93 protein-coding genes and 2 pseudogenes (1 of these 95 running past the window's edge) are annotated in these 114665 nt (G+C 71.2%); 48 read left to right on the plus strand and 47 right to left on the minus strand.

All coding sequences use genetic code 11. The features are described from left to right. The first annotated feature begins 136 nt into the window (after nt 1–136). From ACYUD3_RS13365 to ACYUD3_RS13390, 6 genes are all read left to right on the plus strand, one after another. A protein-coding gene (locus ACYUD3_RS13365; RefSeq protein WP_470968541.1) for an IS630 family transposase occupies nt 137–1206 on the plus strand; the annotation gives its coding sequence in 2 pieces (ribosomal slippage) (nt 137–584 and nt 584–1206; 1071 coding nt in all). Nucleotides 1207–1439: 233 nt separating this feature from the next. After that, complete coding sequence (locus tag ACYUD3_RS13370) at nt 1440–2741, plus strand: restriction endonuclease (protein ID WP_470968544.1); 1302 nt, start codon at nt 1440–1442, stop codon at nt 2739–2741. 257 nt (nt 2742–2998) lie between these two features. Continuing rightward, the gene (locus tag ACYUD3_RS13375; RefSeq protein WP_470968547.1) at nt 2999–3601 is read left to right on the plus strand and encodes a TetR-like C-terminal domain-containing protein; all 603 of its coding nucleotides are present in this window, start codon (nt 2999–3001) and stop codon (nt 3599–3601) included. A gap of 24 nt (nt 3602–3625) precedes the next feature. Next, nucleotides 3626–4762, plus strand: a complete 1137-nt coding sequence (locus ACYUD3_RS13380) for an MAB_1171c family putative transporter (protein WP_470968549.1) — start codon at nt 3626–3628, stop codon at nt 4760–4762. 389 nt (nt 4763–5151) lie between these two features. After that, a complete protein-coding gene (locus ACYUD3_RS13385; RefSeq protein ID WP_470968552.1) occupies nt 5152–5700 on the plus strand; it encodes a helix-turn-helix domain-containing protein in 549 nt (182 codons plus the stop codon). Beyond that, complete coding sequence (locus ACYUD3_RS13390; RefSeq protein WP_470968554.1) at nt 5697–6227, plus strand: toxin; 531 nt, start codon at nt 5697–5699, stop codon at nt 6225–6227. Before ACYUD3_RS13385 ends, ACYUD3_RS13390 begins: the two co-directional genes overlap by 4 nt. 52 nt (nt 6228–6279) lie before the next feature. Here the strand turns inward: ACYUD3_RS13390 and ACYUD3_RS13395 are convergent, their stop codons facing one another. The 8 genes from ACYUD3_RS13395 to ACYUD3_RS13430 form a co-directional block, all read right to left on the minus strand. Continuing rightward, nucleotides 6280–10206, minus strand: coding sequence for an aminotransferase class I/II-fold pyridoxal phosphate-dependent enzyme (locus tag ACYUD3_RS13395; RefSeq protein WP_470968557.1), 3927 nt, complete (start codon nt 10204–10206; stop codon nt 6280–6282). 26 nt (nt 10207–10232) lie between these two features. Beyond that, a complete protein-coding gene (locus tag ACYUD3_RS13400; protein WP_470968560.1) occupies nt 10233–11171 on the minus strand; it encodes an NAD-dependent epimerase/dehydratase family protein in 939 nt (312 codons plus the stop codon). A 219-nt stretch (nt 11172–11390) separates the two neighbouring features. Further along, entirely contained in the window at nt 11391–11777 is a 387-nt protein-coding gene (locus ACYUD3_RS13405; RefSeq protein WP_470968562.1) for a hypothetical protein, read from the minus strand. 160 nt (nt 11778–11937) lie between these two features. Beyond that, entirely contained in the window at nt 11938–13023 is a 1086-nt protein-coding gene (locus ACYUD3_RS13410) for a LacI family DNA-binding transcriptional regulator (protein ID WP_470968565.1), read from the minus strand. Nucleotides 13024–13314: 291 nt separating this feature from the next. Further along, complete coding sequence (locus ACYUD3_RS13415) at nt 13315–15621, minus strand: beta-galactosidase (protein WP_470969738.1); 2307 nt, start codon at nt 15619–15621, stop codon at nt 13315–13317. A 135-nt stretch (nt 15622–15756) separates the two neighbouring features. Further along, entirely contained in the window at nt 15757–17523 is a 1767-nt protein-coding gene (locus ACYUD3_RS13420) for a glycoside hydrolase family 35 protein (protein WP_470968568.1), read from the minus strand. 265 nt (nt 17524–17788) lie between these two features. Next, nucleotides 17789–18310 carry a hypothetical protein gene (locus ACYUD3_RS13425; protein WP_470968570.1) on the minus strand — a complete coding sequence of 174 codons (522 nt, stop codon included), beginning with the start codon at nt 18308–18310 and terminating at the stop codon, nt 17789–17791. 3 nt (nt 18311–18313) lie between these two features. Continuing rightward, nucleotides 18314–25678: a ricin-type beta-trefoil lectin domain protein gene (locus ACYUD3_RS13430; RefSeq protein ID WP_470968573.1), complete on the minus strand. Its 7365-nt coding sequence runs from the start codon at nt 25676–25678 to the stop codon at nt 18314–18316. Nucleotides 25679–26030: 352 nt separating this feature from the next. Between ACYUD3_RS13430 and ACYUD3_RS13435 the strand changes: the two genes are divergently transcribed. From ACYUD3_RS13435 to ACYUD3_RS13450, 4 genes are all read left to right on the plus strand, one after another. After that, nucleotides 26031–29174, plus strand: a complete 3144-nt coding sequence (locus ACYUD3_RS13435) for a DNRLRE domain-containing protein (protein ID WP_470968576.1) — start codon at nt 26031–26033, stop codon at nt 29172–29174. A gap of 194 nt (nt 29175–29368) precedes the next feature. Then, nucleotides 29369–29833, plus strand: coding sequence for a hypothetical protein (locus ACYUD3_RS13440; protein WP_470968578.1), 465 nt, complete (start codon nt 29369–29371; stop codon nt 29831–29833). A gap of 8 nt (nt 29834–29841) precedes the next feature. After that, nucleotides 29842–30042, plus strand: coding sequence for a hypothetical protein (locus tag ACYUD3_RS13445; protein WP_470968581.1), 201 nt, complete (start codon nt 29842–29844; stop codon nt 30040–30042). 113 nt (nt 30043–30155) lie between these two features. Next, a complete protein-coding gene (locus ACYUD3_RS13450; RefSeq protein ID WP_470968584.1) occupies nt 30156–30515 on the plus strand; it encodes a hypothetical protein in 360 nt (119 codons plus the stop codon). 164 nt (nt 30516–30679) lie between these two features. Here ACYUD3_RS13450 and ACYUD3_RS13455 read toward each other — a convergent pair whose 3' ends face one another. Beyond that, nucleotides 30680–31186 carry a protein-tyrosine phosphatase family protein gene (locus ACYUD3_RS13455; RefSeq protein WP_470968587.1) on the minus strand — a complete coding sequence of 169 codons (507 nt, stop codon included), beginning with the start codon at nt 31184–31186 and terminating at the stop codon, nt 30680–30682. Between the two features lie 203 nt (nt 31187–31389). Here ACYUD3_RS13455 and ACYUD3_RS13460 point away from each other — a divergent pair, with 203 nt between their 5' ends. Continuing rightward, nucleotides 31390–32193, plus strand: a complete 804-nt coding sequence (locus tag ACYUD3_RS13460) for a nuclease-related domain-containing protein (RefSeq protein ID WP_470968590.1) — start codon at nt 31390–31392, stop codon at nt 32191–32193. A gap of 533 nt (nt 32194–32726) precedes the next feature. Here ACYUD3_RS13460 and ligD read toward each other — a convergent pair. Then, nucleotides 32727–33590, minus strand: a complete 864-nt coding sequence (gene ligD, locus ACYUD3_RS13465) for a non-homologous end-joining DNA ligase (protein WP_470968593.1) — start codon at nt 33588–33590, stop codon at nt 32727–32729. Between the two features lie 81 nt (nt 33591–33671). On the opposite strand from ligD, the pseudogene ku reads away from it, so the two are divergent. From ku to ACYUD3_RS13495, 6 genes and pseudogenes are all read left to right on the plus strand, one after another. Further along, nucleotides 33672–34523, plus strand: a pseudogene (gene ku / locus ACYUD3_RS13470) (non-homologous end joining protein Ku); the annotation flags it as partial. A gap of 52 nt (nt 34524–34575) precedes the next feature. Next, nucleotides 34576–35304 (plus strand): hypothetical protein, encoded by a 729-nt coding sequence (locus ACYUD3_RS13475; protein ID WP_470968596.1) that lies wholly within the window; start codon nt 34576–34578, stop codon nt 35302–35304. Continuing rightward, entirely contained in the window at nt 35301–36536 is a 1236-nt protein-coding gene (locus ACYUD3_RS13480) for an ATP-binding protein (protein ID WP_470968598.1), read from the plus strand. The genes ACYUD3_RS13475 and ACYUD3_RS13480 overlap by 4 nt, the downstream gene beginning before the upstream one ends. 73 nt (nt 36537–36609) lie before the next feature. Beyond that, nucleotides 36610–37083 (plus strand): SH3 domain-containing protein, encoded by a 474-nt coding sequence (locus ACYUD3_RS13485; RefSeq protein ID WP_470968601.1) that lies wholly within the window; start codon nt 36610–36612, stop codon nt 37081–37083. Between the two features lie 37 nt (nt 37084–37120). Next, nucleotides 37121–38452, plus strand: a complete 1332-nt coding sequence (locus ACYUD3_RS13490) for an FtsW/RodA/SpoVE family cell cycle protein (RefSeq protein WP_470968604.1) — start codon at nt 37121–37123, stop codon at nt 38450–38452. Nucleotides 38453–38487: 35 nt separating this feature from the next. Further along, on the plus strand, nt 38488–39945 hold the full coding sequence (locus tag ACYUD3_RS13495) for a peptidoglycan D,D-transpeptidase FtsI family protein (protein ID WP_470968607.1): 1458 nt from the start codon (nt 38488–38490) through the stop codon (nt 39943–39945). Nucleotides 39946–40019: 74 nt separating this feature from the next. Here ACYUD3_RS13495 and ACYUD3_RS13500 read toward each other — a convergent pair whose 3' ends face one another. Next, nucleotides 40020–40661 (minus strand): hypothetical protein, encoded by a 642-nt coding sequence (locus ACYUD3_RS13500; RefSeq protein ID WP_470968610.1) that lies wholly within the window; start codon nt 40659–40661, stop codon nt 40020–40022. Nucleotides 40662–40746: 85 nt separating this feature from the next. Between ACYUD3_RS13500 and ACYUD3_RS13505 the strand changes: the two genes are divergently transcribed. The 4 genes from ACYUD3_RS13505 to ACYUD3_RS13520 all read left to right on the plus strand — a co-directional run bounded on the left by ACYUD3_RS13505 (nt 40747) and on the right by ACYUD3_RS13520 (nt 43476). Next, nucleotides 40747–41673 (plus strand): AurF N-oxygenase family protein, encoded by a 927-nt coding sequence (locus ACYUD3_RS13505; protein WP_470968613.1) that lies wholly within the window; start codon nt 40747–40749, stop codon nt 41671–41673. A 32-nt stretch (nt 41674–41705) separates the two neighbouring features. After that, nucleotides 41706–42359 carry a TetR/AcrR family transcriptional regulator gene (locus tag ACYUD3_RS13510; RefSeq protein WP_470968615.1) on the plus strand — a complete coding sequence of 218 codons (654 nt, stop codon included), beginning with the start codon at nt 41706–41708 and terminating at the stop codon, nt 42357–42359. A 5-nt stretch (nt 42360–42364) separates the two neighbouring features. Further along, a complete protein-coding gene (locus ACYUD3_RS13515) occupies nt 42365–42649 on the plus strand; it encodes a hypothetical protein (protein WP_470968618.1) in 285 nt (94 codons plus the stop codon). Between the two features lie 107 nt (nt 42650–42756). Then, on the plus strand, nt 42757–43476 hold the full coding sequence (locus ACYUD3_RS13520) for a coiled-coil domain-containing protein (protein WP_470968620.1): 720 nt from the start codon (nt 42757–42759) through the stop codon (nt 43474–43476). A 194-nt stretch (nt 43477–43670) separates the two neighbouring features. Here ACYUD3_RS13520 and ACYUD3_RS13525 read toward each other — a convergent pair whose 3' ends face one another. From ACYUD3_RS13525 to ACYUD3_RS13545, 5 genes are read right to left on the minus strand one after another with little or no spacing between them, the layout of a single operon-like run. Continuing rightward, nucleotides 43671–44903 (minus strand): styrene monooxygenase/indole monooxygenase family protein, encoded by a 1233-nt coding sequence (locus ACYUD3_RS13525; protein WP_470968623.1) that lies wholly within the window; start codon nt 44901–44903, stop codon nt 43671–43673. Between the two features lie 16 nt (nt 44904–44919). Continuing rightward, nucleotides 44920–45552, minus strand: coding sequence for a GTP-binding protein (locus tag ACYUD3_RS13530; protein WP_470968625.1), 633 nt, complete (start codon nt 45550–45552; stop codon nt 44920–44922). Then, nucleotides 45533–45967, minus strand: a complete 435-nt coding sequence (locus ACYUD3_RS13535; protein ID WP_470968628.1) for a DUF742 domain-containing protein — start codon at nt 45965–45967, stop codon at nt 45533–45535. The genes ACYUD3_RS13530 and ACYUD3_RS13535 overlap by 20 nt, the downstream gene beginning before the upstream one ends. Further along, complete coding sequence (locus ACYUD3_RS13540) at nt 45964–46461, minus strand: roadblock/LC7 domain-containing protein (protein WP_470968631.1); 498 nt, start codon at nt 46459–46461, stop codon at nt 45964–45966. The genes ACYUD3_RS13535 and ACYUD3_RS13540 overlap by 4 nt, the downstream gene beginning before the upstream one ends. Beyond that, the gene (locus ACYUD3_RS13545) at nt 46458–49220 is read right to left on the minus strand and encodes a sensor histidine kinase (RefSeq protein WP_470968633.1); all 2763 of its coding nucleotides are present in this window, start codon (nt 49218–49220) and stop codon (nt 46458–46460) included. The genes ACYUD3_RS13540 and ACYUD3_RS13545 overlap by 4 nt, the downstream gene beginning before the upstream one ends. A 380-nt stretch (nt 49221–49600) precedes the next feature. Here ACYUD3_RS13545 and ACYUD3_RS13550 point away from each other — a divergent pair, with 380 nt between their 5' ends. Then, nucleotides 49601–50389 carry a protein phosphatase 2C domain-containing protein gene (locus tag ACYUD3_RS13550; protein WP_470968635.1) on the plus strand — a complete coding sequence of 263 codons (789 nt, stop codon included), beginning with the start codon at nt 49601–49603 and terminating at the stop codon, nt 50387–50389. Nucleotides 50390–50471: 82 nt separating this feature from the next. Here the strand turns inward: ACYUD3_RS13550 and ACYUD3_RS13555 are convergent, their stop codons facing one another. The 3 genes from ACYUD3_RS13555 to lon form a co-directional block, all read right to left on the minus strand. Beyond that, entirely contained in the window at nt 50472–50864 is a 393-nt protein-coding gene (locus ACYUD3_RS13555; protein WP_470969741.1) for a MarR family winged helix-turn-helix transcriptional regulator, read from the minus strand. A gap of 252 nt (nt 50865–51116) precedes the next feature. Further along, complete coding sequence (locus ACYUD3_RS13560) at nt 51117–52256, minus strand: methyltransferase domain-containing protein (RefSeq protein ID WP_470969743.1); 1140 nt, start codon at nt 52254–52256, stop codon at nt 51117–51119. A gap of 197 nt (nt 52257–52453) precedes the next feature. Then, a complete protein-coding gene (gene lon, locus ACYUD3_RS13565; protein WP_470968638.1) occupies nt 52454–54865 on the minus strand; it encodes an endopeptidase La in 2412 nt (803 codons plus the stop codon). A 276-nt stretch (nt 54866–55141) separates the two neighbouring features. On the opposite strand from lon, the gene ACYUD3_RS13570 reads away from it, so the two are divergent. Continuing rightward, on the plus strand, nt 55142–56239 hold the full coding sequence (locus ACYUD3_RS13570; RefSeq protein ID WP_470968640.1) for a DUF5954 family protein: 1098 nt from the start codon (nt 55142–55144) through the stop codon (nt 56237–56239). A 4-nt stretch (nt 56240–56243) separates the two neighbouring features. Here ACYUD3_RS13570 and ACYUD3_RS13575 read toward each other — a convergent pair whose 3' ends face one another. Then, nucleotides 56244–57026, minus strand: a complete 783-nt coding sequence (locus tag ACYUD3_RS13575; protein ID WP_470968642.1) for a rhomboid-like protein — start codon at nt 57024–57026, stop codon at nt 56244–56246. 198 nt (nt 57027–57224) lie between these two features. Between ACYUD3_RS13575 and ACYUD3_RS13580 the strand changes: the two genes are divergently transcribed. The 4 genes from ACYUD3_RS13580 to ACYUD3_RS13595 all read left to right on the plus strand — a co-directional run bounded on the left by ACYUD3_RS13580 (nt 57225) and on the right by ACYUD3_RS13595 (nt 63906). Then, nucleotides 57225–57917, plus strand: coding sequence for a spermidine synthase family protein (locus ACYUD3_RS13580; protein ID WP_470968645.1), 693 nt, complete (start codon nt 57225–57227; stop codon nt 57915–57917). Nucleotides 57918–58038: 121 nt separating this feature from the next. Beyond that, nucleotides 58039–58779: a response regulator transcription factor gene (locus ACYUD3_RS13585; protein ID WP_470968647.1), complete on the plus strand. Its 741-nt coding sequence runs from the start codon at nt 58039–58041 to the stop codon at nt 58777–58779. Further along, entirely contained in the window at nt 58776–59882 is a 1107-nt protein-coding gene (locus ACYUD3_RS13590) for a HAMP domain-containing sensor histidine kinase (protein WP_470968649.1), read from the plus strand. The genes ACYUD3_RS13585 and ACYUD3_RS13590 overlap by 4 nt, the downstream gene beginning before the upstream one ends. A 238-nt stretch (nt 59883–60120) precedes the next feature. After that, nucleotides 60121–63906 (plus strand): multifunctional oxoglutarate decarboxylase/oxoglutarate dehydrogenase thiamine pyrophosphate-binding subunit/dihydrolipoyllysine-residue succinyltransferase subunit, encoded by a 3786-nt coding sequence (locus ACYUD3_RS13595; protein ID WP_470968652.1) that lies wholly within the window; start codon nt 60121–60123, stop codon nt 63904–63906. Between the two features lie 87 nt (nt 63907–63993). Here ACYUD3_RS13595 and fxsT read toward each other — a convergent pair whose 3' ends face one another. The 8 genes from fxsT to ACYUD3_RS13635 form a co-directional block, all read right to left on the minus strand. Beyond that, nucleotides 63994–67002: an FxSxx-COOH system tetratricopeptide repeat protein gene (gene fxsT / locus ACYUD3_RS13600; RefSeq protein ID WP_470968654.1), complete on the minus strand. Its 3009-nt coding sequence runs from the start codon at nt 67000–67002 to the stop codon at nt 63994–63996. Between the two features lie 233 nt (nt 67003–67235). After that, entirely contained in the window at nt 67236–68864 is a 1629-nt protein-coding gene (locus tag ACYUD3_RS13605) for an aKG-HExxH-type peptide beta-hydroxylase (RefSeq protein ID WP_470968656.1), read from the minus strand. Continuing rightward, nucleotides 68851–70056, minus strand: a complete 1206-nt coding sequence (locus tag ACYUD3_RS13610) for an FxsB family cyclophane-forming radical SAM/SPASM peptide maturase (RefSeq protein WP_470968659.1) — start codon at nt 70054–70056, stop codon at nt 68851–68853. The genes ACYUD3_RS13605 and ACYUD3_RS13610 overlap by 14 nt, the downstream gene beginning before the upstream one ends. Before the next feature lie 126 nt (nt 70057–70182). Next, nucleotides 70183–70341, minus strand: coding sequence for an FxSxx-COOH cyclophane-containing RiPP peptide (fxsA, locus tag ACYUD3_RS13615; protein WP_470968662.1), 159 nt, complete (start codon nt 70339–70341; stop codon nt 70183–70185). A gap of 14 nt (nt 70342–70355) precedes the next feature. Continuing rightward, nucleotides 70356–73658 (minus strand): SAV_2336 N-terminal domain-related protein, encoded by a 3303-nt coding sequence (locus tag ACYUD3_RS13620; RefSeq protein ID WP_470968664.1) that lies wholly within the window; start codon nt 73656–73658, stop codon nt 70356–70358. Nucleotides 73659–73663: 5 nt separating this feature from the next. Next, nucleotides 73664–74683 (minus strand): AAA family ATPase, encoded by a 1020-nt coding sequence (locus tag ACYUD3_RS13625; RefSeq protein ID WP_470968667.1) that lies wholly within the window; start codon nt 74681–74683, stop codon nt 73664–73666. Nucleotides 74684–74792: 109 nt separating this feature from the next. Beyond that, nucleotides 74793–77090, minus strand: a complete 2298-nt coding sequence (locus ACYUD3_RS13630) for a VMAP-C domain-containing protein (RefSeq protein ID WP_470968670.1) — start codon at nt 77088–77090, stop codon at nt 74793–74795. Then, nucleotides 77083–77625, minus strand: coding sequence for a CU044_2847 family protein (locus tag ACYUD3_RS13635; protein ID WP_470968672.1), 543 nt, complete (start codon nt 77623–77625; stop codon nt 77083–77085). Before ACYUD3_RS13635 ends, ACYUD3_RS13630 begins: the two co-directional genes overlap by 8 nt. 206 nt (nt 77626–77831) lie before the next feature. On the opposite strand from ACYUD3_RS13635, the gene ACYUD3_RS13640 reads away from it, so the two are divergent. After that, nucleotides 77832–78011, plus strand: a complete 180-nt coding sequence (locus ACYUD3_RS13640) for a DUF6104 family protein (protein ID WP_153482227.1) — start codon at nt 77832–77834, stop codon at nt 78009–78011. 188 nt (nt 78012–78199) lie between these two features. Here ACYUD3_RS13640 and ACYUD3_RS13645 read toward each other — a convergent pair whose 3' ends face one another. Next, entirely contained in the window at nt 78200–79051 is an 852-nt protein-coding gene (locus ACYUD3_RS13645; RefSeq protein WP_470968674.1) for a hypothetical protein, read from the minus strand. A 147-nt stretch (nt 79052–79198) separates the two neighbouring features. Here ACYUD3_RS13645 and ACYUD3_RS13650 point away from each other — a divergent pair. Together ACYUD3_RS13650 and ACYUD3_RS13655 are read left to right on the plus strand one after the other, a co-directional pair. Beyond that, nucleotides 79199–80206 (plus strand): annotated as a pseudogene (locus tag ACYUD3_RS13650) (DUF4097 family beta strand repeat-containing protein); the annotation flags it as partial. 358 nt (nt 80207–80564) lie between these two features. Further along, complete coding sequence (locus ACYUD3_RS13655; RefSeq protein ID WP_470968676.1) at nt 80565–81578, plus strand: PadR family transcriptional regulator; 1014 nt, start codon at nt 80565–80567, stop codon at nt 81576–81578. Between the two features lie 327 nt (nt 81579–81905). Here ACYUD3_RS13655 and ACYUD3_RS13660 read toward each other — a convergent pair whose 3' ends face one another. Together ACYUD3_RS13660 and ACYUD3_RS13665 are read right to left on the minus strand one after the other, a co-directional pair. Continuing rightward, nucleotides 81906–82877: a zinc-binding dehydrogenase gene (locus tag ACYUD3_RS13660; RefSeq protein WP_470968678.1), complete on the minus strand. Its 972-nt coding sequence runs from the start codon at nt 82875–82877 to the stop codon at nt 81906–81908. A gap of 172 nt (nt 82878–83049) precedes the next feature. Continuing rightward, nucleotides 83050–84240: an NAD(P)-dependent malic enzyme gene (locus tag ACYUD3_RS13665; RefSeq protein ID WP_470968681.1), complete on the minus strand. Its 1191-nt coding sequence runs from the start codon at nt 84238–84240 to the stop codon at nt 83050–83052. A gap of 727 nt (nt 84241–84967) precedes the next feature. Here ACYUD3_RS13665 and ACYUD3_RS13670 point away from each other — a divergent pair. From ACYUD3_RS13670 to ACYUD3_RS13680, 3 genes are read left to right on the plus strand one after another with little or no spacing between them, the layout of a single operon-like run. Then, the gene (locus tag ACYUD3_RS13670; protein WP_470968683.1) at nt 84968–85918 is read left to right on the plus strand and encodes an ABC transporter substrate-binding protein; all 951 of its coding nucleotides are present in this window, start codon (nt 84968–84970) and stop codon (nt 85916–85918) included. Nucleotides 85919–85952: 34 nt separating this feature from the next. Continuing rightward, on the plus strand, nt 85953–86894 hold the full coding sequence (locus ACYUD3_RS13675) for an amino acid ABC transporter permease (protein ID WP_470968686.1): 942 nt from the start codon (nt 85953–85955) through the stop codon (nt 86892–86894). Next, a complete protein-coding gene (locus ACYUD3_RS13680) occupies nt 86891–87652 on the plus strand; it encodes an amino acid ABC transporter ATP-binding protein (RefSeq protein WP_470968689.1) in 762 nt (253 codons plus the stop codon). The genes ACYUD3_RS13675 and ACYUD3_RS13680 overlap by 4 nt, the downstream gene beginning before the upstream one ends. Before the next feature lie 215 nt (nt 87653–87867). Here ACYUD3_RS13680 and ACYUD3_RS13685 read toward each other — a convergent pair whose 3' ends face one another. Beyond that, nucleotides 87868–88626 carry a class I SAM-dependent methyltransferase gene (locus ACYUD3_RS13685; RefSeq protein ID WP_470968691.1) on the minus strand — a complete coding sequence of 253 codons (759 nt, stop codon included), beginning with the start codon at nt 88624–88626 and terminating at the stop codon, nt 87868–87870. A 102-nt stretch (nt 88627–88728) separates the two neighbouring features. Between ACYUD3_RS13685 and ACYUD3_RS13690 the strand changes: the two genes are divergently transcribed. Further along, nucleotides 88729–89379 (plus strand): CGNR zinc finger domain-containing protein, encoded by a 651-nt coding sequence (locus tag ACYUD3_RS13690; RefSeq protein WP_470968694.1) that lies wholly within the window; start codon nt 88729–88731, stop codon nt 89377–89379. Here the strand turns inward: ACYUD3_RS13690 and sodX are convergent. After that, complete coding sequence (gene sodX, locus ACYUD3_RS13695; RefSeq protein ID WP_470968697.1) at nt 89262–89696, minus strand: nickel-type superoxide dismutase maturation protease; 435 nt, start codon at nt 89694–89696, stop codon at nt 89262–89264. The two genes, ACYUD3_RS13690 and sodX, sit on opposite strands and share 118 nt — an antisense overlap. A 146-nt stretch (nt 89697–89842) precedes the next feature. On the opposite strand from sodX, the gene sodN reads away from it, so the two are divergent. Together sodN and ACYUD3_RS13705 are read left to right on the plus strand one after the other, a co-directional pair. After that, nucleotides 89843–90238 (plus strand): superoxide dismutase, Ni, encoded by a 396-nt coding sequence (gene sodN / locus ACYUD3_RS13700; protein ID WP_470968700.1) that lies wholly within the window; start codon nt 89843–89845, stop codon nt 90236–90238. A 353-nt stretch (nt 90239–90591) separates the two neighbouring features. After that, on the plus strand, nt 90592–91473 hold the full coding sequence (locus tag ACYUD3_RS13705; RefSeq protein ID WP_470968703.1) for a hypothetical protein: 882 nt from the start codon (nt 90592–90594) through the stop codon (nt 91471–91473). Between the two features lie 5 nt (nt 91474–91478). Here the strand turns inward: ACYUD3_RS13705 and ACYUD3_RS13710 are convergent, their stop codons facing one another. From ACYUD3_RS13710 to ACYUD3_RS13730, 5 genes are all read right to left on the minus strand, one after another. Then, complete coding sequence (locus ACYUD3_RS13710; RefSeq protein WP_470969746.1) at nt 91479–92342, minus strand: toll/interleukin-1 receptor domain-containing protein; 864 nt, start codon at nt 92340–92342, stop codon at nt 91479–91481. Nucleotides 92343–92390: 48 nt separating this feature from the next. Then, nucleotides 92391–92960 (minus strand): hypothetical protein, encoded by a 570-nt coding sequence (locus ACYUD3_RS13715; protein ID WP_470968705.1) that lies wholly within the window; start codon nt 92958–92960, stop codon nt 92391–92393. Between the two features lie 653 nt (nt 92961–93613). Then, nucleotides 93614–94105 (minus strand): GNAT family N-acetyltransferase, encoded by a 492-nt coding sequence (locus tag ACYUD3_RS13720; protein WP_470968708.1) that lies wholly within the window; start codon nt 94103–94105, stop codon nt 93614–93616. A 92-nt stretch (nt 94106–94197) separates the two neighbouring features. Further along, nucleotides 94198–94419, minus strand: coding sequence for a hypothetical protein (locus tag ACYUD3_RS13725; protein ID WP_470968710.1), 222 nt, complete (start codon nt 94417–94419; stop codon nt 94198–94200). 17 nt (nt 94420–94436) lie between these two features. Further along, nucleotides 94437–95591, minus strand: coding sequence for an inorganic phosphate transporter (locus ACYUD3_RS13730; RefSeq protein WP_470968713.1), 1155 nt, complete (start codon nt 95589–95591; stop codon nt 94437–94439). A 94-nt stretch (nt 95592–95685) separates the two neighbouring features. Between ACYUD3_RS13730 and ACYUD3_RS13735 the strand changes: the two genes are divergently transcribed. Beyond that, nucleotides 95686–96087 carry a helix-turn-helix transcriptional regulator gene (locus tag ACYUD3_RS13735; protein ID WP_470968715.1) on the plus strand — a complete coding sequence of 134 codons (402 nt, stop codon included), beginning with the start codon at nt 95686–95688 and terminating at the stop codon, nt 96085–96087. Between the two features lie 5 nt (nt 96088–96092). After that, entirely contained in the window at nt 96093–96506 is a 414-nt protein-coding gene (locus ACYUD3_RS13740; RefSeq protein WP_470968718.1) for a VOC family protein, read from the plus strand. Between the two features lie 16 nt (nt 96507–96522). On the opposite strand, the gene ACYUD3_RS13745 is transcribed toward ACYUD3_RS13740, so the two are convergent. The 3 genes from ACYUD3_RS13745 to ACYUD3_RS13755 all read right to left on the minus strand — a co-directional run bounded on the left by ACYUD3_RS13745 (nt 96523) and on the right by ACYUD3_RS13755 (nt 99421). Then, nucleotides 96523–96849 carry a DUF952 domain-containing protein gene (locus ACYUD3_RS13745; RefSeq protein WP_470968720.1) on the minus strand — a complete coding sequence of 109 codons (327 nt, stop codon included), beginning with the start codon at nt 96847–96849 and terminating at the stop codon, nt 96523–96525. Nucleotides 96850–96942: 93 nt separating this feature from the next. Then, nucleotides 96943–97989: a family 2 encapsulin nanocompartment cargo protein polyprenyl transferase gene (locus tag ACYUD3_RS13750; protein WP_470968723.1), complete on the minus strand. Its 1047-nt coding sequence runs from the start codon at nt 97987–97989 to the stop codon at nt 96943–96945. Nucleotides 97990–98017: 28 nt separating this feature from the next. Next, nucleotides 98018–99421 (minus strand): family 2B encapsulin nanocompartment shell protein, encoded by a 1404-nt coding sequence (locus tag ACYUD3_RS13755; RefSeq protein WP_470968726.1) that lies wholly within the window; start codon nt 99419–99421, stop codon nt 98018–98020. Between the two features lie 169 nt (nt 99422–99590). On the opposite strand from ACYUD3_RS13755, the gene ACYUD3_RS13760 reads away from it, so the two are divergent. Then, complete coding sequence (locus tag ACYUD3_RS13760) at nt 99591–100475, plus strand: 1-aminocyclopropane-1-carboxylate deaminase/D-cysteine desulfhydrase (protein ID WP_470968729.1); 885 nt, start codon at nt 99591–99593, stop codon at nt 100473–100475. A 40-nt stretch (nt 100476–100515) separates the two neighbouring features. Here ACYUD3_RS13760 and ACYUD3_RS13765 read toward each other — a convergent pair whose 3' ends face one another. Beyond that, nucleotides 100516–102114, minus strand: a complete 1599-nt coding sequence (locus ACYUD3_RS13765) for a Na+/H+ antiporter (protein ID WP_470969748.1) — start codon at nt 102112–102114, stop codon at nt 100516–100518. Between the two features lie 73 nt (nt 102115–102187). On the opposite strand from ACYUD3_RS13765, the gene ACYUD3_RS13770 reads away from it, so the two are divergent. The 3 genes from ACYUD3_RS13770 to ACYUD3_RS13780 all read left to right on the plus strand — a co-directional run bounded on the left by ACYUD3_RS13770 (nt 102188) and on the right by ACYUD3_RS13780 (nt 104177). Further along, nucleotides 102188–102448, plus strand: a complete 261-nt coding sequence (locus ACYUD3_RS13770; RefSeq protein WP_470968731.1) for a UBP-type zinc finger domain-containing protein — start codon at nt 102188–102190, stop codon at nt 102446–102448. A gap of 266 nt (nt 102449–102714) precedes the next feature. Next, complete coding sequence (locus ACYUD3_RS13775) at nt 102715–103128, plus strand: ATP-binding protein (protein ID WP_470968734.1); 414 nt, start codon at nt 102715–102717, stop codon at nt 103126–103128. 17 nt (nt 103129–103145) lie between these two features. Beyond that, nucleotides 103146–104177: an RNA polymerase sigma factor SigF gene (locus ACYUD3_RS13780; protein ID WP_470968737.1), complete on the plus strand. Its 1032-nt coding sequence runs from the start codon at nt 103146–103148 to the stop codon at nt 104175–104177. A 62-nt stretch (nt 104178–104239) separates the two neighbouring features. Here ACYUD3_RS13780 and ACYUD3_RS13785 read toward each other — a convergent pair whose 3' ends face one another. Then, the gene (locus ACYUD3_RS13785; RefSeq protein WP_470968740.1) at nt 104240–104701 is read right to left on the minus strand and encodes a hypothetical protein; all 462 of its coding nucleotides are present in this window, start codon (nt 104699–104701) and stop codon (nt 104240–104242) included. 2 nt (nt 104702–104703) lie between these two features. After that, nucleotides 104704–105039: a hypothetical protein gene (locus ACYUD3_RS13790; RefSeq protein WP_470968743.1), complete on the minus strand. Its 336-nt coding sequence runs from the start codon at nt 105037–105039 to the stop codon at nt 104704–104706. 70 nt (nt 105040–105109) lie between these two features. Between ACYUD3_RS13790 and ACYUD3_RS13795 the strand changes: the two genes are divergently transcribed. Beyond that, entirely contained in the window at nt 105110–106078 is a 969-nt protein-coding gene (locus tag ACYUD3_RS13795) for a diacylglycerol/lipid kinase family protein (RefSeq protein ID WP_470968746.1), read from the plus strand. 320 nt (nt 106079–106398) lie between these two features. Further along, nucleotides 106399–106656: a WhiB family transcriptional regulator gene (locus ACYUD3_RS13800; protein WP_016639615.1), complete on the plus strand. Its 258-nt coding sequence runs from the start codon at nt 106399–106401 to the stop codon at nt 106654–106656. Between the two features lie 202 nt (nt 106657–106858). Here the strand turns inward: ACYUD3_RS13800 and ACYUD3_RS13805 are convergent, their stop codons facing one another. Together ACYUD3_RS13805 and ACYUD3_RS13810 are read right to left on the minus strand one after the other, a co-directional pair. Further along, complete coding sequence (locus tag ACYUD3_RS13805; protein ID WP_470969751.1) at nt 106859–108325, minus strand: sensor histidine kinase; 1467 nt, start codon at nt 108323–108325, stop codon at nt 106859–106861. A 353-nt stretch (nt 108326–108678) separates the two neighbouring features. Further along, entirely contained in the window at nt 108679–109314 is a 636-nt protein-coding gene (locus ACYUD3_RS13810) for a TetR/AcrR family transcriptional regulator (protein ID WP_470968749.1), read from the minus strand. Nucleotides 109315–109450: 136 nt separating this feature from the next. Between ACYUD3_RS13810 and nagB the strand changes: the two genes are divergently transcribed. Then, nucleotides 109451–110236 (plus strand): glucosamine-6-phosphate deaminase, encoded by a 786-nt coding sequence (nagB, locus tag ACYUD3_RS13815; protein WP_470969754.1) that lies wholly within the window; start codon nt 109451–109453, stop codon nt 110234–110236. 136 nt (nt 110237–110372) lie between these two features. Here nagB and ACYUD3_RS13820 read toward each other — a convergent pair whose 3' ends face one another. Next, nucleotides 110373–111827: a glycoside hydrolase family 3 protein gene (locus ACYUD3_RS13820; protein ID WP_470968752.1), complete on the minus strand. Its 1455-nt coding sequence runs from the start codon at nt 111825–111827 to the stop codon at nt 110373–110375. Nucleotides 111828–112033: 206 nt separating this feature from the next. Here ACYUD3_RS13820 and ACYUD3_RS13825 point away from each other — a divergent pair, with 206 nt between their 5' ends. From ACYUD3_RS13825 to mctP, 3 genes are all read left to right on the plus strand, one after another. Beyond that, entirely contained in the window at nt 112034–112804 is a 771-nt protein-coding gene (locus ACYUD3_RS13825; protein ID WP_470968754.1) for a GntR family transcriptional regulator, read from the plus strand. A gap of 134 nt (nt 112805–112938) precedes the next feature. Further along, complete coding sequence (locus ACYUD3_RS13830) at nt 112939–113205, plus strand: DUF3311 domain-containing protein (RefSeq protein WP_470968757.1); 267 nt, start codon at nt 112939–112941, stop codon at nt 113203–113205. After that, nucleotides 113202–114665, plus strand: partial view of a monocarboxylate uptake permease MctP gene (mctP, locus tag ACYUD3_RS13835; protein ID WP_470968760.1) — the 5' portion only. 132 nt of this gene lie beyond the right edge of the window; 1464 of the gene's 1596 nt are visible here — the first part of the coding sequence; its start codon is at nt 113202–113204; the stop codon falls past the right edge of the window. The genes ACYUD3_RS13830 and mctP overlap by 4 nt, the downstream gene beginning before the upstream one ends.

Raw genomic sequence — 114665 nt, forward strand, 5'->3', positions numbered from 1 at the left:
AGCCCGGGGGCCTCGCTCGTTGCGCTTCGCCGACCGTCACCCGATCGGTAGCCAACTCGAAGAAGCTCACTGATCTTTAACTCGTGGTGTTCCGCGGGGTGGTGGCGTTGGCTGTCGGGGCCGGTATGCCGGTCTCGTGCGGTATGCGCAAGGCGGCGGTCTGACGGCTGCGGACCGGGAGCGGCGTGAGCGGGTGCGCGTGGCAGCCGCGGAGTTGTTCGAGCAGGGCCGCACGGACGTGCAGGTGGCGCGGGAGCTGCGGGTGACGCGGATGTCGGTGAACCGGTGGCGGCGGGCCTACGACCGCCGGGGCGTGGCCGGACTGCGCTCGAAGGGGCCGGCCTCGCGGCCGCGGCTGGGTCCGGCGCGGTTCGCCCGGCTGGAGGCGGCCCTTCAGCGGGGGCCGTTGGCGTACGGCTTTGCCGGCCAGCGGTGGACGCTGGCGAGGATCAGGACGCTGATCGGGCGGATGTTCCACATCGGCTGCACCGTGCCGGGCGTGTGGAAACTGCTGCGACGCGACGGCCGGTCGTGCCAGATCCCCGCCCACCGGGTGATCGGGCGGGGCGACGGGGCCGTTGAAGTGTGGAAGAAGGAGGTGTGGCCGCACGTGGAAAGAGGGCGGCGGACCTGGACGCCTGGGTCTGCTTCGAGGACGAGTGCGGCCGGACGATGAGGCCGCCGAAGGCCCGCACCTGGTCCCGGCGTGGCCACACCCCCACGGTCCGGGTGCCCGGCGGGCGGGGCGCCGGACGCATCTCGGTGGCGGGTCTGGTCTGCTACCGGGCCGGCCACCGCTCGCGGTTGCTGTACCGCTTGCACATCTACCGCCGCCGCAAAGGCGAGCAGGCCAGCTTCACCTGGCAGGACTACCACGACTTCCTCGTCCTGGCACACGCCCGGCTCGGCGCCCCGCTCATCCTGATCCGGGACAACCTCAACCGGCACCTGTGTGCCGGGATACAGCAGTTCATCGACACTACCGACCGGCTGACCGTGTTCCAGCTGCCCTCCTACGCACCGGACCTGAACCCGGCCGAAGGCATCTGGTCCCTGCTCAACCGCGGCGTGCTCACCAACCTCGCCGCGGCCGACCTCGACCACCTCACCCGCGTCATCAAACACGGCCTCAAGAAGATCCAGTACCGCCCCCACCTGATCGACGGCTGCCTCACCGAGACCGGCCTGACCCTTTCCCCGCCGTAACTTCACGAGTTCAAACTCAGCAAGCCAAGGATCGTCTTAAAAGAATCGCCAGTCGCCATAGTGCACATCTCGACGGAAGACAGTCCAGATCACGTGACCTTCCTCAACTGTCGACACTCCCCCTGTGAAGACTCCACATCGAAGTGTCAGAGCCTGCGTAAGGCCCCTTCTGGCGCTCATCCCCTCCGCAACATGTGATGATCGCTTCTCCGCCAGTGCTGAGAGGGGCTGTTATGGGGGAGAGTCTGCGCGTCGGGCAGGTTCTGCGCTATGCGAGTGCCAAGGATCCGACCGAGCCTGTGCTCGACGAGTATGCGAACTTCCACTATGTGACGGATTCTCCCGGTCGCAAGATGGCGCTCCTCGAGTCCGGTATCAATGGCATGGCGAAGGTTTCGGCGAGCGGCCGGCAGCGCCGGCCCGCCATCCTGATCCGCTCAAGCCCGTGGAAGGCCGGCAGCGAACAGACTCCGTGGCACGACGTGTTCGACATGGACAACGGTCACGTGCGCTACTTCGGTGACCACAAGGCCAAGCTCACCAAGCTCCCAGGAACGACCGCCGGAAACGCGGCCCTCTTGGACGCTTTTTCAGGACATCAGGCACCGACACGAGAGGAACGAGCCAGCGCAGCCCCTCTGCTGCTGTTCCGCGCCGTGCGACGCAACGGCAAGGTCAAGGGCTTCGTCGAGTTCTGCGGCCTCGGGGTCATAGAACGGGCCGAACGGATCGTTCAATGGGCCGGACACGAGCACACCACGTTCACCAACTATGTGTACGACATTGCCCTGATCGATCTGTCCTTCGAGAACGATCAGGTCGACTGGGACTGGATCACTGCGCGACGCAACCCTGCGTTCTCTGACAAGGAAACCCTGGCCACAGCGCCCCGTGCTTGGCGCGAGTGGGTCGAGCGGGGACACTCCGCTCTGCCACGGGTCCGCCGACGTGTTGCTCGGGCACGTGTCGCAAAGGTGCGTGATCAGCGTCCTGCACCAGGCAGTCGGCAGGACATCGACCTGCGGTTCATCTATGAGCAGTTCGACGGACGCAAACACGATTTCGAGACCGTCGCTTCCGCCGTCGCCGCTCGGGTGCTCAGAGGCTCGGGACACAGCTACCGCGAGGGATGGATCACCCGGCGTTCTGGGGACGGCGGAGCGGATTTCGTCGGGCGTATCGACCTCGGATCAGGACTCGCCGGCACCAGCCTCGTCGTTCTGGGCCAAGCCAAGTGCATACGCACGGACAATCAGGTGTCCGCCGAACAGATCGCACGAGTCGTCGCTCGCCTGCGCCGCGGCTGGATCGGCGTATATGTCACCACTGGATCTTTCTCGGAGCCAGCTCAACTCGAAATGGCGGAAGACCAGTACCCCGTCGTCCTCGTCAACGGGCTTCGTCTGGCTCATGAGTTGCGTGACATGGCCCGGGACGATCACGGTAACGATCTTGACGCTTGCCTGAACCACATCCTCTACACCCGGGGTGTGCCGGTCACCAACCGGCGCCCGGAGGAGATCCTTCTCGAGTGAAGAGTGCTGGTAGGCGGGCATCTCTATGTGCTCGACCGAGAACCAGCCTCCGAACTTGCGGACCATCGTGGACAGGTCGCCGACAACTTTCCGTGTCTGTTTCTCTCCAGCCCGGCTTTCGGAGCCGATAGCGTGCTGGTATGGAATTTTCCGGAACGGGTGGCGTTGGCGGGGGCTCTGGGGAGTTGGCCGTCATCAAGGGTGTCGCGCTTCGGGTGCTCGGGGAAACGGGGGCCGGTGGGCTGACGTTGGGGGCCGTGAGTGAAGGGGGTGGGTGGGGGACGGGGGTGGTCGAGAAGGTGTTTCCTGGTCGGGATGCCTTGCTGACCGCGCTCGTCATCGACGCCTACGACTCCTCCGCCGAGGCCATGGAGCGCGCCGACCGGGACGCCGTGGCGGGCGGAGCCTCCGCTGGGGCGCGGCTGTTGGCCGTCGCCCGGGCGCTGCGGGGCTGGGCGTTCGCCAACTCCCCTGAGTTCACGCTGATTTACGGGTCCCCGGTGCCGGGGTACCACGCCCCGCAGGAGACCGTGCCGCCCGCGTCCCGTACGCCGGGAGTGCTGGCCGGGATCGTCGGCGCCGCGTTGCAGGGGGGCGAACTCACGCCGCCCCGGCGGGTGTTGGCGGGGCCGCCACTGTTGTTGCCGGCCGCCGTCGAGCTGTTCGGCGGGGTGCCGCAGGCGCCGTTCTCGGACGTCGTCGAGCGCGGGATCGTGCTGTGGAGCAGTCTCATCGGGCTGCTGATCTTCCAGGTGTTCAGCCGGACGCACGACAGCGTGAGCGACGAGAGCGTCTTCTTCGACTTCGCCGTGGCGGTGGCCGCGGAGGGGATCGGGCTCGAAGTGCCTTTGGGCGACTAGCAGTTCACGAAACCGGGGGAACACTTGAACAGCGTCAGAACGCTCTGTTTCGCCTTGTCCGCCCTCGCCTCCTACGCGGCGCTCGCCGTGCGGCTGTCCCAACTGCGGCGCAGCTGGCGGGACTCGGCGTACCGGACGCTGGTCGTGACGCTGCTGTTGCAGTGTCTGACCTTCACGATGGGCGCGGTCGCGCTGAGCGGCGACCGGTTCCTGGGTGTGCGGAATCTCGCGATCCTCGTGATGCACGTGTCGGCGGTCGCGTTCTGTGTCGCCGCGCAGATCATCCTGCTGCACTGGGCGGCCGACGACGCCACGACCGTACGCAGGAGCCGGTACTGGCTGGGCACCGGGGTCGCTCTCAACTCCCTTCTCGTGGTGCTGTTTTTCGTCGCGGACGGGCCCGGGCGGGCGGCCGGGGACTTCAACACCGGGAGCGGGCAGCCGCTGGTGCTCACCTATCTGCTGGTGTTCGTCGTCTCGCAGGCCGTGCCTTGTGTGACGATCTACCGGCAGTGCGGGCCGTATGCGCGGATGACGGACAAAGTCTCGCTGCGGCAGGCGTTGCGGATGCTGTCCGTGGCGGCTGTCGTGCTGTTTCTGTACTGCGCCGCGCGGACCGTCAACATCCTTACGGCCGCCGCCGGTTGGGACATCGGGGGCTGGACGGTCGTGCCGTCGCTGTTCAGTGCGCTCGGGATCGTCATCCTGTCGCTGGCCCTCACCCTGCCCTCGTGGGCGCCGGCCGGGGAGCGGCTGTTGCGGTGGGGGCACAACTACCAGGCGTACCGGGCGCTTTATCCGCTGTGGCGGGATCTGTACGAGGCCTCGCCGGACATCGTCCTGGAGCCGCCGGGGGCCGCCGCCGTCAACGATCTCGACTACCGGCTGCATCGGCGGGTCGTCGAAATCCGGGACGGGTGGCGGGACTTGAGGCCCTATATCGAGCGCGGCGGCGTCAACGGGCGGGCGCGGGACGGGGATTCGCAGCAGGCGTTCGCCGAGGCCGGGCGGATCCGGCGGGCACTGGCGGCGAAGCGGGCGGGGACGGCGCCGGACGACAACATGGACGCCGGGGACTTCGCGGACCGGGATACGGACAACTTCGCGGCCGAAGTCGCGTGGCTCACCAAGGTGGCGTCCGCCTACAGTAAGCTCGGTTGAGAGGTCCCGCCCGGTCTGCATCCCCCGTCAGACCGGGCGGGATTCTCGTTTTCACCGCGGGTTCCCCCGCGGCTCCCCTGAGTCGGCCCCGGTGTTTCCCCCGTGGGGCCTTCCTGCTCCAGAGACGCCCCTCGTTCCCCCGTGAGGCCCCTCTTTCTGCCGCTGCCGGTCCGGCGTGGCCCATCCCCCGTGGGCCAAACCGGGCCGTCAGCGCCGTGCAGCCCGCGGTCAACTCGGCCACCCCCGTGGGACCAAGTTAGCTGCCAGCTATCCGACTGGCTTCAACGGTGGCGCAGGGGCGGCCAATTGTCAACTGCCCGCTAATCTGCGAGACTTGGACATAGCCAATGGCTATGTTGTCGGGGAGGTGAGGGGAGGGAGCCTTCGACATGTCCGAGACCGGGGACCACGCCTCCGAGGCCGCTGGGGGGCAACAGGACGACGAGCGGCCCCTGTTGGCCGTCCGCCTGGACAGCCTCTTCAAAACGGTCCGCCCCAAGGGCCGGCACTGGACCAACGCCGAGGTCGCCGAGGAGCTGAAGCGGGCCAGCCCCGAACTCAAGGTCGGCGGCGTCTACTTGTCCCAGCTGAGGACCGGCAAACGCGCCAACCCCTCCCCCGATCTGCTGGCCGCCCTCGCCCGTTTCTTCGGCGTCTCGGTCGCCTACTTCTTCGACGACGAGGTCGCCGAGTCCGTCCGCAGTGAGCTGGCCGCGCTGGAGGCGCTGCGCCAGTCCGGCGTACGCGGGATCGCGATGCGGGCCGCCGGGATGAAGAAGGAGAACCTTCAGGCGATCACGGCGATCATGGATCAGTACCGCCAGTTGCAGGGGCTGCCGCCGGTCACCGAACCGCCGGTGACTGAACTTCCGGTCGCCGAAAGGGCAGTTGACCAACTTCCGCCCGCCGCAAGGCCGTTCAGAGGCCGGTCGGAGTGAAGGGGGCCCAGGAGCGTCGTACGCAGCTCAAGAAGCTGCGTAAGGACGGGGCGCGGCGGATCGCGGAGCTGGGGTTGCCGCAGGTGGCCGATGTGGCCGAACTGTGCGCGCACTTGGGGCGGGTGCGGGGGCGGCCGATCCTGCTGATCCCGCTCCAGATGCCCGCCAGCCACCCCTGCGGGATGTGGGTCGCCGCGCGCGACGAGGACCTGATCTTCTACGACGCCAACACGGCCAGCACCCATCAGGAGCACATCATCTTGCATGAGCTGGGCCATATCATCTGCTGCCATCGCGGGGCCGGGTCGCTGGACGAGGAGAGTGCGCGGCTCCTCTTCCCCAACCTCGACCCCGCCCTCGTACGGGACATGCTGCTGCGTGCGACCTACGACGATGTGCAGGAGCAAGAGGCGGAGATCATCGCCTACTTGCTCGCGCAGCGGGTGGGTACGGGGACCCCGGCGTCCGCACCCGCCGACGCCGGGCAAGGGGCTCTGCTCAGCCGGATAGAACGCACGCTGATCTGAAGTGGCCTCGCCTGCACGGGAGTTACCTCAACTGGCCTTATCCGTACGGGAGTTACTCCGCCACTGCCGTCACTTCCTCCGTCAGTACCGACACCGCCCGCCGGATGTCCCCCTCCTCGTGCTCGCTGGTCACGAAGAAGCGCAGCCGTGCCTGCCCCTCCTCCACCGCCGGATGGAAGATCGGGTCGGCGATGATGCCGCGCGCGTGCAGCCGGTCCGCGACGCGCAGGGTGCGTGCCGAGTCGCCGAGGACGCAGGGCACGATCGGGGTGTGCGCGCTGGAGCCGGTCGGGAGCCCCGCCGCGCCGGCGAGCGAGCGGAAAAGTTCGGCGTTGCGCCTCAACTGCCCTACCCGCGCTGGGGTGATGAGTTCGCTCGCCGCGAGCGCCGCCGCCGCGTTCGCCGGGGTGAGGCCGACGCTGTACACGAACCCGGGCAGCGTGTGCCGCAGCCAGCGGACCGTACGCGCCGACCCGCCCAAGTACCCGCCGCAGCTGGCGAACGCCTTCGACAGGGTCCCCATCCACAGGTCCACGCCCGCGCGTTCGGCGCCGTAGAACTCGCCGACGCCGCGCCCGCCGTCGCCGACCGTGCCGATGCTGTGCGCCTCGTCGACGAGCAGCAACGCCCCGTACCTCTTCTTGAGTTGGATGACGGCCGGCAGGTCGACGAGGTCGCCGTCCATGCTGTAGGCGCCCTCCACGGCGATCAGGACGCGCCGGAAGCGGGAGCGGTTCAGGCGCAGCAGGTGCTCCAGCCGGCCCATGTCGTTGTGCGCGAAGGGGCGGCGGGCGGCGCCGGAGAGGGCGCAGCCCTGGAGGATGCTGTCGTGCGCGAGCGCGTCGTGCAGGATCAGGTCGCCGGCGCCGACGACGTGCCCGATCGCGGTGACGTTGGTGGCGTGCCCGCTGACCAGCGCCAGGCAGTCCGCGACGCCGAGGAACGCGGCGAGTGTCTGCTCCAGCCGTACGGTGAGGTCGCGTTCGCCGGAGAGCATGCGGCTCGCGGAGACCGAGGTGCCGTACCGCTCGACCGCCGCGTGCACGGCCGCGTTGACCTCCGGACTGCCGGACAGGCCAAGGTAGTTGTAGCTGCCGAAGGAGAGGTATGTGCGGTCGCCGATGCGGGTTGTCGCGCGGGGGGTGCCCTGGTGGACGCGGAAGTAGGGGAATTCCGCGCCGGTTTGGGTGATCGCTTGCAATCGGCTTTCGAACAGGCGGACTTCGGGGAAGTCGTCGGGGGCGGCGGTCTCGGGGGACCAGTCGGGCTGGTCCGGCAACTGGACTGTGGGCGGCGGGAGTTGGCCTGCGTCCGGTCCGAGGTGCGGTGCGACGAGAGTGACCAGCCGGGCCAGCGTCAGTTCCGGGTCGAACATCTCCTCCGTGCGGAAACCCGGTATCCGGCGGCCGATGTTCGTCTCCAGTTCCTGGAGCATCAGGGAGTCGAATCCGAGGTCGGTCGCCAGGGTCATCCGCCGGTCGAGGCCGGCGAGGGGGAAGACGCTGGTGCGGGAGACTTCTTCGAGTACGAGGGTTTCGGCGCTGTTGTCCGGAACGGGGGGCTCGGTGTCGTGCGGTACTTGGCTCTCGGTGCTGTCCGGTGCGGTCGGTTTGGGTGTGGGTGTCTCGCGTCGGTTCGGGTCCACCACCCAGTGGTGGCGGGGTGAGAGCGGGCTGGGTGGCAGGGTGCAGGGAGGTTTTCGTTCGGCGGGTGGGAGCAGGTCGGCGTCGGTGACGGCTCGGCGCGCCAACTCATGGAGATCGACGCCGTGTTCGGGGCCTGTGCCGTGTTCGGCGGGCAGGGGTACGGTCGTCCCGGCGCGTACGGTTCCGCTGTACACCCCGGGTGCCAGTTCGCCGGTCCGGCCTGCCGCCAACTCCCTTGCGGCGAGGCGGAGTCGGGATACGGCGTCGTCCGCCTCCGCCACCACCGCCAGTCGTTCGGGCAGTACCGTGCGTCGGGCCAGGGTGTCCGCGACCGTGTCCAGCGGTGGCCGGTCCTCGGTGAGTACCTGGGCCAACTCCTCGGCGTACCTGGCCAGTCCGGTCGTGTCGCGGGCGGTGAGCAGGAGGAGTTGGGGGGTGGGGGTGGGGCTGGGGGGTGTGTCGCCGGGGCTCTCCACGATCATGTGGACGCCGGTGCCGCCGAAGCCGAAGGAGCTGATGGCGGCGCGGTGGGGGTGGTCGGTGGTGGGCCAGGGGGTCGGGGTGGTGGGGACGGTGAGGTGGGCCGCTTCCAGGGCGGGGGTGTCGTTGAGGGGGAACTCCGGTTGGGGTGGGATGAGTTGGCGGTGGACGGCGAGGGCGGTCTTGATGAGGCCGGCCATTCCGGCGGCGCCGAGGAGGTGGCCTACGACGGCTTTTACGGAGCCCAGGTAGGCGGGTTCGGTCTGGGGGGCGGCGAAGTTGCTGTCGCCGTTCCGGAGTTGGCCGAACTCGCGGGCGTCTCGCCGGAGTTTGCTCTGTTCTCCCCGGGGTTCGCTGAACTTGCCTTCGGCTCGTCGGAGTTCGGCCCGCTCTCCCTGGAGTTCGCCGAACCCGCCCTTGCCTCCTCGGAGTTCGCCCTGATCTTCCCGAGGTTCGCCAGACTCGCCGTCGTCTTCCTGGAGTTCGCTGAACTCGCCCTTCCCGCCCCGTAGTTCCCCCAGCGCGCCGAGTTCGACGCCGTCTCCGACTGTCGTCCCCGTGCCGTGCGCCTCTATGTAATCCACCGCGCCCGGCGGCAACCCGGCGTCCCGGTAAGCGCGTCGCATGGCCCGTACCTGGCCTGCCGCCTGGGGCTCCATCCCGCCGGGTACGGTTCCGTCGTTCGCGGTGCCGACGCCCCGGATCACCGCGTAGATGCGGTCACCGGCTGCGCGGGCGTCGGCGAGGGGGCGTAGGACGACGAGTGCCGCGCCCTCGCCGAGGACGAAACCGTCGGCCTCCGCGCCGAAGGGCAGGCAGCGGCCGGTTCGGGAGACCGCGCCGATGCGGGAGAGGCCGATCAACAGGTCGGGTGCCAGGACGAGTTGGGCGCCGCCGGCGATGGCGATGCGGCAGCGGCCCGCGCGCAGGGCGTGCACGGCGTTGGCGACGGCCAGGAGTCCACCGGAGCAGGCCGCGTCCAGGGCGTAGCTCTCGCCGTGCAGATCGAGGACCGAACTGACCGTGTTCGGGCCCATGTTGAGCAGCAGCCCGGCGACCGAGGTCCCGTTGAGACGGTCGACCGCGCGGACGGAGTCGGCTAAGTCCTCGCGGGCCAGGGGCTTTCCGGACCCGCCGACGGCCGGGGCCTTCCCGAACTCGCGTCCCGCTTCGGGCTCTCCGAACGCATCGCCGACCAGGTCCCTCTCGAACTCACCGCCCGCCAGGGGTTCTTGGGACGCGCTGCCGGCCAAAGGCTTTCCGGACCCGCCGTCCACCGAAGCCCTCCCGGACCCCCCGCCCGCTATACCCTCGCCGAACTCGCCGCCCGCCAGGGACTCTTGGAACGCACCGCCAGCCGACGGCCTCCCGAACTCCCCGCCCCCCAAAGGCCTCCCGAACTCACCCTCCGCCAACTGCCGCAACCGGATATGCATAGTGCTGAGTTCCCGATACCCGCTCTCGCTGAGCGACGTGATGACCGCTGTCTCCTCGCGGTCGAAACCGCCCACCTCCCAGCCGGCGTCCTGAACTGCCTCTCGGGCCAGGTCGATGAGGAGCCGGCCCTGTGGGTCCATCGCGCGGGCCCGGCGGGGCGGGATGCCGTAGTGGGCGGCGTCGAAGTCGCCCACGCCGTCCAGCAGGGCCATGCGGTCGGTGTAGGCGGCGGCCGTGTCGCGGAAGTCGTCGCTGTGGAAGGCCGCGCCCCAGCGGGTGGCCGGCACCGCGCCGAACTGCGGGCTCGGGGCGGTCAACAGCCGCCAGTACGCGTTGAGATCACGGGCCCCCGGAAAACGGCAGGCCATTCCTACGATCGCGACGTCGTCCCGCCGCGCTCCCCCGGTTTTCTTCATGTGCTGTGTTTCCCCCGTTCCTTCGGCTATGCGGTGGCAGACCTCGCCCGCCACCAGTCCACGGTCGCCTTGACCTGCTCCTGGAGCTCAGTGGCCCGGACGGCGAACGCGGTTTCGTACTTGCTCGTGTCGACCACGAAGGGGCGGTCGAACTGGTAGCGGACCTCCTTGAGTTCACGCAGCAGCGGCGAGAGCAGCCCGGCGGCGCTCAGCAGCGGCGCGGGCAGGCCACGTACGGAGACGGGCGCGGTGCCGGCTTCAGTTGCGAGGCGGTTGACCATCTCCCGTACGGACAAAGGAGGTTGGGTGGGTACGTGCCATGCCTGTCCCAACGCCCGTTCGTCTCCCGCCACTTCGACGAGGGCGGCAGCCACGTCGGGGAGGTAGGTCCAGCTGTGCGGGGCGTCGGGGTCGCCGAGGGTGGAGACCGGTTTGCCGCGCAGCAGCGCCGGCATGACGCGGGCGGCGAGGTGGCCGCCGTCGGTGACGCCGGGGCCGACGAAGTCCGAGGCCCTGACCTCGGTCGCCTTGATCCGCCCCGCGTCGTGCAGGGCTTTTGTGCGCTCCCAGATCCCGGCCCGTACCCGGCCCTTGGTCCCGGTCGCCGCGAGCGGCAGGTCCTCGGTGAGGGGGCCGGCCACGGGACCGTACGCGTAGAGGTTTCCGAGCAGCACCAGTACGGCGCCGGTGGACTCGATCGCGGTGTGCAACGCGCTTGTCAGGGGCGGCAGTTCGGCCGCCCAGCGGTGGTACGGCGGGGCCGCGCACTGGTAGACGGCGACCGCGTCGCGCACGGCGTCCGTCAGCCGTGCGCTGTCCGACGCGTCCAGGGCGAGGTGCTCGATCCCTGGTTCGGCAGCTCGGCCCGACTTGGTGATGACCCGTACCGGATGGCCCTTTTCGGCCAGCAGCCGGGCGGTGGCCGCCCCGGCGGGGCCGAAACCCAAAACGACATGAACGCTCACGCGCGCACAGTAGCGCGGACATCCCGCGTTCATGTGGCAGGTGCAAATCAAGCGGAGGGGGAGGGGTTCGTTTTCGGCCAGGGTGGGGGGTCCCTGGGCCGGGGGCTCATGCCTACGACCATGGCGGGGGCGGCGCGCGGGCCCCGGACCCGGCCCCCCGCAACGGCCGGAATCACCGCCCCCGGGAACGCCGGGTCACCGGCTCCCGGAACTCCGGAATCACCGCCCCTGGAACCAGGACTCCAGTCCGCTGGCCCGTGCGATCGCCTCCACCTCGCGGCGCAGCCGCTCCCGTTCGGCCGTGTCCGCCACGTTCTCCACATCCTCCAAGTCGTCCGAAGGCAGTTCGCCCATCTGGGCGAGGTCGGCCGCGGTGGGGACCAGCAGGTCCAGGAGGAGGCGCAGCTTCTCGCCGAACTCCGGGGTGAACAGCTCCTGTTCGCGTGGGGAGAGGGAGACGTCGACGTCCGTGGTGCGCTCCTCCATCGCCTGGTCGGTGGCCTCCAGGATGCGCAGCATCAGGGTGAAGGACTCCGGGTCGAGGGTGGCGCGGAGTTCGGCGAGACAGCGGAAGAAGCGTCGGCTGGACTCGGGGAGGGAGGTCATGGGGGTCATCGTCCCGGATGCGCGGGAGATTTCCTGGGCGTTCGGGGTGATCCGCTCCTTTTCCTCACACGGGCGAGTGGCCCTCGGTCACGGTGAGTTGAGGCGCACCGCCAGGAACACCGGTCAGCTCGGCGTCAGTCGGCGCCCCCCGCGCCCGGTCTCAGGCAGACCCCTTCCCCCCGCGACACCCCGCCGTACTCGCCCGCACGATCAGCTCCACCGGGATCACCGACGGGGGCGTCGGTGGGGTGGGGCCCGTTTCGATGCGGTGGAGGAGGGTGTGGAGGGAGCGGGTGCCGATCTCCTGGAAGTCGGTGCGGATCGTGGTGAGCGGGGGGAGGTAGTGGGCGGCCTCGGGGACGTCGTCGTAGCCCACGACGCTGACGTCGTCCGGGACCCGGCGGCCCGCCTCGTGCAGGGCGCGCAGGATGCCCAGCGCCATCTGGTCGTTGGACGCGAAGACGGCCGTGACCTGCGGGTTCTCCGCGAGGCGGCGGCCCAGCGCGTAGCCGGAGTCCGCGCTCCAGTCGCCCACCAGCGGCTCGGGGACGGGGGCGCCCGCCGCTCTCAGGGCCTCCTCCCAGCTCTCGGCGCGGCGGATCGCGGAGGTCCAGCCGGTGGGGCCCGCGACGTGGTGGACGGTGGGGTGGCCGAGGGCGAGGAGGTGTTCGGTGGCCTTGCGGCCGCCCGTGTACGCGTCGGCGGTGATCATCGGGGTGCCGTCGCCGAGGTCGTTGTCCATGACGACCAGGGGGACGTCGAGGTGCGCCTCCGCCAGCGCGTCCGCGACCCACAGCTGGGGGGCGATCGCGATCATGCCGTCCGCGCCTTCCGCCGAGAGCCGGTCGACGGCCTGGACGACCGTGTCGGGGTCGGCGGTGTCGAGGGCGATCGCGCTGACGAGGTAACCGGCCTTCTGCGCCGCGGTGTTGACCGCGGTGAGGGTGGAGGCGGGGCCGTAGCGGGCGGCGTCGAAGGAGATCACGCCGAGCATGCGGGTGCGGCCGCTGGCCAGGGAGCGGGCGCTGCGGCTGGGGCGATAGCCGAGGGTGCGCATCGCGGTGCGGACGGCTTCGCGGGTCTCGGCGCGGACGGCGGGGTGTTCGTTGAGCACCCGGGAGACGGTCTGCTTGCTGACCCCCGCGAGCCGGGCCACGTCCTCCATGACGGGCCGCGCCCCGGCGAAGTTCCGCCGACTGCGCCCGCCGCCTCTCGACACCGGCTCCTTGGCAGCGCCTCTCGTCATGCTGGCTAGCTTCTTCCCTCGTCCTCACCCCGTCCACCACCGCACACGGCCGCCTCCGGAGCCGCCGCCTTGAGCCGGCCGACGGAATCACAGGATAGGCCGGGGGTGAGGAGGAGGGGGGAGGGTGGGGTTGGGGGTGCGGGGGCGAGGGCGGCGGCGCTGGGGTGGGGTGGGGGGCGAGAGGCCTGTGGGGGGGGCGCCAGCCCGCCGCGCGCCCCCTGTACGACAGACCTCCCCCCTCGCCGAGACAGCGGAGGCAGCCTTGCCCGCACGCCCCCTGAACAGCGCCCCTCAGACCACCCTCACCTCACCCCCCACCCCCCACTCCACCCCCCGCAACTCCGCCACCTCAGCCCCCACCGCCCCCTCCGGCAGATACACCCCCACCCCCGGCGCCGCCGCCAATATCCGGATCGTCAGCCGCTCCCCCGCCCCCAGCCGGTCCGTGCCGATCTCCCAGGGGCGCCCCGAGTAGAACTGGTCGGCGATCAAGCGGTCGCCGGCGTAGGCGCGGGCCGCGTCGCCCGTCCAGTGCAGGCGGAGGATGCCCGGCATGGTCGGCGGGACGTCGATCGCGTATACGGCGGCCGACGTGTCGTACCAGTGGTCCGCCGGAGCGCTCGCCCGGCCCAGGGCGCCCCGCTCGGGAACCGGCGCCGGGCCCGCCGCGCGGAGCAGGTGGGCCGTGGGGGCGGGCTGATCCGAGGGCGGCGGGCGGAAGGTGTACCTGGTCAGAGCGCCGTCCCGCGACTCGGCCGCGCCCTCCGGAGGCCCGTCCAGCGGCGGGTGGACCGCCAACGACGCCGGCCCCGGCGTACGGGCATGCAGCCGCACCTCCCCCCGATGCTCGTCGAAGACCACCCCCTCCTCCGACAGCACGAGCCGCTCGGCCCCCCGCACCCTCCCCTTGTAGACGGTCCGAGCGGCCCCGGCGTCCAGGATCAAAACGTCCGCCGCCCCTGTCCCGATCCAGGCACCCGTCCCGGGCCGGACACCCGTGATGAGGACGACGCCGTCGGCGCCCGCCGTCGCCTCGGCGCCCTCGGGAAGCTTCAGCAAGTCCACGTCCCGCAGGGCGAGTTCGACCGGCACTCCCTCAACGGCGGCCAGCACCAGGACCGTTCGGCCTCCGGAGTCCACCGAACAGACCGGCTGGGCCGTCGCCCACTCGATCCGCAGCCCGCCCCACTCCAGCCGCAACGGCCAGCAGAAATAGGCCCCTTGAGGGACGGTGACCGGAGTGCTCGGGACGGTGAGGGAGTCGCCGTCGGGGAAATCGACGGTGAACCTGGTACCCGGGTGGTCCGGCAACTGCCCGTGCGGCTGGTGGTTGTTGACGAACAGGAAGCCGGAGACGGCGTCGGTGCGGACGGCCCAGCGGAGGGTGCCGAGGTCGTGCTGGCCGGCCGGGGCCTGTTCGGGGAGAACCGAGTCCATCGGCGCGAGCCGTTCGCCGAACTCGGCCAACAGCAGGTGCTGGAGGCGGAGTTCGTCGTACGAGGGGCGGTACTGGCCGTACTCGCCGAGCGGCGCCTGGAAGTCGTAGGTCAGGGCGGGGAGGTCGTTGGGGTAGCCGGTGGCGTGGGACTCCTGGAGGGCGGGGCGGGGGTTGGTGCCGCCGTGGAACATGTAGTAGCCCTGCCAGACGGAGCCGCAGCCGATCTTCGTGAGCCCGAGCGCCCCGACGTCGGCGGCGTCGACGCGCGGCCTGCGGTGGTACGACACCGCCATGCCGCCGCCCAACTCGCAGGTGGCCCAGGGGAATCGGGCCGCGTACACGGCCGCGTCGACGCCCCGCACCTCCGTCGGGCGCAGGTCGGCGCCGATGCCCTCGTCGTCGCGCTGGTGGGTGAAGAAGAAGTGCTTGCGGCAGGTGTCGGGCCAGCCGCCGTCGGCCTCGGTCCAGAAGGTCTCGGGGTAGCCGCCGTACAGCGGGACGAGTTCGTCGCCGGGGAGCTGGACGCCGCCCCACGCGGTGGAGGTCCACAACGGCGCGCTGAGCCCCGCCTGTTGGGCCATCCGCTTGAGGGTGAGGAGGTGGCCGGGCTGGTCGTACAGCTCGTTCTCGATCTGGATCGCGACGATCGGGCCGCCCGACTCCCGCCCGAGGCCCGCGAGTTGCTCCGCGACGGCCTCGAACCAGGGGCGTACGACGGCCAGATACGCGGGGTCGTCGGTGCGGGCGGCGGTGACGCGGGTGAACACCCAGTCGGGCAGGCCGCCGTTGCGCACCTCCGCGTGGGACCAGGGGCCGATGCGGGGGATGAAGTCGAGGCCGTGGCGGGCGCAGAGTTCGGCGAACCGGCGCAGGTCGAGGTCGCCGTCGAAGCGGGGGACGGCCTCGGTCTCCTGGTGGTGGATCCAGATGACGTAGGAGGCGACGGCGGTGATGCCGGCCGCCTTCATCTTCAGCAGTTCCTCCTCCCAACTCCCGTTCGGGTAGCGGGAGTAGTGGAACTCGCCGGAGACCGGGAACCAGGGGCGGCCCGCGCGGGTGAGCCAGCGGGAGGTGATGCCGACGGGGTCGGGGACGCCGGGGGCGTCGGTGAAGGGGAGGTGGTGGGTGAGGGGTGGGGCGGGGGGCGGGGGGACGCGCAGCCGGTGCTGTGCCGGCTCACGGGCCGGGCCCGCTTGCGGTGCTGCCGGACATGCCTGTGCCGCCGCCGGAGCCGTTTCCGCCGCTGCCGTAGCCGCTTGTGCCGCCGGGCGTTCGGTCGCTGAACTCACTTGGTTTCACTGCCCCTTCGGGCCCAGGTCGGGCGTGTCGGTGAGGTGGGCGCGGGGGGTGGTGGTGGCCTGGAGTTCGAGGACGGTCAGGGTGTTGGTGCCGGGGCGCAGGACGGGGGCGGGGACGTAGAGGGTCTGCTGGGGGCCGCGGTTCCAGTAGCGGCCGAGGAAGAAGCCGTTGATCCAGGCCTGGCCCTTGGTCCAGCCGGGCAGCGAGAGGAAGGTGTCGGCGGGGGTCGCCACCTCGAACTCGCCGCGGTGGAAGGCGGGTTCGGTGCAGTGGGGGGTGTCGGCCTTCGTGAAGAGGGCCGGGGTGAGGGGGGCGTCGAGGGGCAGCGGGCGGCACTCCCAGCCGTGCAGGGGGGTGCCGTTGAAGGTGACGGGGCCGAGGATGCCCTTGGGGGCGCCGATGCGGGGGCCGTAGTTGACGCGGCCCATGTTCTCGACGAGGACTTCCAACGTGGCGCCGGCGCGGGGGACTTGGAGGGGGAGGGTGGTCTGGCGGTGCTCGCTCTCCAGGACGCCGGCGGGGGCGCCGTCGACGTACAGCTGGGCGCGGTCGCCCACTCCGCCGGTGAAGTGCAGGAGCCCGCGCCCGTCGGCCGGCAGCGTCGTGCGGTACAGGACGTATCCGGCCCGCAGGTCCAATTCATCGGCGGTGACCGGGTGTTCGGAGCGTACGGTGCGGCCGGAGAGTTCGGACACGTACGGCAGGAGGGGGGCGCGGTCGGTCAACTCGACTTCGGTGGGCGGGAGTTTGGGGGACGACGGGGCGGGGAGTTCGGCGGGGACCTGGGTGTGCCGGGCGATGACCTCGCGGAAGGCGTGGTACTTGGGGCTGGGGTCGCCGCTCTCGGTGAGGGGGGCGTCGTAGTCGTAGGAGGTGACGGTCGGGGCGTAGGTGTGGTGGTGGTTGGCGCCGTTGGTGAAGCCGAAGTTGGTGCCGCCGTGGAACATGTAGATGTTGACGGAGGCGCCGGCCGCGAGGAGCCGGTCCAGGTCGGCGGCGGCGTCCTCGGCGCTGCGGGTGTGGTGCGGGCCGCCCCAGTGGTCGAACCAGCCGATCCAGAACTCGGCGCACATCAGGGGGCCTTCGGGCTGGTGGGCGCGCAGGGTCGCCAGGGCGGTGTCGATCTTCCCGCCGAAGGTGCCGGTCGCCAGCACCCCCGGGAGGCCGCCCGCCGTGAGGTGCTCGGGGTTCACCTGGTCGCAGGTGAACAGCAGTTCCTCCACGCCGCGCGCGCGGAAGCTCTCGGCGAGGTGCTTGAGGTAGGCGGTGTCGTCGCCGTACGCGCCGTACTCGTTCTCGACCTGGACGGCGATGACGGGGCCGCCGTTCGCCGCCATGTGCGGCAGCAGCGGGGGCAGCAGCAGGTCCAGGTAGCGGTCGATGATCGCGGTGAACTTCGGGTCGCTGCTGCGGAGTTGTACGTCCGGGTCGGTGGTGAGCCAGTGCGGGAGGCCGCCGCCGTCCCACTCCGCGCAGATGTAGGGGCCCGGCCGCAGCAGCACTTTCAGCCCCTCCTCCTGCGCCAGCCGCAGAAACCTCGGCAGCTCCAGCAGGCCGTCCATGTCCAGCGTGTCCGGGTCGGGCTGGTGCAGGTTCCAAGGGACGTACGTCTCCACGGTGTTGAGCCCCATCAGGCGCGCCTTGCGCAGGCGGTCCGTCCACTGGTCGGGGTGGACGCGGAAGTAGTGCAGGGCGCCGGAGATGATCCGGAAGGGGGCGCCGTCGAGGAGGAAGGAGGTGGGGGTGGTGGTCAGGGCGGGCATGAGGGGCCTTTCGGGGGCTTGGGGCCGAGGGGTGCGGCTCGGCTCCGGACGCGCGGGAGCGCTCCCGTAGGGTGGGCGGAAGAGGGGTGGGGTGGGGATTCACTTGTTCCGACGCTTGGCGATGTTACCGGTAACATTGGGGGCGTCAACAGATGTGTGGCGGGGGTTTCTGTGAGGGGTGCCGGCAACGGAAGAACGCCGGCCGAAAGATGCTTCGGCCGGCGTTCCCCGGAGTGACTCGCCTGTGTCCCCGTACGCGGTGGGTTCAGATCTCCTCGGACCTCAGGTCCCACGGAAGCCGCTCTCCCACCGCCGCCTGCACCGCGCGCAGCCGGTCCAGGTCCTCCTCGATGAGCATGAGCGTCTCGAAGGCGTAGGCGGCGCCGGCGGCGGACTCGCCCTGGACCACCTCCGCGTACAGGACCCACAGGCCTTGCCGCTCGGCCTCGGCGCAGGCCTCGGCGACGGGAGTGCCCGCGTCCACGGCCGGGCCGGCGATCCGCAGCAGCCAGCCCAGGGTCTCCCGGCGGGAGGGCTCGGACAACGGGCCGAGCAGGGCCGCGAAGGCGACCGGGACGAAGGCCTCCGTCACCGGCAGCAAGCCGTCGGCGGGGGTCATGACGTGACCGTGCAGCGAGGTGGCGAACGCGTCGCCGCCCGCGTGCCCCGCGTCGAGCGTCGTCAGCTCCCTGATCAGGGCCGGGAGGTGCGCGGCGCGCTCACCGCAGCCGCACTCCAGCAGGGCCCAGTCGGGCTTCGCCAGCTCGATCTCGAAGAGAGTCGTCATCTCTCAGTCTCCCCACGGCCCGCCGGGCTCGCCTTGGATTCCGGGCACGAAGTTGGCCTCACGGTCGGGATAGTCCGCCTGGCATCGGACACAGACCTTCTTCAGGACGGCCGACCAGTTGCGTTCGCTGTCACGCGCCAACGTATACGCATTGGTGAAGATCACTTCGTCCGGGTTCCCGCCCAGGGCCAGCAGCGCGTTGCCCTCGGCGCAGTATCCGCCGCCGGAGGAGGCGCACACGGTGTCCCCGGTGCGGGTGTTGACCGCGCCGACGTAGGTACGGGTCCTGGTGCGGGCGCTGGCGCCGAGCACCGCGTACGTCGGGACGCGTGCCTCGACCTCGGCCAGCCGGTCGTCGAGGTTCCAGCTCGCCGGGGCCCGGTCCACGTCGACCAGCGGGGGCCGGTCACCGGCCTCGCCCCGTGAACTGGGCACCCCGCCGGAGCCGCCGCCCCCGGACTTTCCGGAGCCCCCGCCCCCGCTCGACCCGCCGCTGCCGCGCGAGGACCCCCCGGACGTACCGCCCGGCTTCGAGCCCCCGCTCTTCCCGCCACCGCTGCCTGCGGCCTTGACCGTCGAGACCTTGGGCGCGGCTTTGGCCTGGGCCTGTTTCTGCACCGCGTTGCCGGTCTTCTTCGCCCGTGCCGCAGCCGCGTCGGCGGTGCGTTTCGCCTGTTCCGCCGCCTTTTTCTTGGCCCGTTGAGCTGCTTCCTTCTTCGCTCTCTCGATCGCCGCTTTCTTGGCCCGCAGCGCGGCCGCCTCCGCCGCCTTCGCCGCTTTCAGGACCGCCTCGGCAGCGCGTTTCGCGGCCTTGAAGGACTCGATCGCCTTGATCGTGCGGTTGACGGCCTTCAGGACGGACGGGATCTTGCCGAGCTTCGTCCAGGGGATCGCGTCGAGGATGATGCTGCCGCAGGACCACATGTCGCCGCCGAAGCAGGCGAGGGCGTCGTTGATGCCGATGAAGTCCTTCAGGGTCTCCCAGGCGACCGCGAGGACGACGGACGACAGCGACTTGCCCATCGTCGACTGGGCCTGGGCGACCTGGGCCGCCGAGAGTCCCGCGCCCGCCAGCGCCGCCGCCCGCTCCGACGCGGTCAGGCTGATCGCCAGGCCCGTCGGGTCGGACATGGTCACGGGGTTGTTGTGGGCGTAGGAGTAACCGTTTGTCTGGAGGACGTCGTTGAGGTCCAGGACCGGGTCGGCGGAGAGGAAGCGGCCCACGACGGGGTCGTACAGGCGCGCTCCCAGCGGCTGGTAGCCCGAGGCGTCGTCGCGGGTCGCACCCAGGAACCCGGTGTGGGACTGGAAGTTGACGCCCACCGTGCCCGCGCCGCGCTGGTTGCCGTACGGGTCCTGTTTGCGGATGCGGACGGACATCGTGCCGCTCATCGCGACCTCGGCGTAGGTGCTGCCCTGGTGGTCGCCCGCCAGGGCCACCAGGCGGTCCCCGCCGGTGCCGTACGCGTAGCGCATGACGGCGCCGCCAGGCACCGAGTACGTGCGCTGGGTGTTGATCAGCGCGCCGCCCGCGGCGACCGTGACCTCCGTGTCGCCGAGGTAGAGGGTCGCCTGCTTGCCCTTGACCGCCAGCAGGCGTTCGCCGGCGGGGCCGTAGATGTAGCGGGTGTCGTTCTGCGGGGCCCAGCGCTGTTCGGGCTTCGCCGCGTCGCAGGCCGCGAGGACGACCGGGGTGGAGTTCGCCGGGTTCGCGTCCTTCACGGCGACGCACCAGCTCCCGAAGGCGAGTTGGCCCGACGCCGTCCGCTTCAGTTCCTGCGCGGCCGTGCCGTTGCACTTCGCGATGCCGACGGGGGTGCCGGCGGCGGCGGTCGCCGTCGGCTGGACGCACCAGTCGTCGTACACCCGCAGCGTGCCCTTGTCCGCGTCCGTGCCGGGAGCGGCGGCGAAACGCCAGCTCTGGGGCTCGGAGCCGTTGCAGGGGTAGAGCTGGAGCGGCTGGCCGGACACCGCCGAACCGCTGGTCAGGTCGAGGCACTTGTCCGCCAGGCCGACGTACGGGGTTCTGCCGCCCGCCCCTTGGCCGGTGATGCGCTCGATCTTGCCGTCGTACGTCCAGGACAGCTCCTGCTGGTCGCCGGTCTGGACGGACGTGACCGACTTGGTCTCGCCGGTGAGTTCGTACAGCCGCTGCGCCTCCGCCTTGACCTGCGTGCCCTGCGGGGTCGTGGAGGTCTTCGCCACCTGGGTCAGCGTGTGCGGCTGGCTGCCGTCGGCCTTTCCGTAGGCGTACGACGTCGTGGCGTCCTTCGCCGCGTCGCCTTGCAGGTTCTTCTCGGTGAGCTTGGTGCGGTTGCCGACGAGGTCGTACTCGTACTCCTGCCAGTAGCCCGAACCGTCCTTGCCCGCCGTGACGTCGAGGGTGCCGTCGGTGTTCTTCGGGGACGTGCAGGCCGTCTGCTTTCCTGCTGTCCAGGCCGACTTGAGCTGGCCCAGCGGGTCGTAGGCGAAGCACTGGCGCTCGGCGATGCCGGTCGAGTGCTCCTGGATCGCGGTGACGTTGCCCGAAGGGTCGTAGGTGTACGACCGTTTGGAGACGAGGTTGCCCCCCACGACGGACTTGTCCCCGTCGTTCTCCCGGTACACGGACTGGTCGACCAGTTCGCCGCTGGACTCGTCGTACGTCGACTGGGTCCAGACCCGGTACGGCTGCGCGCCCAGTGTCGAGCGCAGGACCTGGCCGTAGGCGTCGTAGACGGTCTCGGCGCCGTACCAGTCCTTGCCGGAGACAGAGAGGGGCTTGCCGTCCTTGTTGTAGCGGACGACGAGCTTCTCGGCGTCGAAGCGGCCCGCCTTGGGGAGGGTCGCCTCCTCCAGCGCGCCGGTGTCGGTGTACGCGTAGCCGTAGGTGTACGAAGTGTCCAGGCCCCAGGCGTCCTTGAGGGACTGCGGGAGGGTCAGGGTGGTCGAGGTCGGCTGGTAGTCCTTGGTGTAGCCGTCGACCCTCTGCTTGTACGCCTCGCCGTCCGTGTAACGCGTCGCCTCGTACGGCATGCCCTTGCCGCCGGGTGCCTTGTCGTACTCGAAGGCCGCCAGCAGCTTGCCCGTCGCCGAGTCCAGGCGCTGTTCGGTGGGGCGGGAGAGGAGGTCGTAGCCGTTCCAGACCGTGGCGCGTGCGGTGCTGGTGGTCAGGGCGCGGTCGCGGTGGTCGTACGTCGTGCTCGTCGTGCCGGTGTCCGGGTCGGTGGCGGTGAGCTGCCGGCCTCGGTGGTCGTAGGTCCAGCTCCACAGGTGCGCGGTAGCCGCGGACGAGGTCGCCTTCTCCAGCCGGCCGTGGGCGTCGTAGCCGTAGCGCATGGACGTGAAGCCGCCCGGCGCCTCGGGGTTGAAGGTGTCGACGCGGGCCGTGCGGCCCAACGCGTCCGTGTACACACGGTAGTCGGAGGTGCCGGCCGGGTTGACGACCTTCGACCAGTCCTGCCCGTACTCGTACCGGGTCGCCCGCTCGGGGACCGGCCGCGAGGAGGTCTCCCCGGTCAGCGGGTCGAGGACCTTCAGGACCGGGGTCTCGGTCAGCACGCGGCCGAGGCCGTCGTAGGTGTAGCGGGTGATGTTGGGTACGGCGGTGTCGGCGACCGGGGTGAACAGCCGGCCCGGCGCCGCCTCGTGGGTGAGGTAGGCGTTGTTGGTCTGCCAGACCTCGCCGGAGCTGTTGTAAAGGGTGTCGGTGATCAAGTGGCCGCCGCCGTCGGCCTGTTCCTGCGTCTGGCGCTCACGGCCGAGGCCGTCGTAGAGGGTGACGGACGTCTCGATGCGGCCCTCGTTGCCGCGGGCCTGCGTGGTGACGTACGGGGGTGCGCGGTCGGGGTTGTCGGCGTCGTACTGGGGGATCGTGTAGATCGCCCTGAAGTCCGGGACCGCCGAGGAGGACGGGGTGCGGCCCGCCGCCCAGGCCTCGGAGAGGCGGCCCAGGGGGTCGTACTTCGCCTCGCTGACAAGGTTGTTGGCGTCGGTGGTCCGCAGGCTGACCGAGCGGCCGGGTTCCAGTTCCTGGATCTGGCGGTGTCCTGCCGCGTTGGTCTCGGTGACCGTGAAGACCTGGCCGGTGGGCGGGTCGTAGCTGATGGCGGACGGGTTGTTGTCCGGGTCGACGCGCTTGGTGACGCGGCCGACGGCGTCGAACTCGGTGCGGCCGTCGGTCTGGAAGCCGGTGCCGGTGCCGTTCAGGGACCAGGTCTGGGTGGCCTCGCCGAGGGTGCCGGCGCCGAGCGGGTCGTCGTAGCCCTTGCCGTCGTACGCGGTGCGGGCCGCGCCGCTCAGGGTGGTCAGCTTGGTGAAGTCGGCCGCCGCGCAGGTGGTCGGGGAGACCAGGACCTGCTTGCTGAGGCCGATGAGGTTCTTCGCGCTCTGGTGGACGTACTCCAGCTTGGTGCAGGACTCGTCGCCGGTCTTTGCGGTGTCGCCGAGGGATTCGACCTGCGTGGGCAGGCCGTACGCCGGCTCGTACGTGGTCGTCGATCTGACGGTCCGCTGGGTGCGGGTGTCGTCACCGGTGCCGGAGGAGCGGGTGTACGCGAACTCCTCGGGTTCGGTGACCCGCCATGCCCGCAAGGGACTCAGCCCGTCGTCGCGGTCGCGTCTCGCGAGTTCCGTCGCCTCGGGGACGGTCACCGAGCGTGACAGCCAGTCGGTGTCGGCGTCGCCCGCGTTCGTGTAGGTCAGCTCTTCGGCGATACGGCCCGCGAACGGCTCGCGGTCCTTGGCTATCTCGGCGCCGGCGATGTCCTTGACGGGGACGTCGTCGCCCATGCCGCGGAAGAAGCGGGTCACGGCCTTGGAGCGTTTGGCGCCGGTCGAGTCCTCGTCGGCGCCGGTGAGGACGGTGGTCTGCTCGAAGCCCGCGAACTGCGAATAGGTGCGCGTGGACTTCTTGGTGAACTCGGCCTCGGCGAGCCGCCAGCCGGCGTTCTTGTACCTGTACTCCGTGCGGGTCGCGAACGCCCCGTCCACGTTGGGGAGTTCCTCGACGGTGTCGACGACGTACTTGTGGAACCAGTCGATGTCCTCGACCTCTGGGTCGGGGTTCCAGTAAGCCGGGTAGCACAGCCGCGTGTTGGCCTTCAGCGCGGCGGTGTCCTTCTTGCCGGGCAGGCCCGCGCCGGTGCGGCAGGCGGCCTCGGGGTCCTTGTAGCGGACGACGGTCTCGCCGCCGTACTCGTTGATGACGCGGGCGATACGCAGCCGGGAGAAGCCGGGGCGGTTGTCGCTCTTCACCCGGTTCGGCATGTCCTCGGCGTTGGGCTCGAAGCGGACCGCGTTGAGGGCGACGCTCGCGCCGGCCGGGTCGTAGCCGGTGCGCCGGACGGACTCCAGCCACAGGGCGGTGTTCGGACCGGTGCGCAGGACGGGGAAGTTGGAGGTGAGAGCGTAGCTGTCGACCTTCTGCCGCGCCGGGTCGCCCGCGATGCGCCGGGTCTCGGTGGTGATGGTCGTCAGCCGCTTGCGGGACCAGAAGGAGGGGCCCGCGTTCCAGCACATCTTGCCGGACTGGCAGCGCAGGTCGGCCGGAGTGTCGTACCAGCTGCGGTACTTGCCCGGGTCCTTGTCCTTGAAGTTGTCCTCGGTGCACTTCAGGTCGGCGGTGTCCAGGCAGCGTTCGGCGACCGTGAACGAGATCCTCGACGGGGCCGGGGTGTCGAGGACACTGCCGGCGGCGTCCTTGCGCTGGCCGTACTCGATGTGGTCGAGCCAGCCGCCGCGGTCGTAGACCACCGGCGCCTTGAAGTCGAAGTTCCGTGCGTAGTGGTTCTGTTCGGTCTTCCACCACAGGGACATGGCATTGCCGTGGAGGTCCTCGACGTAGTCGAGGTTCCAGCGCCAGCCCTGCGTGCAGCCGGAGTTCTTCCACTCGGACTGATAGCAGTCCTCGCCGGGGTGGTTGCCGTAGACCGGGACCGTCAGCACCGAGTCGGTGACCGGCTTGCCGCCGGCCCAGCCCGGCAGCTTGTGCTTGCCGAAGTGGTACTTGGTCCCGTCACGGGTGGTGACGATCCAGTACTCGCCCTTGTAGGCGCCGTTGCCGGTGCTGTCGTCGCGGATCCGCTGGACGACCGACCCGTCGCCGTTCGCCGTCGTCCACTTGCCGCCCGCCCACACCAGTTCGGTCGTCGTGCCGCCCAGCGAGAGCGTCGCGTTGTCCGAGCCCCAGCACAGGTCGGCCGTGCGGTGCGTCTTGTTGTTCGAGCCCGCCTTCTTGGAGTCCTCGCGGCAGCCGGCATAGGTACGGGTGATCGAGCCGGGGTTGTAGTCCCAGCCGTCGCCGATCCAGGAGGCCTGGTTGTTGCTCGCGGAGGTGCGGCCGTCGACCGACTGGGAGGAGTAGCTGAGGTTCACCTTCGGCGTCAAGCCGCCTGCGGATTCGGGTACTTGGACCTGATAGGCGTAGGTGAAGGCGCCGGAGGAGGAGCCGGCGGACCAGGAGCCGGCGGAGAGGAGGGGGGTGGCGGTGTAGTCGCCGGAGGCGGAGGAGCCGGTGTCCAGGGCGCCGACCACCTGGGGGGCGGAGGCGTTCAGGGCGGGGAGGACGGAAGCGGCCTGTACGGCATCCGCGCCGCCGTCCGCCTTCCTCGCCGACGCCGGCTGCGGAGCCGTCCCCGGCTCCGGGTTCCCGCCGAGCAGTTCGCCGACCGGCACCGCACCCGACAGGATCCTCCGGTTCGTCGCCTTCCGTGCGGCGGTCGTCCGGGTGGGTGCCTGCGCCATCGGTACCAACTCGACGGAGCTGGACAGCCGTTCGGCGCCCTGCTCCCCCTTGCCGGCCATCGTCGTCGTGCCCTCGGCCGCGCAGTCGCCGGTGCCGGGGGCGTCCAGGACACAGTCGGGCAGCAGCATCAGGCCGAAGCGGTCGGCGGCCTGGGGACCGTAGAGGTCGGCGAAGGCGGTGGTGTCGACGGCGAGGGCGACCTGGGCGGCGGGGTCGGCGGCGGCCGGTGGGGTGACCCGCATGATGAGGCCGGAGACGCCCGCGTCCTGTGAGGTCGCCGGCGGTGCGAGGTCGACTTTCCAGTCACCGGCGAGGGCGGCCGGATCGGTGCCCTCGGGGACACCGACGGCGATCGGCAGGTCGTCCACGGGGACGGTCGTACCGGGCGCGGTGTCCTTGGTGAGGGTCGCCGTGCCGGAGTCCTCCGTCCAGGGGGTGACGGCGCTCGGCGCGTACGGGCTGACCGGGATCTCGGGGGCGGTGGTGAGTCTCTTCTCCGCCTCCTCGTCGCCGCCGACCGCGGTGTTCTCGGGGAGTTCGGGCAGGGCGACGGCGCGGGTCAGACCGGGCGCGGGCACGGCGAACGCGTCGGCGCCGAGGCTCGTCACCGTCAGCGCCGAGGACAGCAGAAGGACGGTCGCCACGCGGCCGAGCCGCCGGCGCCGCCGAAGACCTTGCGGCCATGGACCTTGAGCACGCATTCGCGTCGACTCCACCCAGACATGCGGAACAACAGAGGCGGACGGCACCTTCTGACATGAACCACACAGGAAGCAAGGTCCTCGAAACGGACGGGGAACCTCCTTTTGAGATGTCCATCACAAGCCAAATCGACGTATAGACACTGATAGTCGGCCGGAAGAGGGATGGTCAAGCCCGCACCAAGCCTCCATCACGGATTTATAAAATTTTCATACATGGACGAACTGTGAGAACCGTGTGATCGTGTGCGCGCCCCTGTCTCCATTCGCCTGTTTCCCACGGGAGTAGACCGCCGTGCCCGCACCACCCCGCTTCCTGACCATCGCCGTCGGTCTGGTGCTGGCCGCTGTGGCGGCCACGCTGCTGCCCTGGTGGACACCCGACGGCACCCCTACTGACAAGCCGCGCAAGCCTGTCGAGGCACGACAGGCCGCCACCCCGCCGCGCGACGAGCAGGCCGCGGCCGCCGAGGCGAGCCGTACCGGCAAGGAGGTGGCCGTCGAGACGGCGACCACCGCGACCTCTCTGACCTGGGCCCGCCCCGACGGTCAACTCCGCACGCGGACCAGCGCGTTGCCGCAGCGGGCGAAGAACGCCGAGGGCCGCTGGGCACCGGTCGACAACCGGCTGCGGAGAGTCGGGGGTGCGCCCGAGGGGCTGGGGGTGGCGCCGGGGAATCCGGCGGTGCCGCTGTGGTTCGCGGACGGCACACCGTCCAGGGCCGACAGGTCTTACGCGCGTGGCATCTTGGCGCAGACTCAGATCGCCGCCGGACACACGGAGTTGGCCCGGACGGTCGTCCAGGGCCATGTCATCTCGTACTCCTGGCCCGGTGAGCTGCCCGAGCCGCTGCTGAGCGGTTCGCGGGCGCTGTACTCCGAAGTCCTGCCCGGCGTCGACCTGTTGCTGGTCGCCCGGGAGGAGGGCGGCTTCGCGCAGCTGCTCATCGTCAAGACACGGGAGGCGGCGGGGAATCCGGCGCTGGCGACGGTGTCGTACGGCCTGTCGTCGTCGACGGCCGTGTTCCGGTACGACGCCGGCGCGGGCCGGGTGCTGGTGGTGGACCCGGCGGGGCGGGAGGTGGGGTCGGTGCCGACGCCGTTCGCCTGGGACTCGAGCGGGCGGGATCCGGAGGGCACTTCGGGGCAGACCGGCTCGGTGGGCGGTGTCACGACCCCCGAGGACGTCCTGCGGCTGCCCGGCCTCAGTGGGATCGAACCCGGCTCCCGGCAGGCACGGACGCCGATCGCGCTGGCCGGGGACGGGACGGGGAGCGCACGGATCGAGGTGCGGGCGGGGGCCTCGGGGCTGCTCGCCGACCCCGCCGCCGAGTTCCCGGTGTTCGTGGACCCGACGCTCAACGCGGGCTGGCTGGCCTGGACCGTCGCCTACAAGCCGTACCCCAACTCCAGCTTCTGGAACGGGACCAACTTCAGTTCGGGCACGTCGGACGCGCGGGTCGGGTACGAGAGCGACACCGGCGGGACGGCGCGCTCGTTCTGGCGGATGAACTTCAGCTCGGCGCTGAAGGGGGCGACGGTCACTTCGGCGACGTTCAAGGTCCTCAACAACCACTCCTGGTCGTGCACGGCACGGGAGTTCCAGTTCTGGCTGACGGGCGCGATCTCGTCCGGAACCACCTGGCAGAAACAGCCCAGCTGGTCGACCGAGATCCAGCGGAAGTCGTTCGCGCACGGCTGGTCCTCAGGCAACTGCCCTGACGACTACGAGGCGTTCAACGTGAAGTCCGCCGCGCAGAAGGGCGCCGACGGCGGCTGGTCCAACGTCACCTTCGGGATGCGGGCGACCAGCGAGGGCGACAGCCAGACCTGGCGGAAGTTCCGGGCGACGTCCGCGACCCTCGAAGTCGTCTACAACCGTCCGCCGGCCGTCCCGAGCAGCGTCTCCAGCGCGCCCGGCGGCACCTGCAACACCTCCGCCGCCGGGGCCACCATCGGCAGGACCAACCTCGTCCTGTCCGCCAAGTCCTCCGATCCGGACGGCAATCTGAGCGGTCTGCGGTTCCGCTTCTGGAAGTCGGGCGCCTCGACCCCGGCCGGGACCCTGGTCACCTCCCTCTCCTCCGGCAAGGGCACGCTGACGATCGCCTCCAGCACCCTCGTCGACAAAGGCGTGTACCACTGGGACGTCCGCGCCGAGGACTCCGGGGGGCGCGTCTCCGCGTACTACCCGACGAGCGGGAACCGGTGCACGGTCACCGTCGACGGGTCGGCCCCGCCGCCGCCGACCGTGGACACCGACGTGTTCCTTGAGGCCACCGATGACGGGGCGACCTGGGCGACCGTGAAATTCGGCAAGACCGGTGCGGTGACGTTCACTTCGGCCGGTGCCACGAAATTCCGTTACGCCATCGACGGGCTGGACTGGAAGGACGCCCCGACGCCGGCCAACGGGGTGTCCACGGTCACCGCGCTGGCCCCGAGACACGCGGGCCCCAACACCCTCAACGTCATCGCCTACGACGCGGTCGGCAACGCCGGCAAGCCCACCAACCACACCTTCTACCTGGCCCCTTCGGAATCCGGCGACGGCCCGCACGACACCACCGGCGACACCTTCCCCGACCTCCTCGCCATCGATGCCGACGGCAAGCTGGTCAACTGTGCCGGGGACGAGGGGGGTGAGCTGGACACCTGCCTCGACGCGTCGTACAGCACCGCCGCCGGCCCCGCGGGCCTGAACCCGAAGGGGCATTGGTACGACCCCGCGACCGGCAGGTCCGCGCTCATCACCCACTACGGCGACGCGTACCCCGGCGACGGCATCACCGACCTCTTCGCGGTCACTCCCGACGGCGGGTTCTGGCTGTACCCCGGGGACGGGTACGGCAGTTTCGACGTCGACCGGCGCCTGAAGGTCATGCTTCCGCCGAATGTGCCCGTGCCTTCGACGTGGATCCAGATCAAGGCCGTCGGCGATGTCACCGGGGACAAGTTGCCGGATCTTGTACTGCGTTCGGGGGCGGGCTTCTGGGTTCTCTCCGGGTACACCGGGGCCAAGTTCCAGACGGCGACGCAGATGAACGCGGACGCGTGGGCGCGGCGGGACATAGTGAACGTCGCCGATGTCAACGGCGACAAAACTCCCGATCTGCTCTGGCGCAACATGGACAACGGCAACATGTACGTCCGCCATGGGAAGCCGGGCGCGGTGTCGGGCAGCGTGGATCCGGAGTCCCTGAAACTGGCGGCGAACTCGCTGAACGGGGATGTGGCGTACGGGACGGGCTGGACGGAGGCGAACATCCAGACGGTGCTGGGAATCCCGGACGTCAATGGGGACGCCGTTCCGGACCTGTGGACCCGCTCCGGGGTGGACGGTCAGCTTCGGATCTACAACCCGTCGCGGACCAATACGAACGCTGCGGTGAAGGTGGTGTTGGCCAAGGATTGGCGGGGGATGCGGGGGTTGGGGTGAGCTGAGGGGTCGGAGCCCGGTCACTTCTTCGGGGTGACCGGGCTTCCGCGCACGAAGGGGGGTGACCCGGTCTCGCCCTCCCCCCGGCTCACTCTTCCTGATGACGACCCCAGCCCCCTGGTAACCCCCGCCCCACCACCCCCGTTGCTCTGAGTAGCGGAACATTCCGGTGGGATATATGCCAGGGGGTCGTCATGTTCAGGAAGCTAGCGGTGCGTTGTCTCACCGGGGGTGCGGTGGGAGGGGCGCTGATTCTCTCGGGGCCCGCTCAGGCGCACGCCGGCGCGATCGGTACGACTCCTGTACGGACCTTCGAGTACGCCGTGGGCGGGGTGACGATGAAGGTGCCGACGGGGTGCATGTTCACGCATGTCATCCGGGGTGAGGGCCGGAGGATCACGTATCAGAACGCCGGGGTCGACTGTGGATTCGTGGCCGCTCTCAGCAGCGGGTTCTGCAACTGGCGGATCGACTTCACGTACGCCGACACGGAGAACAGGACGTACCGCACCTCGCGGGGCCGTACCCACAGCGAGTGCAGGATCGATCCGATGCGGGGCAACTCACCGCAGACGCTGCCCCGTTACGGAAAGTCCTGCGCGCATCTGCATGTCAACGGGGTGCGCCGGGTGAGCCAGTGCCACCACATCACGAAGTGAGGCACCCGATGCCCGAGCACCCCCGGCAACGCCGCCTCCCCCTCTTGGCGTTCCTCGTCGGCGCCCTCCTCACCCTCGCCGTCTTCGCCTTCTTCCCCGGCCTCCCTCACGTCATCGACTGGGGCGCGATCCTCGTCTCCCTCGCGGTGGGGGTGCTGGCCAGGTGGGCGACCCTCAAGGGGCTTGAGAAAAGGGACCGTTCGGAATAGGAAGGCCCCGAACAGGGCGTGCGGTATTCCTGATTCACGCCCCAGCTCCGGATGCACCGCCCATAGACTCAAGGCCGAGACCGGCACTCTCACCGCACGCCGAGAGGAGACGAATGTCCGAGACCGACGGCTCGCGGATTTTCCGTGACGCGTGGATCGCGGGAGTGCACAAGCACTTCCCGGGCGAACCGAAGCCGGGCTACGTGACCCCCTGGCAGGACATGCCCGACTGGGAGCGCGCGGCGGCGGCCTCCGTGTACGCCCAGGTACGCCAGTTCCTGGACCTGAGCGGCGGACACGCCACCCGTCTGCCGAGGGAGCAGAAGGGGCGTTTCGTCGCGATGTGCTGGACGGCCCAGATGTACAAGCACTTCGACGACCCCAAGCCCGGATACGTGGCCGACTGGCCCGAACTGCCCGGCTGGCAACAGGAAACGGACTGCGACATCTTCGAGGCCATCGAGCACGCCTGACGAAACCCCGGGCCTCCCCCCTGAAGAGCGCGCCTGACGAAACCCCGGACCCCACCCCCGAAGAGCACGCCCGCCGAAACCCCGGGCCTCCCCCCGAAGACCACACCCCACAAACCCCAGGCCCCGCCCCCCCCAAAGACCGGCACCCGGACAGCCCCCCACCCTCACTCCGCCAACTCCTCCAACAACCGAGCCGTAGACAACCCCGCCCGTAAATACTCCACGAACAGCTCATTGTGCAGCGCCCACGGGGAGCGGTGGGAGCGGATCAAACGGATCGCCTCCTCGGCCGTCTCGCCCTGGCGGACCAGGGCGTGGGCCACCACCAGGCCCGACCGGTTGTAGCCGTGGTAGCAGCGGACCAGCACCCGCCGCCCCCCGGACAACGCCTCGCACGCCGCCTGGGCGAGCCGCATCACGCCGGCCAGCTGGGTGCCGTCCAGGGGGCCGTCGGGGATGTCCCAGATGTGGTGTTCGACGCCCGGGTCGGGGCCGTGACCCGGGAGGCGCAGGAGGGACTGGACCACGTCGAACTCCCGCCGGACCACCGCCCGTTCGAGCCGGCCCGTGCGGGAGAGGAATTCGTGGCCGCCCATCCAGAGGTTCGGGACGATCTCGTTCCAGGGGGTTTCCGGAGGTGGTACGTCAGGCTGCTTCCTGCGGGTCCGCAACAGCGCCTCCCCAACGCGCGTTCACTCAGGTCTGCCGCTCACTGTCCGCATCCGAGGAGGCCGGAGGTCGCCCCCCGGGACGGTGCGGCACCAGGACGTGTGCAAGGGATCTGCCTCTGGCCTGCCCAACTCGCGCCAAAGGTAACCGCCTTCTTGCCCAAGCCGTGCCCGGACGGTTCCATGGTCGAAGGGGTGATGGCGCAATGACCGCACTGCGCGTCGTACCGACCTGGCGGCACGGCCAGGAACGGCTCTACGTCTGTCTCACCGACGGAAGGAACATCGCCTGGTACGACAGGGAGGCCGCCCGGGTCAATCTCCTCAGCGACGACTACCGCCAGCAGGTCCTCGACGCCCTCTCCCCCTTCCTCACCGGGCAGGTCACCGTCGGCCCGCCGCCCGTCCCCACCCCGGCCGAACTCGCCCGCCTCACCCTCCACCCCGACGACGACCTCGCCCCCAACCGGCCCGGCGAGACCCTCCTCGTCTCCCTCGACCGCACCCCGCCGGGCGGCAACCCCCTGCGCCCCGATCCGCGCCGCCGCGCCCTCGCCGCCGAGCAGGCCGTCGGTGAGGTCCTCGACTCCCTCGACGGCGCCGGCTGGCACACCCTGCACTCCGTCCCGCTGCCCGGCGGGGACCGTCTGCACCACCTGGTCATCGGGCCGGCCGGGATCTTCGCCGTGCACACCCTCCCCGCCCGCAAACAGCGCGTCCGCGTCGCCGACCCCCTGGTCACCCTCGGCCGCCGCGACCCCGAGCCCCTGCTGCGGCGGGTCCGGGCGGACGCGGCGCGGGCGTCGTACGCGCTGACCGCCGAGGTACGGCCCGTCCTCGCGGTCGTCGGCGCCCACTCCGTACAACTCGTCACCGCCCCCCGCGAGGTCCGCGTCCTCGAAGACACCCAGCTCACCGAACTGGGCCGGCAGGGCGGCGTCCTCAAACCGGGCGACGTGGAGGGCCTGCACGCCATGGCCCGCGACCGGCACACCTGGGACCGGGTCTAGGGCCTGTCCGGCGGATCTTGCTGGGGTCGCGGGCCCTGGCACGCACATCTGCCGCGTTGTCGTCGGTCGCCGACGCTCCGCGTCAACTCCCTCCTCCGCCTTGCAGCTGCACGCACCAGACCCCGCTCGCGTGAGCTGGGCAGATACCGTCTATTTCCTCCAGCCTGATCCGCCGGACAGGCCCTAGCCCGCACGAGGCACCGGCCACCGGAAATCCCGGCCCCCGAAGAAACCCGGCCGACGAAGAACCCCGGCCGACGAAGGAATCCGGCCGCCGACAGATCCAGCCCCGGAAAACTCCGATCCCCCACACACCCCGCCCCGAAAGACCCCGGCCGCCCACACACCCCGCCCCGAAGGACCCCGGCCGCCGCCGGCCGGCCCGATCCGGCGCAGGCCCCAGCCCGTACGAGGCACCGGCCCCCGGAAAACTCCGGCCACCTACGAGCCCGGCCCCGGAAGACCCCGCCCACCGACACCCCCGGCCCCGGAAGATTCCGGCCCGCCGATCACCCCACCCCCGGAAAACCCCCTCACGGCACCCCCCTCCCCTCCCCGAACACCACCCCCAACAGATCCCCCGCCTCCCGCACCCGCCCCGCCACCTCCCCCGGTCCGAACACGAGCTCTCCCCCGCCCCCCACCTCCTCCCAGCTCACCGGCGCCGAGACCACCGCCTTCTCGCCCACCCGCAGGGTGTACGGCGCCGCCGTCGTCTTGCGGCCCGCGTTCTGGCTCCAGTCGACGAACACCTTCCCCACCCGCAGCGCGCGCGGCATCCGGTGCACGACCCGCCCGGCCAGCCCCTCCTCCGCCTCCACGGCGATCCGCTTCGCGTACGCCCTGACCTGGTCCGGAGTGTCCCGCACGGCCGCCAGGACATGCAGCCCCTTCGCCCCGGACGTCTTCACGCACGCCTCGAAACCGTCCGCCGCCAGCCGGTCCCGCAGCCACAGGGCGACCTCCCGGCACTCGGGCATCCCGGCCGGCAGGCCGGGGTCCAGGTCGAAGACCAGCCGGTCGGCCACGGACGGCTCGGCCACCGTCCACTGATGCGTATGGAACTCCGTGACCAGGTTCGCCGCCCACATCAGCGACGCCAGATCCTCGATCACGACCATCCGCGCCGGCCCCTCTTTCCGCTCCACCCGCGCCGTCGTGACCCACTCGGGCGTCCCCGGCGGCACGTTCTTGGTGAAGAAGACCTGGCCGCGCGGGCCGTCGGGATAGCGCAGGAACGACACCGCCCGGCCGCGCAGATGCGGCAGCAGCACCTCCGCGACGCTCGCGTAGTAGTGCAGCAGCTCCCCCTTGGTGAAGCCGTCCCCGGGATACAGGACCTTGTCCAGGTGGGTCAGCGCCAGCCGCCGGCCGTCCACCGTGGTGAGAGGCGTCATACGATAAGAATCACGCAAACCTGCACCAACGCGCACAAGACACCCCACGCCCACAAGACCGTACGGAAAGGAACCTCACCCGTGCGATCCATCTGGAACGGCGCCATCTCCTTCGGCCTGGTCAGCATCCCCATCAAGCTGGTCAACGCCACCGAGAGCCACTCGATCTCCTTCCGCCAGATCCACACCGAGGACGGCGGCCGCATCCGCTATCGCAAAGTCTGCGAACTGGAGGACCGCGAGGTGGCGGCGGCGGAGATCGGCAAGGGGTACGAGGAGGCGGACGGGACGATCGTCCCGATCACGGACGACGACCTCGCCCACCTCCCGCTGCCGACCGCCCGCACCATCGAGATCGTGGCGTTCGTCCCGGCCGAGCGGATCGACCCGCTCCAGCTGGACGCCGCCTACTACCTCGCCGCCTCCGGGGTGCCCGCCGCCAAGCCGTACACGCTGCTGCGGGAGGCCCTGAAGCGCAGCAACAAAGTCGCTATCGCGAAGTTCGCGCTGCGGGGGCGGGAGCGGCTGGGGATGCTGCGGGTGGTCGGGGACGCCATCGCGATGCACGGGCTGCTGTGGCCGGACGAGGTCCGGGCGCCGGAGGGGGTCGCGCCCGAGACGCCGGTGACCGTGCGCGACAAGGAGCTGGATCTCGCGGACGCCCTGATGGACACCCTCGGCGAGGTCGATCTGGCGGATCTGCACGACGAGTACCGGGAGGCGCTGGAGGAGGTCATCTCGGCGAAGGCGAGCGGGGAGGCGCCGCCGGCGGGCGCCGCTCCCGACACCTCCGGCAAGGTGCTCGACCTCATGGCGGCCCTGGAGAACAGTGTGCGCGCGGCGAAAGCGTCCCGGGGAGAAACGGCAAAGAAGAAGCCTGCGGCGGGAAAGGCGACGCCCACCAAAAAGGCAACCCCTCGCAAGCGGACCGCCTGATAGTTCATCCGTCCGCAAAAAGGAATTCCTTACGAATAAGGTGTGCAGCGTGCCCCTCATCCGCCCGCTCCGCCTCGCCCTCACCGCCCTCCTCCTCGCCGCCACCGCCGTGGCCTGCGGAGACGCCGGAAAGCTGCGGGGCGCGGGGCCCGCGCCGGTCGCGACGAGCCCCGTACGGCTGTGGCCCTCGCTGTCGCCCGCTTCGAGTCCGGCCTGGGACATCGACGAGGCGGACCGGCATGTGATCAAGGGGATCACGGTCCCCGGGGACGACATCCGCGCGGTGGACCCGGTGGCCGTCGTACGGGCCGAGATCGCGGGCGACCCCGGGGACTACACCGGCGCGAAGGCGCCCTACCGCGACACCGCGCGGCTCATCAAAGGCTGTACAGCAGCGGGTCAAGGAAGTTGCCCCGTGCTCACGCCCTACTACCGTGACCTCACCGGTGACGGGCGCGCCGATCTCACGCTGGGGTTCCGGATGCTGCCCGGCGATCTGACGGCCGTGCGCGTGTACACGGTCGAGGACCACCGGCTGGTGCAGGTCATGGGCTGGGAGGACGCGGTGAGCGCGGTCGAGCTGGCGGGGCGGTCGGTGATCGTGCGGTCGCCCTCGGACCTCGCGGACTACCAGTACCGGCTCCAGTGGACGTGGGACGCCGAGCAGAAGGCGATGCTGCTGACGCACGACGAGATGCTGCGCACGGACGGCAAGCGGATGCCGACGGGCAAGCACCGGGCGACCCCGTACCCGTCCCCCACGGCGAGCCGCTCATGATCCGGCTCCCCCAGTGGACCGGCACCCTCGCCGTCAAAGCCGCCGCGTTCATCACGGTCATGTGCTGCGGGCTGGCCGCGCTGCTCGGCATCCTCGTGCACGTCCAGGTCACCGACCAGACCGTCGGCCAGGCCCGCGACCTGGCGCTGAGCCGGCTCGCGGACGCGACGGACTCGTACGAGGCGGGGGACGCGCTGGAGTACGGGGCCGGGATCGACCCGCCGGGGCTGCCGCCGGAGCTGCGCAGGCTCGCGCTCGCCGGGGAGCGCGGGACGGTCGTCGCGGACTGGCGGGGCAAGCCCCTGATGTGGGCGGCGGGCCCGGCGGACGGCGGGCACGCGCTGGGGGTGGCGGTCGAGTACGGGCAGCAGGCGGGCACGATCGTGGCGCTGGACAACGCGATCCTGTGGTCGGCGGGGCTGGCGATCGGGGTGACGCTGCTGGTCGGGGCGGTCGCCGTGACCCGGGTCACGCGCCGGCTGCACGCCACCGCGCAGGTCGCCCGGCGGATCAGCGCCGGTGACCTCGACGCCCGCGTCGACGATCCGCGCGCCGCCAACGACGAGGTGGCCGCCGTCGCCGCCGCCCTGGACACCATGGCCGGCTCGCTCCAGCGCAAGCTGCTGAGCGAGCGGCGCTTCACCGCCGACGTCGCGCACGAGCTGCGCACCCCGCTGACCGGGCTGCACGCCGCCGCCGAACTCCTCCCGCCGGGCCGGCCGACGGAGCTGGTGCGCGACCGGGTGGCCGCGCTGCGCGTGCTCACCGAGGACCTGCTGGAGATCTCCCGGCTGGACACCGGGCGCGAGCGGCTCGACGTCGACACGGTCGCGCTGGGGACGCTCGCCCAGCGGGTCGTGCGGGCGTCGGGGGAGGCGGCGGAGGTCGTCGTCGTCCACGACACGCTCGTCGAGACCGACCGGCGCCGGCTGGAGCGGGTGCTGGGGAATCTGGTGTCCAACGCGCACCGGCACGGGAAGGGGCCGGTGGTGGTGCGGGTCGAGGGGGCGAGCGTCAGTGTGCGCGACCATGGGGAGGGGTACCCGGAGTATCTGCTCCAGGACGGGCCGCAGCGGTTCCGTACCGAGGGCGGCGCGCGGGGGCACGGGCTGGGGCTGACCATCGCGGCGGGGCAGGCCGAAGTGCTGGGCGCGCGGCTGGAGTTCGCGAACGCGGAGGGCGGCGGGGCGGTCGCGACGCTCACGCTGCACGCGCCTAATGGCGCAACATAAAGGGCAGCTGCGGGCAGACCGCTTCTAGCGTGGCGATTGATCGGCTCCACCCCCTCTCCCGGAGGTCATCGCCATGCGCACCCCCCTCACCCGCCTCGGCATAGCCGGCGCCCTCACCGCCCTCGCCCTCTCCGCCGCCGCCCTGCCGGCCGCCGCCGCGGACGGGCGGGACGGGGACGGCTACCGCGACGACGGCGGCCGGTACCAGGAATGGGACGGCGGCCGGGAGGACGGCCGGTTCGACGACGACGGGCGCTTCGACGACGGCCGGTTCGACAACGACGGCCGCTTCGACCACGGCCGCGACGACCCCCGCCGCTACCGGGGCGTCGTCACCGCCGACGAGCTGTACCTGCGCGACGCCCCCGACCGCGGCTCGCGGATCATCCGGGTCGCCTACCGGGGCGAGCGGGTCGAGATCTACTGCAAGACCGCCGGCCAGCGGATCGACGGCAACCCGCTGTGGTACCTGCTGACCGACGGCACCTGGGCGTGGGGCGCGGCGCGCTACATCGACAACATCGGCCCGGCACCACGCTGGTGTTAAAGCGGCACAAGGAGCGGCATTTGGGTAGGTTCCGGACATGATGAGCGCCGGTACCGCGACCGCCGCGCCGGAGCGCCTCCCGCGCCGCCGGGGCGTCGAGCTGGCCCTCATCGTCGTCGCCGTGCTGCTGTCGGTGTACGGCTACTGCGCCGTCGGCCTCGCCAAGGGCGGAGTGCTGCCGCCGGGCGCGGCCGGTTACGGGGCCGGGCTCGGGGCGTCGGCGCTGCTGGCGCATCTCGCGGTGCGGCTGCGCGCCCCGTACGCCGATCCGCTGCCGCTGCCGATCGGGGTGCTGCTCAACGGCATCGGCCTGGTCCTGATCTACCGGCTCGACCTCCAGACCCCGGGCGACCGGGCCGCACCGGCGCAGCTGGTGTGGTCGACGCTCGGGGTCGGCCTGTTCATCCTGATCGTCCTCGCCCTGCGCGACCACCGCCTGCTCCAGCGCTACGCGTACGTCAGCGTCGCCGCCGCCCTCGCGCTGCTGACGCTCCCGGCGCTCTTCCCGGCGGTCAACGGGGCCCGCATCTGGATCCGGATCGACGGACTCTCCTTCCAGCCGGGCGAGTTCGCGAAGGTCCTGCTGGCGGTGTTCTTCGCGGCGTACCTCGCGGACAACCGCACGGCGCTGGCGTACGCGGGCCGCCGCCTCCTGTTCTTCCAGCTCCCGGCGGGCCGGGTGCTCGGCCCGGTCGTCGCGATCTGGCTGATCAGCGTCGGCGTCCTGGTCCTGGAGCGCGACCTGGGCACCTCGCTGCTGTTCTTCGGCCTGTTCGTGGTCATGCTGTACGTCGCGACCGGGCGGCTCGGCTGGATCGTGGTCGGGCTGCTGCTGGCGTGCGCCGGGGCGGCGGGGGTCAGCGCCCTGGAGCCGCATGTGCACAGCCGGGTCGAGGACTGGCTGCACCCCTTCGCGTCGATCGACGCCGGTCTCGGGCCCGGCCAGCTCGCCCAGTCCCTGTTCGCGTTCTCGGCGGGCGGCGTCCTCGGCACCGGGCTCGGCCTCGGCCACTCCGTCCTGATCGGCTTCGCCGCGAAGTCCGACTTCATCCTGGCGACGGCCGGCGAGGAGCTGGGCCTGGCCGGCCTGTCGGCGCTGTTCCTGCTGTACGGGCTGCTGATCGAGCGGGGTTACCGGGCGGGCCTGTCCCTGCGCGACCCCTTCGGCCGGCTCCTCGCCGTCGGCCTCGCCTCGATCCTCGCGCTCCAGGTCTTCGTGATCGCGGGCGGGGTGACGGGGCTGATCCCGCTGACGGGGATGGCCATGCCGTTCCTCGCGCAGGGGGGTTCGTCGGTGGTGACCAACTGGGCGATCGTGGCACTGCTGATCAGGCTGAGCCATGCGGCGCGGAAGGGAACTCCCCGGTGACATCAGGTGAGTTGAGAAAACCCCGGGACCCCGGCATGACCAAGCACATGCGGCACGCCGCCGTCTTCTGCTGTCTCCTCCTCCTGGCCCTCCTCGTCAACGCGGCCCGCGTGCAGGTCGTCGAGTCCCCCGCCTACGACGGCAACCCCGCCAACCGCCGCGAGTCGATCGCCCGTTACGGCCAGCCGCGCGGCGACATCGTCGTCGGCGGCCGTCCGGTGACCGGCTCGAAGGACACCCGCGAGCAGCTGCGCTACGAACGCACCTACCGGGACGGCCCGTTGTACGCGCCGGTGACGGGCTTCTCCTCGCAGGAGTACGGCACGACGTATCTGGAGGCCAGCGAGGACGCGGTGCTGTCCGGCGCCGATCCGCTGCTCGCGCCGTTCCCGCTGCTGAACGACCTGACGCGGGCGCGCCCGGCGGGCGGCCGGGTGGTGACGACCCTCAACCGCCGCGCCCAGCACACCGCTTACGAGGGTCTGGCGGGCCGCAAGGGCGCGGTGGCCGCCGTCGAGCCGTCCACCGGACGGGTGCTGGCCCTCGTCTCCTTCCCGTCCTACGACCCCGCCGAGCTGTCCGGCAACGGGCCGGCGGCGCGGCGGGCGTGGGCGCGGCTGAACGGGGACCCGGACAAGCCGATGCTGAACCGGGCGGTGACGCAGACGTATCCGCCGGGTTCGACGTTCAAGGTGGTGACGGCGGCTGCGGCGCTGGACGCGGGGACGGTCACCGATCTCGACGCGGCGACCGACTCCCCGGCCCCCTACACCCTGCCGGGGACGACGACGAGCCTCACCAACGAGGGCTCGGGGTGCGAGGACGCGCCGCTGCGGGCGGCCTTCGAGTGGTCGTGCAACACCGTGTTCGCGAAGCTCGGGGTGAAGGTGGGGGTGCGGGACATGGTGCGCACGGCGGAGGCGTTCGGGTTCAACGACACCCGGCTGCGCATCCCGTTCGGGGTCGCGCCGAGCACCTTCGACCGGCGGGTCGACCAGGCGCAGCTGGCGCTGTCGTCGATCGGCCAGTACAACACGCGGGCAACTCCCTTGCAGATGGCGATGGTTGCGGCGGCCGTCGCGAACGGGGGGCAGCTGCGGACGCCGTATCTGGTGGAGCGGACGCAGCGGAAGGGCGGGACGACCGTCTCAACCGGCGGCTCGCGCGCGTCGCGTCAGGCGATGCATCCGGCAACCGCCATGCGGCTGCGGGAACTTATGGAGGGGGTGGTGCGGGAGGGGACCGGGACGAACGCGGCGATCCCCGGGGCGATCGTCGGCGGCAAGACCGGGACCGCCCAGCACGGGGTGGGCAACTCCGGTGTCCCGTACGCCTGGTTCGTGTCCTGGGCGCAAGGGGAGCGGGATCCGGAGCCGAGTGTGGCGGTCGCGGTGGTGGTGGAGGACGGGTCGGCGGACCGGGGGGAGATCACGGGGGGCGGGGTGGCGGCGCCGATCGCGCGGGCGGTGATGGAGGCGGTGCTGAAGCCTTAGGTGCTTGCGCTTGGGGGCTGAAACTCCTTGTGCGGCAAGGGAGTTGCCGGGGCCGGCGAGCGGGTCCGCGAGGCTCAGCGAGGCTTCCGCGCCTCCGTCCTGATCTGAAGCGTCAGCCGCGCCGCCGCCTCCAGATCGACCTCGCCGGCCGCCCGCCCCACCGCGTCCGGCCCGATCTCCCCCACCGTCGCCCCCGTGTTCCCGTCGACCCACGCGCACACCGGGTAGGTGATCCGCTCCCCCAACTGCGTCTGCGTGACGACCTGGCAGCTGACGGTCGTCCCGGTCAGCTCGAAGTCCCTTGGCCGCACGGCGATTTCGGCGCCGCCCGCCTGCCCCGCCCCCTTCATCATGTTGGCGCGGGAGTCGGCGGTGTCCCGGAAGCGGCCGTACATGCCGGAGAGGATCAGGCTGCCCCGGGCCTTGTCGCCGCCGAGGTCGTACTGGGCGACGACCGCTGTCGTGTCCCGCGCGTTCCAGGCGCTGTTCGCCTCCTCCTCGATGCGCCCGCCCTCCTTCGCGGAGAGGTCGGCGGCGAGCGCGTACCGGCCGCCGGCCAGGGTCGGCGGGAGGGTGAGCCGGTAACCGGCCTGCGGGAAACCGGCGTCGGAGCGGTAGGCGAACCAGCCGAGGGCGGCGGCGGTCGCGGCGAGGAGGGCGAGGGCGGCGCCGGTGAGGGCGAGGACGAGACGGAGGCGACGGCGGGGCGGGAACACGGGGTGACCGTACTCCACGGCCGGCGCGTGGAAAGTCGTACACGAGGGATTGACGCTCTTGCTGACAGGCAGTCTCATAAGAGGCATGACGACCCTCACAGAGGACGGCCCGCGGGACGCGCTCGGGCTGCTCAAGGACCGCGAGCAGGTCGCCGAACGGCTGCTCGCCGCCTCCGCCCGGCACTCCTGCGACCCCGACCGGGAACTGGACTGGGCCGCGCCCTTCGAGGAGGGGAAGTGGTTCTGGCCGCCCGAGCTGGTGTCCCTGTACGGCACCCCGCTGTGGCGCCGGATGAGCGAGGAGCAGCGGATCGACCTGTCCCGGCACGAGGCCGCCGCGCTCGCCTCGCTGGGCATCTGGTTCGAGCTGATCCTGATGCAGCTGCTGGTCCGGCACGTCTACGACAAGTCCGCGACCAGCGCGCACGTGCGCTACGCCCTCACCGAGATCGAGGACGAGTGCCGGCACTCCAAGATGTTCGCCCGCCTCATCACGCGGAGCGACACCCCCTGGTACCCGGTGAGCCGCGCCCACCAGAACCTGGGCCGCGTCTTCAAGACCATCTCCACGACCCCGGGTTCGTTCACCGCGACCCTGCTCGGCGAGGAGGTCCTGGACTGGATGCAGCGCCTGACGTTCCCCGACGAGCGGGTGCAGCCGCTGGTCAGAGGCGTGACGCGGATCCATGTCGTGGAGGAGGCCCGGCATGTGCGCTACGCCCGTGAGGAGCTGCGCCGCCAGATGCTGAGCGCGCCGCGCTGGTCGCAGGAGTTCACGCGGGTGTCGTCCGGGGAGTTCGCCCGCGTGTTCTCGGTGGCCTTCGTCAACCCCGAGGTCTACACGAACGTAGGGCTCGACCGGCGCGAGGCGCTCGCGCAGGTGCGGGCGAGCGGGCACCGCAGGGAGGTCATGCGGAGCGGGGCGCGGAAACTGACCGAGTTCCTGGACGACATCGGGGTGCTCAGGGGGACCGGGCGCAGGCTGTGGAGGTCGTCGGGCCTGCTGGCCTGAGCCTCCCGGAAGCGGCCGACTACCCTGGCCGCATGACCCCCGCCGCCCCCGCCTACAAGAGGCTGAGCGTCGAGGAGCGGCGCAGGCAGCTCATCGAGTCCGCGCTCACCCTCTTCGCGCACCGCTCCCCCGAGGACGTCTCCCTGGACGACGTCGCGGAGGCGGCCGGCGTCTCGCGCCCCCTGGTCTACCGCTACTTCCCGGGCGGCAAGCAGCAGTTGTACGAGGCCGCCCTGCGCTCCGCCGCCGAGGAGCTCCAGGAGTGCTTCGCCGAGCCGCACGACGGCCCCCTCCTCACCCGCCTCGCCCACGCCCTCGACCGCTATCTGGCCTTCGTCGACCAGCACGACGCCGGTTTCAGCGCCCTCCTCCAGGGCGGCAGCGTCGTGGCGACCTCCCGGACGACGGCCCTGGTGGACGGCGTCCGGCGGGCGGCGGCCGAGCAGATCTACCGTCACCTCGGCGTCCGCTCCCCCGGCGCGCGGCTGCGGATGACCGTCCGCATGTGGATCACGGCCGTCGAGGCGGCCTCGCTGATCTGGCTCGACGAGGAGAAGGACCCGCCGGCCGGAGAGCTGCGGGACTGGCTGGTCGAGCAGTTCATGGCGGTCCTCTCGGTGACCGCGACCCGTGATCCGGAGACGGCCGCGGTGCTCGCCGCCCTGTCCGGACGTGACCGAGACTGATCGTCGTGAAGAGCGAAGAGACCCCTTTCGAGGGCGGCCCGATGGACGGCCGCACCCTCCCCGTCCTGCTGGGCCCCACCGGCCACCCCCCGAAGACGTACCGCATCCCGGTCCCGGCGGCGGGCGACGCCCCGGCGACGGTCCTGATCTACCGCCGCACGCCCCGGGCCCAGAGCAGGCGGCTCGGGGTGGCGAAGGGCTGGAAGTACGTCCACGACCCCGAGGGCAGGGCGGACTCCGGGAAACCGCGCTGGCCGTGGACGAAGCCGGAGCGCAACTCTGACGGGTGACCCCGTTGCGCCGATCCGCGCACACTCGCCGCGCGCGGCCCGCCGGGCGGCCGGATGCTCGCGGTGCGGGACGGAAAACCCGTCCCAGATCCACGGAGGTTGACGGCATGTCAGGAAGGTTGCTGCGACTGGCGTGCACGGCGGCACTGGCCGCCCAGCTGGGACTGGGCCAGCCGGCCTGGCCGGACGACCGCCCGGTGGCGGACGTGCTGACGGACCTTCAGCGGGCGTACACCGAGGCGGAGAAGGCGACGAAGTCGTACGACGAGACGGCGGTGGCGCTGAAGAGGCAGCGGGCGGAGGTGGCCCGTCTCGACACGGACCTGCTGCGGGCGAGGCTGACCCTGCACGCCAGCCAGGGCGCGGCCGGCCGCCTCGCCCGCCAGCAGTACCAGTCGGCCACGGACATCTCCCCGTACGTACGCCTGTTGCTGGCCCGCGATCCCCAGCACGCCCTGTACGAGGGCCATGTGATCGACCGCGTCGCGGCGGAACGGGCCCAGACGATGTCCCGCCTGACCAGATCGGAACAGACCCAGCACACCTTGACGAGAGCGGCCCGCACGGCACTGGACACCCAACTGACACTGACGGAACGCAAGAAGAGGGCACGGGACGAGGTGCGGAGGCGGCTGGGGGAGGTGGAGAGGGTGCTGGTGGCACTGACGCCGGGGCAGTTGGCCCAGCTGCGGCGGACGCCGACGGCCGCGCAGGGGGGTGCGCATGCGCCGGTGTATGCGGGGGGTTGGAGGGTGGAGCGGGGGGAGGGGGAGGGGATGAGGGTGACGCGGACGGGGGAGGATGCGGCGGGAGGGGCGGGGCGTTAGGGGCGCGGGGAACGGCGCATTGGGGGCGCGGGGAACGGCGCGAATAGGGGCGCGGGGAACGGCGCATTAGGGGCGCGGGGAACTGCGCAAGGGGGTAAAGGGGCGCAGCCCCTTAAGGGGCGCGGGGAACGGCGCGACCAGCCACAGCGGCGCCGCACCCGGCAGACGACAGCACCCGGCACCCCCTCACCCGCTCACCCCAGCGACCCCAAATACGCCCCCACCCTCTCCGGCTCGTAGAAGTACTCCTCCAAGTCCGCCGGATCATCGAACGCGTTGGCGAACCGACGCGCCGCCGCCGGCAACTGCCCTGCCGCGCCAAGGAAGTCGACGACATGCTCCGGCGGCGGAGCCAGCATCGCGTTGGTCCACTTCGTCGCATGCCGGGCGGTGTCCCAGTACCGCTCGAACGTCCCCCGCATCCACCCCTCGTCGAACTCCTTCTCCCCGTGATCGAGGATCGCGGCGAGATAGGAAGCGGCGCATTTCGACGCGGAGTTGGCGCCCTGACCGGTGATGGGATCGTTCGCGACGACGACGTCCGCCACCCCCAGCACCAGCCCGCCGCCCGGCAGCTGCCCCACGGGATTACGGACCGTCGGCGCGTAACGGCCCGCCAACGTACCGCCCGCGTCGGTGAGTTCGACGTCCGCCGCCCGCGCGTACTCCCAGGGCACGAACTCCTTCATCAACTCCAAGGTGAGACGCAGGTGTTCGGCGGGGTCCTTCACTCCGGCGAAGGCGTCCAGCGGCCCCCCGGGCACCCCTTCCCAGAACAGTATGTCCGCCCGCCCCGATGTCGTGAACGTCGGCATGACGAACAACTCCCCCACCCCGGGCACCAAGTTGCAGCGCACGGACTCGGTCTCGGGGTGCTCGGGGCGCGGGCCCAGGCCGTGGACGTAGGTGACGGCGAGGGCGCGCTGCGGGGCGGTGTAGGGCGAGCGCTCGGGGTCGCGGGCGAACATCGACACCAGCTCGCCCTTGCCGGCGGCGACGAGGACGAGGTCGTACGTACGGGCGAAGTAGTCGAGGTCACCAACGGCCGCACCGTGGATGACCAGTTGGCCGCCGCGCTGGGCGAACGTCTCCATCCAGCCGGCCATCTTCACGCGCTGGTCGACGGACTGGGCGAAGCCGTCGAGCGTGCCGAGCCAGTCGATGACCCGGCCCCCGGGACCGGGGCCCGCGACCGAGACGCCGACGCCCTCGATCCGGGGGGCCTGGCTCTCCCAGAACGCGATGCCGAGGTCGCGTTCGTGCTGGAGGGCGGTGGCGAACATGACCTGGGTGGACATGACCCGGCCCGAGCGGATCTCGTCCGCCGTCCGGTTGGACATGAGGGTGACCTCATAGCCGTGCGACTGAAGACCGAGGGCGAGCTGGAGGCCGGACTGACCGGCCCCTACGACGAGTATCTTCCGCATACCGGGGGCGGATCTCCTATTCGGGTGTTTCGTCCAGGGCGTGGGCGACGAGGGTCAGCAGGGTCTCGATGACCGGGATCCGCCGCCGCGCGTCCATGATCAGGACGGGCACGTGCGGGGGGACGGTGAGCGCCTCGCGGACGTCGTCCGGCTCGAACCGCTCGCTGCCGTCGAAGTGGTTGACGGCGACGACGTACGGCAGCCCGCAGCTCTCGAAGTAGTCGAGCGCGGGGAAGCAGTCCTTCAGGCGGCGGGTGTCGGCGAGGACGACGGCGCCGATCGCGCCGCGCACCAGGTCGTCCCACATGAACCAGAAGCGCTGCTGGCCGGGGGTGCCGAAGAGGTACAGGACGAGGTCGTCGTCGAGGGTGAGGCGGCCGAAGTCCATGGCGACCGTGGTGGTCAGCTTCTCCGGGGTCGCGCTCAGGTCGTCGGTGGCGGCGCTCGCCTGCGTCATCAGCGCCTCCGTCTGGAGGGGCGTGATCTCGGAGACGGCCGTGACCAGGGTGGTCTTGCCGACGCCGAAGCCGCCGGCGACCACGATCTTCGTGGCGACGGGGGCGCGGCTGCGGTCCGTCTGCCAGGCTTTCAGGTTCTCGTCGGGACCGGCGTCCGAAGAAGTGACGCGGTCAGAGACGACGGAGTCCACTCAGCACCCTTTCCAGCAGAGCGCGGTCGGGACGGCCCGTACCGTGGGCGGTACCGGTGCCGTACACACGGATCTTTCCCTGGTCCGCGAGGTCGCTGAGGAGGACCCGGACCACGCCGAGGGGCATCCTCAGCAGCGCGGCGATCTCGGCCACCGTACGCATCCGGCGGCACAGTCCGACGATGGCCAGCGTCTCCGGCGACTCGCGCACGGGTGTCTGATCCGCCGTCAACTCCTTGTGCTCCTGCGGCGCTTCGAGCGCGGCGACGAAGGTCTCGACGAGGAGGACGTGGCCGAAGCGGGTGCGGCCGCCGGTGAGGGAGTAGGGGCGGACGCGGGCGGGGCGCTTGTCGGCGCCGCGCACGGGGAGGCGGTTGCCGGACACGGCGGCTTTCCCGGGGAGTTCCGCGCTCATCGGCCACCCCCCTCCCCCGCGAGCGACTTCCGCAACTCCGTGCGCAGTTCGGGCGTCAGGACATGGCCGACGCGGCCGACGAACAGCGCCATGTGGTAGGCGACGACGCTCATGTCGCAGTCGGCGTCCCCGTGCACCCCGAGCAGCGAGCCGTCGCTGATGGACATCACGCACAGGCTGCCGTCGTCCATGGCGACCATGGTGTTCTTGACGTCCCCGAAGTCCATGAGCCGGGCGGCGCCGAGGGTGAGGCTGCCGATGCCGGAGACGACGGTGGCGAGGTCGGCGGCCGAGCCGCGCGGGCCCTTGGGGCGAGCCGAACTCCCTTGCGCTGCCTCGGCGTTGTGATCGGCGTCGGAGGAGAGCAGGAGCAGTCCGTCGGAGGAGACCACGGCGACCGACTGGATGCCCGGCACCTCCTCGACGAGGTTGTTCAGCAGCCAGTGCAGGTTGCGTGCCTCACTGCTCAGTCCGAAGGTACTGGGCGCGGTCAACTGCTTGCCTCCTCGACTGTTCCCCCCGGGTCTTGCGGTGCTCGCGGTGTCTGCGGTGCTGCTCGCGGGGTGTGCGGCGCCGCTTGAGCCGCTTGCGGCGCTGTCGGTGCTTCGGGGGCTTCGGATGCTTCGGGTGCCAGCACCTTGTTCCGCCCCGTCTTCTCCTCGATCTCCGCCTCCCGGTACCCGGCCTCGGCCCCCTGCCGGAAGCCGCCGAGCCGGCGGCGCAGCGCCTCCGCGTCCACGGAGCCGGTGCGCGGCCGGGGCACCTGCTCCTGGCCGGTCACCTTGGGGGTCCGCTTGGGCAGCCCCTTGTCGGTGACGCGCTCTTCGTCCTCCTCGCCGGAGTCCTCGGCGGGCGCCTCGGTACGGGCGTGCTCCTCGCCGTCCTCGGCGTCGGCGGCGCGGGCGTGCTCCTCACGCGGCGCCGGCACGAGGAGTTCGAGGGTCGTCTCGGAGGTGACCTGCGGCGCGGCCTCCTCCGCTACCTCCGCCTCCTCCGTCACGGCCTCGTCGGGCGTCTCCTCCAGCGTCCCGTCCGCCTGCGCCTTCTCGATCGCGCGTTCGGCGAGTTCGACGGCGAGGTCCTTGCCGCGTGAACGGCCGCCGATGACATGGGAGTTGGCCTCGGCGTCGGCCCCCGGGAGGGAGACTCCGGGGGCCTTCTCCGGCTGCCGGGCGGGAGCCGACGGGGTCGCGGCGGCCGGCGACGGCGCCAGTACGGCCGTAGGGATGACCGCCACCGACGTCGTACCGGACTGCTCGCCCTCGCCGGTGCGCAGCCGGACGCGGACGCCGTGCCGGTGGGCGAGCCGGGCGACGACGTACAGGCCGAGGCCCAGGCCTTCCTCGCCCTCCTGGTCGAAGGGGGTCTCGGGGTCGAAGTCGGTGAGGCGGGCGTTGAGGCGGGCGGCGCGCTCCTCGGGGATGCCGAGGCCCTCGTCCTGGACGGAGAGCATGACGTCGCCGTTCTCCAGGAGCCAGCCGGAGACCTCGACGGGGGCGTCGGGCGGGCTGAACGAGGCGGCGTTCTCCAGGAGTTCGGCGATCAGGTGGGAGAGGTCGTCGGCGGCGAAGCCCGCGATGTGGGCGTGCGGCGGGAGGGCGGCGATGCGGACGCGTTCGTAGCGCTCGATCTCGCTGACGGCGGCGCGTACGACGTCGACGAGCGGGACCGGGCCGGGGTGCGGCTGGACGTGCTCGGTGCCGGCGAGGACCAAAAGATTCTCGCTGTGGCGGCGCATGACGGTCGCGAAGTGGTCGAGCTTGAAGAGGGTCGCGAGCCGTTCGGGGTCCTGCTCGCGCTCCTCCATGCCCTCGATGACGGTGAGTTGGCGTTCGACAAGGCCGAGGGTGCGCAGCGCGAGGCTGACGAAGGTGGAGCCGATGGAGGCCCGCAGCCGCTCCAACTGGGCGGTGACGTCGGCGAGTTCGGCGCGCAGCTCCTCGCGGGCGTCGGCCATCTTCTGCCGCTGGCCGACGAGGTGCTTGCGGTCGGCCTCCAGCGTGGCGAGGCGTTCGTGGACGCCGGCGGCGTGCGCGTGCAGGGCGTTGATGGAGCGCACGACCTGGGCGAACTCGTCGTTGCGGCCGGTGAACTTGACCGGCTCCTCCGCCCCCGGGTGCTCCGCGTCGCCGAGCCGGGCGGCGCCTCTGCGGACGGCGGAGAGCGGGCGGGTGAGGCCGCGGGCCATGCCGGTGGCGACGCCGACGGCGAGCAGCATCAGCGCGCCGAGGACGGCGACCCGGATCTCCAGCGCGGTGACGTCGTCGTCGCGCAGCTTCTCCAGGTCCTTGGTGCGCCGGTCGAAGAGGGCGGCCTCGGCGCCGCGCATCAGCTCAAGTCGGGCCGACAGAGCGGTGTTTACGGCGCTCGCGCTGGTGTCGACCTCGTCGGAGGTGAGCGACGGCTGGTCGGTGAGGGTCGTCAGGTACTTCTCGGCGGCGTCGCTCTCGCTGCCGGTGACCGTCGAGTCGTAGGACCCGACGGCCGCCTTCGGGCCGGTCTCGCGGAAGTCGGCGAGCGCGGCGTCGGAGCGGAAGCGGGCCTGCTGGGCGGCGGCGGTGAGCTGGTCGCGCAGGTCCGAGTCGCTGGTGTCGTACGAGGAGTCGCTGCTGCTGGGGATGGACAGCGCGGCGACGAGCAGGCCCCGGGCGGCGGCGGACTGCTGGACGGCGGAGTCGAGTTCGGCCAGCGCGTACGCCCCGGCGCCCGCACGGGCCGGTGACGCTTGCGCCAACTGCTCGGCGAGGCGGTGGAGTTCGGTGATCGTCGCCGTGTACGCGGTGTGCGCGTCGAGGGCGCCGGTCTTGCCGTCGAGGGCGTTCTTGCGGATGGCCGCGATGCCGTCGAGGTCCGCGGTGAGGTCGGCCGGGAGCTCGCCGGCCGTGCGCAGATCGGTGATCTGGCGGTCGACGCGGGCCGTCAACTGGGCGTCCGGAGTACTGCTCCTGGCGCGGCCCGTCGCGAGATAGACGGTGACCGCGTCGCGTTCGTCGGCGACCGACTGGGCGAGACCGAGGGCGTCCTCGGTGCGCTCGGCCAGGGTCACCAGGTCCTGGGCGTCCTTCAGATCGGCGGAGGCCATGAGGACGGACGGGGTCCCGGCGGCGCCGATCGCGGCGGCGACCACGGCGACGGCGACGATCAGCCTGTTGCGCACATGGGTCGGGCGGCCCTTTCCGACGGGAGGCTGCGCCTGCGCACCGGAAGCTCCGGAAGCCGACTTTTCTGGGCGCCGAGGCCGCTTCTTCTGCACCGGTGCTCGCATTCCTGAATCTCGTGTACCCATGGGACCGGATGACGCTCGGTCAACAGCTGCGCACAACCGGTACGGCTCCCGACCCTCCCAGTGCCGGTGGGCGGGAAGCGCTCTTCACCTGACCCGCCACCCGAAGGAGTGAACATCGGAAGGAAGTTGAGGGGCAAGTTCCACCGGCGCGTGCCGCGGCGGCCCCGGGCGTTTTCCGGTCCGCCGGTTGGACGCGGGCGCCGGGCTTTGACAGGATGCACCGCCACGCCCCCCGCGCGCTGCGCTTTCCGCCCCAAATCAGGCGTCTGACCTGCACATCGACCGTCGTGGGGCAATCATCGCGAGCCGTTCGGCGGCCGTTCGCCCGGCTCCGGCAGACTGGCCGGATGCGTACGGAACTTGTCACGGAGCCCGGCGACCGCGCCCGCCCCAACGAGGACTTCGCCGCCGTCGCCGCCACCGCGTCGGGCCAGGGTGGTGTCCTCGTCGTCCTCGACGGGGTGACTCCGCCGCCGGACGGGTACGGCTGCCGCCACTCCGTTGCCTGGTACGTCGCCCGGCTCGGCGGCGCGCTGACCGAACTGACCGTTTCGGCACCGGATGTTCCGCTGCCGGACGCTCTGTCCCAGGCCATCGCCCGGACCGCCGCCGCACATTCACACACCTGTGACCTTTCTCACCCGCGTACTCCACAGGCGACGGTCGCCCTAGCGCGGTGGGACGAGGGGTGCGTGGAACACCTCGTCCTCTCCGACGCGGCGCTCCTCCTTGAGTCCCCGTCAGGTTCGGTCACCCCCGTCCTCGACGACCGACTGGCCTTGCTGCCAAGGGAGTTGCTCGCGTCGGCGAAGATCGCGGACAGCCGGGCGCGCAACAAGGAGGGCGGCTTCTTCACGGCCGCCGCCGATCCGTCGGTGGCGTCGCGCGCGGTGACGGGCCGCTGTCCAAGGGCCTCGGTACGGGCGCTGCTGGCCCTGACCGACGGGGCGAGCCGGTGGACGGAGAAGTTCCACGAGGGGGGCTGGGCGGACCTGTTCGGGTACGCGCGCAAGGAGGGGGCGCGGGGACTGGTGGACCGGGTACGGGAGTTGGAGGGGGCGGATGAGGTGGAGCGGGTGTTCCTGGGGCGGAGCAAGACGCATGACGACGCGACGGCGGTGTGGGTGGAGCCGTGAGGGGAGCTGGGGGCGGCGGGGCAACTCGGTTCGGGCTGGGGCCGCTTCGGCAGAGTCGGCGTGAACTCGGCTCCGCCCCCGGTCACCTCTCCATGACATGGTTCAACTCGCCGAGCAGCCGGGCCAGTTCGGCGACCTCCGCCCGCTCCCAATGGGCGAGCTGGCTGACGTACCGCGCCCGGCGGGCCTCTCTCACCCGGCTGACGCGGCTGCGGCCCTCCTCGGTGAGGTCGACGAGCCAGGCCCGGCCGTCGGCGGGGTCGGGCTCGCGGAAGACGAGGCCCAGCTCTTCGAGGGCGCGCAGCTGGCGGGACATGGTGGCCTTGCCGACGCCGATGTAGGCGGCGAGTTCGGTGGCCCGCCGCTTCCCCGACTCCTCCAGCCGCACGAGCAGCCCATAGGCGGCGGGCTCCAGATCCGGGTGCACCTCACGGGCCATCTCCCCCTGATTGGCCCGCGCCCGCCGCAGCAGCATGGTCAGCTCCCGCTCCAGCGACAGAAACTCCCGGTCCGCCCCCGGCACATCCCCACTACCGCTCCCGTGCACCGCACCACTCCGTATCCACTAGCGCCCGATTGGTTCAGGCCATCCCATCACCGCAGCTCGGACAGTATTTCGCAGCGGGGAGAAGAGGGAGAGGAGCGGGGGCCGAAGACTCGGACACGGGGACGGGGACGCCCGCGTCCCCAGGCGTCCCCGTCGCACCGACTGCGGCCGGTCCCGGTGTCAGGTGAACGGCAGCACGTCCGCGGGGCGGTCGAGCCAGGGGCGGGTCGTTCCGTCCGGGCCGACGGTGAGCCCGAACCGGTCGACACCGGGTCCGCCGCGCTCCGCCCACCACACCAGGGCCCGCTCGACCTCGTCCCACAGCCGGCGCGGTCCGCACTGATACACCGTGGCCTGCGCCTCACCGGCGCGGAACTCGACGGCGGCCCACGACAGGCTCGTGAGGTCGAAGAACCACGCCTTCGCGGACCCGGCCGCACCGCTCTCGTTGACGACATGGGCGCAGTCGGGCACGCAGAGTCCCGCGACGAACCGGGCGGGTTCGTAACGGCCGCCGAGGTCCTTCAGGGCGAGCCGGGTCCGGGAGACGTCGGCGTCTCCGGGGAAGGCGGGGACGTGCGCGCGGAAGCGGTCCCAGTCGAGCCGCTGGGAGCGCAGTTTCATGAACTCGACCATGCGCAGGAACGGCCCCGACGCGCTTCCGTCCGCCGCGACGGTCAGCCGGACCAGCGCGTCCTGGTCGCTGTAGTGGGTGCCCCACGGAGCGAGGACGACGCCGCCCGGCCGGGTCTGCTCCAGCCAGCACGGCGGAACGGCCCGCACGCCCGCCGTGGCGATCACCCGGTCGTAGGGCGCCCCGGCCGGCCAGCCGTCCCCGCCGTCGCCCCGGACCACCTCGGGGGTGAACCCGGCCTGCTTCAAGGCGCTTCGGGCCCGTTCCGCGACGGCGGGGTCGATCTCGACGCTGACCACGCCGGGGCCGCCCAGCCGGTGCGTCAGCAGGGCGGCGTTCCAGCCGGTGCCGGTCCCGACCTCCAGCACGCGCATGCCGTCGCCGACGTCCAGATCGCGGAGCATCGAGGCGACGACGTACGGCATGCTCGCGGAACTGGTCGGCACGGTGCCGGGCTCGGGGCCGGTGTGCTGTCCGTCGTCCCATTGCGTGACGACCGGTACGTCCGCGTACGCGGCGCGCTCCCACGCCTCGGGGTCGTCGCCGCGCCGGACGGGGACGCTGCGCCCGGTGGCCATGTCATAGGCCCAGAACAGCTCCGGCAGGAACAACGCCCGCGGAACGTCCGCGAACGCACCGGCCCACTCGGGCGTGAGGGCTCCGATCTCACGGAGAGACCGCACCAGCTCATCACCGGCACAGCCTCCCCGCTCGGGGGTGAACGTCACTTGCGGTGCTTCCCGTCCTCATGAGCGGCCCGTTCCTCGCCGGCCCCTCACCTTTCACGACACCTGCGGTGCTACCCGCCGGAGCCGGGCGGCAAGACGGCGGGACGTGCCGCGAAGGAGCAGTCCCGTTCCTTCGCGCCGCCCGCGCGCGCCCCTCACGCCGCCACCGAAACCCCCGCCCCCCTGCTCGCCGGCGCCAGCGCCAGTTCCAGGACCTGGCGGACGTCCGTCACCGCGTGGACGTCCAGCTTGGACAACACCTCTGTCGGGACGTCGTCCAGGTCTGCCTCGTTGCGCTTCGGGATGATGACCGTTTTTACTCCTGCCCTGTGGGCCGCCAACAGCTTCTGCTTGACGCCGCCGATCGGGAGGACCCGGCCCGTCAGGGACACCTCGCCGGTCATCGCCACGTCCGTGCGGACCAGGCGGCCGGAGAGCAGGGACGCCAGGGCCGTCGTCATCGTCACGCCCGCGCTCGGTCCGTCCTTGGGCACCGCGCCCGCCGGGAAGTGGATGTGGACCCCGCGGTCCTTCAAGTCCCCCACCGGCAGCTCCAGTTCGGCGCCATGGCTGCGCAGGAAGCTCAGCGCGATCTGCGCGGACTCCTTCATCACGTCACCCAGCTGACCGGTGAGCGTCAGCCCCGCCGCGCCCGTCTCCGGATCGGCGAGGGACGCCTCGACGAACAGGACGTCACCGCCGGCGCCGGTCACCGCGAGCCCGGTCGCCACCCCGGGGACGGCCGTGCGCCGCTCCGCCGGGTCCTGGGCGGACTCGGGGACGTGGTGCGGACGCCCGATGAGGCCCCGCAGATCGGCGTCCGTGACGGTGAACGGCAGCTCCCGCGCGCCCAGTTCGTGCTGGGCCGCGACCTTGCGCAGCAGCCGCGCGAGGGACCGCTCCAGCGTGCGCACCCCGGCCTCCCGGGTGTACTCCCCGGCGAGCTTGCGCAGCGCGCCCTCCTCGAGGACGACCTCCTCCTTGTCCAGCCCCGCCCGCTCCAGCTGGCGCGGCAGGAGGTGGTCGCGGGCGATGACGACCTTCTCGTCCTCGGTGTACCCGTCGAGCCGGACCAGCTCCATCCGGTCGAGCAGCGCCTCGGGGATGGCCTCCAGGACGTTGGCCGTGGCGAGGAACACCACGTCGGACAGGTCGAGTTCGACCTCCAGGTAGTGGTCGCGGAAGGTGTGGTTCTGGGCCGGGTCGAGCACTTCGAGGAGGGCGGCGGCCGGGTCGCCCCGGAAGTCGGAGCCGACCTTGTCGATCTCGTCGAGCAGGACGACCGGGTTCATCGAACCGGCCTCCTTGACGGCCCGCACGATCCGCCCGGGCAGCGCGCCGACGTACGTCCGCCGGTGCCCCCGGATCTCGGCCTCGTCCCGGACGCCGCCGAGGGCGACGCGGACGAACTTGCGGCCCATCGCGTGGGCGACGGACTCCCCGAGGGAGGTCTTGCCGACCCCGGGCGGTCCGACCAGCGCGAGCACCGCGCCCCCGCGCCGCCCGCCGATGACTCCGAGCCCCCGGTCCGCGCGCCGCTTGCGGACGGCCAGGTATTCGGTGATGCGCTCCTTCACGTCCTCGAGGCCCGCGTGCTCGGCGTCGAGGACGGACTTGGCGCCCTGGATGTCGTACGCGTCCTCCGTGCGGGAGTTCCAGGGGAGTTCCAGGACCGTGTCCAGCCAGGTCCTGATCCAGGAGCCCTCCGGGGACTGGTCGCTGGAGCGTTCCAGTTTGTCGACCTCCTTGAGGGCCGCCTCGCGGACCTTCTCCGGGAGGTCGGCGGCCTCCACGCGCGCGCGGTAGTCGTCGGACTCCTCCGCGTCGGCGCTCTCCCCGTTCAGCTCGCGCAGCTCCTTGCGGACCGCGTCCAGCTGGCGGCGGAGCAGGAACTCCCGCTGCTGCTTGTCGACGCCCTCCTGGACGTCCTTGGCGATGGTCTCGGCGACGTCCTGTTCCGCGAGGTGGTCGCGCAGCTGCTGCGTGGCGAGCCTCAGCCGGGCCACCGGGTCGGTGGTCTCCAGGAGTTCGATCTTCTGGTCAAGGGTGAGGAACGGCGAGTAGCCGGAGTTGTCGGCGAGCGCGGAGACGTCGTCGATGGCCTGGACGCGGTCCACGACCTGCCAGGCGCCCCGCTTGCGCAGCCACGCGGTGGCCAGCGCCTTGTACTCCTTGACCAGTTCGCCGACGTGCCCCGGCACCGGCTCGGGCAGGCTCTCGTCGAGCTGGGCGCCCTCCACCCACAGCGCGGCGCCCGGACCGGTCGTCCCCGCCCCGATCTTCACCCGGGCCCGGCCCCGGATCAGCGCCCCGGGGTCCCCGTCGGCGAGCCGGCCGACCTGTTCCACGGTCCCGAGCACGCCCGTCCCCGCGTAGTTCCCGTCCACCCGGGGCACCAGCAGCACCCTGGGCTTGCCCGGCTCACTGCGCGCGGCGGCCTGCGCGGCCTCCACGGCGGCGCGTACGTCCGCGTCGTTCAGATCCAGCGGAACGACCATGCCGGGCAGCACGACCTCGCCGTCGAGCGGCAGCACCGGCAGCGTGAGCGTTGATGACGACAAAGCCATGATCTCCCCTTCGGCAGTCAAGTTGAGCTTTACCGACTCAATGCATATGAGCCCCCGAATGTTCCCGGTCCGGTGTTCGCCGTGAGCGATCACCGCCGCAGCCCCCAGCGACACCCCGCGCAACCCCCGCCGGCACCCCGCACACCCCCACCGACAAACAGGACGCCCGGCACGGAAAATCCCGTGCCTCCGCCGCGCCACCACCCCCGCGCGCCCGCCGCCGCCACTTTCCCCGTTCCGCCCAAACCGCCCCCGCACCCCCACCACAATGCGCACATGACTGATGACTGGAAGCAACATCTGAACGCGCTCCACGCCGATCTGGTGCGCCGCGACGACCCGGTGGCCTGGGTGATGGAGGCGGACGCCGTGGAGGCGTCCCGGCGCTATCCGCGGATAGCGCTGCGCGGTCCGGTGTTCGGGGTCGCCGCGTACGACACCCGCCAGGACGGCGCGCGCTGGCGGGTGCTGCTGCCGTTCACCGACGGGATGCCGCAGCAGTCACGGGACGGACTCAACTCGCATCTGTGGTTCACCGCGAAGGACACCGCCCAGGACACCGGGACGCGCGGCGAGCTGCTGGCCGCCGTCGCCGTCCTGGAGCGCGAGCCCGCCGACGAGGTCACCGCGTGCGGGGTGCGCTACCGGGTCGTGCGCGGCGACGAGTTCGCGCGCTCCGGCGAGTTCGGCCTGGAGCCGCCCCGCCCCACCGACCCCGAGCCCGCCGAACAGCTCTGGGAGGGCCGCGAGTCGTCGGCCCTGGACATCGGCCACACCCTGGACCCGGCCGCCGACGACGGCCCCATGGCCGGGGCGCTGCGCCTGGGCCTGCGCGACTTCTCGTACACGGACTCCCGGTTCCCGCCCGCCGCCCGCCGCGACTCCCAGACGGCCGTCGGCACGCACCCGGAGATCGTGCGGCTCCCGGTCGGCTTCGCGGTCGTCGAGCGGGACAGCTCCGGCTGGTGCCCCCGCAGCGGCCCCAAGGCGACCCCGCACGAGGCCCGCCGCCGGCTGTACATGGCCATGACCTACGACTGGCCCCTGCTGAAGAAGTGGCCCGAGGAGAAAGTGGCCCTCTACGCGCGCGTGGCCGAGGAGTTCCGCGCCGCCGGCCGCGCGGACGAGGCCCGCGTCGACGGCCGCCACTTCCGTATCTGCCGCATCGAACGCATCGTCCGCATGGGCCCCGACGGCCCCGAACCACCCCGCCCCTCCGACCAGGACGAGTACGGGCCGATGAAGATGCACCCGACGATGCTGGCGGACGGGACGATCGTGTACGAGGACGACGATGACGCCGCCGAGGAAGAGGCGGCAGAGGGCGACGCCTGCGCCGACGCGGACCGGGGCACCGGCGCCGGCCCGGACTGACCGGCTAGACGGCCGCTACAGCCCTCGTACCCGCCCGCTCCTTCTTCCAGCTCCGTACCCGGGGCCACAGCGCGACCCCGATGGCCAGGGCGATCAGGTGCCCCCAGTTGCTCAGGGGGTCGGTCAGTTCGGCCAGGTCCTGGAGGAGTTCCGCGGTGAACAGGAACAGGATCGGCAGGCCCAGCCAGGGGCGCAGCAGGCCGGTGAGGGCGCCGATGCTCGCGGCGACGCCGAAGCTGATGCCGTAGTCGTAACGGTGCAGGGAGGACTCGGGGAGGTGGCCGACCAGGACGGCGAGGCCCACGGGGATCTCGGTGGCCAGGGTCGCCAGGACGTGCCCGGCGGCGAAGACGAGCGCCGTGCGCACGCCCCCCACGCGCCGCTCCAGGGCGGTGAGCACGAGGACGAACACCACGGTGAACGGCGAGGACAGCCCGCCCGCGACCCACAGGGCGCTCGCGCCGAGCACCAGCGCCGGTTCGCGCAGCAGGTGCCAGACGTCCGTGGAGGACGCCTGGAGCAGCCAGTCGACCCAGGAGTCGTCGACGTTCATGGCCACCCATGAGGTGACGGCGAGGACGACGGCGTACCAGAACGTGAACGGTGTCCCCTTGGGCGACGGCAGCAGCCGCCAGAACGCTCTGGAGGGGACCGGGAGGGGTACGAGCACCTCGGCGGGCGCCGCGGCGGCGGGCGCCGGGAGTGAGGGGACCCGCTGTGCCGGGACGCCGTCGAGCAGACCCAGGTCCGCGGGGGCGACCGCGTCGGCCGTACCGTTCCGTTCCACCGTGAGGCGCTCCTTCCTTCTCCTACAGAGTTCGCGCCCCACCTGTCCGCTGTCTGTGACCGACACCACGTCCGGCCGTATTCTCAGCAACCTCTCAAGCTGCCCTCACGTCCTGCCAAGGTACGCACAGGAGTTCAGGCCGCGCCCGGCGACGGAAATTCCCCTTCCCCGGCGCCCGCCCGGTGCCAGGATGGGCCGATGGCCACCCCGTACGACCCCCTCGCGCGCGACCTCCCCGAAGTCCTCGACCGCCGTGAAGGCCCGTACGGCGAAGTGGTGTTGAGACGGCACGGCCCGCTCCTTCAGATCATCGCCAACGGCTGCTTCCTGATGGACACCTCCGACGGCCGCTCCGAGCGCCTCCTGGTCGACGCCGCGCTGGACGCCCTGGACGGCCGGCCGCGCCCTTCCGTCCTCATCGGCGGCCTGGGCGTCGGATTCTCGCTCGCACACGCCGCCGCCGACCCGCGCTGGGGACGGATCACGGTCGTCGAGCGGGAGCGGGCGGTCGTCGACTGGCACCGGGAGGGCCCGCTGTCCGCCGTGACGCGGGAGGCCCTGGCCGATCCCCGGACCACGATCGCGGTGGCGGATCTGCTGGATTTCCTCGATGAGACATCGGACACGTTCGACGCGCTCTGCCTCGACATCGACAACGGGCCCGGCTGGACCGTCACGGAGGGCAACGGCGGGCTGTACGGCCCGGCCGGACTCGCAGGCTGCGCACGGGTGTTGGGGCCGGGCGGGGTGCTCGCCGTATGGTCCGCGAAGCCCTCGCCCGCTTTCGAGCGAACCCTGAGTAATGCCGGGTTCCAGGCGGTGCGTACCGAAGAGGTGCCGGTTGCCCGAGGCGTTCCCGACGTGGTGCATCTCGCCGTCCGGCCTGGATAGCAAAGCCGTGGTGACTCCCCGTACTCTGCTCCCCTGGCGCCGATCATTCTCGCGCCGACCGCAGTCATGCGCAGACATGGGATCACCCCACTGATTCCGGACAGCACCTCAGGGGCGGGCGATGGAGCAGACACACACCTCGCAAGGCGGCACCACGACGGCGACCCCGGGCGCGCAGCGCCGCGTCCTGGTCGTCGAGGACGACCCGACGATCGTCGACGCCATCGCGGCCCGCCTGCGCGCAGAAGGATTCCTCGTGCAAACGGCCGGTGACGGCCCGGCCGCGGTCGACACGGCCGAGGCGTGGCAGCCGGACCTGCTGATCCTCGACATCATGCTGCCGGGCTTCGACGGTCTGGAGGTCTGCCGCCGGGTGCAGGCCGCGCGGCCGGTGCCGGTGCTGATGCTCACCGCACGCGACGACGAGACCGACATGCTGGTCGGGCTCGGCGTGGGCGCCGACGACTACATGACCAAGCCGTTCTCCATGCGGGAGCTGGCCGCGCGCGTGCACGTCCTGCTGCGCCGGGTGGAGCGGGCCGCGATCGCGGCGGCGACCCCGCGCTCGGGCATCCTGCGCCTGGGCGAGCTGGAGATCGACCACGCGCAGCGCCGGGTCCGGGTCCGCTCGGAGGACGTGCACCTCACGCCCACCGAGTTCGACCTGCTGGTGTGCCTGGCGAACACCCCGCGCGCGGTGCTCTCGCGCGAGCAGCTGCTGGCGGAGGTGTGGGACTGGGCGGACGCCTCGGGCACCCGCACGGTCGACAGCCACATCAAGGCGCTGCGCCGCAAGATCGGCGCCGAGCGGATCCGTACGGTGCACGGCGTGGGCTACGCGCTGGAGACGCCGACGCCATGACCGGGCAGGCGCCGGGAGGAGGCCCTGGGGACGGCCCCTGGGGCGGCGTACGTCCGTTCTCGGTGAAGACCAAGCTGGGCGCGCTGGTCGTCATCTCGGTGCTGATCACCACCGGTCTGTCGATGATCGCGGTGCACACCAAGACCGAGCTGCGCTTCATCATGGTGTTCTCGATGATCGCGACGCTGCTGATCACGCAGTTCGTGGCGCACTCGCTGACCGCTCCGCTGGACGAGATGAACCTGGTGGCCCGGTCGATCTCGCACGGCGACTACACCCGCCGGGTGCGGGAGAACCGCCGCGACGAGCTGGGCGACCTGGCCGTGACGATCAACGTCATGGCGGACGAGCTGGAGGCGCAGTACCAGCAGCGCAAGGAGCTGGTCGCGAACGTCTCGCACGAGCTACGCACCCCGATCGCGGGGCTGCGGGCGGTGCTGGAGAACATCGTCGACGGGGTCACCGAGGCCGATCCGGAGACCATGCGGACGGCCCTGAAGCAGACCGAGCGGCTCGGCCGGCTGGTGGAGACCCTGCTGGACCTGTCCCGGCTGGACAACGGTGTCGTACCGCTGCGCAGACGGCGGTTCGAGGTGTGGCCGTATCTGTCAGGAGTCCTGAAAGAAGCCAACATGGTGGTCTCCGCGCGCGCGGGGCTGCCGTCGGGGTCGGGCAGTCATACGCGGACGGACGTCCATCTGCATCTGGACGTGTCCCCGCCGGAGCTGACCGCGAACGCGGACCCGGAGCGCATCCACCAGGTCGTGGCGAACCTCATCGACAACGCGGTCAAGCACTCCCCGCCGCACGGCCGGGTCACGGTGAAGGCCCGCCGCGGCGCGCAGCCGGACTCGCTGGAGCTGGAGGTCCTGGACGAGGGTCCGGGGATCCCGCGCTCGGAGTGGCACCGGGTGTTCGAGCGCTTCAACCGGGGCTCGGTACGGCGTCCGCACGGGCCGGGGAGCGACGGGGGCACGGGGCTCGGGCTCGCGATCGCGCGGTGGGCCGTCGACCTGCACGGGGGCAAGATCGGGGTGGCCGAATCGGAGCGCGGCTGCCGGATCCTCGTCACTCTTCCGGGAGAGCTCCCCCCGGCCGGTTGACGTACAGTTCGATCATCGTCGGGCAGTAAAGCGCGCCGGGCCGGCGTCGTCGTATCGGATTCGGAGTCGTTTCGGGCGGAATCCCGCTTGGTTCCCGCCATTTCAGGCGGCGAAACACCTCTCCGGATGTGACTTACATGACGAAGCGGTGACCTGGCCTCACCTTCATGGGTCGGGGGGCGTAGCCTTTATTCCCGCTGTCCATTGCCTTGTGAAGCGGAAGAGGGCGGTTGCCGCCGTGTCGTCACAGTCCCCCAGTAACGGATCGAGCACCTCGACCGACCCGGACCAAGCGGGTGTGAATCCCGCCGCCGCGTTCGGACCGAACGAGTGGCTTGTCGACGAGATCTATCAGCAGTACCTCCAGGACCCCCATTCGGTGGACCGGGCCTGGTGGGACTTCTTCGCCGACTACCGGCCGGGCGCCACCGACGCCGCAGCGAGCCAGGCACCCGCCGCGCAGCCCACGCAGGCCGCGCCGGTGCCCGAGACTCCTCAGGCCCCCCGGACGCAGGCGCCCGCCGCCGCGTCGGCCCCGGTCCCCGCCCCGGCCGCCGCGCCCCCGGCTCCCGTTGCCCCCGCCGCTCCCGCCCAGGCCGCTCCCAAGGCCGCTGAGAAGCCCGAACCGAAGGCCGCTGTCGTGAAGGAAGCCCCTGTGGGCCCCGAGTTGGTGACCCTGCGCGGCCCCGCCGCCGCCGTCGCGAAGAACATGAACGCCTCCCTGGAGATCCCCACGGCCACGTCCGTGCGCGCGGTCCCGGTGAAGCTGCTGTTCGACAACCGCATCGTCATCAACAACCACCTCAAGCGCGCCCGGGGCGGGAAGATCTCCTTCACGCACCTCATCGGGTACGCGATGGTCCAGGCCATCAAGGCGATGCCGGCGATGAACTACTCCTTCGCCGAGAAGGAGGGCAAGCCGACCCTCGTCAAGCCCGCGCACATCAACTTCGGTCTCGCGATCGACCTGGTGAAGCCCAACGGCGACCGCCAGCTCGTCGTCGCCGGCATCAAGAAGGCCGAGACCCTCGGCTTCTTCGAGTTCTGGCAGGCCTACGAGGACATCGTCCGCCGCGCCCGCGACGGCAAGCTGACGATGGACGACTTCACGGGCGTCACGGCCTCCCTGACCAACCCCGGCGGGCTCGGCACCGTCCACTCCGTGCCGCGTCTGATGCCCGGCCAGTCGGTCATCATGGGCGTCGGCTCCATGGAGTACCCGGCGGAGTTCCAGGGCACCTCCCAGGACACCCTGAACAAGCTCGGCATCTCCAAGGTCATGACGCTCACGTCGACCTACGACCACCGGGTCATCCAGGGCGCCGCCTCCGGCGAGTTCCTGCGCGTCGTCGCGAACCTCCTGCTCGGCGAGAGCGGCTTCTACGACGACGTCTTCAAGGCGCTGCGCATCCCCTACGAGCCGATCCGCTGGCTCAAGGACATCGACGCCTCGCACGACGACGACGTCACGAAGGCCGCCCGCGTCTTCGAGCTGATCCACTCCTACCGGGTCCGCGGCCACGTCATGGCCGACACCGACCCGCTGGAGTACCACCAGCGCAAGCACCCCGACCTCGACATCACCGAGCACGGCCTCACCCTGTGGGACCTGGAGCGCGAGTTCGCCGTCGGCGGCTTCTCCGGCAAGTCGATGATGAAGCTGCGCGACGTCCTCGGCGTGCTGCGCGACTCGTACTGCCGCACCACCGGCATCGAGTTCATGCACATCCAGGACCCCAAGCAGCGCAAGTGGATCCAGGACCGCGTCGAGCGGGCGCACAGCAAGCCGGAGCGCGAGGAGCAGCTGCGGATCGTGCGCCGCCTGAACGCCGCCGAGGCGTTCGAGACGTTCCTCCAGACCAAGTACGTCGGCCAGCGCCGCTTCTCGCTCGAAGGCAGCGAGTCGGTCATCCCGCTGCTCGACGCGGTCATCGACTCGGCGGCCGAGTCCCGGCTCGACGAGGTCGTCATCGGCATGGCCCATCGCGGCCGGCTCAACGTCCTCGCCAACATCGTCGGCAAGTCGTACGCGCAGATCTTCCGCGAGTTCGAGGGCAACCTCGACCCGAAGTCGATGCACGGCTCCGGTGACGTCAAGTACCACCTGGGCGCCGAGGGCACCTTCACCGGGCTCGACGGCGAGCAGATCAAGGTGTCGCTGGCCGCGAACCCCTCCCACCTGGAGGCCGTCGACCCGGTCCTGGAGGGTGTCGCGCGCGCCAAGCAGGACATCGTCAACAAGGGCGGCACGGACTTCACCGTCCTGCCCGTCGCGATCCACGGCGACGCGGCCTTCGCGGGCCAGGGCGTGGTGGCCGAGACCCTGAACATGTCGCAGCTGCGCGGCTACCGCACCGGCGGCACGGTCCACCTCGTCATCAACAACCAGGTCGGCTTCACCGCCGCCCCGGAGTCCTCCCGCTCCTCGATGTACGCGACCGACGTCGCGCGCATGATCGAGGCGCCGATCTTCCACGTCAACGGCGACGACCCCGAGGCCGTCGTCCGCGTCGCGCGGCTCGCCTTCGAGTTCCGGCAGGCGTTCAACAAGGACGTGGTCATCGACCTCATCTGCTACCGCCGCCGCGGCCACAACGAGACCGACAACCCGGCGTTCACGCAGCCCCTGATGTACGACCTGATCGACAAGAAGCGCTCGGTGCGCAAGCTGTACACCGAGTCGCTGATCGGGCGCGGCGACATCACCCTGGAAGAGGCCGAGCAGGCCCTCCAGGACTACCAGGGCCAGCTGGAGAAGGTCTTCACCGAGGTCCGCGAGGTCGCCACGCAGACGGCCGGCGGCGCGCTGCCCGACACCCGTGACGAGTTCCCGGTCGCCACCCCGACCGCGATCTCCGCCGAGGTCGTCAAGCGGATCGCCGAGTCCCAGATCAACATCCCGGACCACGTCACCGTCCACCCGCGGCTGCTCCCGCAGCTCCAGCGCCGGGCGGCCATGGTCGAGGACGGCACGATCGACTGGGGCATGGGCGAGACCCTCGCCGTCGGCTCGCTGCTCCTCGACGGCGTCCCGGTCCGGCTCGCCGGCCAGGACTCGCAGCGCGGTACGTTCGGCCAGCGGCACGCGGTGATCATCGACCGGGAGACCGGCGAGGAGTTCACCCCGCTGATGTACCTGTCGGACGAGCAGGCCCGCCTGAACGTCTACAACTCCCTGCTGTCCGAGTACGCGGCCATGGGCTTCGAGTACGGCTACTCGCTGGCCCGCCCGGACGCGCTCGTGATGTGGGAGGCCCAGTTCGGCGACTTCGTCAACGGCGCCCAGACGGTCGTCGACGAGTTCATCTCCTCGGCCGAGCAGAAGTGGGGCCAGACCTCCGGCGTCACGCTGCTGCTGCCGCACGGCTACGAGGGCCAGGGCCCGGACCACTCCTCGGCCCGCCCGGAGCGCTTCCTCCAGCTGTGCGCGCAGAACAACATGACGGTCGCCATGCCGACGCTGCCGTCGAACTACTTCCACCTGCTGCGCTGGCAGGTCCACAACCCGCACCACAAGCCGCTCGTCGTCTTCACCCCGAAGTCGATGCTGCGGCTGAAGGCGGCGGCGTCGAAGGCGGAGGAGTTCACGAGCGGGCAGTTCCGCCCGGTCATCGGCGACACCTCGGTCGACCCGAACGCGGTCCGCAAGGTCGTCTTCACGGCCGGCAAGGTCTACTACGACCTCGACGCCGAGCGCCAGAAGCGCGGGGTCACGGACACGGCGATCATCCGGATCGAGCGGCTGTACCCGCTGGCCGGCGCCGAGCTCCAGGCGGAGATCGCCAAGTACCCGAACGCCGAGAAGTACCTGTGGGCGCAGGAGGAGCCGGGCAACCAGGGTGCCTGGCCGTTCATCGCCCTCAACCTGATCGACCACCTGGACCTCGCGGTCGGGGCGGACGTCCCGCACGGGGAGCGGCTGCGGCGCATCTCGCGTCCGCACAGCTCGTCGCCGGCCGTCGGTTCCGCGAAGCGGCATCAGGCGGAGCAGGAGCAGTTGGTGCGTGAGGTGTTCGAGGCGTGAGCCTCTAGAGGTTTGGTAAAGGGGTCGGCCCCGGAGGGAGTTCCTTCCGGGGCCGACCCCTTTGCCGCTCTCGGACTGCTGGTCGTATCAGACGATGATCGGCTCGAAGTCCCAGTACGGCCGTACCCGGGACCGCGCCGAGATCGTGTGCGGATGCTGCTTGCCCAGCGTCGCCTCGAAGTCGGACAGCGCCTCCTGCTCGACCTTCTCCGCCTGCCGCCGGTCACGCAGTCCGCGCAGGTCGGAGGCGTGGGCGATACGGGAGGAGAGGGTGAGGGGGTGGGTGCGGCCGAGGGTCTCGGTGGCGGCGGTGACGGTCGTACGGCTGAGCGCCTCCGCGGTCTCGGGGTCGCCGACCAGGTTACGCAGCGCGGCGGTGTTGAGGGCGACGCCGAGGGTCCAGGGGTGGCGCTCGCCGACGGCGGCGGTCATGTCGGCGAGGGCCTGTTCGACGACCGCGTGGGCGTGGGCGCGCTCGCCGACGCCGCGCAGGACGAGGGCCTGGTTGGAGCGGGCGCCGACGACGAAGGGGTGGCCTTCGGCGAGCATGACCTCGTAGCGGGCGGCGACGGCGTCGACGAGTTCGCGGGCCTGGTCGATGTCGCCGTGCTCGCGCAGGAAGCAGGCGTGGCCGCTGGCGAGGACGAGGGTGCGCGGGTCGCTCTCGCCGAGGACGCGTTCGCAGCGCTCCAGGAGGCGGGCGAAGGCGGGTCCGGCGGCCTCGCGGTTGCCGCCGCGGTACTGGCACTGGGCGAGGTTGTAGTCGGCGTAGAGGGTGCGCGGGTTGTCGGCGCCCAGGACGATGCGCTGTTCCTCGCTGTTGCGGGCCTGGATCGACTCGGCCTCGCCGTAGCGGCCGAGCAGCCGCAGGTCGAGGGCGTAGGAGCACTCGGAGGACAGGGTCCACAGGTGGCGGGCGCGCAGCAGGCTGCGGCGGGCCTCCCAGGTGCGCCGGTCGGTGTCGAGGGCTGCTTCGTAGTCGCCGAGCAGGCGCTGGGAGACGCCGACGTTGTTGAGGGCGTTGAGGGTGCGGGAGTCCTGTTCGCCGAGGAGGTCGCGGTAGGCGACGAGGACCCACTGGGACAGCTCCAGGGCGTCCGCGTACCGGCCGAGGCCGCGCAGGTCGGCGCCGAGGCCGCCGGCGGCCCGCAGGTGCTCCAGGTCCTGCGCGCCGCGCTCCTGCCTGAGGTGGTCGGAGGCGGTGCGGTTGAGGACCTCGCTGGCCGCGTAGTCGCCGACCGCGCGCAGCAGGTTGGAGTGGTGGTAGTTCAGCTCCCAGATCCGCGGGTGCGTCGGCCCGAGGAGTTCCCGCCACGCCTCCAGGGCGCGCTCACCGAGCTTGATGCCCGCGCGGTACTCCCCGGAGAAGTACATGTACCGCAGGCAGTCGAAGACGAGCCGCTGCACGTCGGGCGCCTTGGTGCGCAGCACGTCGGCGTACTTCAGGTGCGGCACGATCTCCGCGTACGCGGGCCACAGCCGCGTGTCGGTGGGCCGCCGCGGATCGGCGGCGGCCAGGGCCCGCCGTACGACGTCGATGAACTCCTTGTGGTCCTCCTCCGGCATGTCCTTGCGGACGATCTGGTGGACCATGCGGTGCAGGTACAGGGAGTCGCCGGTGGTGAGGGTGTCGTCCAGGGACGTCTCGTGGGACTCCAGGCGGACGACGGAGTACTGGCGGAGCTGGTTGATCGCCTTGTTCCACAGCAGCGGGTCGTTGACGAGCCCGGCGATCTGCTCGGGCAGCTGGTCGTCGGGCATGTCCCGCAGCAGCCGTACGGGGATGAAGCCGGGCGCGAAGAACGTGCACAGCCGCAGCAGGTCGACGGACTCCGGGACGGTCTCGCGGAGTTTGTTCAGCAGTATCGACCAGGCGGTCTGGAAGGCGACGGGGAAGTCGGAGGAGATCTTCACGACGTCGGAGTCGATGCCGCTCTCCAGCAGGCCGATGTACTGCTCGACGGAGAGGTCGGAGTCGTTGAGCCAGCCCGCGGTCTGGTCCAGCAGCAGCGGCAGGTCCTCCAGGGCCTCGGCGAGCTGGTCGGCCTCGGCCTCGGTGAGGCGGGGCGCGCGGCGGCGGATGAACGCGACCGACTCGTCGCGGGCGTAGACGGGGATCTCCAGCAACTGGCTGTTGTGCTCGGACCATTCGGGGTTGCGGGAGGTGATGACGACGTGGCCGGGGCCGCTGGGCAGCAGGTCGGCGATCTGGTCGGGTTCGTCGGCGCCGTCGAGGATGAGCAGCCAGCGCGAGAACGGCTCCCCGCGCCGGAGCGCGTCCCGTACGGCGCGCAGCCGCTCGCCGTACTCCTGGCCGGTCTGGAGGCGGAGTTTGGGGGCGAGTTCGGCGAGGAAGCGGCGGTAGGTGACGCGTTTCTCGGCGTCGACCCACCACACGACGTCGTACTCGGAGCCGAACCGGTAGGCGTACTCGGCGGCCAGCTGCGTCTTGCCGACCCCGGACATCCCGTGCAGCGTGACGACGCCCGCGCCGCTCTGGGCGCCCTGGAGGAGGTGGTAGGCGCTGTTGAGCAGCGGCTCCCGCCCGGTGAAGCGGGTGTTGCGGCGCGGTACGGAGCCCCAGACGTCCGGCATGGCCGCCGGGAAGCGGGGTCCGCGGCGCCCGTCGAGCCCGTTGACGGCCGGGTCGTACGGCAGCCCCAGCCGCTCGAACAGCCGCCGCTCGGCCTCCTCGGCGCCGAGGTTGGTGAGGCTGGAGGGGGCGAGGACGGCGGCGGCCTGCGGGACGGACGCGGAGGTGACCGAGACGGCGGCGAAGCGGGAGGGGTCCGGGGCGACGACCTCGCGCAGGGCGGCGTTCCATTCCTCGTGGCTGCGCGGGCCGAGCTGGAAGTACCACTCGCTGACGAGGATGAGGATGCGGCCCTCGGCGAGCTTGAGGTCGCGCAGCAGGTCGGGGAGGGGGACTTCGGGGGGCGCGTCCCACCTCAGGTAGACGACGCTCACCCCGTTGCGCTCCAGCCGGTCCCCGATCCACGCGGCCCATGACCGGTTGAACCCGGCGAAGCTGATCGTGACCGTCTGCCGGGCGGCGTCCCGCTCGGTGGACCTGGCCGGTGTACGCGCTCCAGTCAAGGTGGCCTCCAGGGCGTCGTCCCAGAAAATCGTAGGACCTCGGCGCGTCGTCCGTAAGGTGTGCGGGGCCCTGGGCGGGCGCGTGAGGCAAGGTCGATCTTCGCGCAAAGTCCCCCGGGAGAGGGGCCATTCGGCGATTCGGGGGGTGCGGTCACTCATTCGGGCGCGGGGGGTGTGGGCGGGGGTGCTCGCGCGCGGGGCGGTGAGGTACGTGGTTCCCGCGCGCGGGGCGCTCATGGGGTCGCCCGGTGGCCGGTGTGCCGTTGGGTCCACAGGGTGCGGGCCGCCTTCACGTACGCCTGGGCGCGCATCCGCTGGCCGCGCGGGGCGGGCTGTTCGCGCATGCGCTCGTAGGCGGTGACCATCGCGTCGGCGAACACCCGGCCCTGGGGGGTGAGGTCGGTCGAGCCGACGAGGGCGGGGAGGGCGGCGCCGACCATGGCGTGGCAGCGGGCGAACTGGGCCCAGGCGGCGGGGGCGGGTCCCGCGAGGGCGAGGCGCTGGTGGTGGCCGGCCAGCGCGAGGTGCGCGTAGGCGCCCTGGAGGAGGCCGTCGAAGGGGCGCGGGTCCTGCCGCCAGGGGGCGAAGTAGCGGGCCTCGGGCCCGGCATGGTGCAGCGTCACCAGCTCGCTCAGGGCGGAGAGTTTGGCGTGCTGGAGTTCGTGCACGAGGGTCGAGGCGAAGGAGGACGCGTCGGGCGGGACGCTGCTGAGCAGCGCGCCGAAGGCTTCCCGCCGGGTGGCGCTGCACGTGCCGTGGCCCTCGGTGCCGGGGGGTGCCTGGAGGGGGACGAGGCACCTGAGCAGCACGAGCGCTTCGGCGAGCCGCTGTTCCCCGCCCTGCCGCAGCGCGCCGGCGGTTCCGGCCCAGGCCTGGGCCCAGCGTTTGCGGCCGGCGTGATCGAGGGTGATGGGGCCGCCGAGTCCGCCGGGGGTGGGGGAGTTGGGGGTGGCGGGGGGTTCGGGGCCGCTGAGGGGGCCTTGCCTGCCGGGGGCGGCGGGGGGTTCGGGGTCGTTGAAGGGGCCTTGCCTGCCGGGGGCGGCGGGCGCGCTGGGGTTGCGGCGCGAGTCGGCTGCGCCCCGCGCGCGGGCCGTTCGGTACGGGTCGAGGTCGTCCAGCGGGACCGGCGGTGCCCCTTCCGCCAGCCCCGGCAGCGCATAGGCGGGCGTCCAGGCGCGCGACCCGGACCACGCGCCCACGTCCGCCTCCAGATGGACGGTGACATCGGCCTCACCGCGTTGACGCAGCGTCAGCACTCCGTCCCGGTGCCGGAGTTCGACGGCTCCCCCGGCCGTGCTCAGCGCCCCGAGGGACGGCAGCACGAGCGGTCCGTCGTACCCGGCGAGCCGCACGGCGAAGTCGAGCCCCGCGCGGGCGGCGGCAGCGGCGGCCACGGCACCGAGGTGGGCCAACTCCCGCTCCGCACCGGCACCGTTGCGCAGCACCCCGAGCGTCTGCCAGGCCCAGGCTCCGGTGAGGGGGTGGAGGAGACGGGCACGGGCGGGGGTGAGGGGGGCGGGGTACGAGGGGGCGGGGGCCGGGGAGTTGGGGGGCGGGGAGTTCGGGGGCGAGGAGTTCGGGGGCGGGGGCTCGGCGGGGGCGCGCCGCGCTTCGGGGGCCGGCGTGCGCATCGGCACCGCGCCCGCCGCCCGCCCCACCCGGTCCGCCTCCACCAGCATCGCCCAGTCCTCCCGTACCCGTCCCTTCACCGCCGCCGCCGCGTCCGATCCCGCGACCGCGTCCAGGAGCGCCCGCAGCACCGCCAGCCGGCGCATGTCCTGGTCTCTGACCAACGTGCCCAGGATCTCCGGAGTTCCCCCGGTTTCCCCCAGTTCGGCGAGCGCCTCCTCAGGCAGCGTCACGGCGCACCGCCTCGGCCAGCCGGGACGCGACGTGACGGATGAAGAGTTCGAGGTCGGCGCAGTACACGGACGGATTGCGGAAGCCCTCGCCCGCGCGGTAGCGGTGCGCGTAGTGGCCGCCGCCGCAGACGCCGACGAGGGGGCAGGCGCGGCAGACCCGGGAGAGGGCCGCCGCACCGGACTGCCGGGCGGCGATCGCGGGGTGGCGCAGGGCCTCGTCGAAGGGGTGGCGGAAGACGTCGAGGCCGGTGTACGCGGCGCCGTCGTAGGCGGATTTGAGGGAGTCGACCTGTTCGATCGAGCCGTCGGTCTCGACGACCACCGCCTGGAAGGGCGCGAGCCCGAGCGCCTCGACGCGCGCCTCCCGCCCCAGCAGCAGCGCGAGGCAGGACTCGAAGAGCCGTATCCGGGTCTCCCGCCGCCCGGCGTCCCACCAGCGGTCGAAGACGGCGCACAGCCAGGCGCCGTGGCCGCGCGCGGGCGGCGGGGCGGACCAGTTGGCGTGCGGCAGGAGCAAGTCGAGGGCGGGGGGCCGCAGTTCGAGGAGGGATTCGTAGGTCTCGACCGGGTCGAGGGTGGGGTCGACGACGGTGAGGACGCCGCCGTAGGCCTGGGGGAAGCGGTCGGCGAGGAGGCGGGCGCCGCGGGCGGCGGCGGGCCAGGAGGGGCGGCCCGCGCGGGTGACGCGGCGGGCGTTGTGCGCGGCGGTGCCGCCGTCGAGGCTGACGCCGACGCGGATGCCGGCGGCGTCGAGGACGGTGAGGCGGGGCGCGGTGAGGAGGGTGGCGTTGGTCTGGACGACCGCGCGGACCTCGGTTCCCGGGGGCATCTCCTCGCGCACGCGCGTGGTGAAGCGGGCCAGGGTGGCGGCGCCGGCGAGGAGGGGTTCGCCGCCGTGGAGGACGAGGGAGACGGCCGGGAGGCGGTGGGCGCGGGCGTGTTCGGCGATGCGGCGGGCGGTGTGTTCCAGGACCTCCGCGGAGGCGCGCACCGGGCGGGTGCGCCAGGTGGTGTCGGGGCCTTCGTAGAGGTAGCAGTAGGTGCAGGCGAGGTTGCAGCGGCTGTGCGTCTTGACGACGAACTGCCGGAAGGGGACGGCCTTTCCGGACACTCCAGCACCCCCACTGCCGTCGTGCACGCGCGCGGGACGCTCTCCCGCAGAGGCGCGTTTGCCCGCGCGACGGCCGGCCATACCTCCTGGCGACTGAAACTGACCGGTTAATTAAGCAAGTCGACTGAAAATGACGCGCATTGACCGATCAGTTTCGTAACTCGCTCCCTAGGGGTGCGCGTTCACGAGTCGCCCTAAGGGGTGGCCCTACAGCGAGCTGTCGAACCCCCAGAGCACTTCACCGGAGCGCCCCGCCCGCTCGGTCAGCTCCGCCAGGAGTTCGCTGAGCACCGGGTGCTCCACGCGCTCCAGTTCGGCCAGGTCCATGCCGAGCAGGTCGGGAAGGGGTTCCTGCGTCACGTCCATGCCGTGCCCTCCGGTCACTCCAGCGCGGCCAGCCGCGCGGCCGTCTCCTGCGGTGTGGGACCGTCCGGGACGACGCTGTCCTCGGGCAGCCGCGCCCACTCCCCCCGGGCCGCGCGGTACGCCTCGCGGGCGGCCCGGGGCCGGGTGGCCGCTTCATAGGACATACCCCGCCAGTGATGGGCCTGCGCACGCGCACGTACGGCTTCCTCGCGCCGCCTGCCGGTCCCGGCCACGGCCTCCGCCTCCCGGGCCGACTCGGCGGCGTCCCTGAAGGCGTCCACGGCCTCGTCCAGCCGCGCGGGGCGGCGCAGCGTGCGGTAGGCCTCGTACTGGACCTGCCCGAGGTCGAGGAGGCAGTGCGCGGCCAGCAGCGGGTCGGCGGCCTCGGCGGCGGCGAGCCCGAAGAGGTGCTCGGCCTCGCGCAGGTCGACGCGGTCGCCGCGCACCTGGTAGCGCAGCATCAGCGCCCGCCCGAGCAGCAGCAGCCGGCGCGCGGTGTGCGGGCTGCCGGCCGGGGTCTCCGTACGGCAGTCGCGCAGCACCCGGATGGCCCGCGACAGCGCGAACTGCGCGCGGGCGCCGCCTTCCGTCCCGGCGAGCCGCAGCAGCACCTCGCCCCACTCGGCGAGCACGTCCGCGTGCGCGGGCGCGTCCCGGGACATCCGGTGCGCGGCCCGCTCGAAGTACCCGGCGGCGTAGTCGAGTTCGGCGCCGCGCCCGCTCTCCGCCCACCGCGCGACGGCGACCCGCCCCGCCCGCGCGAGGAGCCCCGCGCGCCGCCCCTGGTCGCGGACGACGGCCAGCGCCTCGTCGACGCGGTCCTGGGCGTCGTCCAGGGGGCCGCCCGCGCCGAGCAGGGCGTCGACGAGGTCGGTGAGGACACTCGCGCGCGCGGGGTCGTCCTCGGGGGTGGTGTCCAGGGTGGCGGTGAGGGAGCGGGCGGCCTGTTCGGCGTAGCGGCGGGCCTGGTCGGGGTCCGGGGTGGCGCCGGAGAGGTTCAGCAGGACCCTGCCGTGCGCGAGGGGCAGCGCGGGCGGGCGTCCCGCGCGGTCGGGCCAGACGTCCGCGAAGGCCTCCAGCATCCCGGCGGAGACCTGGAGCAGCGCGCTGTCCCCGCCGAGCCGCCACTGCTCCTCCAGGGCCCGCACGCGCTCCAGGGTGAGTTCCAGCGCCTCGCCCTCGGCGAGTCCGGGTGCGGCGCAGGCGACGGCGTACTCGCGGTCCGCGCGGCTGAGGAGGTCCAGTGCGCCGGGGACGTCGCCGTGGCGCCTGCGGTCGGTGGCGGCGGCGTGCAGCACGCGCGCGAGGACGGCCCGTTCGTGCAGCGCGCGCGGGTGCGCGACCGCGCGTTCGGCCGCCGCGCGGGCCTCCTGGAGGAGGTCGTCGCCGCCCTGGACCTCCCACAGCCGCAGCGTGCAGCGCGCGTAGGCGGCCCACAGCTCCGGGTCGGCGCCGGGCCGCTCCTCGTGCACGGTGGCGCCGCGCAGCAGCTGCACGGCGTCGATGGCGTCCTGGATCATGCCCTCGCGGTCGAACCGCTCGATCAGCGTGCGCGCGCGGGTGACGGCCTGATGCGTGCGGCGCGGCGCGGGAACGCCCCCCGGGACGCCGTGCGCGTCGGCCACGGCGAGGTCGGGCGGCAGCGGCATGAACCGGCGCAGCACCCGCGCGGCGACCTCCGCGAAGGGCTGCGGCACGGGCGCGGCCCCGTCGTCCTCGGCGGGCGTGTACGGCCGTCCCGCGCCCCCGTTGCCGAGCTGGGCGAGCGCGAGGGCGGGGAAGTTGGGGCCGCCCTTGCCGAAGCGCTGCTCGATGTACTCCGAGCAGTGCTTGAGGACGAGCATCGCCTCGTCGCGGCCGAGCCGGGACAGCAGGGCCTCGCGGACGTCGGGTTCGATCTCGTACCAGGGCACGCCGTCATGGCTCTCGTCCGTGCGCGTGACGAGGCCGCCGACGAGGACCTCGGCGAGTTCGGCGGGCCCGGAGTCGGGGAGCATCGTGCGCTGCACGAGCTGCATCACCGGCAGGCACAGGGGCGCCGCGGCGAGGTAGACGGCGAGGCGGCCGGCGGCCGGGGAGGCGGCGGCGCTGAAGCGGCTGACGCGTTCCAGGGCGGTGCGGCCGCGGTCCGCGCGCGCGGGCGGCGCGGGCGGCTGGTCGGCGCGCACCCAGCCGACGGCGCCGGGTACGGGCCCGGAGCCGGCGCCGGACAGGAGGCGGGCCCAGGCGCCGAGCGCGACCGGTTCGGGCGGCAGCACGGGCACCGGCAGCGCGCCGCTCTCGCGGGCCTTCGCCCCGGCGGGGGTGCGCACCCGCAGCGCGGCGGCCCCGGAAAGGCTCTCGGAGCGGCTCAGCTCGCCGAACGTGACCGGGAGGCGGGTGCGGTGCCACAGGCGCTGCGGAAGCGGCTGGAGGACCGCCACAGGGCCTTGCCGGGAGAGGTGGTGCAGCAGCCGGTGCGCCTGCCCGCTGTGCCACAGGGGGCCCGCGCAGTCGCTGACGAGGACGACGATGCGGCGCCCGGTGGGGTCGCCGAGCCGGTCGGCGGAGCCCAGGGGTGCCTCGTGCGCCTCGGGGCTGCGGCTGACGGCGGGGCTGCCGTCGGGGGCCTGGTGCAGGCAGCTGGCCTGGATGTCGCGGAAGGCGCCCAACTGACCGAAGACCTGCTCCAGTTCGTCGAACATGCGGTGCCATACGCGCATGGACGAGGAGGCGTCGAGGACCAGCTGGAGGCGGGCGTCGCGGCGGGTGACGGCCCGGTGCACCGGCAGGATCAACCCGCCCGCCTGCGCGCTGAGTTCGGCGGTGGCCGCCTCGTCGAGCCGGACCCGCAGCGGCGGCGCCGGGCTGCGGTACCCCTGCAACCGCCGTAGCGCGCGCTGGAGTTCGAGGGGTGCGGGCAGCGCGGGCGCGGCGGGCACCCCGACGGCCATGGCGACGGCCCGCGCGGGCCCGCCGCGCGGCACGGGATACAGGCTGACGCGCCCGTCCCCGCCGGGTTCGGGCGGCGGGGCCGGGGCGGGCGCGGGCTCCCCGGGGACCTCGGCACCGGCGGCGGTCGCCCTCTGTGCCGGAGGGGCCGTACCGGGATGCTCCGCCAGGGCTTCCTGCTCGCCCTCCTCGCGCGCGGGACGCGTCCACTGGGCCAGCCACAGGGCGTCGCACAACTGCCGGTGATCGGGGTCGAGTCCGGCGCCCCGGAGCCGGGCGATCAGTTCGGCGAGGGGGTCGGGGGCGGCCCTGCCGGGGGCTTGGCTCTGGGCCGGGGGCCGGTCCTGGGCCAGGATCCGGTCGTCGTCGGGGCCGTGCCGGGGCATGGGGGTCACCTCGGGCGGTCGAGGCGCTGGATGAGCAGGTCGGCGAGCCGGTCGCGGCTGGGCGGGGCGGCGGCGTCGGTGAGGTAGATCGCGTTCAGCAGCTGGTCGGCGGCGAGGAGTTCGCCGCGCGAGCGCTCCAGGAAGCGGGTGATGAGATCGTCCCCCGCGCGCGCGGCCTCGTCCCCGAGGTGGGCGCGGACGAAGGTGGCGAGCCGGTTGTGGTCGGGCCGGCCCAGCTCCAGGTGGATGCAGCGGCGCATCAGCGGGGCCGGGAAGTCCCGTTCGCCGTTGCTGGTCAGGACGACGAAGGGGAACGTGCGGCAGCGCACGCGCCCGTCCTTGACGCGGACCTTGACGCCGTCGGCGGTGAGCACCTCGGCCTCCCCGCCGGGCAGCCGGTCGGCGATGCGCTCCAGCTCGGGGATGGCGAACTCGCCCTCCTCCAGGACGTTCAGGAGGTCGTTGGGCAGGTCGATGTCGCTCTTGTCGAGCTCGTCGATGAGCAGCACGCGCGGGGTGTCCGACGGCAGCAGCGCCGTACCGAGCGGCCCGAGCCGGATGTAGCTCCCGATGCCCTCGACGGCCCCCGGCGTCCCCGCGGCGGCGCCTCCCCCATCCCCCTGGGCGGCGATCTGGACGTCCTGGAGGCGGGCGATGGCGTCGTAGTGGTAGAGGCCGTCCTGGAGGGCGGAGCGGCTCACGACGGGCCAGCGCAGCACCGGGCCGAGACCGAGTTCGTACGCCACCGAGTGCGCGAGGGTGCTCTTGCCCGCGCCGGGGCCGCCGGTGACCAGCAGGGGGCGGCGCAGATACAGCGCCGCGTTGATCATCTCCAGTTCCTCGGCGCCCGGCCGGTGCAGCTCGGCGAGGTGGCGGTGGGAGCCGAGCCTGCGGTCCTCGGAGCCGTCCGCGCGGTCGTCGCGGCCGGTGAAGTCCCGCCAGGGCGGCGGATCGGGCAGCCGCTCTATGCCGTCGTGCGGTTCCCCGGCGCCTCGGTAGATGAGCCACTCACTGGATTCGGTCATGATCCGGTCCTCGTCACTCGTCCACTCACCGCGCACGCCCGACCGTGCCCACGGTATCGATGCCAAGGGGGCCCTGGTAGGGCTTTGCGAACCCCGCGCGCGGTATGCGTCACGGCGCCTCCAGGAGGTCGCCCGTGCCCGGCAGCGGGTGGTGCGGATCGTCGTACAACAGGGCGATCCCGTCGGCCCAGTAGGTCTCCGTGCGGCCCTCGCGCAGGCGCGCGCGCAGGTCGTGGACCAGTTCGGGGAGGCGGGCGGCGCCGGGCGGGCGGGCCACCTCGTCGACCGCGCCCCGGTGGAACTCCCCGCACACCGCGTCGGGCCGCCCCCCGCGCCGCCGCCACAGGGCGACGCCGTACCCGCCGCGCACGATCCGCGCGAGGGCCGCCGCGTCGTCCTCGTACCGCTGGTCCCCGTACCGGCACAGCACCGGCACGGTCCCGTACGACAGCCCGCGCAGCTCCTCCACGGCCGGCACCGGCACCCGCAACCCGTCGTCGCAGTCCAGGAGTTCGGCCTGCGCCCGGTGCGCGTGCAGCCAGCGCCAGCGCGCCCTGCGCTCCTCGGCCACGCCGTCGAGGCTCCCGGGGTCGTCGTACTCCGCCTCGTCCTCCAGCTGTTCGCGGCCCGCCACGCGCAGCACCAGCGGGCGCTGGGCGCCCAGGGGTTCCTCGTGCGGGGCGAGCCGCCAGGTGTCGATCTCCAGGCCCAGGAGGTCCTGCGGGAGGGCGACCTGGAGCATTGCCGGGTGCCCGGGTTCGTCGCAGCGGCGGAAGGCCTCCGCGAGGGGCGCGCCGAGGTGGGCCGGGAGGTCGGCGACCCTGGTGCGCTCGGCGCCCGGCAGACGGTCGGCGGCGCCCGTGGGCAGCAGCACGGACACGCTCCAGTCGCAGCGGTCGGGCTCCCAGGGGCGCGGCAGGATCTCCAGGAGCACCACCGGGTGGACGGCGGCGGCCCGGGGCGGCGGAGTGACGGGGGCCGCCGGGGCGGGCGCGGTGACGGCGGTCGCCGCGCCGTTGTCGAGCGCCCGCGCGGGAGTCGGCCGCTCCCCCGGGGTGGTCTCCAGCGTCCGCGCGGGTGCTTCGGGGACGGTTCCGGAGATCGTGTCGGGTGCCTTCTCGGGGCCTCCAGAGGGTGCCGGGTCCCTCCTGGTGCTCCCGGGACCCCTGGAAGTCAAAGCGCGGGCCGTGCGGTCGCGGGCGCGCAGGCGGGCGATGCGCTGGTCGGCGAGGCCGGCGCGGTAGCGCGCGGGGAGCCGTTGCCCGGCCTGCCAGACCCAGTCCCACAGGGCCTCCTCGGCGTCGGCGGTGCTGGCGGCCGTGAAGGGGCGCTCGGCGGACAGCGCGCGCATCGCGTAGTCCAGGACGAGTTCCAGGGCGCCGTCGTCGCGCGCGCTCTCGTACAGGGCGCCCAGGCCGTCGCGCCAGCCGCGCGGGGCGGGCAGCGGGGTGGGGCCCTGGAAGTCCGGCAGGGCGTCCAGGAGGTCCAGCAGCCCGCGGGTGCTGGCGGGCGGCGGGAGGTCGGCCAGGCGGCCCAGGAGCTGGACGCGCTCGTCGGGGGTGAGCGTGCGCCCGGGGCGGGCGCCGAGCCGCCCCTGGACGTCCGTCCACGTCTGCGCGCGGGCCGACGGATGCCGCTGCCGGTCCCGGTGGTAGCGGTCGTGCGCGTGGAACACCGCCTGGTACAGGTCGTCGTGCTCGGCGCCCACCGCGTCCGCCGGCACCCGCAGCGCGCGCAGCTGCTCGATCCCGGTGGAGGTGCCGCCGGGGCGGTGGTCCGAGCGGGCCTTGAGGACGCCGATGACCTCCCCGCGCGCGGGGTCGATCACCGGCCCGCCGGAGACCCCGTACGGCAGGTCGTTGTCCCCGAGGCGCATCTGTACGTCGCCGCCCCACCCGCCGATGGTCCCCTGGACGGTCAGCGTCCCGTCCATCACCCGCAGCCGGTCCTCGTTGAACGTCCAGCCCGCGTACAGGACCCGCTCGTCGCCGAAGTACGCGGCGGGGCGCTCCGAGACGTACACGCACTCGTGGTCGTCGACCGGCTCGGCGAGCTGCACCAGCGCCAGGTCCGGCGCCGGCCAGTTGCCCGACGGCAGGGGCCGCCCGGCGTGTTCGGGCACGGTCGCGACAACGCGCCCGCGCACGGCGGCCGTTGTGCCGCCCGGGGCGCTCTGGTACACCACGACGACCTCGCCCCCCTCCCCGCCGCAGGCCACATGTGCGCAGGTAAGAACCCAGTTGGGAGCGACGAAGAACCCGCTCCCGAGGAACGTCTCGGGCTCTTCAAGGCCATACCCGGCCGCCTGGCGATGAATGCGCACCGTGGCCGCGACGACGAGGCCACGCAGCGCACGCCGGGCGGCATCCTCCCGGCTGGACGCCCCCTGGACGCGCCCCTCACTCATCCCGGCCCCCCTCCCTGACACCCCGCTGCCCCACCACGCCACCGGAAGGGGCGCCGGGGAGGGGTACGGGGGGCGAGGGCGGGGCATCTGCACGCGCGCGCGAGGACGAGCCGTCGTCAGCGCCCTCGTCCTCGGCCGCCTCCGGCGGCGGGCCGCCGTTCCAGGTCAGTGTGACCGTGATGCCCGCCTTGGTCTCGCCGTCGGCGAGGAGGCCGATCACCTTGCCCGCCTTGACGGTGAGTTCGATGCCGAACTCGACGCTCACCTCGTCGGGACGCACCGCGCGCAGCGGCCCGGCGAGGGAGCGGGCCACTCCGGTGACGAGGGAGTGCAGGCTCTCCACGGCGCCCTCGACCCGGTCGGTGAACCCTGTGTCGCTGTACGAGAGTTGACCCGGCGTCGCGCCCGCGGGCGCGCGCAGTTCGCCGGTGCCCGAGATGCGGGCCCAGACAGGTGTGCCGTCGGGCAGGGCGACGCGTGCGACGCGCGTCACGTCCTGGGCCTGCCTGCCGTCGTCGTGGTCACTGTGGTTCATGGCGCTCCCCCGATTCCGCCGTTCCCCCTGCTCACCGCTTCCGCCCGGCCCGCCCGCGGCCCGGCGGCCTATCCTTGGCGTGTCCCCGCGCCGGGGACCGGGCGCCTTCCCTCCCGCGCGGCTCCTCCCGAGCCGTCCGTGGGAACAAGGGTCCTTCCCCCGGTGCCGGTTCCCAACCCCGACGAACCACCCACGGAGCACGATCCATGTACTTCACCGACCGCGGCATCGAGGAACTGGAGAAGCGGCGCGGCGAGGAGGAAGTCACCTTCGAGTGGCTCGCCGAGCAGCTCCGCGCCTTCGTCGACCTCAACCCGGACTTCGAGGTACCGGTGGAGCGTCTCGCGACCTGGCTGGCACGCCTGGACGACGAGGACGACGAGTAGCCCGTCACGCACAGTCGTCTCTTGTAACGCTCAGCCTGTGCCGCCCGGTTCCCACCCACCCGGCGGCACACGTTTTTCCCCGCACACGGGTTGGCGCACGCCCCCACTGAGCGCCCCCGCGCGCTGATCCTGGACGCCGCTTCCGGACACCGAGGGCCCGCTCGACGGCCCGCCCCCGCCCCGCCCCCTCAGTCCCTGGGCCGCCCCACGTCATAGACCAGCCCGAGCGCCCCGTGCCCCAGCAGCAGGGCGCCGGCGGCGAGCCAGCCGGGGCTGCGGCGGCGCAGGCCCCAGGCGGTCAACGGGACGCCGACGGCGATCTGGGCCAGGGCGAGGGCCCGCGCGCGGGGGCTGCGGGACCAGGGGAGCCAGGGGCCCAGGGGGCTGCGTCCGACGGCGTCGAGCTCCGCGCGGACGGTCTCGCGCCAGCCGCCCCACTCGATCCGCTGGACGTCGGGCCGCGCGCGGGTGGCGTGCAGGAGGCGGTCGGCGGGTTCACCGGGGGTGACGCCGGCGGGGAGGGAGACTCCCGCGCGGGTGAGGACGGCGAGGAGCCCGCGCAGGCGCGCGCGGGCGTCGGCGTCGGGGTCGGAGCGGGTCAGCTCCTCCAGGGACTGCATGTCGAAGACGGGGTCGAGGCCGAGCCGGGCGGCCAGGGTGCGCATCGCCTCGTCCTCGCCCGCGGGGGTGCCGTCGGCGAGCCAGTCGTAGCCGACGGGGCGGCGGAAGCCGGAGGCGAGGGCGCAGCCGGCCCGGTCGGTGTCCCACCACAGCGCGAGCACGGGCCAGGGCGCGCCGACGGCGAGGGCGGTGGCCCAGCCGGTGAGGACGCGGTCGACGGGTTCGCCGCCGCCCTGCCAGGGGCCGCCCTCGGGGACCAGCGCGCTCCATTCGGCGCCGGCCCGGGTGAGGAGCATGCGTTCGCGGAGCAGGTGGGCGGCGGGGGCGACGGCGTCGGGGGTGGCGCGGCACAGCAGCAGGGCGCCTGCGACGGGGTCGTCGGGCCGGCCGTGGGTGCCGGTCCGTTCGGTGGGCGACATGGTCACACGGTAGGACAATTCGTTATTTTCGGTCGCGGGTGATCACCGGAAAGAGTGTCTCGATATGTCTTGACTCCCCGAGTGCGCGATATATCGTGAATAGCGGAGACGCGATATGGCGTGTCGTGGAGGAGGAGGCAAGACATCATGTCCGAGTGGTCCGTCAGCGAGCCCGGGAAGCTCTCTTTCGACGAGCCGGTGCGGGATCTGAGCGTCCGCATCGTCGCCGGTACGGTCAACGTGGTGGGGACCGACGAAGGTTCCGCCCGCCTGGAGGTCTCCCGCATCGAGGGCCCGCCCCTGATCGTGACGCATCGGGACGGCGCTCTGACCGTCACGTACGAGGACCTGCCCTGGAAGGGCTTCCTCAAATGGCTGGACCGCAGGAACAGGGGGTACGACGCGGTCGTCACGCTCGCCGTCCCGGCCGAGGCCCGCGTGGAGGTCGGCGTGGTCAGCGCCGCCGCCGTGATCTCCGGGATCGCGGGGCGTACGGAGGTGAAGGGCGTCTCCGGGGACACGACCCTGGTGGGCCTGTCGGGTCCGGTGCTCGCCAACACCGTCTCCGGCAACGTCGAGGCCCAGGCCCTCGGCGGCGACCTGCGCTTCAACTCCGTCTCCGGGGACCTGACGGTCGTGGAGGCCGGCTCCCCCGTGAAGGCGGACTCCGTGAGCGGCTCGATGATCGTGGACCTGGACCCGACGAGCGGCCCCACCGACGTCTCCCTCACGAACATCTCCGGCGAGATCGCCATCCGCCTCCCCCACCCGGCCGACGCGGAGGTCGAGGCCAACACCACCAGCGGCTCGGTCTCCAACGCCTTCGAGGACCTCAAGGTCACCGGCCAATGGGGCGCCAAACGCATCACCGGCCGCCTCGGCGCGGGCAACGGCAAACTGAGGGCGACGACGGTCTCCGGCTCCATCGCCCTACTACGCAGGCCGGCGACGGCAGAGGAGGAGGGCTGGGGTCAGGGACCTGCGACGGGGGACATGGGGTTGCTCACCGGCGCGAAGCCCGGAACCGGAGCTGAACCGGCGCCCGGCGGAGAGAGCTTGACGGACACGGAGGCTGCGGGCGGCGCAGGTTCGGTCAGCGACCCGGAGTCCGAGACCGGCCCGGCGAACGAGACCGACGCGAAGCCTGCGACCGGAGCCGAGCAGACGCCCGGCGGAGAAAGCCCGGCGGACACGGAGACTGCGAGCAGCACAGGTCCCGCCAGCGACACGAAGCCCTCGCCCGGCGCAGGACCCTCGGCCGAAGCGAAGCCGACCACCGGCACCCCGCCCTCGCCCTCACCCGACACCGCTCCCCCGACCCCGCCCACGGCCGCCCCCACACCCCGGCCCGCCGGAACCGCCCCCTCCGCCCCGCGAGACAACCCCGCACCCCCGCCCACCGGAACCACCCCCTCCGCCCCAGGAGACAATGCGACAGCCCCCTCCTCCCCCAGCCCCGCCCCCGGCTCCACTCCCCCGGCCGACGCCCCGACCGACAAGAAGGTGCTCTGACATGCCTCCCGTCTTCGCCCACGGCCGCCTGCGTCTCTACCTGCTGAAGCTGCTGGACGAGGCCCCGCGGCACGGCTACGAGGTGATCCGGCTGCTGGAGGAACGCTTCCAGGGGCTGTACGCCCCCTCGGCGGGCACCGTCTACCCCCGGCTGGCGAAGCTGGAGGCCGAGGGGCTCGTCACGCACACCACCGAAGGCGGCCGCAAGGTCTACGCCATCACGGACGCCGGCCGCGCCGAACTCGCCGACCGCGGCGGAGAACTGGCCGACCTGGAACTGGAGATCCGCGAGTCCGTCGCCGAACTGGCCGCCGAGATCCGCGCCGACGTCCGGGGCGCCGCGGGCGACCTCCGCCGTGAGATGCGCGCCGCCGCGAGCCAGGCCCGCGCGGAGCGGACCGGCGCCGCCGACCAGGAGTCCTGGCAGGCGGCGAAGGAGGAGATGCGCAAGGTCAAGCAGGAGTGGAAGGAACAGGCCCGCCGCGCCAAGGACGAGTCCCGCCGCGCCCGCGAGGAGGCCCAGCGCGCCCGCCGCCAGGCAAAAGAGGCCCAGGACAACGCCCGCGCCCAGGCCCAGGAGGAGGTGCAGCGCATCGCCCGCCGCGTCCAGGACCACGTCCAGGACCACTTCGCGCGCGGCGACTGGCCCACCGGCGTCCGCGAGGGCCTCACCGAACTGGCCAAGGAGTTCGGCGAGTTCGGCAAGGACTTCGGCAAGGAGTTCACGAAGGACTTCGGCTTCCCCCGCCAGGACACCCAGCCCGGCAAGGAGCCCCCGGCCTACTCGACGACCCCGGAGGACTTCCCCGCCTCGTACCGGCCCTCCTGGTCCCACGAACCCACCACCGACAACCCCGCCCGCGACCTCGACCGCCTCCTCGACCGCTTCCGCGACGACATCCGCGACGCCGCCCGCGACCACGGCCTCACCCCGGCCCAACTCCAGGAGACCCGCGACCACTTGTCGACGGCGGCGGCCCACATCGCGGCGGTCCTGAAGACACCGAAGAGCTGAGGACGCCCAAAAAACTGAGGAGGCCCGAGAGCTGAAGGCGCCGAAGAGCCGAAGATGCCAAGAGCCGAAGCCCCCGGCAGCCGCTCAGCTCCCGAACACCGACACCCGGTGAGGCAGCCCCACCCGGAGCCGCCTCACCACCTCCACTCACCCAACTCCCGCTCAGCCACTCAGCCACTCAGCCCCGCAGCCCAACAGCCCCCGGCTCCGAAGCCCCGCCCCCGCTCACCCCGGAGCCCGCAGCCCCGCAGCCCAACAGCCCCGGAGTCCGCCCCGCTCACCCCCGCACCCCGCGACAGCCCCGCACCCCCGGCCCCAGAATCCCCCTCACCCCACCGCCCCCAACAACACAATCTTCCCGAACTGCTCCCCCGAAGCCAGCCGTTCGAACCCCTCCCGCGCCCGGTCCAACGGCAGCTCCTCGTCGATGACCGGCCGCACCCCGGTCGCCGCGCAGAACGCCAGCAGATCCTCCAGCTCGTCCTTCGTCCCCATGGTCGACCCGACGACCTTCAGCTCAAGGAAGAAGATCCGGGTCAGCTCGGCGTGCGAGGGCCGGTCCCCGCTGGTCGCCCCGGAGATCACCAACGTCCCGCCCGGCTTGAGGGACTTGACCGAGTGGGACCAGGTCGCCGCCCCCACCGTCTCGATCACCGCGTCCACCCGCTGCGGCAGCCGGGCCCCCGGCTCCACCGCCTCCACCGCCCCCAGCTCCACCGCCCGCTTCCGCTTCGCCTCGTCCCGGCTGGTGGCGAACACCCGCAGCCCGGCGGCCCGGCCGAGCACGATCGCCGCGGTGGCGACCCCGCCCCCGGCCCCCTGCACCAGCACCGAATCCCCCGGCCGCACCCCGGCGTTGGTGAACAGCATCCGGTAGGCGGTCAGCCAGGCCGTGGGCAGACAGGCGGCCTCGGCGAACGACAGTTCTTTCGGCTTGGGCAGCAGGTTCCAGGTGGGCACGGCGACCTGCTCGGCGAACGTCCCCTGATACCGCTCGGTGAGGATCGAGCGGGGCTCCCCGACGCCGACCCCGTACCCGCTCTGTCCGATGACGGAGTGCAGCACGACTTCGTTGCCGTCCTGGTCCACCCCCGCGGCATCGCACCCGAGGATCATCGGCAGCTTGTCCGCCGCCAGCCCGACCCCCCTGAGCGACCACAGATCATGATGATTGAGCGAGGCGGCCCGGACATCGACCACACTCCACCCGTCCCGGACGACAGGAGCGGGCCGCTCCCCCAACTCCAGCCCGTCCAACGGCTGATCACGGTCGATACGCGCGGCGTAGGCAGCAAACATGGTTAGACGATAGAGAGGGGGGAGGGGGACGGGGAACAAGGCATGAGTGTGAAACACGCCTACTTGCAACCGCCCCCGGACACCCCCCGCACATACGCCCACCCACCAGCCAACAGTCTCGGGCGGGTGGGTGGGCAGGCAATGGGCCGCCTAAGCGACCCCACCTCTACAGCTACCGGCGAGCAACACCCTCGGCCCGTGCAGCGGCGGCCACCGCCGCAGTCACCGCCGGCGCGACCCGCTCGTCGAACGGCGACGGGATCACGTAGTCCGCGGCGAGATCGTCCCCGACCACCGCCGCCAACGCCTCCGCCGCCGCCAGCTTCATCCCCTCGGTGATCCGGGAGGCCCGCACCTGCAACGCCCCCGCGAAGATCCCGGGAAACGCCAGCACATTGTTGATCTGGTTCGGGAAGTCCGAGCGACCGGTCGCGACGACAGCGGCGTACTTGTGCGCGACGTCGGGGTGGACCTCGGGATCGGGGTTGGCCATGGCGAAGACAAAGGCACCCGGCGCCATGGAAGCGACCGCCGCCTCCGGGACCGTACCCCCGGACACCCCGATGAAGACGTCGGCGCCCGCCAGCGCCTCCTCCAGGGACCCGCTCAGCCCGGCCTTGTTGGTGAACCCGGCCAGTTCCCGCTTGACGTCGGTGAGGTCGGAGCGCTCCGCGGAGACGACCCCCTTGCGGTCGGTCACGGCGACATCGCCGATCCCGGCCTCGATGAGCATCTTGGCGATGGCCACACCCGCGGCCCCGGCCCCGGAGATGACGGCCCGCAGATCCCCGACGGACCGCCCGCTGAGCCGCGCCGCGTTGCGCAGCGCCGCCAGCGTGACGACGGCCGTGCCGTGCTGGTCGTCATGGAAGACGGGGATGTCGAGGGCCTCCTGGAGCCGGCGCTCGATCTCGAAGCACCGGGGCGCCGAGATGTCCTCCAGGTTCACGCCCCCGAAGGAGGGCGCGAGCCGGACGACGGTCTCGACGATCTCGTCGACGCCGGTGCAGGCCAGCGCGATCGGGACCGCGTCGACCCCGCCGAACTGCTTGAAGAGGATGGCCTTGCCCTCCATCACGGGGAGGGAGGCCTCGGGACCGATGTCCCCGAGTCCGAGGACGGCCGTACCGTCGGTGACGACGGCGACGACCGACGACTTCCAGGTGTAGTCGTCGACGAGCTCGGGACGCTCGGCGATGGCGGTGCACACCCGGGCCACGCCGGGCGTGTAGGCCAGGGACAGGTCGTCCTTGTCGCGGATCGGGACGGTGGCCTGAACGGCCATCTTCCCGCCCCGGTGAAGGGCGAAGGCCGGGTCGATCGAATCGACGTCGTCGGCGCTGTTGACGATCTCCGCTGCCACTTGTCGTACCCCTTAATCGTTCATGGTTGAGGGTGGCCGTCCCTGATTGAGGGACGGGCGGGACCGCGTACCGCCCACGCGGTGAGGCCAGACGGCCGGTACGCGACGGGCGCGCCGCACACGCGCCCTTGAGCCCCGGATGAGGGGTGTTGAACAACCTTCTTACCGGACGGACGTCACCCAGGACGAGTCAGATCCGTTCAAGGTCATCAGCGCTGATCTGTCCATGCCCTACAGCGCGTTCCCCGGCCCTGGTACGGTCCGCGCCGGGCGCCGCGCTCCAGTGACATGACTCATGCGCAGGGATACGGACAACCCTCGGACACCCCCTTGACAAGCCTTGACCTTCGAGGAAGACCACGTCACCCCCGCCGTCGTACCCGGGGAAACCCCGGAGATCTTCCGGCCGCGGTGTCTCATTCACGGAAGAGGTCCGGCCGCGGCACCCGTCGTACACAGGACGGGCACAACCTCGCGGCCTCTCGTTATCCGATTTTGATACGCGCACGCCCCTGCACGGCGGGGCCCGAATGGCAAGATGCCGTAATCACACGAGGTCGCGACACTCGAAGGTGTGTGTTCTCGTCGACCTAGGTACGCCGAACCCCGGCACCGCCATCCGTGGCGCCACCGAACCCCTCGGCGGCGCCCACCGTCCTTAAGGACAGCAGGACACGGCCGGCCCGCCGGCTCGGCATCTCCATCCATCCCGCCGGAGGAACCCACGATGACCGCACGCTCCGTCCCCCGTACGTCCGCCGCGCGCACCCGCCTGGCCGCGGTCGGCTCCCTCGCGGTCGCGGGCGCCCTGATCCTCACCGGCTGCGGCGACCAGACCAAGGACAAGAGCTCCTCCTCGTCCGCCGCGTCCGCGCCGCTCGCCGACAAGCTGCCCGCGGACATCCGCTCCAAGGGCGTCATCAAGGTCGGCTCGGACATCTCCTACGCCCCGGTCGAGTTCAAGGACAGCTCCGGCAAGACGGTCGGTATCGACCCCGACCTCGCGGACGCGCTGGGCAAGCAGCTCGGCGTGAAGTTCGAGTTCGACAACGGCACCTTCGACACCCTGCTCACGGGTCTGCGCGCCAAGCGCTACGACATCGCGATGTCCGCGATGACCGACACGAAGGACCGCCAGGAGGGCATCGACTCCAGCACCGGCAAGAAAGTCGGCGAGGGCGTCGACTTCGTCGACTACTTCACCGCGGGTGTCTCGATCTACACCCCCAAGGGCAAGACCCAGGGCATCAAGACCTGGGCCGACCTGTGCGGCAAGAAGATCGTCGTCCAGCGCGGCACGGTCTCGGAGGACCTCGCGAAGTCCGAGTCGAAGAAGTGTCCGGCCGGCAAGACGATCACGATGGAGACCTTCGACAGCGACCAGCAGGCCCAGACCCGGCTGCGCGCGGGCGGCGCGGACGCCGGCTCGTCCGACTTTCCCGTCGCGGCGTACGCGGTGAAGACCTCCGGCGGCGGCAACGACTTCGAGCTGGTCGGCGAGCAGGTCCAGGCCGCGCCGTACGGCATCGCCCTCGCCAAGACCTCCACGCAGCTGCGCGACGCCCTCCAGGCCGCGCTGGACGCGATCATCAAGAACGGCGAGTACGGGAAGGTCCTCGCGAAGTGGGGCGTCCCCTCCGGCGCCGTCACCCAGGCCACCGTCAACGGCGGCAAGTGACCCACGGCGGTAAGGGCACTGAAAGGCAACACCCGTGACTGACATCGACAAGACGGACGACAACAGGCCGGCGGACGTCCCGCCGGCCGGCGCGGAGGCCATCAAGGCCATCCCGGTCCGTCACTACGGCCGCTACGTCGCGGCCGTGGTCGCCCTGGGCCTGCTGGCGAGCATCGTCTACGCCTTCTCCCAGGGAAAGATCAACTGGGGCGCGATCCCCGACTACTTCTTCGACGACCGGGTCATCCAGGGCGTCGGCAAGACCCTCCTGCTGACCGTCCTGTCCATGGTGATCGGCATCGGCGGCGGCATCCTGCTGGCCGTGATGCGGCTGTCGAAGAACCCGGTGACCTCGTCCATCGCCTGGTTCTACATCTGGTTCTTCCGGGGTACGCCGGTCCTGGTGCAGCTCGTCGTCTGGTTCAACCTGGGCCTGGTCTTCGAGTACATCAACCTCGGCCCGATCTACAAGGACTACTGGTCCGACTTCATGACGCCGCTGCTGACGGCGCTGCTCGGGCTCGGGCTCAACGAGGCCGCGTACATGGCCGAGATCTGCCGGGCCGGCCTCCTCGCGGTCGACGAGGGCCAGACGGAGGCGTCGCACGCGCTCGGCATGAGCCACGCGAAGACGCTGCGCCGGATCGTCATCCCGCAGGCGATGCGCGTGATCGTGCCGCCGACGGGCAACGAGGTCATCAACATGCTGAAGACGACGTCTTTGGTGTCGGTGGTCCAGTACAGCGAGCTGTTCAGGGTGGCCCAGGACATCGGGCAGACCTCGGGCGCCCCGGCGGAGATGCTGTTCCTCGCGGCGGCCTGGTACCTGCTGCTGACCTCCGTCTTCAGCGTCGGCCAGTACTACCTGGAGCGCTACTACGCCCGCGGCTCCTCGCGCCAGCTCCCGCCCACCCCCTGGCAGAAGATCAAGCTCAACGTACTGGGCCTGGGCCGCCCCAAGGGAGGCGTCGCATGACGGCCATGGTCAAGGCCGAGGGCGTCCACAAGTCCTACGGCCCCATCGAGGTCCTCAAGGGCATCGACCTGGAGGTGAAGTCCGGCGAGGTCTTCTGCCTCATCGGCCCCTCCGGCTCGGGCAAGTCGACGTTCCTGCGCTGCATCAACCACCTGGAGAAGATCAACTCCGGGCGGCTGTACGTCGACGGCGAGCTGGTCGGCTACCGCCAGAAGGGCGACAAGCTGTACGAGCTGAAGGACAGCGAGGTCGCGGTGAAGCGCCGGGACATCGGCATGGTCTTCCAGCGCTTCAACCTGTTCCCGCACATGACGGCTCTGGAGAACGTCACCGAGGCCCCCGTACAGGTCCGGGGCGCCTCGAAGTCCCAGGCCCGCGAGCGCGCGATGCAGCTCCTGGAGCGGGTCGGCCTCGCCGACAAGGCCGCGAGCTACCCCTCCCAGCTGTCGGGCGGCCAGCAGCAGCGGGTGGCGATCGCGCGCGCCCTGGCGATGGACCCGAAGCTGATGCTCTTCGACGAGCCCACCTCGGCCCTCGACCCCGAGCTGGTCGGCGACGTCCTGGACGTCATGCGCGACCTCGCGGAGTCCGGCATGACGATGGTGGTCGTGACCCACGAGATGGGCTTCGCCCGCGAGGTCGGCGACAGCCTGGTCTTCATGGACGGCGGAGTGGTCGTCGAATCCGGCAACCCGAGAGACGTCCTGACCAACCCGCAGCACGAGCGGACGCAGTCGTTCTTGTCGAAGGTGCTGTGAGGGGGACGGTGTGAGGGGGCCGTACGGTTTTCCGTACGGCCCCTTTCAGCGGACGCCCGCGAAATCTCGCGCTTGAGGCTGCTACAGGGCCGCCACTCTCCAGCCCACCCGACGCCTGAGAACAAGGCCCAGCCCATCTCAGCCCGTCCGGCGCTTGAGGACAAGGCCCGTTCAGGGCCGGAGCGGGGGCTGGGGGCGCGGCTCCCAGGGGGCCGTCACCGCAGCGCCAGCAGCAGCGTGTCCGACGGCGAGCACCACACCGGCCGCACCTCCGCGAACCCACTCCCCCGCAACGCCTCCCGATGCCACCCCACCCCGGGCGTATCCCCCTCCGCATGTTCCCCGTAGATCTCGAACCGCCGGGCCGTGGGCCCCGCCAGCACCGGATCGGCCGCCGCCAGCCGCCACCACTCGGCCCAGTCCACCGCCCCCGCCGCCTTGGCGGACTCCTGCCGCGCATGCCGCTGGGCACGCTCGCCGGCGTTGATCCGGGGCGTCGACTCGTCGGCCATGTGATCGGCGTTGAGGAACACCCCGCCCTCCCGCAACACCCCGGCCAGCTGCCCGTACAGCACCTTGAGCGGCTCCTTGCGCAGCCAGTGCAGGGCGGTCGCCGTGACGACCGCGTCGTACGACCGGTGCGGCAGCGCCTCGACCCACCCCGGATCGGTCAGATCCGCCGTCACCAGCTGCACGCGACCGTCCCCGCCGAAGGTCCCACGCGCGATCGCCAGCAGCGCCGGATCGAGATCGACGCCCGTACTCGTGGCCCCCGGAAACCGGTCGAGCAGCCGGGCCGTGATGGACCCGGTCCCGCACGCCAGATCGAGGACGCGCGGCGCGGAACCGGCGAACGCCTCGACCATGTCCAGCATGATGCGGAAACGCTCCTCACGGTCGGGCAGGTACCACTCCTGCTGCCGGTCCCAGCTCTCCTGCCAGGCCGCCCAGTCGGTGGTGTCGACGGTGGTCATGAAACCCTCTCCTCACCCACACAACGTAATACCCTGTAAGCACGATCAGCTGTTACCGACCGCGCCCATGCCGACGATAGAACGCGCCCGTAAGGACTACAAGTGGAACTGGCCTATTACTCGGATTACGCCGTACGCCTCGTCAACACCGAGGAGCCGGCCCGGGGCAAGGACGCGCTGACCTCGGTGGAGGCCGTCCGCGACCTCTTCATGGGCAGCCAGGAGTCGGCCCGCCGGGCCACGGAGGCGGACGTCACCCGCTTCCGCGCGGTCCGCGCCCGGCTGCGCGCGGTCTTCGACGCGGCCGACGGCGGCGACGAGACGCTGGCGGTGAACCTGCTGAACTCACTGCTCCTGGAGTACCCGGTGAGCCCGCAGATCTCGGGCCACGACTTCCGCGACGACGAGGGCAACCCGCTGTGGCACATGCACCTCGCCGACCACCCCTCGAACGCCACCGCCGGCTACGCCGCGATCGCCGCGATGGGCCTGGCCTTCGCCCTCACCGAGCACGGCGTGGACCGCCTGGGCCTGTGCGAGGCGGCCCCCTGCCGCAACGCCTACCTCGACACCTCCACCAACCGCTCCCGCCGCTACTGCTCCGACCGCTGCGCGACCCGCGCGAACGTCGCGGCCTACCGCGCCCGCAAACGCCTGGAGGCCGACCGGTCCGACGGCACGGGCCGCAGCGCGGACAGCGCCCAGCGCACCGCGGCGGCCGGCGAGCGCCGCGCGGAGCCGTACGGCCGGTAGCGCAGCCGCACCCGGCCGAGGACCAGTTCGTCGGGGACGGCGCCGTAGTCCGTACTGTCGCCGCCCGCGAAGGAGTTGTCCCCCAGGACCCACCACCCCCCCTCCCGCCGCTCGGCCGCGCGCTTGACGACGAGGAGGTCCTGCTGGAAGGGGTGGCGCAGCACGACGACGTCCCCCACCCGCACCCGCGCCCCGTACCGGACGAGCAGCTGGTCCCCGTGCCGCAGCGTGGGCACCATCGACGGGCCCGTCACCTCCGCGAGCCCGAACGGCGCCGCCGCCCGCCCGCGCCCGGCCTCCTGCGACAGCTCCGGCATCGCCGGCACCTCCCCTGTCCGTTTCCTGCGCCGGTCCCAGTGTCACCCCGGACTTTGGTCCTAAGCCCATGGGGGCGCCCGCGAAAACCCGTCTCTCAGGGAGTAATCTCCCACTTGAGAAGACGATCACGAGGAAGGAACGCTCCATGCTTTCCCGCCTGTTTGCCCCCAAGGTCACGGTCAGCGCCCACTGCGACCTGCCCTGCGGCGTGTACGACCCTGCCCAGGCCCGCATCGAGGCGGAGTCGGTGAAGGCCGTACAGGAGAAGATGGCCGCCAACGACGACCCGCACTTCCAGGCTCGCGCCGTTGTCATCAAGGAGCAGCGCGCCGAACTGGCCAAGCACCACGTGTCGGTCCTCTGGAGCGACTACTTCAAGCCCCCGCACTTCGAGAAGTACCCCGAGCTGCACGTCCTGGTCAACGACACCCTGAAGGCCCTGTCCGCCGCCAAGGCGTCCACGGACCCGAAGACCGGCGAGAAGGCCCTCGAACTCATCGCCGAGATCGACCGCATCTTCTGGGAGACGAAGAAGGCCTGACCTTCTCCCAAGGCACGTGAAGGGGCCCCGCCGTCAACACGACGGCTGGGCCCCTTCGCCGTTCACAGCGGGAAGGCATTGGCGCCGGTCGGCAAAGCCCATCGCGGGCGCATGGCCGAGGACCCGTCGCGATGAGAGCGGACGGCGCTGCCGGGACCATCGAACGCGCTACGGCTTGGCACGCCTACTGGCTTCGCCAGCGCCGGCCAGCCTCACAGGCAGCACTCGGAAGGAGGCTGGTAGGGGCATCCGCAAGTACATGACTCGCATTTTCCAGACAACCTCTTCGGCTAAAACTGATCACTTTCGATCAAACGCGCACAGCCTAGACACCGACACCTTACGATGAACGAATGACTATCGAAAATTCAGAGCCAGGACCCTCGGAAGGGAATCTCACCTGGCAAATTATTACTGTAACACCTGATCTCGCCAAAACTTACATGTCTCGAACTTCGGTAAATAGAAGACTAGACAAGAGTTACGTGAGAGTTCTAGCTGACGCCATCCTCCGCAACGAATGGAAGTTTACACACCAGGGAATCGCCTTTGACGATACCGACACACTTATCGATGGTCAGCATCGCCTCTCCGCGATTATCGAAGCAGACACCTCCGCAAAGATGCTCGTTTTCAGCGGGTTACCAAAAGACGTTTTCCCGGCTCTCGACACCACAAAGCGTCGGAGTGGAGCGGATACGCTGTTTTCGACCGGTGCGAAGTACCGGACGCTGCTCTCTTCCACTATCCGCCACGTGACTCTCTACAAGGAGATGCCGAACGAGCCCTGGAGCGGCGCTCGGGCACAAGTGTCGAATGATCGAATCCTAGCCGCATACAGCAAGGATAAAATCAGGTACGAGGAAGCGGCAGCCAATGGTCGTGAGCTTTCCAAGCACCTGTTCGCAAGCCAGACAGCAGTGGCGGTCGGGTTCTTTTTGACCACTGAAGTGGCTCCCGCCATAGATATCGACGAGTGGGTATCGGGTCTCAAGTCAGGCGCGAGCCTGGATCCTGGCGATGCTCGGCTCGCTCTACGAGAGGTGCCGAAAGATACGCAGAAGCGTGGTTCCAGGCGCAGGATGGACATGCGGGACCAAGTGGCAATCTACATCAAGGCATGGAACGCATGGGTTGATCCGGAAAATTCTGGAGAATTGCGCCTTCGACGTTTAAGGAAGGGCGAGGATATGCCGATTCCAGCCAAGGTACCTTTCGGCCATAAAGGCAGATGAAGGGGTTAGGGAAGGCTGCTACGCATAATCGTCTTCCCGGCTTCCCCTAACACCACTACATCCCGCCCCAAGGATTTGGCGAGTCCCTCGACGAACTCACGCGAAATCGACTGCGAGGACTCGCCTGAGCCCTGTGTGGAAATTACCACGCTATCACCCTCCCAAGAGGAACTGACGGCCTCCCAGCCGATCTTTGCGAACGACGACGCAATGAACTTCTCTTCACTGATCCGGTGAATCTCCCGAGACGGTCGCCTCGGTACCCCATCCGCCCGTAGCGAATATCGCTCGATCTCCCCCATACGGTGATCGAGCTGACGAGCAATGAGAAGGATCTCTTCCGTCATATCAGCTTCGGATCGCTGGACCGTCAAATTATTTCCATTCGGTACAGCGATACCTTTCATTTTGCTCTCGAATTCAGGCCAACTTCTCTGAAAAGCTCGCTCCACTCTTTCACGCGGGACCGTAAAACTCCTCGATGCATTGTTGATATCGAAGAGAAGCTTCTGCACATCATCCCTACTGTCTCCAATGACGGCCTGGAACTGACTAAGAGGGCTAATGAGATCGGTAATTTTCATGCCGATCAGGAATGGGACGACATAGCCCTCCTCTATCTCCTTAGAAAGAGCCCCAGCCTCAAAGTTGACCCACGTAGATCTTTGATTTTCTGGCGTTATACAGACGATCCCGAAATTTGCCTCCGAAAGCTCGTCAGTGATCTCCCGGATCCCTCGCTTCCCTGCGGAAATATCCAAGCTGGATAGCCAGGGATTGACATATTGAAGGACATCCGGCAGCCAAGCCCTCAGAGCTTCAGCAGCCTCTCTGGAACGCTCTCCGGACCAGCTCAGAAACAGCTTTATGACAGTCTCCTTCCGTTTTGGTCGGCATACTGATCAGCCGAATTCGTATCAGCTTTCTGTGCGCACCGCATTGAGCAGAAGTGCCTGTTCCGCCTTGAGTGATCCGTACGACTCGCGGACATAAGACAGGAATCTGCTACCTGGATGGCGAATCAGAGTAGATTTACTTGGGCCAGCTTCGTCCCAGTTCGCCAGAAGAGCGTCGTAGGTGGCTGCGTGCGCACAAAATTTCAGAACCACGGGCGGCATTTCTCCCCCGATGATCAGATCCCCTCGGGCGGTGATGATCTCACACATCTTCTGCGCCCTCGGGGCGAAAACCGACTCCACCCATGTGCGCCACCGCAACTCCTCCGACTGCGGAAGAGGGGAATCCGCCGGCAGCATACCGATCGGCAGAATGTAATGCCTGCGGTACTCGACCCACGCCTGCTCATTTGTCTCCGCAAGAACGAGAAGCGGTCCATATAGATCTTTCAGCTGACTGCTCACCCGGTCGATTCGAGCTTCCCTCTGATACCTTCGAATCTCTCCCTGATGATTCATCCAGTAGGCCATGACGGCAATCAGAATACTTGCACACGCCGTTACCACTGCCGCATTCATCGGAATCTCCATGGCGTCACTTCGCAGAAAATTGAAGCATGACACAAGGAGGTCAGAATATTTTGGCAGTAGAGTTCCATCGGCGTTTCAAACGAAGCCGCTCACTTTCCCGAGGTTACCAAGGGGCTCCGGATTGTCTAGAGGTAATCCTACTTAACAAGCCATATTATTTAGTAATTTTGCTGTGACAGATGAGGGTGCGGAGGAGGAAGTGAATGGCTTTACGGTCATAGCAACGTTGACAGCGGCCAGCGTGCCAGGCCATGACACGCTCGGCGGTCCAGCGATGTAGGCCTAGCCTTTGGCTGGAGTCTTTTCCTCTGCGGATGATCCGGAGCCATGTCAGGAGGGACAGACCAGTCCGAGTCCAGTCTCCAAGGCCTTAGCACCCGTGCCGTCTTCCCTCCAGGCATTGCGCCAAGCTCCAGAGGACTCACCAGGGCGGCTGGCCCTCCAGGTTTTCAGCTCGGAGTCCGACACAGGACAGGGTCAGGTTGGCGAGAGAACGGACAGTGAGCCCTGCGACCCAGCCGTGGTCAATGCTCTGGTGAAGTCGCCGTCGATCCCGATCGAAACCACCACCCCAACGCCCCAGATTACCGAGACGCATGAAGGGGCCCCGCCATCAACTCTGCCGGGCCCCTTCGCCGTTCGCGCCGGGGCATTCACCCCAGCGAGGTCTCACACCCCGCCGCCAGCCTAGCCAGCGCCTCCCCGTCGACCCGGCACACCTTCCACTGGTCCAGGATCCGCGCCCCCACCGACTCGTAGAACCCGATCGCGGGCGCGTTCCAGTCGAGCACCCACCACTCGCACCGCTCGAACCCCTCACGGACACACACCCCTGCCAACTCGGACAGCAGCGCCCTGCCATGACCGCCGCCGCGCGCGGAGGGGCGGACGTACAGGTCCTCAAGGTGCATACCCCGGACACCGGTCCACGTCGAATAGCGGTGGAACCAGAGGGCGTATCCCACCACCGCTCCCGCCGCGTCCTCCGCGATCAGCACGTATGCCGCCGGATGCGGGCCGAAAAGAGCGTCGCGGAGTTGTTCCTCGGTCACGCGGGCCTGCTCCACCGCCTTCTCGTAGTCGGCGAGTTCGCGGATCATCGCGCGGATCTCGGGGATGTCATGGGCGGTGGCGGCTCGGATCATGGCCGCATGATGCGGCGGGCGGGCCGTCACCGTCCAGTGGAAATCGGCAGGGCCGGGCCCCGAGAGACCCGGCCAGCTCCGTAAGAACGTGCTCAGTGGAACTGCGGCACGATCAGATAGATCCCGTACACCACCACCGCCGCGCACGCGAGGAAGCACACCCCCGCCTGCACCCGGCCGAGCGCCCGCGCACCCCCCTCCTCCGGCCCCCGCGCCAGCCCCAGCACCCCGAAGCTGAAGACGACGACCACCGCGACGGTCACTCCGAGGCTGACGCCGGCCACCTGGCCCAGCGCGCTCCAGTTCAAGCTCATCGTGAACTCCCTGCTGCTCAGGCGGCCGTGCCGACGTGGGCCGGCGGCTCGCTGCGGAGGCTGACCTCATGGGCGTCGTTCACGTTGCTCGCGTGAACAGGGTTACGGCGCGACAGCAGGACGATCCCGCCCGCGACCGCGACGCCGATCAGCGCGACGACGGCCGTACCGAAGTCCCCGCCGTGCGTGACCGCGCTCGCCGCGAGCCCGCCGACCAGCGCCGCCGCCGGCAGCGTGACCAGCCAGGCGACGACCATCCGTCCTGCCACCCCCCAGCGGACCTCCGCGAGCCTGCGCCCGAGCCCCGCGCCGAGGATCGAGCCCGACGCGACCTGCGTGGTGGACAGCGCGAAGCCGAGGTGCGCGGAGGTGAGGATCACCGTCGTGGACGCCGTCTCCGCCGCGAACCCCTGCGGCGACCGGATCTCGGTGAGCCCCTTGCCCATCGTCCGGATGATCCGCCAGCCCCCGATGTACGTGCCGAGCCCGATCGCGAGCCCCGCCGCCGCGATGACCCACACCGGCGGCCCCGCGTCGTGCCCGAGGGCGCCCGCCGAGATCAGGGTCAGCGTGATGACGCCCATGGTCTTCTGCGCGTCGTTCGTGCCGTGCGCGAGGGAGACCAGGGACGCGGAGGCGATCTGCCCGAACCGGAAGCCCTTCTCGACGGGCCGCTGCCGGGCCCGCGCGGTGAGCCGGTAGGCGAGGTACGTCGCCACCAGCGCCGCGACCCCGGCGACGACCGGCGAGGCGACCGCCGGGATCAGGATCTTCTCGACGACCTTGCCGAAGTGCACCCCGTGCGAGCCCGCGCCCACCCAGACCGCGCCGATCAGCCCGCCGAAGAGCGCGTGCGAGGAACTGGAGGGCAGCCCGACCAGCCAGGTCGCCAGATTCCACAGGATCGCCCCGACCAGACCGGCGAAGATCATGCCGGGCGTGACGAGCGTGTCGTCGACGATCCCCCCGGAGATCGTCCTGGCGACCTCCGTCGACAGGAAGGCGCCGACGACGTTCAGGACGCCGCTGATCAGGACGGCCGTACGGGGGCCGAGCGCGCCGGTCGCGATGGACGTGGCCATCGCGTTCGCCGTGTCGTGGAAACCGTTGGTGAAGTCGAACGCCAGCGCCGTGACGATGACGACCGCCACCAGGAACGTGATGTGGTCCATTCCTTTATGCAAACAAGGACAGGCCAACCCCGGGTTGACCCCGGGCAAAGCCTCACCCAGGAGAGTGAAGGGAAACCGTGCCATCCTGGCGGACATGGTGAGCGTCGAGGACCTGGTCCGCCTGCGGCACGCCCGCGACCGCGTGGACCGCGAGTACGCCGGCCCCCTGGACGTCCCCGCGCTCGCCGCGACCGCCCTGATGTCCCCGGGCCACTTCCAGCGCAGCTTCAAGGAGGCGTACGGCGAGACCCCGTACGCCTATCTCATGACCCGCCGCGTCGAGCGGGCCAAGGCGCTGCTGCGGCGCGGGGACCTGTCGGTGACCGAGGTCTGCATGGCCGTCGGCTGCACCTCGCTCGGCTCGTTCAGCGCCCGGTTCACCGAGCTGGTCGGCGAGACCCCGAGCGCCTACCGGGCCCGCCCGCACGAGGAGAGCGCGGCCATCCCGCCCTGCGTGGCGCGCGTCCACACCCGCCCGCGCCGCCGCCTAAGGTGACCGCCATGGATGTGAAACTCCACCAGTGCTTCCTCGCCGTGGACGACCACGACAAGGCGCTGCGCTTCTACGTCGACGTCCTCGGCCTCGAGGTCCGCGCGGACGTCTCCTACGAGGGCATGCGCTGGCTGACCGTCGGCTCCCCGCTCCAGCCGGACGTCTCCCTCGTCCTGGAACCCCCGGACGCCAGCCCCGACGCCTCTCCGGCCGACAAGGAGGCCCTGAACCGCCTCCTCGCCAAGGGCCTCCTGCGCGGCGTCATCTTCGCGACCCCCGACGTCGACGCCCTCGCCGACCGCGTCCGCGCCGCCGGCCACGACCTCCTCCAGGACCCCGCCGACCAGCCCTACGGCGTCCGCGACTGCGCCCTGCGCGATCCGGCGGGGAATCTGCTGCGGTTCATGGAGCGACCGACTTAAAGCGCTTTAAGTCGACCTAAAGCGCTTTAAATGCCTCTACATCGACGACCGCTGCCACCGGGATCGGCCCATAGACGTGCGGGAACTCCTCGGCCCCGGGCTTCGGCGCCTCCCACTCGAGCGGCACCCCCAGCAGCTCCGGATCGATGACGAGCACGACCAGATCGGCAGCCTCACCGCCATACACACGGGCAGCCGTCGCGGCCAGCTGCGCCCGCGTCGAACAGTGGATGAACCCCTCGTCCTGAAGCGTGCGCCCCCGCGTCGACCAGGTATAGGCCCCGGCCTCGCGAGCGCCCTCCCAGAGGGACCGTTCGGTGAGATGGACTATGTACGACGGCATGGCCCCACCCTAAACGGCACCCCTGAGCGGGCCCCGCACACCGTGGGGATGTGCGGGACCCGCCGTCCGGCCCCCCTTCTCAAGCGGCCCCGCTCAGCTGCTGCGCCGCGTCACGAACTCCGCCAGCGCCAGCAGCGCCCCCGCCTCCTCGGGATCCGGTACCGCGCGGGCCAGTTCGGACACCGCGCGGGCCATCCGGTCGGCCGCCTCGGCCTGCGCCCAGTCCCGCCCCCCGGCCCGCTCGACCAGCAGCGCCGTACGCTCCAGGTCCTCGCCGGCGTACGGGACGGCGTACAGATCGGCGAGTTCGGCGGCGGCCGGGTGGCCGGAGGTCAGGGCGGCCACGACCGGCAGGGACTTCTTGCGGGCGGCGAGGTCGGCGCCCGCGGGCTTGCCCGTGTGGAGGGGGTCGCCCCATATCCCGATGATGTCGTCGATCAGCTGGAAGGCGAGGCCCGCCTGGCGGCCGAAGGAGTCCAGTGCCGCGACCTCCTCGGGCCCGGCCCCCGCGTAGAGCCCGCCCAGCGCGCACGCGCACCCGATGAGGGCGCCCGTCTTGGCCTCGGCCATGCGCAGGACCTCGCCGAGACCGACCTCCCTGGGGTCACGGGACTCCAGGGCGGTGTCGGTGTGCTGCCCCTCGCACAGCTCGATGACGCAGTCGGTGAGCCGTACGGCGGCTGCCCGGGACGCGGGGTGCGGGTCCTGGGCGAGCAGCTTCAGGGCGAGCGCCTGGACGGCGTCCCCGGCGAGGATCGCGTCGGGGTCGCCGAACACGGTCCACGCGGTGGGCCGGTGGCGCCGGGTGGGGTCGCGGTCCATCACGTCGTCGTGCAGCAGCGTGAAGTTGTGGACCAGTTCGACGGCCGCCGCGGCCCGCACGGCGGACGCGCGGGCCGGGGCGCCGCCCAGGGCGCAGGCGGCGGCCAGGACGAGGGCGGGGCGCACGGCCTTGCCCGCGTTGCCGTCGGCGGGGGTGCCGTCGGCGTGTTCCCAGCCGAAGTGGTAGCGCGCGGCGCGCCGCATCCCCGGGGGCAACTGGCCGACGGCGGCCCGCAGTTCGGGGTCGACGGTGCCGCGCGCCCGGTCCAGGATGACTTCCGCGTCGTCCACGGGCGTCTCCCGTACCCAGGTCGTCAACGGGTCACCCGGGCGCCGGCCGGCCGGGTCACCACCGTCCGACCTCGACGTTCTCCAGGACGCCGAGGGCGTCGGGGACGAGCACCGCGGCCGAGTAGTAGGCGGTGACGAGGTACTTGATGATGGCCTGCTCGTTGATGCCCATGAAGCGCACGGACAGGCTCGGCTCGATCTCGTCCGGGATGCCGGACTGGCGGAGGCCAATGACGCCCTGGTCGTCCTCGCCGAGCCGCATGGCGATGATGGAGCTGGTGCGGGCCTCGGTGACCGGGATCTTGTTGCACGGGTAGATGGGCACGCCGCGCCAGGTGGGGATGCGGTTGCCGCCGACGTCGACGCTCTCGGGGACGAGTCCGCGCTTGTTGAGCTCGCGGCCGAACGCGGCGATCGCGCGCGGGTGGGCGAGGAACAGCTTGGTGGAGCGGCGCCGGCTGAGCAGTTCGTCCATGTCGTCGGGGCTGGGGACGCCGTCGTGGGGCTGGATGCGCTGGTCGTACTCGCAGTTGTGGAGGAGGCCGAACTCGCGGTTGTTGACGAGTTCGTGCTCCTGGCGTTCCTTGAGCGCCTCGACCGTGAGCCGCAGCTGCTGCTCGGTCTGGTTCATGGGCTTGTTGTAGAGGTCGGCGACGCGGGTGTGGATGCGCAGCACGGTCTGGGCGATGCTCAGCTCGTACTCGCGGGGGCGGGCGTCGTAGTCGACGAAGGTGTGCGGGATGTCCGGTTCGCCGGAGTGGCCGGCGGCCAGGTCGACGGCGCGTTCGCCGTACTTGTTGGTGGACTGCTCGGGCGCCGCGCGCAGTTCCTGGAGGTGGTCGCGCAGGGAGTCGGCGACGGCGGTGATCTGCTCGAAGTCCTGCCGGGTGAGGGTCAGGACGGTGCAGGCGGTGGCCGCGCGGGCGGTGTACTCCCAGATGGCGTCGGCGTCCAGGAGCGCCTGGTCGCCGAAGTAGGCGCCGTCGGCGAGGACGCCGAGGACCTGGTCGTCGCCGTAGGGTCCGGTGCCGACCTTCTCGACGCGGCCGTGGGCCAGCAGGTAGACGTGGTCGTTGGGGCTGCCGAAGGAGGCGATGACCTCTCCGGCGGCGATCTCGCGCTGGCGGGCCCGCGAGGCGAGCGCCGTGAGGGCCTCCTCGTCCTCATAGCCGCGCAGTGCGGGCAGTTCGCCGAGTTCGGCGGGGATCACCTCGACCCGGTCTCCGGTCTTGACGAACGTGATGCGGCCGTCGCCGACCGTGTAGGTCAGCCGCCGGTTCACCCGGTACGTGCCGCCCTGGACGTCGACCCACGGCAGGGTGCGCAGCAGCCAGCGGGAGCTGATCTCCTGCATCTGGGGCACGGACTTGGTGGTCGTGGCCAGGTTCCGCGCGGCGGCCGTACCAAGGCTCTGCTGCGGCCGACTGTCCTCGGAGCGGACCTCTTCGCCTACCGACATAAGGAATTGCCCTCCCAGTCATGCCCGGCGCACTCGCCCCGGGCACTGATCTCGGGGGCAAGCTTCACCCACAGAACCGGCCATGGGTATTACCCGAAAGAGCGGGAATGGATCATCGTATTGATGGGAACAGTGACGTTTCGCCGAACGATGTTCGACAATGGGATCCGTGACCGCCGAGCAGCTCCAGGCCCGCCTCCCGTCGCCCCTCCAGGAGGCCGCCGACCCCCGTCTCGCCCGCCGCGGGGTACGCCTGCTGCTCAAGCGCGACGACCTTCTGCACCCCGATCTCATCGGCAACAAGTGGCGCAAACTTCACCCCAACCTCCAGGCGGCGCAAGGGCGTTCACTGGTCACGTTCGGCGGCGCCTACTCCAGCCACCTGCGCGCGACGGCCGCGGCGGGCCGGCTGCTGGGCCTGGAGACGGTCGGCGTGGTCCGCGGCGACGAACTGGCCGCCCGCCCCCTGAACCCCTCCCTGGCCCGCTGCGCGGCCGACGGCATGCGCCTGCACTTCACCGACCGCGCGACCTACCGCCGCAAGTCCGACCCGAACACGTTGTCGGCCCTGCTGCGCGCGGCCGACGCGGAGGACGCGTACGTCGTCCCCGAGGGCGGCAGCAACGCGGCGGCGGTACGCGGCTGCCGGGCCCTGGGTGAGGAGCTGGCCGGCGCCGACGTGACCGCGATCGCGTGCGGCACCGGCGGCACCCTGGCCGGCCTCTCGGCGGGCCTCGCCCCGGGACAGCGGGCGCTGGGCGTCCCTGTCCTCAAGGGCGATTTCCTGGAGCGCGACATACGGTCGCTCCAGCGAACGGCGTTCGGGAAGGTGTACGGGAACTGGGCGCTGGACGGGCGGTTCCACTTCGGCGGGTACGCCCGTACGACCCCTGAACTGGAGGCGTTCGCGCGGGACTTCGAGGAGCGGCACGGGCTCGGGGTGGAGCGGCTGTATGTGGCGAAGTTGCTGTACGCGGTGGTGAAGCTGACGGAGGAGGGAGCGTTCCCCGAGGGGACGACGATCGCCGCCGTGATCACGGGTGCACCTTTCTGACCGGGAAGCGCCCCCTAGGTCGTCGCTGACCGTTTCTGTCTTATTCGGCCTCCCTATAGGCAGCCGCTTCCTCCAGATCCAGTCGCCGCAGGAGCGTCCGCAGCATCTCGTCGTCGATGTACCGCCCGTCCCGCAGCCGCACGAACATCTCCCGCTCGGCGCTGATCATGTCCCTGGACAGCCGCCGGTAGGTGTCGTCGACGGACTCCCCGGTGACCGGGTTGGTCTGGCCCAGGCGCTCCCAGACGGCGTTGCGGCGGCGTTCCAGGACCGAGCGGAGGCGGTCGGCGAGCGGGGGCGGGAGGGCGTTGCGCTCGTCCTCCAGGAGCGTGTCGAGGCGTTCCTCGGCGACCCGGGACGCCTGCGCCTGCGCGTTGGCCTCGGCGAGGGTGGCGGCCGAGGCGTCCGCGGCGGGGAACTTCAGCAGCCGGATCAGCGGCGGCAGCGTGAGCCCCTGGAGGACGAGGGTCCCGATGACGGTCGTGAAGGTCAAGAACAGCACCAGGTCGCGCTGCGGGAAGGGCTCGTCGCTGTGGTGCAGGGTGAGCGGCACGGAGAAGGCGATGGCGAGCGAGACGACGCCCCGCATGCCGGCCCAGCCGATGACGACAGGCCCCCGCCAGGTCGGGTCCTCCTCGCGCTCCCTGATCCGGGCCGACAGCGCTCTGGGCAGGAAGGTCGCCGGGAACACCCACAGGAAGCGGGCGGCGACGACCAGGAGGAAGACGGCGACGGCGTACCAGGCGGCGTCGACGGCGTCGTAGGCGCGAAGTCCCTTGAGGACGACGGGCAGTTGGAGGCCGATGAGGGCGAAGACGGCGGATTCGAGGACGAAGGCGACCATCTTCCAGACGGCCTCCTCCTGGAGGCGGGTGGCGAAGTCGACCTCCCACGCGCGGTGGCCGAGGTACAGGGCGACGACCACGACCGCGATGACCCCGGAGGCGTGGAACTGCTCGGCGACCGAGTAGGCGACGAAGGGGATCAGCAGGGAGAGCGTGTTCTGGAGGAGGGGTTCCTTCAGGCGGGTGCGCAGCCAGTGCAGGGGGGCCATGAGGACCAGGCCGACGGCCGTGCCGCCGACCGCCGCCAGCAGGAACTCGCCGACCCCGCCCGCCCAGGAGGCGCCCTCGCCGACGGCCGCGGCGACGGCGACCTTGTAGGCGGTGATCGCGGTGGCGTCGTTCAGGAGGGACTCGCCCTGGAGGATCGTCGTGATCCGGGAGGGCAGCCCGACCTTGCGGGCGACGGCCGTGGCGGCGACGGCGTCCGGCGGGGCGACGACCGCCCCGAGGACGAGCGCGGCGGTCAGCGGCATGTCCGGGACCAGTTCGTAGACGGCCCAGCCGACCGCGAAGGTCGCGAAGAGGACGTACCCGACCGACAGCATCGCCACGGGCCGCAGCTGGGCGCGCAGGTCCAGATACGAGCTGTCGGTGGCGGAGGTGTACAGCAGCGGGGGCAGCAGCAGCGGCAGGACGACCTCGGGCTGGAGGGCGTAGTCCGGGACCCCGGGCACATAGCTGACCACCAGGCCGACGGCGACCAGCAGCAGGGGCGCCGGCACCGGCGTGCGCCGGGCGCCCGCGGCGATCGCGGCGCTGCCCGCCACCAGCAACAGCAGCGGCATCACATCCATGTCCGGCCCACCCTCGTCCTCGCTCACAGGTTTTCCACGCGGTCGCCGTCGCGGCCGTCGTAACCTGGCAATCATGAAACAGTGCACGCACGCCGACGCGCTGCCGCACCCGGACCCCGCCCCGCTGAGCGAGACGTGTCCGGAGTGCCTGCGGGACGGCACCCACCCGGTGCAGCTGCGGCTGTGTCTGACGTGCGGCCATGTCGGCTGCTGCGACACCTCCCCAGGACGGCACGCGACGAGGCACCATGAGATGTCGGGCCATCCGGTGATGCGGACGTTCGAGCCCGGCGAGGACTGGCGCTGGTGTTTCGTCGATCATGTGCTCGTGTGACCACGCCTGAGTGATCAGGACCGGGTACGGTTCGACCGTCTGACGCCGGGGTACGTCAACCCGGCGCGCGCTCTTCCGATTTGGGCCCGCAGACCCCCTAGACACGGAGCGTGTCCGGAGCTTTACTGTGAGTGACAGCATGGGGGTCGGGGTCCTGGGACAGGACGCGGATGACCGCGATAGCGTCACCGCTGTATCACGCGTCGCGTTTACTTCCGGGGGGCGACCCTCGGCCCCGTAAAGCTTGTACCACCTTGGAGGTGAGGGTGTCCCAGATCGCAGGCGAGCCCATGTCCCAGGACTTCGTGGAAGTCCGGCTGCCGGCCGCGGGTGCCTACCTGTCGGTGCTGCGTACGGCCACAGCCGGTCTCGCGGCCCGTTTGGACTTCACCCTGGACGAGATCGAGGACCTGCGCATCGCGGTGGACGAGGCGTGCGCGATCCTGCTCCAGCAGGCCGTCGCCGGTTCGGTGCTGACATGCGTGTTCCGGCTCGTGGACGACTCGCTGGAGGTGACCGTCTCGGCGCCGACGACGGACGGGCACGCGCCCTCGCGGGACACGTTCGCGTGGACCGTGCTGTCCGCGCTCGCGGGCAAGGTGTCGTCCGCCGTCGACGACGACAAGACCGTCTCGATCAGCCTGTACAAACAACGCGGCGCGGGCCCCGGTCCGGCGTGAGGGACGGGGACGGGCCAGTGCGAGGCGATGAGCGCGGCGCGCGGCTGCCGGCGGCGGAGGAGCTCTCCGCGGACGGCGGCCGGCATCTGCCGGACGGCATCGACGGCATCCCCGAGCAGGCCCGGCCGCATCCGGAGGACGACTCCCCGGGAGCCGCCCTCCAAGGCGACGGGCAGGGCCGGGGCGGTGCGACAGCGAGGCGTAGGGCAACGGGCGAGGCGATGAGCGAGCACGAGCGAGACGACCACCAGGGCGCGGTGAGCACCCAGGGCACCCAGCACGAACCTCGCGACCAGACGGACCGCAGCGAGGCGCGGGCGCTGTTCGTCGAGCTGCGCAAGCTCCCGGACGGCAGTCCCGAGTACGCGGAGCTGCGCAACAAGCTGGTGCGGATGCATCTGCCGCTCGTGGAGCACCTCGCCCGCCGCTTCCGCAACCGGGGCGAGCCGCTGGACGACCTGACCCAGGTCGCCACCATCGGCCTCATCAAGTCGGTGGACCGCTTCGACCCCGAGCGCGGCGTCGAGTTCTCGACCTACGCCACCCCCACGGTGGTCGGCGAGATCAAGCGCCATTTCCGCGACAAGGGCTGGGCGGTCCGGGTGCCGCGCCGCCTCCAGGAGCTGCGCCTGTCGCTCACCACGGCGACGGCGGAACTCTCCCAGCAGCACGGCCGCTCCCCCACCGTCCACGAGCTGGCGGAGAAACTCGCCATCTCGGAGGAGGAGGTCCTGGAGGGCCTGGAGTCGGCCAACGCGTACTCGACGCTCTCCCTGGACGTCCCCGACACGGACGACGAGTCCCCGGCGGTCGCCGACACCCTCGGCGCCGAGGACGAGGCGCTGGAGGGCGTGGAGTACAGAGAGTCCCTGAAGCCGCTGCTGGAGGACCTCCCGCCGCGCGAGAAGCGCATCCTCCTGCTGCGCTTCTTCGGCAACATGACCCAGTCGCAGATCGCGCAGGAGGTCGGCATCTCCCAGATGCACGTCTCGCGTCTGCTGGCCCGCACCCTCGCCCAGCTGCGGGAGAAGCTGCTGGTGGAGGAGTAAGAGGTGCGACGACCGACTCGCCGGGGCGCGCTCGGACCGGAGCGCACCCGGCGGCGGCGTTTTTAGGACTGCTCCCCGTCGCCCCGCGACCCGGGCGTCCGGATCCCCAGCGCCTTCGTGGTCTCCCCGTTGACCAGCAGGACCAGCGAGACGACGGCGACGACGCCCAGGGCGATGCCGGCCGGGATGGCGACGCTGTCGGCCTGGAGCAGGTTGTAGGCGACCGGCAGCGCCATGATCTGCGTGACGATCGCGGGCCCCCGGCTCCAGCCGCGCCGGCCCAGCAGCCCCCGCGCGGCGATCAGCGGCAGCAGCGCGAGCACGACGAGGGTGACCCCGCCGGTGACGGCCCCCTGCCGGTCCCCCGCGTCCCCGCCGATCCCGGTGACGAGCATCCACGCCCCGCCCACGAGAAGCGCGGCCCCTTCCACCCCGGCCAGCGCGGCGGCGTACGTCAGCCGCCGCGGCCGGGGTCCAGCACTCTCGGCCGCCGCCGCTCCACCAGGGGTCTGCTCACTGCTCACCCCTAGAGCGTATCGGCCACCGCGGAGCCGCCCACGGCAGCACCGGGGAGCCATCGGTGAGACGCCCGCAGCAGCACCGGAGCAGCGCCCGCGGCAACACCGGCCAGCCACCGGAGCGGCGCCCGCAGCAACGCCGGCGAGCCACCGGAGAAGCCCCCACCACACCCCCCGTACACCCCCTCGGCGGGCGTGCGGAAGCGCGCGGCGCGTTCACCGGCCGCCACCCCGGCCCCCGCACCCCGCCGAGCCCCCACCACGCCCCCGGCCCCCCTCCGCACCTCCCGCACCCCCGGCACCACCCCCCTGCCCCCTCCCGCCCCCTCCGTGTCGAGGGTCACGGCGTGATCTCCCACCCCTTCCCCGGGCTCGGCCTGTGCCGGGTACCCCCAGGTAGGTACGCTGCAATCCATGCGTGCACTTCTTGTGGTCAACCCGGCGGCGACGACGACGAGTGCGCGCACCCGAGACGTGCTGATCCACGCACTGGCCAGCGAGATGAAGCTGGAGGCGGTGACGACGGAGTACCGGGGGCACGCCCGGGACCTCGGACGGCAGGCCGCGCAGAGCAGCGACATCGACCTGGTGGTGGCGCTCGGCGGGGACGGGACGATCAACGAGGTCGTCAACGGGCTGCTGCACGACGGGCCCGACCCGGACCGGATCCCGCTGCTGGCGGTCGTGCCCGGCGGGTCCACGAACGTCTTCGCGCGCGCCCTGGGACTGCCGAACGACCCCGTCGAGGCCACCGGCGCCCTCCTGGACGCGCTGCGCAAGGGCACCGAGCGGACCGTGGGCCTCGGGCTCGCGGCCGGCACCCCGGGCACCGAGGACGAGGCGGTGCCCTCACGGTGGTTCACGTTCAACGCGGGACTCGGTTTTGACGCCGGTGTCGTAGGGAGAGTCGAGCAACACCGGGAACGTGGACGGAAATCCACACATGCTCTTTACGTACAACAGGCGTTCCGTCAGTTTTTCGGAGATCCGCATCGGCGGCACGGAACGATCACTCTGGAACAGCCCGGCGAAGAACCCGTGACCGATTTGGTGCTGTCCATAGTCTGCAACACCTCTCCATGGACCTATCTGGGCAATCGCCCGGTGTACGCGTCGCCTAAGGCCTCGTTCGATACCGGCCTCGACGTGCTCGGACTCAGCCGGCTCTCGACCCCCGCGCTTGCCCGGTATGCGACCCAGTTGCTCCTTTCGTCCCCCGACAAAGGCCCCCAGGGCAGGCACGCGCTGTCGCTCCATGATCTCGACGGGTTCACCTTGCATTCGAAGGTGCCGCTGCCGCTCCAGATGGACGGAGACCACCTCGGACTGCGGACCAGCGTGACGTTCACAGGCGTACGCCGTGCACTGCGTGTGATTGTGTGAGCAGAAAAGGCTGAAGTCCTTTCACTCGAACGTTTAGGCCAGCATCCACCCCATGGAAGTACGGCTGTGACCTAGTCGACACCGAGGAATCAAAAAAAACTTTCCAGAAGGGGTTGTATCCGCCGCTGAGGTTTGCGAGTCTCTACGTGGCGATCGGGACAGCCCGCAACACCGGCATCCACTGATCACCGGAACCCCTCTTCAAACACCAGGACCTCGCCAGCGACAACTGGCTGGCGGCCCTTCCCTTGTTGAGGGATTCGTGAAAGCGTTCACATTCACAAGCAACAGGCACGTAACACCAAGGAGAGGTAGCAGCCATGGACTGGCGTCACAACGCCGTTTGCCGCGAGGAAGACCCCGAGCTCTTCTTCCCCATCGGCAACACCGGTCCTGCGCTGCTGCAGATCGAGGAAGCCAAGGCCGTCTGCCGACGCTGCCCGGTGATGGAGCAGTGTCTTCAGTGGGCGCTCGAGTCCGGCCAGGACTCCGGCGTCTGGGGTGGTCTCAGCGAGGACGAGCGTCGTGCCATGAAGCGCCGCGCCGCCCGCAACCGGGCCCGTCAGGCCTCCGCCTGACCCGTCCGCCCCGCAGCCAGCCAGAGGTAGGCGGCGCGTACAGCGGGTACGCAACTCCCGCCTCCCCGAGCCGCAGCGCGCAGTACCCCCGAATGCGCTCAGTACAGCTTGCACCGCATGCACGAGTACAGCAGCAGGGAGCACTAGCCCTGGACCACCTGGTCCGGGGCTCTTTGCTGTGCCCGGCGCTCCGACCGCCCGGCTACTTCTGCGCCCGCACCGGAACGTCGAGGATCACCTGAGTCCCCCCCTCCGGCCCGGCCACCATGTCGAACGCTCCCCCCAACTCCCCTTCCACCAGCGTCCGTACGATCTGCAAGCCAAGGTTGCCGGAGGTGTGCGGGTCGAACCCCTCGGGCAGTCCGACGCCGTCGTCCTGGACGGTGACGAGCAGCCGCCCCTCCTTCGTCGTCCCGCCGCGCACCGCCGTCACCTCGACCGTCCCCGACTCCCCCTCGCGGAAGCCGTGTTCGAGGGCGTTCTGGAGGATCTCGGTGAGGACCATGGACAGCGGGGTGGCGACCTCGGCGTCGAGGATGCCGAAGCGTCCGGTGCGCCGGGCGGTCACCTTGCCCGGGGAGATCTCGGCGACCATCGCGAGGACGCGGTCGGCGATCTCGTCGAACTCCACCCGCTCGTCCAGGTTCTGGGACAGCGTCTCGTGGACGATGGCGATCGACCCCACCCGCCGCACGGCCTCCTCCAGCGCCTCGCGCCCCCGCTCGGACTCGATCCGCCGGGCCTGGAGCCGCAACAGGGCGGCCACCGTCTGGAGGTTGTTCTTCACCCGGTGGTGGATCTCCCGGATGGTCGCGTCCTTGGTGATCAACTCCCGCTCGCGGCGGCGCAGTTCGGTGACGTCCCGGAGCAGGACGAGCGAACCGATGCGGGTGCCCTTGGGCTTGAGGGGGATCGCGCGGAACTGGATCACCCCGTCGTTGGCCTCGATCTCGAACTCGCGCGGCGCCCAGCCGCTGGCGACCTTGGCCAGCGCCTCGTCCACCGGCCCCCGGGTGGGCGCGAGTTCGGCCGTCGTCAGCCCCAGGTTGTGCCCGACGAGGTCGGAGGCGAGGCCCATCCGGTGGTAGGCGGAGAGGGCGTTGGGGGAGGCGTACTGGACGATGCCGTCGGCGTCGAGGCGGATCAGCCCGTCGCCGACGCGCGGGGCGGCGTCCATGTCCATCTGCTGCCCGGCGAACGGGAACGCGCCCGCCGCGATCATCTGCGCGAGGTCCGACGCGCTTTGCAGGTACGTGAGTTCGAGCCGGCTCGGGGTGCGTACGGTCAGCAGGTTGGTGTTGCGGGCGATGACCCCGAGGACGCGGCCCTCACGGCGGACGGGGATCGACTCGACCCGTACGGGGACCTCCTCGCGCCACTCCGGGTCGCCCTCGCGGACGATGCGGCCCTCGTCGAGCGCGACGTCGAGCAGCGGGCGCCGGCCGCGCGGAACCAGGTGGCCGACCATGTCGTCCTGGTAGGAGGTGGGCCCGGTGTTGGGGCGCATCTGCGCCACCGAGACGTATCGCGTGCCGTCGCTCGTCGGGACCCACAGGACCAGGTCGGCGAAGGACAGGTCGGAGAGCAGCTGCCACTCCGACACCAGCAGGTGCAGCCACTCCAGGTCGGAGTCGCCGAGGGCGGTGTGCTGGCGGACCAGTTCGTTCATGGAGGGCACGGAAGCGAGCGTACCCGCCGGTTTGTGGCTGGCCGAAACCCGACGCCCGGATGCCGTCATCGGAGCGCCCCCGGGTCGGTCGAAAGGGCCCTGGAACACCCGCGGGCCGCGGCGCCTGGAGGGACCCTCAACCCTCGCGGCACCGCAGCCCGGAGCAATCCCGGCCGCGGGGTGTGCGGTCCCGATCGGCCGAAAGGTGAGGAGCCGGGGCAGTCAGGGCAGAGAGCACCGGTTCCTCGGTCCGCCCTCCTGTGCGGGGAAGACGGAAGTACACGTGGAGATGAAGGTCTGTGCGCCGCACGGCGAACGCCGTAAGAAGGACGCCCTGGCATCTTTGACGCAGCCTAACCTGTATGGGTTGCCCTGGGGGGCCAGATGGTCATGGCAATTTCCGCGACGCGGGAGAGTTCCTCGCGGCCCGCCCCGTCCCGCGCCTGCTGCGACATCCCCTGGAACACGGCGGCGGCGAGCCGGGCGAGCGCGGCCGGATCGGTGCCCGCCGGGAGCAGCCCGCCCTCGACGTCCGTACGGATGCGGCGCTCGATCGTGGCGATGGTCGCCTCCCTGCGCCCCTTCAGCCGCTCGCCCACCTCCGGGGTGGTGCAGTTGGTGGCGGCGTGGACGAAGAGGCAGCCGTGCGGCAGCCCCGGCGCGGTGAACTCCCGCGCCGCCTCGCGCAGCATCCGGGCGACGGCGTCCCGCGCGGTCGGCTCCTCGGCGAGCGCCCGCCCCGCGAACGCGCCGTACGTCCCGCCGTAGACCTGGACCGCCTCCTCGAAGAGGGTCCGCTTGTCGCCGAAGGCCGCGTACAGGCTGGGGGCGCCGATGCCCATGAGGCGGGTGAGGTCGGAGACCGACGTCGCCTCGTAGCCGTGCTCCCAGAACGCCATCAGCGCCTTCTCCAGCGCCGCCTCGCGGTCGAAGGAACGGGGCCTGCCCCGGGGTCTGGCCTGAGGTTCCACGGTCTGCTCCAGTGCCATGACGGCTATTCCCTAGCGAATGTTAAACAAACGGACAGGGGCCGGACACCCCTGGGCCGGAACGCATCGGCTAGATTAGAGTGGTCTAAACCACATGTCATCCTCACACCTCAGCGGACCGGAACGGCAGGCCAGCGTGGAAATTGTCATCGTCCCGGACGCCGCTGCGGGCGGCGCGCTCATCGCCGACGCGATGGTCCGGCTGCTGCGCGGCAAGCCGGACGCGCTGCTGGGGGTGGCCACGGGGTCCACGCCGCTGCCGGTCTACCAGGCGCTCGCCGCCCGGGTGCGCGCCGGTGACGCCGATGTCTCGCGGGCGCGGGTCGCGCAGCTCGACGAGTACGTGGGGCTGCCGGCCGGGCATCCCGAGTCGTACCGGTCCGTGCTGCGGCGCGAGGTGCTCGAGCCGCTGGGGATCGGGGCGGACGCGTTCCTCGGGCCCGACGGGTCCTCCGGCGACATACCGGGGGCCTGCGCCGCGTACGAGCGGGTGCTCGCCGCCGCCGGCGGGGTGGACCTCCAGCTCCTCGGGATCGGCACCGACGGGCACATCGGCTTCAACGAACCCTGCTCGTCGCTCGTCTCGCGGACCCGGATCAAGACGCTGACCGAGCAGACGCGGATCGACAACGCGCGGTTCTTCGACGGGGACATCGAGCAGGTCCCGCACCACGTCATCACGCAGGGGATCGGGACGATCCTGGAGGCGCGGCATCTGGTGCTGCTCGCCACCGGGGAGGGCAAGGCGGACGCCGTCGCGGCGACGGTGGAGGGCCCGGTCGCCGCGGTGTGCCCCGCGTCGGCGCTGCAACTGCACCCGCACGCGACGGTGGTGGTGGACGAGCCGGCGGCGGCCAAGCTGAAGCTGGCGGACTACTTCCGGCACACGTTCGTCAACAAGCCGGGGTGGCAGGGGATTTAGCGGTTCGGGGTGGTGGGAACTGTCCGGCTTCGGGCTGTCCCGCCGCGGGGGCTGGTCGCGCGGTTCCCCGCGCCCCTTAAAGGCGGCTGCCGCCGCCTCATCACCTCGGCCCCCGCAGTTCCGAAGAGCGCCCCCCTCAGAAACCCATCAGCACCTCCGCCGCCGCCCGCCCGCACACCCTCGCCGCCCCGTGCGTCGCCACATGCACCGCCCCCCTCGGCCTCGCCTGCGGCAACCCCATCTCCACCACCACCGTGTCCGGGCGGGCCGCCAGCAGTACGTCGAGCGCCGCGCCCATCCACGCGTGCCGGTGCTCGTCCCGTACCACCGCCACGATCCGGCGCTCCCCCGCCGCCGCCAGTGCCCGCGCCCCGGCGTCGGCCCCCGTGAAGCTCCCCGTCTCCGTCCCCGGCAGCAGCCGCGCCAGCTCCGCCGCCACCCCCCACGGCGTCCCCTCCCCCACCGCGATGTTCGCGACCGGGGTGAACGCCGCCACGTACGGCGCCGCCTCCAGCCGTCCGTACGTCCCCGGCGTCACCCGCAGCGCCCGGCGGGCGGCCTCCAGGCCGACCGAGTCGTTCTCCTCGCCCAACTCCCCGGTGAAACCCTTCGCCCACTCCCCCAACTCCCTTACCCTGCGCGCCGCGTCCGCCAGGCGCCCCTCCTCCAGCTCCCCCTCCCGCACCGCCGTCACCAGCGCGTCCCGCAGCCGCAGGACCGTCCCCTCGTCCGCGAGCCCGCCGCCCACACAGATCGCGTCCGCCCCCGCGGCGATCGCCAGGACCGCGCCCCGTTCGACGCCGTACTTGTCGGCCACCGCCCGCATCTCCATGCCGTCGGTGACGATCAGGCCCGCGTAGCCGAGTTCGCCGCGCAGGAGGTCCGTCAGGATGCGCGGGGAGAGGGTCGCGGGGCGGGACTCGTCGAGGGTCGTCAGGATGTGGGCGGTCATGATCGCGCGGGTGCCGGATGCGATCGCCGCGCGGAACGGCGGGAGGTCTCTTTCCGCCAGCAACTTCTCGTCGGCGTCGATCCGGGGCAGCGCGAGGTGGGAGTCGACCGCCGTGTCCCCGTGGCCCGGGAAGTGCTTCGTGCACGCCGCCACCCCGGCCGACTGCAAGCCCTTCACGTACGCGGCGGTGTGCCGGGAGACCAGCTCGGGGTCGGCGCCGAAGGAGCGGACGCCGATGACGGGGTTGGCGGGGTCGGCGTTGACGTCGGCGGAGGGCGCCCAGTCGAGGTTGACACCGCAGGCGGCGAGCCGGCGGCCGAGTTCACGGGCGACCGCGCGGGTGAGGTGGACGTCGTCGACCGCGCCGAGCGCGTGATTGCCGGGGAACGAGGAACCCGTACGGGCCTCCAGGCGGGTGACGTCGCCGCCCTCCTCGTCGACGGCGACCAGGACGTCGGGGCGGACCGCGCGCAACCGGGCGGTGAGGGCGGCGAGTTGGGCCGCTCCGGTGATGTTGCGGGCGAAGAGGCCGACGGCGGCGAGGCCCTCGTCCAGGCGGCGCAGGAGCCAGTCGGGGGGTGACGTACCGGTGAAGCCGGGCTGGAGGACGGTGAGGGCGTCGTGCGCCGGGTTCGTCATCGGGGGGCGTCCCTTCCGCGGGTGGTGTAGACCAGCAGGCGGGAGCTTGGAGCAGACCAGGGGGGCTGTCAAGGGCGGGCCGGGAGTTTTCGTTCCCCTGGGGAAACCCAGGCGGTCGTACGGGCATCCGCGATCGCGATCCCGTGTCACGATGTGAAACTGCGGCCGGCGGGAGGGTCGGTCCGCGTGAGCCGGGAAGGCGGGCCATGAGCACCGACGTCAGCAGTGCGGAGCACGAGGGTGGGGCTGGGGCGACCGTCCGTACCGCGCGCGTGCCTAAGTACTACCGGCTGAAGAAGCATCTGCTCGACATGGTGCGGACCCAGTCGCCCGGCACCCCGGTACCGCCCGAGCGGACGCTGGCCGCCGAGTTCGACACCTCCCGCACGACCGTCCGCCAGGCCCTCCAGGAGCTGGTCGTCGAGGGGCGGCTGGAGCGCATCCAGGGCAAGGGGACGTTCGTCGCGAAGCCGAAGGTCTCGCAGACCCTCCAGCTCACCTCGTACACCGAGGACATGCACGCGCAGGGCCTGGAGCCGACCTCGCAGCTGCTCGACATCGGCTATGTCACCGCCGACGAGCGGCTGGCCGAACTCCTCGACATCGCGCCCGGCGGCCGGGTGCTGCGCGTCGAGCGGCTGCGGATGGCCGACGGCGAGCCGATGGCCATCGAGGCCGCCCACCTCAGCGCCAAGCGCTTCCCCGCCCTGCGCCGCTCCCTCGTCAAGTACGCGTCCCTCTACCAGGCCCTCGCCGAGGTGTACGACGTGCGGCTCGCGGAGGCCGAGGAGACCATCGAGACCTCGCTGGCCAATCCGCGGGAGGCGGGGCTGCTCGGCACCGACGTGGGGCTGCCGATGCTGATGCTGTCGCGGCACTCCCTGGACCTCAGGGGCGAGCCGGTGGAGTGGGTGCGGTCGGTGTGGCGGGGGGACCGCTACAAGTTCGTCGCGCGGCTGAAAAGGCCCGCCGAATAACCGGATACCGGCGGAAGATCAACCATCGGAGATCGTTATACGGACAAGGGGTTCCGCTGGGCTTATCCGTCACCTACATTGCGTGCGCGTTCACACATGTGACGGACGATCACAGCGAAGGGGCGGAGCCGCCGATGTCAGACACCCCAGACACCCCAGCCGGGCCGGGGGAGCCGGTGGTGACACCCGTACGGGTCGTCATCGCGCTCTGCCTGATCGCCCCGTTCGTCGCGATGCTGTGGGTCGGTTCGTACGCCAAGGTCGATCCGACGTTCATCGGCATCCCGTTCTTCTACTGGTACCAGATGCTGTGGGTGCTGATCTCCACCGCGCTCACCATGACCGCGTACAAACTGTGGCAGCGTGACCAGCGCGCCCGCCGAGAGGGTGCGAACCGGTGAACGACGGTGTGAACGGCGTCGCGCTCGGCGTCTTCATCTTCTTCTTCGTCGCGGTCACCGCGATGGGCTTCCTCGCCGCGCGCTGGCGGCGGGCCGAGAACGAGCAGTCCCTGGACGAATGGGGGCTGGGCGGGCGGTCGTTCGGGACCTGGGTGACCTGGTTCCTGCTCGGCGGCGACCTCTACACGGCGTACACCTTCGTCGCCGTGCCCGCCGCGATCTACGCCGCCGGCGCGGCCGGCTTCTTCGCGGTGCCGTACACGATCCTCATCTACCCCCTGATCTTCACCTTCCTGCCCCGGCTGTGGTCGGTGTCGCACCAGCACGGGTACGTCACCACGTCCGACTTCGTGCGCGGGCGGTGGGGTTCGAAGGGGCTGTCCCTCGCGGTCGCCGTCACCGGTATCCTCGCGACGATGCCCTACATCGCGCTCCAGCTCGTCGGCATCCAGGCCGTCCTCGACGTCATGGGCGTCGGCGGCGGCGAGGACACCAACTGGTTCGTCAAGGACCTGCCCCTGCTGATCGCCTTCGGCGTCCTTGCCGCGTACACGTACTCCTCCGGGCTGCGGGCGCCGGCGCTCATCGCGTTCGTCAAGGACACCCTGATCTACATCGTCATCGTCGTCGCGGTCATCTACATCCCGATCAAGCTGGGCGGTTTCGGGGAGATCTTCGCCAAGGCGGACGAGAAGTTCACGACGGCCGGGGCGGGCGGGCTCGTCCCGGCCGAGGCGGGCCAATGGACGTACGCCACGCTGGCGCTGGGCTCCGCGCTGGCGCTGTTCATGTACCCCCACTCGATCACGGCGACCCTCTCCTCCAAGAGCCGCGACGTCATCCGGCGCAACACGACCATCCTGCCGCTGTATTCCCTCATGCTCGGGCTGCTGGGCCTGCTCGGGTTCATGGCGATCGCGGCGGGCGTGAAGGTGAGCAACGGGCAGCTGGCGATCCCGCAGCTGTTCGAGGACATGTTCCCCGACTGGTTCGCCGGGGTGGCGTTCGCCGCGATCGGGATCGGCGCGCTGGTCCCGGCGGCGATCATGTCCATCGCGGCGGCGAACTTGTTCACCCGCAACATCTACAAAGACTTCATCCGCCCCGACGCGACGCCGGAACAGGAGACGAAGATCTCGAAACTCGTCTCCCTGCTGGTGAAGGTGGGCGCCCTGGTCTTCGTCCTCACCATGGACAAAACGGTGGCGATCAACTTCCAGCTCCTGGGCGGCATCTGGATCCTCCAGACCTTCCCGGCCCTGGTGGGCGGCCTGTTCACCCGCTGGTTCCACCGCTGGGCGCTGCTGGGCGGCTGGGCGGTGGGCATGCTCTACGGCACGATCGCCGCCTACGGCGTGGCCTCCCCCACCCAGGAGCACTTCGGCGGCAGCTCCAAGGAGATCCCCGGAATCGGAGAGATCGGCTACATCGGCCTGACGGCGTTCGTACTGAACGTGGCG

This window comes from Streptomyces sp. AMJ-169 (assembly GCF_055597585.1).

Excerpts from the sequence above, each read along its gene's own strand:
- ACYUD3_RS13370 (WP_470968544.1), top strand. The coding sequence starts at position 1,440 with ATGGGGGAGAGTCTGCGCGTCGGGCAGGTTCTGCGCTATGCGAGTGCC.
- ACYUD3_RS13385 (WP_470968552.1), top strand. The coding sequence starts at position 5,152 with ATGTCCGAGACCGGGGACCACGCCTCCGAGGCCGCTGGGGGGCAACAG.
- ACYUD3_RS13395 (WP_470968557.1), bottom strand. The coding sequence starts at position 10,206 with ATGAAGAAAACCGGGGGAGCGCGGCGGGACGACGTCGCGATCGTAGGA.
- ACYUD3_RS13405 (WP_470968562.1), bottom strand. The coding sequence starts at position 11,777 with ATGACCTCCCTCCCCGAGTCCAGCCGACGCTTCTTCCGCTGTCTCGCC.
- ACYUD3_RS13410 (WP_470968565.1), bottom strand. The coding sequence starts at position 13,023 with ATGACGAGAGGCGCTGCCAAGGAGCCGGTGTCGAGAGGCGGCGGGCGC.
- ACYUD3_RS13420 (WP_470968568.1), bottom strand. The coding sequence starts at position 17,523 with ATGCCCGCCCTGACCACCACCCCCACCTCCTTCCTCCTCGACGGCGCC.
- ACYUD3_RS13425 (WP_470968570.1), bottom strand. The coding sequence starts at position 18,310 with ATGACGACTCTCTTCGAGATCGAGCTGGCGAAGCCCGACTGGGCCCTG.
- ACYUD3_RS13440 (WP_470968578.1), top strand. The coding sequence starts at position 29,369 with ATGTTCAGGAAGCTAGCGGTGCGTTGTCTCACCGGGGGTGCGGTGGGA.
- ACYUD3_RS13445 (WP_470968581.1), top strand. The coding sequence starts at position 29,842 with ATGCCCGAGCACCCCCGGCAACGCCGCCTCCCCCTCTTGGCGTTCCTC.
- ACYUD3_RS13450 (WP_470968584.1), top strand. The coding sequence starts at position 30,156 with ATGTCCGAGACCGACGGCTCGCGGATTTTCCGTGACGCGTGGATCGCG.
- ACYUD3_RS13460 (WP_470968590.1), top strand. The coding sequence starts at position 31,390 with ATGACCGCACTGCGCGTCGTACCGACCTGGCGGCACGGCCAGGAACGG.
- ligD (WP_470968593.1), bottom strand. The coding sequence starts at position 33,590 with ATGACGCCTCTCACCACGGTGGACGGCCGGCGGCTGGCGCTGACCCAC.
- ACYUD3_RS13480 (WP_470968598.1), top strand. The coding sequence starts at position 35,301 with ATGATCCGGCTCCCCCAGTGGACCGGCACCCTCGCCGTCAAAGCCGCC.
- ACYUD3_RS13485 (WP_470968601.1), top strand. The coding sequence starts at position 36,610 with ATGCGCACCCCCCTCACCCGCCTCGGCATAGCCGGCGCCCTCACCGCC.
- ACYUD3_RS13490 (WP_470968604.1), top strand. The coding sequence starts at position 37,121 with ATGATGAGCGCCGGTACCGCGACCGCCGCGCCGGAGCGCCTCCCGCGC.
- ACYUD3_RS13495 (WP_470968607.1), top strand. The coding sequence starts at position 38,488 with ATGACCAAGCACATGCGGCACGCCGCCGTCTTCTGCTGTCTCCTCCTC.
- ACYUD3_RS13505 (WP_470968613.1), top strand. The coding sequence starts at position 40,747 with ATGACGACCCTCACAGAGGACGGCCCGCGGGACGCGCTCGGGCTGCTC.
- ACYUD3_RS13510 (WP_470968615.1), top strand. The coding sequence starts at position 41,706 with ATGACCCCCGCCGCCCCCGCCTACAAGAGGCTGAGCGTCGAGGAGCGG.
- ACYUD3_RS13520 (WP_470968620.1), top strand. The coding sequence starts at position 42,757 with ATGTCAGGAAGGTTGCTGCGACTGGCGTGCACGGCGGCACTGGCCGCC.
- ACYUD3_RS13525 (WP_470968623.1), bottom strand. The coding sequence starts at position 44,903 with ATGCGGAAGATACTCGTCGTAGGGGCCGGTCAGTCCGGCCTCCAGCTC.
- ACYUD3_RS13535 (WP_470968628.1), bottom strand. The coding sequence starts at position 45,967 with ATGAGCGCGGAACTCCCCGGGAAAGCCGCCGTGTCCGGCAACCGCCTC.
- ACYUD3_RS13550 (WP_470968635.1), top strand. The coding sequence starts at position 49,601 with ATGCGTACGGAACTTGTCACGGAGCCCGGCGACCGCGCCCGCCCCAAC.
- ACYUD3_RS13555 (WP_470969741.1), bottom strand. The coding sequence starts at position 50,864 with ATGCTGCTGCGGCGGGCGCGGGCCAATCAGGGGGAGATGGCCCGTGAG.
- lon (WP_470968638.1), bottom strand. The coding sequence starts at position 54,865 with ATGGCTTTGTCGTCATCAACGCTCACGCTGCCGGTGCTGCCGCTCGAC.
- ACYUD3_RS13570 (WP_470968640.1), top strand. The coding sequence starts at position 55,142 with ATGACTGATGACTGGAAGCAACATCTGAACGCGCTCCACGCCGATCTG.
- ACYUD3_RS13580 (WP_470968645.1), top strand. The coding sequence starts at position 57,225 with ATGGCCACCCCGTACGACCCCCTCGCGCGCGACCTCCCCGAAGTCCTC.
- ACYUD3_RS13585 (WP_470968647.1), top strand. The coding sequence starts at position 58,039 with ATGGAGCAGACACACACCTCGCAAGGCGGCACCACGACGGCGACCCCG.
- ACYUD3_RS13590 (WP_470968649.1), top strand. The coding sequence starts at position 58,776 with ATGACCGGGCAGGCGCCGGGAGGAGGCCCTGGGGACGGCCCCTGGGGC.
- ACYUD3_RS13610 (WP_470968659.1), bottom strand. The coding sequence starts at position 70,056 with ATGGCCGGCCGTCGCGCGGGCAAACGCGCCTCTGCGGGAGAGCGTCCC.
- fxsA (WP_470968662.1), bottom strand. The coding sequence starts at position 70,341 with ATGGACGTGACGCAGGAACCCCTTCCCGACCTGCTCGGCATGGACCTG.
- ACYUD3_RS13620 (WP_470968664.1), bottom strand. The coding sequence starts at position 73,658 with ATGCCCCGGCACGGCCCCGACGACGACCGGATCCTGGCCCAGGACCGG.
- ACYUD3_RS13625 (WP_470968667.1), bottom strand. The coding sequence starts at position 74,683 with ATGACCGAATCCAGTGAGTGGCTCATCTACCGAGGCGCCGGGGAACCG.
- ACYUD3_RS13630 (WP_470968670.1), bottom strand. The coding sequence starts at position 77,090 with ATGAGTGAGGGGCGCGTCCAGGGGGCGTCCAGCCGGGAGGATGCCGCC.
- ACYUD3_RS13635 (WP_470968672.1), bottom strand. The coding sequence starts at position 77,625 with ATGAACCACAGTGACCACGACGACGGCAGGCAGGCCCAGGACGTGACG.
- ACYUD3_RS13640 (WP_153482227.1), top strand. The coding sequence starts at position 77,832 with ATGTACTTCACCGACCGCGGCATCGAGGAACTGGAGAAGCGGCGCGGC.
- ACYUD3_RS13645 (WP_470968674.1), bottom strand. The coding sequence starts at position 79,051 with ATGTCGCCCACCGAACGGACCGGCACCCACGGCCGGCCCGACGACCCC.
- ACYUD3_RS13655 (WP_470968676.1), top strand. The coding sequence starts at position 80,565 with ATGCCTCCCGTCTTCGCCCACGGCCGCCTGCGTCTCTACCTGCTGAAG.
- ACYUD3_RS13660 (WP_470968678.1), bottom strand. The coding sequence starts at position 82,877 with ATGTTTGCTGCCTACGCCGCGCGTATCGACCGTGATCAGCCGTTGGAC.
- ACYUD3_RS13670 (WP_470968683.1), top strand. The coding sequence starts at position 84,968 with ATGACCGCACGCTCCGTCCCCCGTACGTCCGCCGCGCGCACCCGCCTG.
- ACYUD3_RS13680 (WP_470968689.1), top strand. The coding sequence starts at position 86,891 with ATGACGGCCATGGTCAAGGCCGAGGGCGTCCACAAGTCCTACGGCCCC.
- ACYUD3_RS13685 (WP_470968691.1), bottom strand. The coding sequence starts at position 88,626 with ATGACCACCGTCGACACCACCGACTGGGCGGCCTGGCAGGAGAGCTGG.
- sodX (WP_470968697.1), bottom strand. The coding sequence starts at position 89,696 with ATGCCGGAGCTGTCGCAGGAGGCCGGGCGCGGGCGGGCGGCGGCGCCG.
- sodN (WP_470968700.1), top strand. The coding sequence starts at position 89,843 with ATGCTTTCCCGCCTGTTTGCCCCCAAGGTCACGGTCAGCGCCCACTGC.
- ACYUD3_RS13705 (WP_470968703.1), top strand. The coding sequence starts at position 90,592 with ATGACTATCGAAAATTCAGAGCCAGGACCCTCGGAAGGGAATCTCACC.
- ACYUD3_RS13715 (WP_470968705.1), bottom strand. The coding sequence starts at position 92,960 with ATGGAGATTCCGATGAATGCGGCAGTGGTAACGGCGTGTGCAAGTATT.
- ACYUD3_RS13720 (WP_470968708.1), bottom strand. The coding sequence starts at position 94,105 with ATGATCCGAGCCGCCACCGCCCATGACATCCCCGAGATCCGCGCGATG.
- ACYUD3_RS13725 (WP_470968710.1), bottom strand. The coding sequence starts at position 94,419 with ATGAGCTTGAACTGGAGCGCGCTGGGCCAGGTGGCCGGCGTCAGCCTC.
- ACYUD3_RS13730 (WP_470968713.1), bottom strand. The coding sequence starts at position 95,591 with ATGGACCACATCACGTTCCTGGTGGCGGTCGTCATCGTCACGGCGCTG.
- ACYUD3_RS13735 (WP_470968715.1), top strand. The coding sequence starts at position 95,686 with ATGGTGAGCGTCGAGGACCTGGTCCGCCTGCGGCACGCCCGCGACCGC.
- ACYUD3_RS13740 (WP_470968718.1), top strand. The coding sequence starts at position 96,093 with ATGGATGTGAAACTCCACCAGTGCTTCCTCGCCGTGGACGACCACGAC.
- ACYUD3_RS13745 (WP_470968720.1), bottom strand. The coding sequence starts at position 96,849 with ATGCCGTCGTACATAGTCCATCTCACCGAACGGTCCCTCTGGGAGGGC.
- ACYUD3_RS13755 (WP_470968726.1), bottom strand. The coding sequence starts at position 99,421 with ATGTCGGTAGGCGAAGAGGTCCGCTCCGAGGACAGTCGGCCGCAGCAG.
- ACYUD3_RS13765 (WP_470969748.1), bottom strand. The coding sequence starts at position 102,114 with ATGGATGTGATGCCGCTGCTGTTGCTGGTGGCGGGCAGCGCCGCGATC.
- ACYUD3_RS13770 (WP_470968731.1), top strand. The coding sequence starts at position 102,188 with ATGAAACAGTGCACGCACGCCGACGCGCTGCCGCACCCGGACCCCGCC.
- ACYUD3_RS13795 (WP_470968746.1), top strand. The coding sequence starts at position 105,110 with ATGCGTGCACTTCTTGTGGTCAACCCGGCGGCGACGACGACGAGTGCG.
- ACYUD3_RS13800 (WP_016639615.1), top strand. The coding sequence starts at position 106,399 with ATGGACTGGCGTCACAACGCCGTTTGCCGCGAGGAAGACCCCGAGCTC.
- ACYUD3_RS13805 (WP_470969751.1), bottom strand. The coding sequence starts at position 108,325 with ATGAACGAACTGGTCCGCCAGCACACCGCCCTCGGCGACTCCGACCTG.
- ACYUD3_RS13810 (WP_470968749.1), bottom strand. The coding sequence starts at position 109,314 with ATGGCACTGGAGCAGACCGTGGAACCTCAGGCCAGACCCCGGGGCAGG.
- ACYUD3_RS13820 (WP_470968752.1), bottom strand. The coding sequence starts at position 111,827 with ATGACGAACCCGGCGCACGACGCCCTCACCGTCCTCCAGCCCGGCTTC.
- ACYUD3_RS13825 (WP_470968754.1), top strand. The coding sequence starts at position 112,034 with ATGAGCACCGACGTCAGCAGTGCGGAGCACGAGGGTGGGGCTGGGGCG.
- ACYUD3_RS13830 (WP_470968757.1), top strand. The coding sequence starts at position 112,939 with ATGTCAGACACCCCAGACACCCCAGCCGGGCCGGGGGAGCCGGTGGTG.